The organism is Mesorhizobium sp. LHD-90, assembly GCF_030929505.1.
Classification (GTDB): Bacteria; Pseudomonadota; Alphaproteobacteria; order Rhizobiales; family Rhizobiaceae; genus Kumtagia.
On the sequence record NZ_JAVFVV010000002.1, the window covers coordinates 227,331 to 340,256 of the forward strand.

Annotated in this window: 108 protein-coding genes, 1 tRNA gene and 2 pseudogenes (2 of these 111 running past the window's edge); 54 read left to right on the forward strand and 57 right to left on the reverse strand. The window is 63.9% G+C overall.

Annotated features, from left to right (window positions below):
• From RB623_RS03250 to RB623_RS03270, 5 genes are all read right to left on the reverse strand, one after another.
• Positions 1-586: the 5' portion of an anion permease gene (locus RB623_RS03250; protein ID WP_308055315.1), read on the reverse strand. It extends 950 nt beyond the left edge of the window; 586 of the gene's 1,536 nt are visible here — the first part of the coding sequence; the start codon lies at positions 584-586; its stop codon lies beyond the left edge, outside the window.
• A 95-nt stretch (positions 587-681) separates the two neighbouring features.
• Positions 682-1,173: an NUDIX hydrolase gene (locus tag RB623_RS03255; RefSeq protein ID WP_308055316.1), complete on the reverse strand. Its 492-nt coding sequence runs from the start codon at positions 1,171-1,173 to the stop codon at positions 682-684.
• A gap of 129 nt (positions 1,174-1,302) precedes the next feature.
• Positions 1,303-1,800, reverse strand: a complete 498-nt coding sequence (gene gpt, locus RB623_RS03260) for a xanthine phosphoribosyltransferase (RefSeq protein ID WP_308055317.1) — start codon at positions 1,798-1,800, stop codon at positions 1,303-1,305.
• Positions 1,801-1,936: 136 nt separating this feature from the next.
• Positions 1,937-2,773, reverse strand: coding sequence for a universal stress protein (locus tag RB623_RS03265; protein WP_308055318.1), 837 nt, complete (start codon positions 2,771-2,773; stop codon positions 1,937-1,939).
• Between the two features lie 72 nt (positions 2,774-2,845).
• Positions 2,846-3,586, reverse strand: coding sequence for a competence/damage-inducible protein A (locus RB623_RS03270; protein ID WP_308055319.1), 741 nt, complete (start codon positions 3,584-3,586; stop codon positions 2,846-2,848).
• A 174-nt stretch (positions 3,587-3,760) separates the two neighbouring features.
• On the opposite strand from RB623_RS03270, the gene wrbA reads away from it, so the two are divergent.
• From wrbA to RB623_RS03310, 8 genes are all read left to right on the forward strand, one after another.
• The gene (gene wrbA, locus RB623_RS03275) at positions 3,761-4,360 is read left to right on the forward strand and encodes an NAD(P)H:quinone oxidoreductase (RefSeq protein WP_308055320.1); all 600 of its coding nucleotides are present in this window, start codon (positions 3,761-3,763) and stop codon (positions 4,358-4,360) included.
• A 138-nt stretch (positions 4,361-4,498) separates the two neighbouring features.
• Positions 4,499-5,467, forward strand: coding sequence for an alpha/beta fold hydrolase (locus RB623_RS03280; protein ID WP_308055321.1), 969 nt, complete (start codon positions 4,499-4,501; stop codon positions 5,465-5,467).
• Between the two features lie 165 nt (positions 5,468-5,632).
• A complete protein-coding gene (locus tag RB623_RS03285) occupies positions 5,633-7,186 on the forward strand; it encodes an EAL domain-containing protein (RefSeq protein ID WP_308055322.1) in 1,554 nt (517 codons plus the stop codon).
• 144 nt (positions 7,187-7,330) lie between these two features.
• Positions 7,331-7,415 (forward strand) — tRNA-Leu (locus RB623_RS03290).
• A gap of 308 nt (positions 7,416-7,723) precedes the next feature.
• Entirely contained in the window at positions 7,724-8,158 is a 435-nt protein-coding gene (locus RB623_RS03295; RefSeq protein WP_308055323.1) for a hypothetical protein, read from the forward strand.
• Positions 8,159-8,387: 229 nt separating this feature from the next.
• Positions 8,388-9,200 (forward strand): universal stress protein, encoded by an 813-nt coding sequence (locus RB623_RS03300; protein ID WP_308055324.1) that lies wholly within the window; start codon positions 8,388-8,390, stop codon positions 9,198-9,200.
• Between the two features lie 303 nt (positions 9,201-9,503).
• Positions 9,504-9,704: a hypothetical protein gene (locus RB623_RS03305; protein ID WP_308055325.1), complete on the forward strand. Its 201-nt coding sequence runs from the start codon at positions 9,504-9,506 to the stop codon at positions 9,702-9,704.
• An 88-nt stretch (positions 9,705-9,792) separates the two neighbouring features.
• On the forward strand, positions 9,793-10,095 hold the full coding sequence (locus RB623_RS03310; RefSeq protein ID WP_308055326.1) for a hypothetical protein: 303 nt from the start codon (positions 9,793-9,795) through the stop codon (positions 10,093-10,095).
• 116 nt (positions 10,096-10,211) lie between these two features.
• On the opposite strand, the gene RB623_RS03315 is transcribed toward RB623_RS03310, so the two are convergent.
• The 5 genes from RB623_RS03315 to RB623_RS03335 form a co-directional block, all read right to left on the reverse strand.
• Positions 10,212-11,723 (reverse strand): tripartite tricarboxylate transporter permease, encoded by a 1,512-nt coding sequence (locus RB623_RS03315; protein ID WP_308055327.1) that lies wholly within the window; start codon positions 11,721-11,723, stop codon positions 10,212-10,214.
• A gap of 13 nt (positions 11,724-11,736) precedes the next feature.
• Positions 11,737-12,195 carry a tripartite tricarboxylate transporter TctB family protein gene (locus RB623_RS03320; RefSeq protein WP_308055328.1) on the reverse strand — a complete coding sequence of 153 codons (459 nt, stop codon included), beginning with the start codon at positions 12,193-12,195 and terminating at the stop codon, positions 11,737-11,739.
• Positions 12,196-12,545: 350 nt separating this feature from the next.
• Positions 12,546-13,523, reverse strand: a complete 978-nt coding sequence (locus RB623_RS03325) for a tripartite tricarboxylate transporter substrate-binding protein (protein WP_308055329.1) — start codon at positions 13,521-13,523, stop codon at positions 12,546-12,548.
• A gap of 251 nt (positions 13,524-13,774) precedes the next feature.
• On the reverse strand, positions 13,775-15,127 hold the full coding sequence (locus RB623_RS03330; protein ID WP_308055330.1) for a sigma-54 dependent transcriptional regulator: 1,353 nt from the start codon (positions 15,125-15,127) through the stop codon (positions 13,775-13,777).
• Positions 15,124-16,968, reverse strand: coding sequence for a sensor histidine kinase (locus tag RB623_RS03335; protein ID WP_308055331.1), 1,845 nt, complete (start codon positions 16,966-16,968; stop codon positions 15,124-15,126). The genes RB623_RS03330 and RB623_RS03335 overlap by 4 nt, the downstream gene beginning before the upstream one ends.
• A 151-nt stretch (positions 16,969-17,119) precedes the next feature.
• Between RB623_RS03335 and ade the strand changes: the two genes are divergently transcribed.
• Positions 17,120-18,931 carry an adenine deaminase gene (gene ade, locus RB623_RS03340; protein ID WP_308055332.1) on the forward strand — a complete coding sequence of 604 codons (1,812 nt, stop codon included), beginning with the start codon at positions 17,120-17,122 and terminating at the stop codon, positions 18,929-18,931.
• A 12-nt stretch (positions 18,932-18,943) separates the two neighbouring features.
• Here the strand turns inward: ade and RB623_RS03345 are convergent, their stop codons facing one another.
• The gene (locus RB623_RS03345; RefSeq protein WP_308055333.1) at positions 18,944-20,110 is read right to left on the reverse strand and encodes an alpha/beta hydrolase; all 1,167 of its coding nucleotides are present in this window, start codon (positions 20,108-20,110) and stop codon (positions 18,944-18,946) included.
• 89 nt (positions 20,111-20,199) lie between these two features.
• Entirely contained in the window at positions 20,200-21,657 is a 1,458-nt protein-coding gene (locus tag RB623_RS03350) for a TrkH family potassium uptake protein (protein ID WP_308055334.1), read from the reverse strand.
• Between the two features lie 149 nt (positions 21,658-21,806).
• On the opposite strand from RB623_RS03350, the gene ilvA reads away from it, so the two are divergent.
• The 6 genes from ilvA to alaS all read left to right on the forward strand — a co-directional run bounded on the left by ilvA (position 21,807) and on the right by alaS (position 28,843).
• The gene (ilvA, locus tag RB623_RS03355; protein WP_308055335.1) at positions 21,807-23,060 is read left to right on the forward strand and encodes a threonine ammonia-lyase IlvA; all 1,254 of its coding nucleotides are present in this window, start codon (positions 21,807-21,809) and stop codon (positions 23,058-23,060) included.
• Positions 23,057-23,446 carry a VOC family protein gene (locus RB623_RS03360; RefSeq protein WP_308055336.1) on the forward strand — a complete coding sequence of 130 codons (390 nt, stop codon included), beginning with the start codon at positions 23,057-23,059 and terminating at the stop codon, positions 23,444-23,446. The genes ilvA and RB623_RS03360 overlap by 4 nt, the downstream gene beginning before the upstream one ends.
• 37 nt (positions 23,447-23,483) lie before the next feature.
• Positions 23,484-24,023 (forward strand): DUF1697 domain-containing protein, encoded by a 540-nt coding sequence (locus RB623_RS03365; protein WP_308055337.1) that lies wholly within the window; start codon positions 23,484-23,486, stop codon positions 24,021-24,023.
• 181 nt (positions 24,024-24,204) lie between these two features.
• A complete protein-coding gene (locus RB623_RS03370; protein ID WP_308055338.1) occupies positions 24,205-24,720 on the forward strand; it encodes a hypothetical protein in 516 nt (171 codons plus the stop codon).
• Positions 24,721-24,893: 173 nt separating this feature from the next.
• Entirely contained in the window at positions 24,894-25,976 is a 1,083-nt protein-coding gene (gene recA / locus RB623_RS03375) for a recombinase RecA (RefSeq protein ID WP_308055339.1), read from the forward strand.
• A 200-nt stretch (positions 25,977-26,176) separates the two neighbouring features.
• Positions 26,177-28,843, forward strand: coding sequence for an alanine--tRNA ligase (gene alaS / locus RB623_RS03380; protein WP_308055340.1), 2,667 nt, complete (start codon positions 26,177-26,179; stop codon positions 28,841-28,843).
• 88 nt (positions 28,844-28,931) lie between these two features.
• Here the strand turns inward: alaS and RB623_RS03385 are convergent, their stop codons facing one another.
• The 3 genes from RB623_RS03385 to RB623_RS03395 form a co-directional block, all read right to left on the reverse strand.
• Positions 28,932-29,570 carry a glutathione S-transferase family protein gene (locus tag RB623_RS03385; protein WP_308055341.1) on the reverse strand — a complete coding sequence of 213 codons (639 nt, stop codon included), beginning with the start codon at positions 29,568-29,570 and terminating at the stop codon, positions 28,932-28,934.
• Between the two features lie 9 nt (positions 29,571-29,579).
• On the reverse strand, positions 29,580-30,791 hold the full coding sequence (locus tag RB623_RS03390) for an NADP-dependent isocitrate dehydrogenase (protein ID WP_308055342.1): 1,212 nt from the start codon (positions 30,789-30,791) through the stop codon (positions 29,580-29,582).
• A gap of 187 nt (positions 30,792-30,978) precedes the next feature.
• Positions 30,979-31,332, reverse strand: a complete 354-nt coding sequence (locus RB623_RS03395) for a TfoX/Sxy family protein (protein WP_308055343.1) — start codon at positions 31,330-31,332, stop codon at positions 30,979-30,981.
• An 82-nt stretch (positions 31,333-31,414) separates the two neighbouring features.
• On the opposite strand from RB623_RS03395, the gene RB623_RS03400 reads away from it, so the two are divergent.
• Positions 31,415-32,278 (forward strand): RNA methyltransferase, encoded by an 864-nt coding sequence (locus RB623_RS03400; protein WP_308055344.1) that lies wholly within the window; start codon positions 31,415-31,417, stop codon positions 32,276-32,278.
• Positions 32,271-33,080: a glutamate racemase gene (gene murI / locus RB623_RS03405; protein WP_308055345.1), complete on the forward strand. Its 810-nt coding sequence runs from the start codon at positions 32,271-32,273 to the stop codon at positions 33,078-33,080. Before RB623_RS03400 ends, murI begins: the two co-directional genes overlap by 8 nt.
• Here murI and RB623_RS03410 read toward each other — a convergent pair.
• Both RB623_RS03410 and RB623_RS03415 read right to left on the reverse strand, forming a co-directional pair.
• On the reverse strand, positions 33,060-33,878 hold the full coding sequence (locus RB623_RS03410) for an FTR1 family protein (protein ID WP_308055346.1): 819 nt from the start codon (positions 33,876-33,878) through the stop codon (positions 33,060-33,062). The two genes, murI and RB623_RS03410, sit on opposite strands and share 21 nt — an antisense overlap.
• A gap of 4 nt (positions 33,879-33,882) precedes the next feature.
• Positions 33,883-34,233: a cupredoxin domain-containing protein gene (locus RB623_RS03415; protein WP_308055347.1), complete on the reverse strand. Its 351-nt coding sequence runs from the start codon at positions 34,231-34,233 to the stop codon at positions 33,883-33,885.
• A gap of 215 nt (positions 34,234-34,448) precedes the next feature.
• Here RB623_RS03415 and RB623_RS03420 point away from each other — a divergent pair, with 215 nt between their 5' ends.
• The 6 genes from RB623_RS03420 to RB623_RS03445 all read left to right on the forward strand — a co-directional run bounded on the left by RB623_RS03420 (position 34,449) and on the right by RB623_RS03445 (position 39,679).
• The gene (locus tag RB623_RS03420; protein WP_308055348.1) at positions 34,449-34,637 is read left to right on the forward strand and encodes a DUF3008 family protein; all 189 of its coding nucleotides are present in this window, start codon (positions 34,449-34,451) and stop codon (positions 34,635-34,637) included.
• A gap of 244 nt (positions 34,638-34,881) precedes the next feature.
• Positions 34,882-36,423, forward strand: a complete 1,542-nt coding sequence (locus tag RB623_RS03425) for an alkaline phosphatase (RefSeq protein ID WP_308055350.1) — start codon at positions 34,882-34,884, stop codon at positions 36,421-36,423.
• 113 nt (positions 36,424-36,536) lie between these two features.
• On the forward strand, positions 36,537-36,851 hold the full coding sequence (locus RB623_RS03430; protein ID WP_308055351.1) for a hypothetical protein: 315 nt from the start codon (positions 36,537-36,539) through the stop codon (positions 36,849-36,851).
• 293 nt (positions 36,852-37,144) lie between these two features.
• Positions 37,145-37,762, forward strand: coding sequence for a 30S ribosomal protein S4 (gene rpsD / locus RB623_RS03435; RefSeq protein ID WP_308055353.1), 618 nt, complete (start codon positions 37,145-37,147; stop codon positions 37,760-37,762).
• Positions 37,763-37,941: 179 nt separating this feature from the next.
• The gene (ttcA, locus tag RB623_RS03440) at positions 37,942-38,832 is read left to right on the forward strand and encodes a tRNA 2-thiocytidine(32) synthetase TtcA (RefSeq protein ID WP_308055354.1); all 891 of its coding nucleotides are present in this window, start codon (positions 37,942-37,944) and stop codon (positions 38,830-38,832) included.
• 19 nt (positions 38,833-38,851) lie between these two features.
• Entirely contained in the window at positions 38,852-39,679 is an 828-nt protein-coding gene (locus RB623_RS03445) for an inositol monophosphatase family protein (RefSeq protein WP_308055355.1), read from the forward strand.
• Positions 39,680-40,029: 350 nt separating this feature from the next.
• Here the strand turns inward: RB623_RS03445 and RB623_RS03450 are convergent, their stop codons facing one another.
• Together RB623_RS03450 and grxD are read right to left on the reverse strand one after the other, a co-directional pair.
• Positions 40,030-41,298, reverse strand: a complete 1,269-nt coding sequence (locus RB623_RS03450) for a multidrug effflux MFS transporter (protein ID WP_308055356.1) — start codon at positions 41,296-41,298, stop codon at positions 40,030-40,032.
• 97 nt (positions 41,299-41,395) lie between these two features.
• On the reverse strand, positions 41,396-41,731 hold the full coding sequence (grxD, locus tag RB623_RS03455) for a Grx4 family monothiol glutaredoxin (RefSeq protein WP_308055357.1): 336 nt from the start codon (positions 41,729-41,731) through the stop codon (positions 41,396-41,398).
• A gap of 178 nt (positions 41,732-41,909) precedes the next feature.
• Between grxD and RB623_RS03460 the strand changes: the two genes are divergently transcribed.
• Positions 41,910-42,707 carry a phosphodiester glycosidase family protein gene (locus RB623_RS03460; protein ID WP_308055358.1) on the forward strand — a complete coding sequence of 266 codons (798 nt, stop codon included), beginning with the start codon at positions 41,910-41,912 and terminating at the stop codon, positions 42,705-42,707.
• 264 nt (positions 42,708-42,971) lie between these two features.
• On the opposite strand, the gene RB623_RS03465 is transcribed toward RB623_RS03460, so the two are convergent.
• Positions 42,972-43,205, reverse strand: coding sequence for a BolA family transcriptional regulator (locus tag RB623_RS03465; RefSeq protein WP_308055359.1), 234 nt, complete (start codon positions 43,203-43,205; stop codon positions 42,972-42,974).
• Positions 43,206-43,322: 117 nt separating this feature from the next.
• The gene (purL, locus tag RB623_RS03470) at positions 43,323-45,557 is read right to left on the reverse strand and encodes a phosphoribosylformylglycinamidine synthase subunit PurL (RefSeq protein ID WP_308055360.1); all 2,235 of its coding nucleotides are present in this window, start codon (positions 45,555-45,557) and stop codon (positions 43,323-43,325) included.
• Between the two features lie 232 nt (positions 45,558-45,789).
• Here purL and RB623_RS03475 point away from each other — a divergent pair, with 232 nt between their 5' ends.
• The gene (locus RB623_RS03475) at positions 45,790-46,440 is read left to right on the forward strand and encodes a LysE family translocator (RefSeq protein WP_308055361.1); all 651 of its coding nucleotides are present in this window, start codon (positions 45,790-45,792) and stop codon (positions 46,438-46,440) included.
• Between the two features lie 34 nt (positions 46,441-46,474).
• On the opposite strand, the gene RB623_RS03480 is transcribed toward RB623_RS03475, so the two are convergent.
• Positions 46,475-47,899 (reverse strand): PLP-dependent aminotransferase family protein, encoded by a 1,425-nt coding sequence (locus RB623_RS03480; RefSeq protein WP_308055362.1) that lies wholly within the window; start codon positions 47,897-47,899, stop codon positions 46,475-46,477.
• Positions 47,900-47,989: 90 nt separating this feature from the next.
• Between RB623_RS03480 and RB623_RS03485 the strand changes: the two genes are divergently transcribed.
• Positions 47,990-48,226: a DUF1127 domain-containing protein gene (locus tag RB623_RS03485; RefSeq protein ID WP_308055363.1), complete on the forward strand. Its 237-nt coding sequence runs from the start codon at positions 47,990-47,992 to the stop codon at positions 48,224-48,226.
• Positions 48,227-48,432: 206 nt separating this feature from the next.
• Here RB623_RS03485 and RB623_RS03490 read toward each other — a convergent pair whose 3' ends face one another.
• From RB623_RS03490 to purC, 5 genes are read right to left on the reverse strand one after another with little or no spacing between them, the layout of a single operon-like run.
• The gene (locus RB623_RS03490; protein WP_308055364.1) at positions 48,433-48,837 is read right to left on the reverse strand and encodes a hypothetical protein; all 405 of its coding nucleotides are present in this window, start codon (positions 48,835-48,837) and stop codon (positions 48,433-48,435) included.
• A gap of 37 nt (positions 48,838-48,874) precedes the next feature.
• Entirely contained in the window at positions 48,875-49,543 is a 669-nt protein-coding gene (purQ, locus tag RB623_RS03495; protein ID WP_308055366.1) for a phosphoribosylformylglycinamidine synthase subunit PurQ, read from the reverse strand.
• On the reverse strand, positions 49,540-49,794 hold the full coding sequence (locus RB623_RS03500; RefSeq protein WP_308055367.1) for a hypothetical protein: 255 nt from the start codon (positions 49,792-49,794) through the stop codon (positions 49,540-49,542). The genes purQ and RB623_RS03500 overlap by 4 nt, the downstream gene beginning before the upstream one ends.
• 22 nt (positions 49,795-49,816) lie before the next feature.
• Positions 49,817-50,059 (reverse strand): phosphoribosylformylglycinamidine synthase subunit PurS, encoded by a 243-nt coding sequence (gene purS, locus RB623_RS03505; RefSeq protein ID WP_308055368.1) that lies wholly within the window; start codon positions 50,057-50,059, stop codon positions 49,817-49,819.
• Positions 50,060-50,111: 52 nt separating this feature from the next.
• The gene (gene purC, locus RB623_RS03510; RefSeq protein WP_308055369.1) at positions 50,112-50,903 is read right to left on the reverse strand and encodes a phosphoribosylaminoimidazolesuccinocarboxamide synthase; all 792 of its coding nucleotides are present in this window, start codon (positions 50,901-50,903) and stop codon (positions 50,112-50,114) included.
• A gap of 271 nt (positions 50,904-51,174) precedes the next feature.
• Between purC and RB623_RS03515 the strand changes: the two genes are divergently transcribed.
• Both RB623_RS03515 and RB623_RS03520 read left to right on the forward strand, forming a co-directional pair.
• Positions 51,175-51,495: a DUF1476 domain-containing protein gene (locus tag RB623_RS03515; RefSeq protein WP_308055370.1), complete on the forward strand. Its 321-nt coding sequence runs from the start codon at positions 51,175-51,177 to the stop codon at positions 51,493-51,495.
• Positions 51,496-51,602: 107 nt separating this feature from the next.
• On the forward strand, positions 51,603-52,382 hold the full coding sequence (locus tag RB623_RS03520; RefSeq protein WP_308055371.1) for an HpcH/HpaI aldolase/citrate lyase family protein: 780 nt from the start codon (positions 51,603-51,605) through the stop codon (positions 52,380-52,382).
• Here RB623_RS03520 and RB623_RS03525 read toward each other — a convergent pair.
• Positions 52,379-53,602 (reverse strand): MFS transporter, encoded by a 1,224-nt coding sequence (locus RB623_RS03525; RefSeq protein WP_308055372.1) that lies wholly within the window; start codon positions 53,600-53,602, stop codon positions 52,379-52,381. The genes RB623_RS03520 and RB623_RS03525 overlap by 4 nt on opposite strands.
• Positions 53,603-53,673: 71 nt before the next feature.
• Between RB623_RS03525 and RB623_RS03530 the strand changes: the two genes are divergently transcribed.
• Complete coding sequence (locus tag RB623_RS03530) at positions 53,674-54,645, forward strand: AraC family transcriptional regulator (protein WP_308055373.1); 972 nt, start codon at positions 53,674-53,676, stop codon at positions 54,643-54,645.
• 92 nt (positions 54,646-54,737) lie between these two features.
• On the opposite strand, the gene RB623_RS03535 is transcribed toward RB623_RS03530, so the two are convergent.
• Both RB623_RS03535 and RB623_RS03540 read right to left on the reverse strand, forming a co-directional pair.
• A complete protein-coding gene (locus RB623_RS03535; protein ID WP_308055374.1) occupies positions 54,738-55,817 on the reverse strand; it encodes an FAD-binding oxidoreductase in 1,080 nt (359 codons plus the stop codon).
• Positions 55,818-55,824: 7 nt separating this feature from the next.
• Complete coding sequence (locus RB623_RS03540) at positions 55,825-56,379, reverse strand: alpha/beta hydrolase (RefSeq protein ID WP_308055375.1); 555 nt, start codon at positions 56,377-56,379, stop codon at positions 55,825-55,827.
• 197 nt (positions 56,380-56,576) lie between these two features.
• Between RB623_RS03540 and RB623_RS03545 the strand changes: the two genes are divergently transcribed.
• A complete protein-coding gene (locus tag RB623_RS03545) occupies positions 56,577-57,476 on the forward strand; it encodes a VOC family protein (RefSeq protein WP_374121625.1) in 900 nt (299 codons plus the stop codon).
• Positions 57,477-57,710: 234 nt separating this feature from the next.
• On the opposite strand, the gene RB623_RS03550 is transcribed toward RB623_RS03545, so the two are convergent.
• Positions 57,711-57,992 (reverse strand): acylphosphatase, encoded by a 282-nt coding sequence (locus RB623_RS03550; protein ID WP_308055377.1) that lies wholly within the window; start codon positions 57,990-57,992, stop codon positions 57,711-57,713.
• A 209-nt stretch (positions 57,993-58,201) separates the two neighbouring features.
• On the opposite strand from RB623_RS03550, the gene yghU reads away from it, so the two are divergent.
• The gene (yghU, locus tag RB623_RS03555) at positions 58,202-59,104 is read left to right on the forward strand and encodes a glutathione-dependent disulfide-bond oxidoreductase (RefSeq protein WP_308055378.1); all 903 of its coding nucleotides are present in this window, start codon (positions 58,202-58,204) and stop codon (positions 59,102-59,104) included.
• 24 nt (positions 59,105-59,128) lie between these two features.
• On the opposite strand, the gene RB623_RS03560 is transcribed toward yghU, so the two are convergent.
• The 4 genes and pseudogenes from RB623_RS03560 to RB623_RS03575 all read right to left on the reverse strand — a co-directional run bounded on the left by RB623_RS03560 (position 59,129) and on the right by RB623_RS03575 (position 61,828).
• Complete coding sequence (locus RB623_RS03560; protein WP_308055379.1) at positions 59,129-59,554, reverse strand: cupin domain-containing protein; 426 nt, start codon at positions 59,552-59,554, stop codon at positions 59,129-59,131.
• Between the two features lie 5 nt (positions 59,555-59,559).
• Entirely contained in the window at positions 59,560-59,988 is a 429-nt protein-coding gene (locus tag RB623_RS03565; RefSeq protein ID WP_374121626.1) for a VOC family protein, read from the reverse strand.
• Positions 59,989-60,066: 78 nt separating this feature from the next.
• Positions 60,067-60,882 carry an AraC family transcriptional regulator gene (locus RB623_RS03570; protein ID WP_308055380.1) on the reverse strand — a complete coding sequence of 272 codons (816 nt, stop codon included), beginning with the start codon at positions 60,880-60,882 and terminating at the stop codon, positions 60,067-60,069.
• A gap of 161 nt (positions 60,883-61,043) precedes the next feature.
• Positions 61,044-61,828, reverse strand: a pseudogene (locus RB623_RS03575) (TSUP family transporter).
• Between the two features lie 146 nt (positions 61,829-61,974).
• Here RB623_RS03575 and RB623_RS03580 point away from each other — a divergent pair.
• The gene (locus tag RB623_RS03580; protein WP_308055381.1) at positions 61,975-62,406 is read left to right on the forward strand and encodes a TerB family tellurite resistance protein; all 432 of its coding nucleotides are present in this window, start codon (positions 61,975-61,977) and stop codon (positions 62,404-62,406) included.
• A gap of 10 nt (positions 62,407-62,416) precedes the next feature.
• Here RB623_RS03580 and RB623_RS03585 read toward each other — a convergent pair whose 3' ends face one another.
• The 5 genes from RB623_RS03585 to RB623_RS03605 form a co-directional block, all read right to left on the reverse strand.
• Positions 62,417-62,881 (reverse strand): GNAT family N-acetyltransferase, encoded by a 465-nt coding sequence (locus tag RB623_RS03585; protein WP_308055382.1) that lies wholly within the window; start codon positions 62,879-62,881, stop codon positions 62,417-62,419.
• A gap of 8 nt (positions 62,882-62,889) precedes the next feature.
• Positions 62,890-64,644: a dipeptide ABC transporter ATP-binding protein gene (locus tag RB623_RS03590; RefSeq protein WP_308055383.1), complete on the reverse strand. Its 1,755-nt coding sequence runs from the start codon at positions 64,642-64,644 to the stop codon at positions 62,890-62,892.
• Entirely contained in the window at positions 64,641-65,513 is an 873-nt protein-coding gene (locus RB623_RS03595) for an ABC transporter permease (protein ID WP_308055384.1), read from the reverse strand. The genes RB623_RS03590 and RB623_RS03595 overlap by 4 nt, the downstream gene beginning before the upstream one ends.
• Positions 65,513-66,457 carry an ABC transporter permease gene (locus RB623_RS03600; RefSeq protein ID WP_308055385.1) on the reverse strand — a complete coding sequence of 315 codons (945 nt, stop codon included), beginning with the start codon at positions 66,455-66,457 and terminating at the stop codon, positions 65,513-65,515. The genes RB623_RS03595 and RB623_RS03600 overlap by 1 nt, the downstream gene beginning before the upstream one ends.
• A gap of 168 nt (positions 66,458-66,625) precedes the next feature.
• Positions 66,626-68,107 (reverse strand): ABC transporter substrate-binding protein, encoded by a 1,482-nt coding sequence (locus RB623_RS03605; protein ID WP_308055482.1) that lies wholly within the window; start codon positions 68,105-68,107, stop codon positions 66,626-66,628.
• A 209-nt stretch (positions 68,108-68,316) separates the two neighbouring features.
• On the opposite strand from RB623_RS03605, the gene RB623_RS03610 reads away from it, so the two are divergent.
• Complete coding sequence (locus tag RB623_RS03610) at positions 68,317-68,826, forward strand: OsmC family protein (RefSeq protein ID WP_308055386.1); 510 nt, start codon at positions 68,317-68,319, stop codon at positions 68,824-68,826.
• Between the two features lie 81 nt (positions 68,827-68,907).
• On the forward strand, positions 68,908-69,630 hold the full coding sequence (locus RB623_RS03615) for a hypothetical protein (protein ID WP_308055387.1): 723 nt from the start codon (positions 68,908-68,910) through the stop codon (positions 69,628-69,630).
• Here RB623_RS03615 and RB623_RS03620 read toward each other — a convergent pair.
• Positions 69,627-70,904: an acetylornithine deacetylase/succinyl-diaminopimelate desuccinylase family protein gene (locus RB623_RS03620; protein WP_308055388.1), complete on the reverse strand. Its 1,278-nt coding sequence runs from the start codon at positions 70,902-70,904 to the stop codon at positions 69,627-69,629. The two genes, RB623_RS03615 and RB623_RS03620, sit on opposite strands and share 4 nt — an antisense overlap.
• Positions 70,905-71,101: 197 nt before the next feature.
• On the opposite strand from RB623_RS03620, the gene RB623_RS03625 reads away from it, so the two are divergent.
• The 4 genes from RB623_RS03625 (at position 71,102) to RB623_RS03640 (ending at position 76,544) form a co-directional block, all read left to right on the forward strand.
• The gene (locus RB623_RS03625) at positions 71,102-71,533 is read left to right on the forward strand and encodes a L,D-transpeptidase (RefSeq protein WP_308055389.1); all 432 of its coding nucleotides are present in this window, start codon (positions 71,102-71,104) and stop codon (positions 71,531-71,533) included.
• 204 nt (positions 71,534-71,737) lie between these two features.
• Positions 71,738-74,587 (forward strand): molybdopterin oxidoreductase family protein, encoded by a 2,850-nt coding sequence (locus tag RB623_RS03630; protein WP_308055390.1) that lies wholly within the window; start codon positions 71,738-71,740, stop codon positions 74,585-74,587.
• On the forward strand, positions 74,584-75,348 hold the full coding sequence (locus tag RB623_RS03635) for a 4Fe-4S dicluster domain-containing protein (RefSeq protein ID WP_308055391.1): 765 nt from the start codon (positions 74,584-74,586) through the stop codon (positions 75,346-75,348). The genes RB623_RS03630 and RB623_RS03635 overlap by 4 nt, the downstream gene beginning before the upstream one ends.
• Positions 75,349-75,620: 272 nt before the next feature.
• On the forward strand, positions 75,621-76,544 hold the full coding sequence (locus tag RB623_RS03640) for a DmsC/YnfH family molybdoenzyme membrane anchor subunit (protein ID WP_308055392.1): 924 nt from the start codon (positions 75,621-75,623) through the stop codon (positions 76,542-76,544).
• 1 nt (position 76,545) lies between these two features.
• On the opposite strand, the gene RB623_RS03645 is transcribed toward RB623_RS03640, so the two are convergent.
• The 6 genes from RB623_RS03645 to RB623_RS03670 form a co-directional block, all read right to left on the reverse strand.
• Positions 76,546-76,731 carry a hypothetical protein gene (locus RB623_RS03645; protein ID WP_308055393.1) on the reverse strand — a complete coding sequence of 62 codons (186 nt, stop codon included), beginning with the start codon at positions 76,729-76,731 and terminating at the stop codon, positions 76,546-76,548.
• Between the two features lie 122 nt (positions 76,732-76,853).
• Complete coding sequence (locus RB623_RS03650; RefSeq protein ID WP_308055394.1) at positions 76,854-77,810, reverse strand: lipid A biosynthesis lauroyl acyltransferase; 957 nt, start codon at positions 77,808-77,810, stop codon at positions 76,854-76,856.
• Entirely contained in the window at positions 77,807-78,835 is a 1,029-nt protein-coding gene (locus RB623_RS03655) for a zinc-binding dehydrogenase (RefSeq protein ID WP_308055395.1), read from the reverse strand. The genes RB623_RS03650 and RB623_RS03655 overlap by 4 nt, the downstream gene beginning before the upstream one ends.
• A gap of 253 nt (positions 78,836-79,088) precedes the next feature.
• Positions 79,089-80,360 (reverse strand): beta-ketoacyl-ACP synthase, encoded by a 1,272-nt coding sequence (locus RB623_RS03660; RefSeq protein ID WP_308055396.1) that lies wholly within the window; start codon positions 80,358-80,360, stop codon positions 79,089-79,091.
• A gap of 10 nt (positions 80,361-80,370) precedes the next feature.
• A complete protein-coding gene (locus RB623_RS03665; protein ID WP_308055397.1) occupies positions 80,371-81,561 on the reverse strand; it encodes a beta-ketoacyl-ACP synthase in 1,191 nt (396 codons plus the stop codon).
• Between the two features lie 24 nt (positions 81,562-81,585).
• Positions 81,586-81,870: an acyl carrier protein gene (locus RB623_RS03670; RefSeq protein ID WP_308055483.1), complete on the reverse strand. Its 285-nt coding sequence runs from the start codon at positions 81,868-81,870 to the stop codon at positions 81,586-81,588.
• 363 nt (positions 81,871-82,233) lie between these two features.
• On the opposite strand from RB623_RS03670, the pseudogene RB623_RS30305 reads away from it, so the two are divergent.
• From RB623_RS30305 to RB623_RS03700, 6 genes and pseudogenes are all read left to right on the forward strand, one after another.
• Positions 82,234-82,575: pseudogene (locus tag RB623_RS30305) on the forward strand (GAF domain-containing protein); the annotation flags it as partial.
• A 105-nt stretch (positions 82,576-82,680) separates the two neighbouring features.
• The gene (locus RB623_RS03675; protein WP_374121634.1) at positions 82,681-85,650 is read left to right on the forward strand and encodes a GAF domain-containing protein; all 2,970 of its coding nucleotides are present in this window, start codon (positions 82,681-82,683) and stop codon (positions 85,648-85,650) included.
• Positions 85,651-86,053: 403 nt separating this feature from the next.
• The gene (locus RB623_RS03685) at positions 86,054-87,757 is read left to right on the forward strand and encodes a SulP family inorganic anion transporter (protein ID WP_308055398.1); all 1,704 of its coding nucleotides are present in this window, start codon (positions 86,054-86,056) and stop codon (positions 87,755-87,757) included.
• A gap of 31 nt (positions 87,758-87,788) precedes the next feature.
• Positions 87,789-88,676: a polyphosphate kinase 2 gene (ppk2, locus tag RB623_RS03690; RefSeq protein WP_308055399.1), complete on the forward strand. Its 888-nt coding sequence runs from the start codon at positions 87,789-87,791 to the stop codon at positions 88,674-88,676.
• 32 nt (positions 88,677-88,708) lie between these two features.
• Positions 88,709-89,179: a histidine kinase gene (locus RB623_RS03695; protein WP_308055400.1), complete on the forward strand. Its 471-nt coding sequence runs from the start codon at positions 88,709-88,711 to the stop codon at positions 89,177-89,179.
• 141 nt (positions 89,180-89,320) lie between these two features.
• Complete coding sequence (locus tag RB623_RS03700; RefSeq protein WP_308055401.1) at positions 89,321-90,127, forward strand: hypothetical protein; 807 nt, start codon at positions 89,321-89,323, stop codon at positions 90,125-90,127.
• Between the two features lie 46 nt (positions 90,128-90,173).
• Here the strand turns inward: RB623_RS03700 and RB623_RS03705 are convergent, their stop codons facing one another.
• Entirely contained in the window at positions 90,174-90,725 is a 552-nt protein-coding gene (locus tag RB623_RS03705; RefSeq protein ID WP_308055402.1) for a histidine phosphatase family protein, read from the reverse strand.
• Between the two features lie 185 nt (positions 90,726-90,910).
• Between RB623_RS03705 and RB623_RS03710 the strand changes: the two genes are divergently transcribed.
• Positions 90,911-91,861, forward strand: a complete 951-nt coding sequence (locus RB623_RS03710) for an AEC family transporter (RefSeq protein ID WP_308055403.1) — start codon at positions 90,911-90,913, stop codon at positions 91,859-91,861.
• Between the two features lie 233 nt (positions 91,862-92,094).
• Positions 92,095-92,421, forward strand: a complete 327-nt coding sequence (locus RB623_RS03715; protein WP_308055404.1) for a hypothetical protein — start codon at positions 92,095-92,097, stop codon at positions 92,419-92,421.
• Between the two features lie 80 nt (positions 92,422-92,501).
• Here the strand turns inward: RB623_RS03715 and RB623_RS03720 are convergent, their stop codons facing one another.
• Positions 92,502-94,112 carry an arylsulfatase gene (locus RB623_RS03720; protein ID WP_374121627.1) on the reverse strand — a complete coding sequence of 537 codons (1,611 nt, stop codon included), beginning with the start codon at positions 94,110-94,112 and terminating at the stop codon, positions 92,502-92,504.
• A 427-nt stretch (positions 94,113-94,539) separates the two neighbouring features.
• Between RB623_RS03720 and RB623_RS03725 the strand changes: the two genes are divergently transcribed.
• Together RB623_RS03725 and RB623_RS03730 are read left to right on the forward strand one after the other, a co-directional pair.
• On the forward strand, positions 94,540-95,997 hold the full coding sequence (locus tag RB623_RS03725; protein ID WP_308055406.1) for an NAD-dependent succinate-semialdehyde dehydrogenase: 1,458 nt from the start codon (positions 94,540-94,542) through the stop codon (positions 95,995-95,997).
• Between the two features lie 209 nt (positions 95,998-96,206).
• Complete coding sequence (locus RB623_RS03730) at positions 96,207-97,226, forward strand: aldose epimerase family protein (RefSeq protein WP_308055407.1); 1,020 nt, start codon at positions 96,207-96,209, stop codon at positions 97,224-97,226.
• Between the two features lie 28 nt (positions 97,227-97,254).
• On the opposite strand, the gene RB623_RS03735 is transcribed toward RB623_RS03730, so the two are convergent.
• Together RB623_RS03735 and RB623_RS03740 are read right to left on the reverse strand one after the other, a co-directional pair.
• Positions 97,255-97,560, reverse strand: a complete 306-nt coding sequence (locus RB623_RS03735) for a hypothetical protein (protein WP_308055408.1) — start codon at positions 97,558-97,560, stop codon at positions 97,255-97,257.
• Between the two features lie 381 nt (positions 97,561-97,941).
• Positions 97,942-98,865: a sugar kinase gene (locus tag RB623_RS03740; RefSeq protein WP_308055484.1), complete on the reverse strand. Its 924-nt coding sequence runs from the start codon at positions 98,863-98,865 to the stop codon at positions 97,942-97,944.
• A 137-nt stretch (positions 98,866-99,002) separates the two neighbouring features.
• On the opposite strand from RB623_RS03740, the gene RB623_RS03745 reads away from it, so the two are divergent.
• Complete coding sequence (locus RB623_RS03745) at positions 99,003-99,446, forward strand: FixH family protein (protein WP_308055409.1); 444 nt, start codon at positions 99,003-99,005, stop codon at positions 99,444-99,446.
• Positions 99,447-99,460: 14 nt separating this feature from the next.
• Positions 99,461-100,663 carry a cytochrome c peroxidase gene (locus RB623_RS03750; RefSeq protein WP_308055410.1) on the forward strand — a complete coding sequence of 401 codons (1,203 nt, stop codon included), beginning with the start codon at positions 99,461-99,463 and terminating at the stop codon, positions 100,661-100,663.
• 93 nt (positions 100,664-100,756) lie between these two features.
• On the opposite strand, the gene RB623_RS03755 is transcribed toward RB623_RS03750, so the two are convergent.
• From RB623_RS03755 to RB623_RS03765, 3 genes are all read right to left on the reverse strand, one after another.
• Complete coding sequence (locus RB623_RS03755; RefSeq protein WP_308055485.1) at positions 100,757-101,452, reverse strand: TerC family protein; 696 nt, start codon at positions 101,450-101,452, stop codon at positions 100,757-100,759.
• A 234-nt stretch (positions 101,453-101,686) separates the two neighbouring features.
• Positions 101,687-102,208, reverse strand: a complete 522-nt coding sequence (locus RB623_RS03760; RefSeq protein WP_374121628.1) for a MucR family transcriptional regulator — start codon at positions 102,206-102,208, stop codon at positions 101,687-101,689.
• A 404-nt stretch (positions 102,209-102,612) separates the two neighbouring features.
• Entirely contained in the window at positions 102,613-103,560 is a 948-nt protein-coding gene (locus tag RB623_RS03765; protein WP_308055411.1) for a phytanoyl-CoA dioxygenase family protein, read from the reverse strand.
• Between the two features lie 172 nt (positions 103,561-103,732).
• Between RB623_RS03765 and RB623_RS03770 the strand changes: the two genes are divergently transcribed.
• A complete protein-coding gene (locus RB623_RS03770) occupies positions 103,733-104,554 on the forward strand; it encodes an AraC family transcriptional regulator (protein WP_308055412.1) in 822 nt (273 codons plus the stop codon).
• Between the two features lie 512 nt (positions 104,555-105,066).
• Here the strand turns inward: RB623_RS03770 and RB623_RS03775 are convergent.
• Positions 105,067-105,516 (reverse strand): hypothetical protein, encoded by a 450-nt coding sequence (locus RB623_RS03775; protein WP_308055413.1) that lies wholly within the window; start codon positions 105,514-105,516, stop codon positions 105,067-105,069.
• Between the two features lie 618 nt (positions 105,517-106,134).
• On the opposite strand from RB623_RS03775, the gene RB623_RS03780 reads away from it, so the two are divergent.
• Positions 106,135-109,494, forward strand: a complete 3,360-nt coding sequence (locus tag RB623_RS03780) for a M10 family metallopeptidase C-terminal domain-containing protein (RefSeq protein WP_308055414.1) — start codon at positions 106,135-106,137, stop codon at positions 109,492-109,494.
• Between the two features lie 211 nt (positions 109,495-109,705).
• Here the strand turns inward: RB623_RS03780 and radC are convergent, their stop codons facing one another.
• Positions 109,706-110,458: a DNA repair protein RadC gene (gene radC, locus RB623_RS03785; RefSeq protein WP_308055415.1), complete on the reverse strand. Its 753-nt coding sequence runs from the start codon at positions 110,456-110,458 to the stop codon at positions 109,706-109,708.
• Positions 110,459-110,617: 159 nt separating this feature from the next.
• Positions 110,618-111,445 (reverse strand): type I methionyl aminopeptidase, encoded by an 828-nt coding sequence (gene map / locus RB623_RS03790; RefSeq protein WP_308055416.1) that lies wholly within the window; start codon positions 111,443-111,445, stop codon positions 110,618-110,620.
• Positions 111,446-111,757: 312 nt separating this feature from the next.
• Between map and RB623_RS03795 the strand changes: the two genes are divergently transcribed.
• The gene (locus tag RB623_RS03795) at positions 111,758-112,441 is read left to right on the forward strand and encodes an OsmC family protein (RefSeq protein WP_308055417.1); all 684 of its coding nucleotides are present in this window, start codon (positions 111,758-111,760) and stop codon (positions 112,439-112,441) included.
• Between the two features lie 44 nt (positions 112,442-112,485).
• Positions 112,486-112,926: the 5' portion of an NAD(P)-binding domain-containing protein gene (locus RB623_RS03800; protein ID WP_308055418.1), read on the forward strand. It continues 777 nt past the right edge of the window; the window shows 441 of its 1,218 coding nt (coding positions 1-441); its start codon is at positions 112,486-112,488; the stop codon falls past the right edge of the window.

The window sequence follows — 112,926 nt, forward strand, 5'->3', positions numbered from 1 at the left end:
TGATCGCGCTCATGGCCGGCCAGTTGACGGAGCCGAACCCGGCGGCCGCAATGCCGCCGCCGATAACGGCGCCGACGATGGAATGGGTGGTGGAGACCGGCGCGCCGATCCAGGTTGCGACATTGATCCACAGCGCCGCCGCCAGCAGCGCCGCCAGCATGACCCGGATGAGGGCAGGGGCGGCGACCGTTGCAGGCAGAATCAAGCCGCCCGAGATCGTATCGACCACGTCGCTGCCCGCGATCAGCGCCCCGGCGGTCTCGCACACGGCGGCCATGACCAGTGCGCCGCCCATGGTCAGAACCTTGGCGCCGACCGCCGGGCCGACATTGTTGGCGACGTCGTTGGCGCCGATGTTGAGAGCCATGTAGGCGGCCATCGCCGCGGCGACGACCAGCACGACCGTCGCCGGTTCGCCGCCGGCGGCGAGCGAGGCGAAGACGGCGGCAAGGCCGATGAACAGCAGTGCGATGCCCGGCGCGATCAGCCCGCGCGAGACGACGTTGGTCGCCTCCCCGACTTCATCGAGGCGGGCGAGGTCCTTGTCGAGTGCCGTCTTGCGCGGTGCCGCGCGGGTTTCTGCCATTGCTTCCGTTCCCGCGCCCGTCGAATCAACCCCGCTTCGTCGCGCCGGCAGTCATGGTGGGAGCATTACATGTCGGGAAGATGATTCTGGATCGGTCAGGCCGCCGACCGTCGCGGATTGGTCGAGAAGCGCGCGATCAGATCCGCAAGGTCCTGCTCGCGCACGCTTCGCGCTGCTTCGAGCGGCGAGAACCACTGGCGCTTGCGCTGCCTGCGCTCGGGCCATTTGTCCTTGACCTCGTCGATTTCCATCGGGAAGACACGCACCTCGCAGCGCTTTTCGGCGCCGGATGGCTGCAGCTTCGCATAGTAGTAGCGGCCGATCTCCGACTGGGCGATCGCGCCGTCGATGCCGGCTTCCTCCGAGGCTTCACGCGCGGCGGCGTCCCACAGCGCCTCGTCGCCTTCGGGCCAGCCCTTCGGCAGCACCCAGCGGCCGCTGTCGCGGCTGGTGATCAGCATGATCTCGACGCCGTCCGGCCCCTTGCGCCACGGCAGCGCGGCCACCTGCACGCGGCAGGGCGCACCGCCGAGCAGGCGCCTGACCCTGTCGGCAAAAAAACTGCGCTTGCTGTGCCCGATAAACATCTCCGCCAGTACCCGCCCGGAATCGTTTGCCGTCTCACGAATATTACGGTTAATTATCCGCAAGAAAAGTAAAAATTGTGGCACCAAAACATTCCCCCGGATCCGGGGGAATGCCTGTTTTCCACAGGTTCAGCCCACGTGATCGTCCGCGATCGGCTTCTGATAGGTGAAGCCCATGTCCCACGGAAAATAGATCCAGGTGTCCTGCGACACCTCGGTCACGAATGTGTCGACCAGCGGCCGACCCTTGGGTTTTGCGTATATAGTGGCGAAATGCGCCTTTGGCATCATGGCGCGTACGATTGCCGCGGTCTTGCCCGTGTCCGTCAGGTCGTCGATGATCAGCACGCCTTCGCCCTCGTTTTCCAGAAGGGCGGGCGTGATCTCCTTCAGCACCGCCAGTTCGCCCTGCGAGGTGTAGTCGTGGTAGGAGGCGACGGACACCGTCTCGATGATGCGGATGCCAAGTTCGCGCGAGATGACCGCGGCCGGCACCAGCCCGCCGCGGGTGATGCAGACGATCGCCCGCCACTGCGTGCCGGCGCCGGCCAGCCGCCAGGCGAGCGCCCGCGCGTCGCGGTGGAACTGATCCCACGATACAGGGAAGGCCTTCTCCGGAAGGGACATGCAATGCACTCCTTTGCGCGCCTTTCGGGCACGAGGTCACGAGGAATGCGGGCTGAATTAGCGGTGAGTCGCCTTCCTTGGCAAGCGTCTCTCCAAAGCTCGGCGAATATGACGGGCAGGCCGGCCGGCCCGGCGCTCACCGCGACATGAAGCTGGCGACCGACATGCTGTGCAGCACGCTGCGCGTCACGCCGCCGAACAGCAACTGCCGCAGCCACGAATGGCTGAAGGCGCCGAGCACCAGGAGATCGGCCCCGGTGGCAGCCACCCGGTCGCGGATCACCTCGTCGACGCTGCGGCCGGCGGAAGCTTCCGTCGCCACCGTCACCTCGGCGCCGTGGCGCGACAGGGCGGCGGCGAGCGCCGATGCGCCGGCGCTGATTACGTCGTCATCTTCCGGCGGATCGATGACGAAAATCTCGGTCGCCTCGGCCTCGACGATCAGCGGCAGAGCGTCGAACACGGCGCGGGCGGCTTCCCGGCTGCCGTTCCACGAAACAAGGATGCGGCTGAAACTGGCGGTGAGCGCGCCGGAATGGGGGACGACGAGCACCGGCCGCCCGGATTCGTAAAGCACGCCCTCGATGCTCGGCGCATCGTCGCTCGCCCAGTCCGGATTGCGCTGTGCGGCGACCACCAGATCGGCCGAGCGGGCGACGGTCGCGCCCGTGTAGGCGCTGTCGCCGGAAAACGAGCGCAGGCTGTGCCAGTCGAAGCTGACGCCGGCCGCCTTGACGTGATGGGTGAAGAAGGCCTCGACCTCCTTGGTGCGCTCCTCCGCGGCTTCCGTCGCCGTCTCGATCACGGCGACGTCGGGAAAGCCGACGGCGGCGCTGTAGGCGACGGGGATCGGTTCGGCGTGGACGGCGACGATGTGCGCGCCCCAGGCCTGCGCCAGCGGTACGGCGCATTCCAGCACGCGTTGGGTGTCTTCCCTGCTTTGCAGGATGACGGCGATCGTCTTGTAGCTCATCTGACGCTCCCTCGAATTGCATTCGCTTGCAGAGAAATTCCATTCCGCCCGGCAAGTTCCGGCCGGGTGCCGTCACGCGGCCGGCGCCAGGTTTTTGACCATCGCCTCGACCGCCGCGCGGGCGGCTTCCAGCCTATCCGCCGAGCGAGACCGTATCACGAGTTCAGTCCAGAAGGAGCCGTCGCGATATTTCGGATACGAACCGATGATTGTCTCGGGATGCGCCTTCTGGATGTCGCCGAGCGGTCCGCCGATCACGCCCTCGCCGAACGGGCAGTGCACGGTGGCCGAGATCAGCTTCGCGCCGGTGCGCAGCGTCGGCACGACATTGTCGAGCATCGCCTGGAAGATGGCCGGCACGCCGGCCATGACGTGCACGTTGCCGATGCGGAAGCCGGGCGCCATCGATACCGGATTGTCGATGTGCTCGGCGCCGCGCGGCATGCGCGCCATGCGCTGGCGCGCTTCGGTGAACTCCATCTCGCGCCTGGCATAGTGTTCGCCGAGCAGCTTCATCGCCCTGGCGTCGTGCTCGCACGGCAAGCCGAACGCCTTGGCGACCGAATCGGCGGTAATGTCGTCGTGGGTCGGGCCGATGCCGCCGGAGGTGAAGACGTAATCGTAGCGGCTGCGCAGCGCGTTCACCGCGCCGGCGATGTCGTCCTCGTCGTCGGCGACGATGCGGACTTCCTTCAGATCGATACCGATCGCCGTCATGATGTCGGCGAGGTGACCGATGTTGCGATCCTTGGTGCGCCCCGAAAGAATCTCGTCGCCGATGACGAGCATCGCGGCGCTGACGGTTTCCGACATGGACTGCCCCCAAAGAATATTGCCGACCGGAGATAGCGCGCTGCCGCCAAAGCGGCAATGGTACGAGAACGGTGAACGATGTGTCGGCGTCAAGGGCGCTTTCAATGAACGCGCCGCGCCGCCATTCTTGCCGCGAGCGGATGATCGCCAACCGAAATTCCAAAGGAGAGACAGATGGCCAAGGTACTGGTGCTCTATTATTCGAGCTGGGGTCACATGGAGCAGATGGCGAAGGCCGCCGCCGAGGGCGCGCGCGAGGCCGGCGCCACGGTCACCGTCAAGCGGGTTCCGGAACTAGTTCCCGAGGCGGTGGCGAAGGCCGCCTACTACAAGCTCGACCAGGAAGCGCCGATCGCCGATCCGCTGGAACTCGCCGACTACGATGCGATCATCTTCGGCGTCTCGACACGCTTCGGCAACATGGCGGCGCAGTTGAAGAATTTCCTCGACCAGACCGGACCGCTGTGGGTGAAGGGCGCGCTGGTCAACAAGGTGGCGTCGGTGATGTCGTCGACCGCCACTCAGCATGGCGGCGCCGAGTTCGCGCTGATCGCTACGCAGGTCACGCTGCAGCATCAGGGCATGATCATCGTGCCACTATCCTATGCCTATCAGGGCCAGTCCGGCAACGACGTGGTGCGCGGCGGAGCGCCCTACGGCATGACCACGACCAGCGACAGCGACGGCTCGCGCCAGCCTTCGGCCCAGGAACTGGAAGGTGCCAAATTCCAGGGCAAGCGGGTCGCCGAAATCGCCGCCAAGCTGCACGGCTGAGCACGCGTCCGCCAGCGAAAGCAGTTTCGGATCCTTCGTGGCATTCCGTATCGCCGGGCCCTGGCGCCCGGCGATACGCGTTTTGCCGCGCGCACGGCCTTCGGCTAGTGTCGCCGCCTGACCGATCGAGCGACAGGCATGATGACGACGGACATCTTTCTCTGGCTTCTGGCCATAGCATTCCTGGCGGCGTGCCTGGTGCTCGGCTTCTTTGTGCTGGCAACACGCCGGCTGGCGAAGGAGGCCGAAAGGCGCGTGCCCGCCAGCGGCAGGTTCGTATCCGTCGCCGGCAATCGCCTCCACTATGTCGAGGCGGGGCGGGGGCGGCCGATCCTCTTCCTGCACGGGCTCGGCGGGCAACTGCATCACTTCCGCCATACGCTGTTCGACCGGCTTGCAGGCGATTTCCGTCTGATCGCGCTCGACCGCCCCGGCTCCGGCTATTCGGTGCGTGCGCGTGGCGCCAGCGGAAAGCTGGGCGAGCAGGCGGCGCTCGTCGCAGCTTTCATCGAGGAACTCGGCCTGGAAAAGCCGCTGGTGGTTGGGCATTCGCTCGGCGGCGGGGTGGCGCTGGCACTTGCCCTCGACCATCCCGAGACGGTTTCCGGCCTGGCGCTGCTGTCGCCGGTGACGCACCAGGAGACAGCGGCGCCGCCGCAATTTTCCGCGCTTTCCATCCGCTCGCCACTCAAGCTGAAGCTGCTGGCGCATACCACGGCGATACCCATGGCGCTGAAGCGGGCGCCGCAGACGCTGGCTTTCGTCTTCGGCCCGCAGGCGGCGGGCGACGACTATATAGTCGGTGGCGGTGGCATTCTCGGATTGCGGCCGAGGCATTTCGAAGCGACCGTCACCGACTTCGTGGCACTGGAGCACGAGGTGGGCCGCTACGAGTCGCGGCTGGAGGAATTGGAAATGCCGGTGGGCGTGCTGTTCGGCACGGCGGACCAGGTCATCCGCCACGAGGATCACGCACTACCACTGGCCGGGCGGATCAAAAATTTCGAGCTGGAATTGGTGGAAGGGGTCGGCCATATGCCGCAATTCGCATCGCCGGATCGAGTCGAGGTTTTTGTCCGCCGTATGGCCGAAAGGGCTTTCCGGTAGACCGACGGGGAGGGGGCATTGCAACCGCGATCAACGCGACAGGAACTCCCCCTTGCGGGGGCTTCCGCCGGCGATCCTCCGCGCGCTGCGGCAACAATGTCCGCCGAAACCTTGCCGTCCGAAAACCGGTTCCGGCGTTTGGCGTCGCGAATCGGGAGTTTTATCGTGAGGCATCGGGTCAGCATCCAAGATCTTGGCGTCATCGCCGCGATCATGCTCGTGCTCGCCTACATCGCCTTCGAGATTGACATTTTCGCGCATGAGGGCAGAGCGAGCTTCGAGGACGAGCGAATCACGCTCAATGAGATGCTGCTGCTCGGCACGGTACTGTCCGTCGGCCTGCTGATCTTCGCCATCCGCCGCTACCGCGACCAGAAGCGCGAGATCGAACTGCGCATCGCCGCCGAGCGCCTGGCGCGCGAACTCGCCTATCAGGACCCGCTGACGGGGCTCGCCAACCGTCGCCAGTTCGACGAGGCGCTAGGGATAGCCGTTGCCTCCCCGCCGGCAGCCGGTTCGTGCCATGCCGTGCTGCTGCTCGACCTCAACGGATTCAAGAAGATCAACGACAATTACGGCCACAGCATCGGCGACGAGGTGCTAGTCGTCGTCGCCCAGCGCCTGTCGCGGGCGGCGCGCGACGATGATCTGGTCGCCCGGCTCGGCGGCGACGAATTCGTGGTGCTCGCCCGGCACCTGATTGGCCCGGAGGCCGTCGCCAATATCGCGCTGCGCGTGATCCAGGGCTTCGACGACGCCATCGCCACCGGTGGAGTCGTGCATCATGTTGGCACGGCGATCGGCATTGCGCTGCTGCCCGCGGATGGCGCGAGCGGCGAGGAGATCTTGCGCAAGGCCGACCTTGCGCTCTATCGCGCCAAGGCCGAGCGGCGTTCCAGCTTCCGCTTCTTTGAGGAGGAGATGGATCGGTACGCGCGAGAGCGCGGGCGGATGGAACGCGACCTGCGCAAGGCAGTCGGCAACGACCTCATCCGGCCGCTGTTCCGCCCGTCCGTCGACCTCATCTCGGGCCGGGTGCTCGGCTTCGAGGTGGTGCCGGGCTGGAGAACGGCGGGCGGTGAGGAGGTGCCGCCCGAGCGGTTCATCCCGATCGCCGAGGAGACCGGCCTGGTCCATGCCATGGCGCGCCGGGTGCTGGAACTCGCTTGCGCGGCGGCGCGCCGCTGGCCGCAGGACGTGACCTTGTCCATCGACGTGCTCGCCTCGCAACTGCGCGACCGCGACTTCGCTACCAGCATCCTGCGGATACTGCGCGAGGCGGGTTTCGCACCATCGAGGCTGGAGATCGACGTCGCCGAAAGCCTGATCGTTCAGAATCTCGATGCTGCCAAGTTGGCGCTGCGCCCGTTGCGTAACGCCGGCGTGCGAATCGCGCTGGCCAATTTCGGCACGGGCTATTCCAACCTCTACCACATCCAGGAATTCGGCTTCGACAAGGTCAAGATCGACCGGCGTTTCGTGGAGAAGATGGAAGAGGAGGACGCCGCCAGGATCGTACGCGCGCTTGCCGGTCTCGGTCATGGGCTCGGGCTGCCGGTCAGTGCCGACGGCATTCCCACCGCCACCGGCAATTCCTTGCTGCTCGCTTCCGGTATACGCGAGGGGCAGCCGTCGAGCCGGCTCGCTTCAGCCGACGAGACGTTTGGGTTCTTCGATCCCACCTCGGCCAGAAGCGACATGCGCACCATCACGGGCTGAGCCTGCTCGTTCGGGCCCCGAGCTGCTCTGTCTGTCGCATGCGTGCCGTGTGACAGGAGCGGTCAGATCCATATTCTGGCCAGGTGCGTGCGCCGCAGCCTTCCTCTTGCAATTCGGTGCCGCTCCGCTAGGACTGGTCGCCGAGCGGACGTGGCGGAACCGGTAGACGCAAGGGACTTAAAATCCCTCGGGCTTGCCCGTACGGGTTCGATTCCCGTCGTCCGCACCAGATTGAACTTATTGATCAATTTTCACCGTTAGATGACCTGTCTAGCCATGGAGCAAGCTTGGGTTCCTGTCGTGGCATCCGTGACCGGTGTATTGGGATGCTGCGCCGGCTCGGCGGACACCCATGGACCTAATCGGGGCTGTGCGATCGTTGGCGCGTCGAGTGACTTGCAGCGCGCTGCGAGTACCGCAGTTTCACGATTACCTGTCTGTTCACCTTAACGGATGACTGCGGGATGCTGGCCCAACTCGGACGCTGTACAGCCATTCCTCATACAAGTTACGTTCCAACAAAAGAGGGGGCTTGGAATGAGAAACCTTCGTGCGCTCGGCGGGCTCGTGCTGCTGTTCACCGGTGCCGCCATGGCACAGGAGGCGCCAGACTTGAGGGGGACATGGACCCCTGGCGAGGGCGCCCATATCGTCGACGGTCCAAGCCGGCACCAGGAAAGCGGGACCGCGCCTGTCCCGGATGAAGAAACGCTTCAAACGCACACCTCAGACTTCGTCTTCCGTTTCGAAGAACAGAAAGGCCGGACTTTCTGGGGAAGCCTGTCCTCGGGCAAGGTCTCAGAGAAGCTGATTGGAGCCATATCGGTGGACGGTAAACGCTTTGTCATCGCCGACAGGGACGGAACGTTCGACGGCGTCGTGGTGGATGCCGACACGCTGGATTATTGCTACACCCATGTCACGCCGACAGACATGGCCGTCGCGTGCGGGCTGCTGCACCGGAAGAAGTGACGAGCGGCGAGGCTGCGGGGCGGAGAGGCGAACTCCCGGGGGGAGCCCTTCCGCGCGCTGGCCCATCAGACGAAGACATCGCCCCTTCGATGGTTACCTGGTACTCTGGCGTTGAAACGGCGTTGTACCGAAACCGTGCCCTGCAACCTTCTTGCGGCTTCGGCGGATGGACTTGATTGGTTTTCGATCAGAGATAGGCTGAGCATCAGTCAGTTTCCGGAGAAAAATCATGCAGCCGACATCGTCGATCTTGGTGGCGACCGACCTTAGCGCACGATGTGATCGGGCCGTCGATCGGGCAGCCGCACTCGCAGTCGATTGGGAAGGCAGATTGAGGGTTATCCATGTCGTCGATGACAGGGACACTCGTGACCAGTCAAAACTTGAGAAGGCCGTGCGGGCAACACTTCGCGATCCGACTGCCGATATCGATATTCTGCTTCCTCATGGTTCGGCGCCCGAGACCATCGCCAGATGCGCTGAGGAGACGGCAAGCGCCATCATCGTCACAGGCATCGCGCGATACAATCATTTTGGCGACTATTTCCTGGGCACGGCGGTCGAATATGTCCTGCGACACGCGGCCGCTCCAGTGCTGGTGGTGAAGCAGCGTCCCCGCCACGGTTACCGGACAATGCTGGTTCCAACCGATTTTTCTGACCATTCGCATGCCGCGCTACTGACAGCGGCCAATCTTTTCCCCGACGCCATCATTCATTTGGTTCACGCCTACCAAGTGCCATTCGAAGGCAGACTGGACACACCGCCGAACCGCACAGAGATCGAGCGAGCCGTCCAGGCGGATCTTGACGGCTATCTTGGCAATTCAGCGTTCCTCCCTGAATTGCGAGCCAGAGTGCATGGGAGATTGGGGTATGGTGAGAGACACATCGTCATAGGCGAAGCGATACAGGACATCGATCCCGACATCGTCGTACTCGCGAGCCGGAGACGCAGCGCATTGGGCCATGCCCTTTTGGGCAGTTCAGCTCATACCTTGTTGTCGTCGATCGCTACAGACACGCTCGTGATCAAGGTGTAGCCGCTGCTTTCGGCGAAAGCCTGGCCATGTCTCCGCAGCCGGGCTTGATCGGCGAAAAACGTTCCTGCCGGTTAGTGCAGAACCGGCCTATCCTCACACTGTCGACCAGTGCTGCCTGGCGCCGTTGTTCCCACTCTCGTCATCATGTTGTATTTTGACCGTTATCATCCGGAAAATGACCGAATTTGTTGCTGCAACAGATTTTCCTCTTGCTTTTTCGTTGTAAACCGGCACAAATGACGTAGCGGAAATGCTGGGGCGGGTTCGTCCAGACAGATTGTCGAGATCTTGGCAGGGTGTCCAATGAGGCGCGTGGTTAGCGTTGCGATCGCCGGACGACACTTCGACGTGATCGTCTCCCAGCGGGACCGGAACGTCTGGACGGCGCTCGGCGAATTCGGCGATCGCGAGATCGGCACCATGGACCGCAGCTTCGACGGTGCAGTCGAACGGTGGCGCGCGAACGCGACGGAAGGCGCGCTAGCGCAGCGTCAGGCCGCATAACGGGCTTCGGCCGAACCGGTCAGGGAACATCTTCCGGCGGCATCGGTTGGAAAACCGGTGGGGGGCATCCCTTGTAAGGAGCCCTCAAATGAAAATCATCACCGTTGCCATACTCGCCGCTTCCCTGGCTTTGCCTTCCATGGCGCTTGCCCAGTCCTCGACGGGCACAGCGAACGAGGCCGCCACCACCGATTCTGGGCCGGGCTTCTGGACCGGAGCGTGGATGCGCGACTTCTTCACCGACGACAGCATGGCCACCGTGAAGCCGTCGGCGGAAGCCCAGGCGGCCTTCGCCAAGATGACGCCGGAGAACCAGGCCAAGCTCAAGGCTGCCTGTGAAAGCACCTACGACCGCAGATATTCGGACATCTGCGAAGCCGCGACCATGTAGGCTTGGCAGATCGGTGGTTGAGGGCACAAAAATGCCCGGCCGCTGCACGGCGGCCGGGCATTTTGCGATTGGGCCTTCGGAACGCCGGCCAGCGGCGCTCGGGACGCGATGGCTGATCAACCATCCTCCTCGACGAACACCTCGTCGCGCTTCTTGCGCACCGAGGGCAAGAGCACGATCACCAGTACCGCGACCGCGGCGGCCAGCAGCAACGCGCTGATCGGCCGGGTGACGAAAGTGGTCGGGTCTCCGCGCGAAAGAATCATGGCGCGGCGCAGGTTTTCCTCCAGCAGCGGTCCGAGCACGAAGCCAAGCAACAGCGGCGCCGGCTCGCAGCGCAGCTTCAGCAGGAAATAGCCGAGCAGGCCGAACAAGGCGACGACATAGAGGTCCCAGACGTTGGAGTTCACCGAATAGACGCCGATGGAGCAGAACGCCATGATCGTCGGGAACAGCACGTAATAGGGAACCTTCAGCAGCTTCACCCATAGCCCGATGAGCGGCAGGTTGAGGATGATGAGCAGCAAATTGCCGATCCACATGGAGGCGATCAGCCCCCAGAACAGGTCGGGGTTTTCGGAGGCGACGTTGGGTCCGGGCACGATGCCCTGGATGATCATCGCGCCGATCATCAGCGCCATCACCGGGTTGGCGGGAATGCCCAGCGTCAGCATCGGGATGAAGGACGTCTGGGCGCCGGCATTGTTGGCCGATTCCGGCCCGGCAACGCCGGCGAGCGCGCCCTTGCCGAATTCCTCCGGTCGGTCCGAGGCACGCTTCTCGATGGTGTAGGAGGCGAAGGCCGCCAGCACCGCGCCGTTGCCCGGCAGGATGCCGAGGGCGGAGCCAAGTGCGGTGCCGCGCAGGATCGGCGCGGTCATCCGCCGGAAATCCTCGCGTGTCGGCATGAGGCCGGTGACCTTCGCCATCAGCACCTCGCGGGTGCGTTCCTCTTCGAGGTTGCGCAGGATCTCGGCGATACCGAACAGGCCGACAGCGATGGCGACGAAGTTGAGCTGGTCGCCGAGTTGCGTGAGGCCGAAATTCAGCCGCGGCGCCCCGGAAATCACGTCCTGGCCGACCAGGCCGAGCAGCAGGCCGAGCACCACCATGGCAATTGCCTTGATCACCGATCCGTGCGCCAGCGCCACCGACATGACGAGGCCGACGACCATCAGCGAGGAATATTCGGCGGCCCCGAATTTCAGCGCCATGGCGGTGAGCGGCGGGGCGAACAGCGCGATCAGCACCGTGGCGATGGTGCCGGCCACGAACGAGCCGATCGCGGCAGTGGCCAGCGCCACGCCGGCGCGGCCGTTGCGGGCCATCTGGTAGCCGTCGATGGCGGTGACGGCGGAGGACGATTCGCCCGGCATGTTGATCAGGATCGCGGTGGTCGAGCCGCCATATTGCGCGCCATAATAGATGCCGGCCAGCATGATCAGCGAGGAGACCGGATCGCCGATCTGGAAGGTGATCGGCAAAAGCATGGCGATGGTGGCGGTGGCGCCGATGCCGGGCAGCACGCCGATCAGCGTGCCGAGCAGCACGCCGATCAGGCAGAAGCCGATATTGGCGATCGTCGAGGCGGTGGCGAAGCCGAGCGCGAGGTTCGAGAAAAGATCCATGATTCGCCTCCCGTCAACGCAGCCAGGGGCCGATGCGCTCGAACGGCAGCCCGAGCCCGTAGCTGAAGACGGCCGTCGAGAAGATGGCTAGGGCGACGGCCAGCGCGAACGCCATCCACAATTTCATGCGGTAGGAGGCGAAGGAAGCGAACAGCGCGGTGATGAATACCGAGCCGACAAAACCCAGCCCGCGCACGGTGAGGCCGAAGATCAGCGGTGCGAGCAGGATGAAGACCATGCCGCGCCAGGCGATGCGGCCGGCCGGCTCGCCTTCGGTCCGCGCGGCCTGGATGAGGATGATGGCGCCGAGAAGCACAAGCAGGCCCGACAGCACCAGCGGCATCCCGCCAGGCCCGATGCGCAGCCACGATCCCAGGTCGACCGTCAGAGACTGGTAGCCGAAGAGGAGCCCGGCAAGGATGAAGAACCCGCCGCACAGCGCATTGGTCCGGTCGAAAGTCAGCGAGTTCATCGTTTCTCCCCGTTTTGCCTCGTAGTTTCGCAGTCGCGAGCCGCGGTCTCTCTCGATCGACGGCACTTTGCCGACGTCCCGCAAGCTGCGCGAGGCGATTTTGCCGGAGCGGAGCCATTGGCGGGTCGGGCAGCACCTGCGCGTCCGGCGGAACAATCGCTGCTCAGCGTCGTTTCCCGCCGACCCGCTTCGCCCGGCACCCGTCGCCTCGACGGGAGGGCGAGGAGCCACGTCCGGCGCCCTCCTCCCTTCGTGGGATAGGCGGCCTTGAGGGCCGGCGAGGGTGCAAAAAGCATCGGCTCGTCGGCCCTATGCGATGCCCCCTCAGCCAGGGAGGCGGCGACGAAAACTCAGTCGGCGTACTGGCCGGCGGCCTCGATGATCGGCTTCCAGCGCGCGATTTCGCTTTCCAGCTTGGCTTTGAGCGCGGCCGGCGTGGCGTCGGCTTCGGGCGACGGCGTAGTGCCAAGCTCGGCGAAGCGGGCGACCACGTTCGGATCCTTCAGCGCCACCTGCAGCGACTTCGACAGCCGCTCGCTGACCTCCGCCGGCGTGCCCTTCGGCGCGTAGAGGCCGTGCCAGACGGAGACCTGCATGCCGGGCAGGCCGCCTTCCTCGGTGGTCGGCAGGTCGGGCAGCACGTCGAGCCGCTTCGGCGTGGTCACAGCATAGCCCTTGATGGTGCCGCCGAGGATCTGCTTGGTGGTGTTGGTGGTCTGGTCGCACATGATGTCGACCTGGCCGCCGAGCAGGTCGGTCATCGCCGGGCCGGTGCCCTTGTAGGGTACGGTGACCAGCGGCGTGTCGATCGCCGACATGAACAGCATGCCGCACAGATGCGACGCCGCGCCGATGCCGGCGTTGGCGACCGTTACGGCGTCCTTGTTCTCCTTGGCGTATTCGATAAGCCCCTTGAGGTCGGCCGGCTCGAAATCCTTGCGCGCCACGATGGTCATCGGCACCTCGGTGACGAGGCCGACATATTCGAACGAATTCAGCGTGTCATAAGCAAGCTTGCGGTAGAGCGTCGCCGAGGTCGACATGCCGATATGGTGGAGAAGCAGCGTGTAGCCGTCCGGATCGGCGCTGGCCACGCGGCCGGCACCAAGCGTGCCGCCGGCTCCGCCGACGTTCTCCACCACGATCTGCTGGCCGAGATCCTTCGACATCGCTTCAGCCACGAGGCGAGTCACGGTATCGGTCGGCCCGCCGGCGGCGAAAGGCACCACCACCGTGATCGTCCGCTCGGGGTAGGTCTGGGCACCGGCCGAATGGGCTGCGAGCGTGAACGAGGCAGCGACGGCGAGAGTCGCGAGCAGTTTCTTCATCAAATTTCCTCCCTGGCTTCAAGCATGCGCCGGCCCGGATCGCGAGCAGTCCTCCCTGCGCCGGCGGCGATGCCTACTGCAAATGACGCAATACGCCGCGAATGCAATGTCGCGAAGGAATTTTCACGGCTTGAGTTCGCCGACAATCGAGATTTTCGGGTGGGAATCGAGACATTCGCCCGCCATCGTGGGTGGAAATCCACCCATATCGCCGGATTGGCACGCGGCCGGCAGCCGGTCGGGTCGGCAGCCTAAGGAAGCTTCTCGTCACTGGCGTGATCGTGGCGATCGAGTCCGTATTTCTGCATCTTCTCATAGAGCGTCTTGCGGCCGATCCCGAGGCTTTCATAGACGGGCTTCAGGCTTCCATTATGCGCGGTGAGCGCACGCTCGATCAGCTTGCGCTCGTAACCCGAGACGCGCTCGGCCAGCGTCTTTTCGGTATCGTCGGCGGCTTCCTCGCCGGTCTCGTGCGCGAGGCCGAGGACAAAACGGTCGGCCGCGTTGCGCAACTCGCGCACATTGCCCGGCCAGTCGCGGCGGGCGATGTCGGCGATCACCGAAGGCGGCACCTCGACCTTGTCGCGGCGATAGCGGGCGCAGGCCTCGTCGACCAGATGCAGGAATAGAAGAGGCACGTCCTCCAGTCGCGCCTTGAGAGCAGGCGCGCGCAAGGTCACGACATTCAGCCGGTAGAGCAGGTCGGCGCGAAACTGGCCGGCGGCGGCTTCGGCCTCAAGGTCCGCCTTGCTGGTGGCGATGAAACGTACGTCCAGCGGCACCGCCTCGTTGGAGCCGAGGCGGGTAATGCTGCGGTCCTGGATGACGCGCAAAAGCTTCGCCTGCAATTCGAACGGCATCGAACCGATCTCGTCGAGCAGCACTGTGCCGCCGCGCGCATGCTCGAATTTTCCGAAGCGTGCGCGCAACGCGCCCGGAAACGCGCCGGCCTCGTGGCCGAACAACTCGCTTTCGATCAGCGCCTCGGGCAGGGCGGCGCAGTTGATGACGATGAAGGGTTTCATGGCCCGCTGGCTGATGTCGTGCAGCGCCCGGGCGACGACCTCCTTGCCCGCGCCGGTGTCGCCGATGATCAAGACGTCGGCGTCCGTCGCCGCCACGGCGCGGATGCGGTAGCGCAAATCGACCATCACCGCGGTGCGTCCAGGAAGCCGGGCCTCGATGTCGTCGCGTTTTCCCGCGACAGCGCGCAGCTCGCGATTTTCCAGCACCAGCCGCCGGCGATCCATGGCGCGGCCGGCCATGTCGGCAAGATGCTGCGGCGTGAACGGTTTTTCGATGAAGTCGTAGGCGCCTTCGCGCATTGCCCGCACCGCGAGTTGGACGTCGCCATGGCCGGTGGTCAGGATCACCGGAATATCCGGGTCGATGTCGCGGATGCGGCTCATCAGCGTCATGCCGTCCATGCCTGGCATACGGATGTCTGTTATGACGACGCCGTTGAAACCCTGGCTGACGAAGTCCAGCGCCCGGCCGCCGGAGGCGAAATCCCGCACGGCAAAACCCGACAGGTCGAGCGATTGGGCGACGGAGCGCCGCAACTCGTCCTCGTCGTCGACGAGCAGGATCGTCGGCGCCTTCATTCTGCGGCCTCGGCAATGGAGCGATCGGCGGCATCAAGAACGATGGTGAAGACCGCTCCGCCGTCGGGATGGTTGGCGGCGGACAGGCTGCCGCCAAAATCCTTGATGATGTTGTATGAGATCGAAAGCCCGAGGCCGAGCCCGTTGCCAAAACCCTTGGTGCTGAAGAACGGATCGAAGATGCGGTCGAGGATGGCTGGCGGTACGCCGGGTCCAGGGTCGCGGACGGTTACCGACACTTTGCCACCGTCGCGGTATGCCGACAGCACGATTGTCCGGTTTTCGCGCCCCTCCACGGCGTCCGCCGCGTTGGAAATGACGTTCACCAGCACTTGCTGCAGGCGCACGGCGCCGGCGATTACGATTGGCGGATCTGAACCGAGATCGATCGAGAGCGTCGCGCCGGCGCTCTTCAGGCGGCTGCCGACGATTTCCAGTGTGTCGCCGACGGCTTCCACCAGCGGAACCGGGCCGAGCTTCTGGTTCGGTTTTCGGGCAAAATTGCGAAGGTGGCGGCTGATGGTGGCCATGCGGTCGGCCAGGCTGGAGATGCGCGAGATGTTGTCGCCCGCCTCCGCCGCCCGGCCGCGGTCGAGCAGCACGGCGGCATTGTCGGCATAGTTCTTCACCGCCGCCAGCGGCTGGTTTAACTCATGGCTGAGTGCCGCCGACATCTGGCCGAGTGCCGCCAGCTTGCCGGCCTGCACGAGGTCGGCCTGCGTCTGCCGCAGGCGCTGCTCGGTCGTGCGGCGCTCGGCGATCTCCAGTTCGAGTTGCGTGTTGACCGCCTCAAGGTCGGCGGTGCGTTCCTCGACACGCCGCTCCAGTTCGGTGCGGGCGCTTCTCTGCATCTCCATGCGCTCGGCGAGCCGCGACCGCCGCTGCAGCACGATGGCGCCGAGCAGGGCCGCGAGCCCGAACAAGAGCAGCGCGGCGATCGTGTTGGTCAGCGCCTGCGCGCGCGCCGAAGCGGTGTCGGTCAGCACGCTCACGGTCCATCCCGCGTCCGGCATGTCTTCCGAAAGCTCCAGGAATTCGCGGGAGCCCCGGTCGCCGGCGATCGTCAGGAAAAAATGCCCCGCCTCGGGTTTTCCGCGCGACACCGGAAGCTCGCGTAGAACAGCGTTGGCGTAGCGGCGCGATTCGGCGGTGCGGGCGAGCCGGTCTTCGGTCAGCGACTTCAGGCCGGCATAGAGCCAGTCAGCACGCCCGCTCATGAAGATGATGCCTTCCGGGTCGGTGACGATGATCTCGTTGTTGCCACCCCTCCAGGATGCCTCGACGGCGTCGATGTCGACCTTGAACACCACGACGCCGCGCACGGCGTTTTCGACCATGACGGGCGCCGAAAAATAATAGCCGCGCTTCAATGACGTTGTCCCCAGCGCGAAGAATCGGCCGAGTTTTCCGGCCATCGCGTCCTGGAAGTAAGGGCGGTAGGTAAAATTCTCGCCGACGAAGCTGATCTCGCTGTCGTGGTTGCTGGCGGCGATGGTGTCGCCGTCGGTCTTCATGATGTAGACGTCGGAGGAGTCGAGGAGCGTATTGATCTCCTTCAGATAGGCGTTGGCTTCGGCTCGCAGCGCGAGATCGTCCGGATAGGCGAGCAGTGCGCGGATGAGTTCCTGGTCGGCGATGAGTCTCGGCAGCGGCTCGTATCGGCGCATCTGTCCCGACAGTGCGGCGACCGCCAGCCGCAGCGTCGTCTGGCCGCGCGACGCGGCTTCGTCCAGCGCAGCGCGCGTCGCGATACGATGGACCGAGGCGCCGATGACCACGGCCGCCGCCGCAAGCAGCAGTGCGATCCATATGCCTCGTCCGCTGAGGAGTCTTGAAACCATCGGCCACCACATGCCGTGTTCGCTGTCACGGCGGCCAGATATTACAGGACCGGCGCGACCCGACACAATCGGCTGTTCGGTGAGGCCCGAACGGAACTGGTAATCTTGATCGCGAGTTGGCAATGTGCCGGGAAATGGAGTCTCCTTCGCGATGGCCAGCAACCCGGCATTCGAGAAACCGAAACCCTGGGCGCAGATCGCGACCCTCTTGGTCGATGTCGCCACCGGCCGCAAGCCGGCCGACCTGGTCGTGCGCAACGGCCGCTGGGTCAACGTGCATTCCGGCGAGATCATCCCCGGCACCGATCTTGCCATTGCCGGCGGACGCTTCGCCTATTGTGGGCCGAACGCGGCGCACGCCATCGGCGAGGGGACGAAGGTGGTCGACGCCGGCGGGCGCTATCTCGTGCCGGGCCTGTGCGACGGCCACATGCATGTCGAGAGCGGCATGGTGACGGTCACGGAATTCTGCCGCGCCGTCATCCCGCACGGCACGACATCGATGTTCGTCGACCCGCACGAGATCGCCAACGTGCTGGGGCTGGACGGCGTGCGGCTGATGCATGACGAGGCGATGGCAATGCCCATCAACGTGCACGTGCAGATGCCGTCATGCGTGCCGTCCGCGCCGGGCCTGGAGCATGCGGGCGCAGCACTTTCGGTTGCCGACGTCGCCGAAGCAATGACCTGGCCGAACATCATCGGGCTCGGCGAGGTGATGAATTTCCCGGGCGTCATTGCCAACAACGAGGTGATGGCCGGCGAGATCGCCGAGACCGTCAGGGCGGGAAAGGTCGTCGGCGGCCATTATGCCTCGCCCGATCTCGGCCCGTCCTTCCACGGCTATGTCGCCGGCGGGCCGGAGGACGACCATGAAGGCACCCGCGCCGAGGACGCCATCGCCCGCGTGCGCCAGGGCATGAAGGCGATGCTCAGGCTGGGCTCGGCCTGGTACGACGTGGCCGCCCAGATCAAGGCGGTGACGGAGCAGGGGATCGACCCGCGCAACTTCATCCTGTGCACCGACGACAGCCATTCCGGCACGCTGGTGCATGAAGGCCACATGGACCGGGTGGTCCGCCATGCGATCGCGCAGGGCCTGAAGCCGGTGACCGCCATCCAGATGGCGACCATCAACACCGCCGAGCATTTCCGGCTCGGCCGTGAAATCGGCTCGATCACGCCGGGCCGGCAGGCGGACTTCCTGATCGTTGCCGACCTGCCTACCTTGAAGATCGACGAGGTCTATGCCCGCGGCGTCAAGCTCGCGAAGGACGGCAAGCTTGTGGCCGAGATTCCCGCCTACGACTATCCGAAGCAGGCGAAGAACACGGTGAGACTCGGCAAGAGACTGAAGGTCGCCGATTTCGACATCGTGGCGCCCAAGGGCGCCAACGAGGTGCGGGCGCGGGTCATCGGCGTCATCGAGAACCAGGCGCCGACCCGCGCGCTCGAGGCCGATCTTTCGGTCGAGAACGGACTGGTGGCGATGGACAGGGCGAACGACGTCTGCCAGATCGCGCTGGTCGAACGCCATCGCGGCACGGGCGCTGTGACCAACGCCTTCGTTTCGGGCTTCGGCTATGTGAAGGACTGCGCCATGGCGTCGACCGTGGCGCATGACAGCCATCACATGATCGTCGTCGGCACCAACAAGGCCGACATGGCGATGGCCGCCAACCGGCTGGGCGAGATCGGCGGCGGCGTGGTGCTGATCTCGGAAGGCAAGGATCTGGCGCTGGTGGAAATGCCGATCGCCGGGCTGATGTCGGACGAGCGCGCCGAGATCGTGGCGCAAAAGGCCGACCGGCTGACCAGGGCGATGCGCGACATGGGATGCTCGCTGAACAACGCCTACATGCAGCATTCGCTGCTGGCGCTGGTGGTCATCCCCGAACTGCGCATATCCGACGTCGGGCTGGTCGACGTCACGACGTTCCAGAAGGTCGATCTGTTTCTCTGAAACGCCGCGGGCCTACTGCCCGACGGCGATCCGCACCACGTTGATCGGCGTGGTGATGATGACTTCCGCCGCAGAGGTCAGCGTGCCGGTGATGCCGTGCGTCAGCGAGGCGACCCGCTGGTCCGCTTCCTCCTGGTTGGTGACAAGCCTGCTGTTGTGCTTCAGCCGCTCCCCGAGCATCTTGATCAGCACCGGGTTGTCGGCGAATTTTGTGTGGTTGAGGCTGTCGCCTGAGTTGATCTGCGACAGGTCCACGGCGATAACGCCGAGACTGGCGAGATCGGCGGCGTCGCCATAGTCGCCGACCCGCGGCTGGCTGCCGGCGATGAGGCCCGAGATGCGCAGGGCCCGGTCGTCCGACGACAGGAACAGGATGAACGGCTTGTCCGGCACGCCGTAGCGCGCCATCTGCGACTTGAAGACATCGACGTCGATGTCGGGCGAGGCCAGCACCACGTCGCCCAGCTTGTTGTCGAGGTCGCGGTCGCCCGAGATCGCCAGTTGTCGCAGCGCCTCCATCGTCGCCCAGTTGCCCATCGAATGCGCGATGATGTCGATGCGTTTCGCGCCGGCCTTGGCCACGAGCCGAAGCGTTTGCTCCAGCGCGTCGCGGGCCGCGCTGGCACTGTTGCTGTCGTAGACGTAGTCGACCGTTCGCCCGCCGGATGCCCAGGTGAACAGCACCGGCGTCCCTTCGTAGCCGGCGTCGTGGACGATCTGCGTCATCCGGTAGACGGCGCCGTCGAAGGCGGTGTTGTAGCCGTGGATGAACACCAGCGCGCGGCCGCCATTCCTGGCGATGTCGGTGCGCAGCGCCTTCGCGAACTCCGACTCGTCATAGGCGGTGACGGATTCCGCCACCATGAACTTCGACGGATCGGCGGGCTGGCTTTTCTTGCGCCGCTCGATCTCGCCGGTCTTGTGGATCGCCGGAACGGTGATGTCGACCTTGGCGTAGCTGACTTGCGGCGAGCGCCTGCCGTCAAAGACCTCTTCCCGCCGCTCGGACTTGTGGCGCGTCGTGGCGACGAAAATCTCGTGACGCCCCGAGATCTGGTTGGCCGGCACGGCGACGACGCTGGCGGAAATCAGATCGCGCGTCGCCTGGCCGCCGGCGCAGCCTGACAGGGCGAGTGCGAACGCAATGAGGACCAGCCTCGGCAGATGTCCCCCAACCATGATCCCTCGGCGGCGCTCTAGCTACATTGGCCGCCGTGATAGACGTATGCGCGGCTCCGGTCCAGCGCGGCAAGCGCGCGCATGGCGAGTCACCGGGTCCAGAAGGCCGGCGTGAACAGCACCAGCACCGCCAGGATCTCCAGGCGTCCGAGCAGCATCAGGAAGGACAGCACCCATTTCGCCGTATCGGACAGCGACGAGAAATTTCCCACCGGGCCGATGATCGGCCCCAGGCCGGGCCCGACATTGGTCAGCGCCGTCAGCGCGCCGGTCGTGGCGGTGACGAGGTCGAGCCCAGTCGCGCCGAGCAGGATCGTGCCGATCCCCCAGATCACGAAGAAAGCGGCGATGAACAGAACCACAGTGCGCTGCGTATCCGGGTCGACGGTGCGGTCGCCGTAGCGGACCGGGCGCACCGCGTCGGGATAGATCAGGCGGCTGAGTCCGTTCGACAGAAGCCGATAGAGGATCAGGAAACGGTAGGCCTTTATGCCGCCGGTGGTCGAGCCGGAGCAGCCGCCAAGGAAAGTCGCCACGAAGATGCAGGCGACTGCGAACGGTCCCCACAGCGTATAGTCGTCGCTGGCGAATCCGGTGGTGGTGATGATCGAGGTCAGGTTGAACGCCGAATGCGATAGCGCCCGTAGGAAAGGCATGTCGAGACTGACGCGCAGGTAGATTGCGACCGCCACGATGAACACCGCGCAATAGCCGGCGAAGACGCGGATCTGCGGGTCGCGCAAGGCGTCGAGCCGGCCGCGCACCGCGAACAGGATCATGATCGAGAAGGGCAGCCCGCCGATGAACATGAAGATGGTGCCGATCCACAGGATGGCGGCATTGTCGGAATAGCGCACGAACGACGTGTCATGGGTCGAAAACCCTCCGGTCGCCAGCGCGCCCATCGCGTGATTGATGGCGTCGAAGCCGCCCATGCCCGCCGCCGCGAAAAGGATCGCGCAGGCCACCACGAGCGCCGTGTAGACGCCGATCAGGCTGATGGCGAAGGTCTGGAAACGCTCGAAGGGGCGGTCCTCGATGTCCGAGGATTCGATCTTGAAATAGGAGACGCCCCCGATGTTGAGGAACGGCAGTAGGAACAGGCCGAGCGCGATCACGCCAAGACCGCCCATGAAATTGAGCAGCGAGCGCCAGAGAAGCAGGCCCGGCGGCGCGCGGTCCAGCCCGTTGATCACGGTGGAGCCGGTAGTGGTGATGCCAGACACCGATTCGAAGAAGGCATCGGCGAGGCTGAGTTCCAGCGACGAGATCATGAACGGCGCTGCGCCGGCGATGGCCAGTGTCAGCCATAGCAGATTGACCAGCAGGAAGCCGAAGCGCGTCGTCACCGCCGGGGCGCGGCCCTGTGTCGCCAGCGCGACGGCCAGAGCCAGCCCGCCCATGAACAGCGCCGACAACGCAAAGGCCCGCCAATCCGGATTGCCGCGCGACAGGTCGACGGCTGCCGGCACGAGCATGGCCAGCGACAGGTAGATCGCAAAGACCGCGGCGACATGCACTGCGGCGCGGACGGCGGATCTGTTCACGACGTGCGCCCTGGCCCCGGTTTGCGCTACGGCGGATACGCTTCGGGCGGCCCGCCTACGGCGCGCGACAGTGGCTTCGCGAAGCCGAATATGCAATAGCGGCCGATCATGCTCCAAGGGAAATGCAGGGTGATCGGAGGCGGCAAGCCATGACGGATTTCGCCGAAGGCGTGGCGGCCGCGGCCCAAGCCCTGCGCGGCCTGTTCGCGGAGACGCCGTTGCAGGAGAACCTCTATCTCTCGCACAAAACCGGCGCACACGTCTTCCTCAAGCGGGAGGATCTCTCGCCGGTGCGCTCCTACAAGATCCGCGGCGCCTTCAACTTCTTCCGCAAGGCGCTGAATGACGGCAACCGGGCCGAACTTTTCGTTTGTGCATCGGCCGGCAACCATGCTCAGGGTTTTGCCTTCGTCTGCCGGCATTTTGGCCGACGCGGCGTGGTGTTCATGCCGGTGACTACCCCGCAACAGAAGATCGACAAGACCAGACATTTCGGCGGTGAGTTCGTCGAGATCAGGCTGATCGGCGATTTTTTTGACGACTGCCTGAAGGCGGCGCTCGCCTTTGCCGAGGAGAGCGGCGGCCTGATGGTGCCGCCTTTCGACCACAGGGACATCATCGAGGGCCAGGCAACGGTCGCCCATGAAATGGCCGCCCAGATGCCGGACGGCCAGCAGCCTGACATCGTCATTCTGCCGGTCGGCGGCGGCGGGCTCGCCGCCGGCGTGACCCGTTATATGGGCGGCGCGAAAGGGCCGCGTTTCGTCTTCTGTGAGCCTGCCGGTGCGCCCAGCCTCAAGCAGGCGCTTGTAGCGGGTAAGCGGGTGAAACTGGCGAAAGTCGACAATTTCGTCGACGGCGCCGCGGTGGCAGAGATCGGCCGCGAGCCGCTCCGGCATCTGAAGGATTTTTTGCCCGACGCGGTCCGGCTGATCCCGGAAAACCGGCTCTGCGCCACCATGATCGAGATGCTCAACGTCGAAGGCGTGGTGCTGGAGCCGGCCGGCGCGCTGGCGATCGACGCGTTGAAGGACTTTTCCAGGCGCGAGCTTAAGGGCAAGACCGTGGTGTTGGTCGTCTCGGGGGGCAATTTCGATTTCGAGCGGTTGCCCGACGTGAAGGAGCGGGCGTTGCGCTTCGAGGGGCTGAAGAAATATTTCGTCTTCCGATTCCCGCAGCGGCCGGGGGCGCTGCGGGATTTTCTGGCGCTGCTCGGGCCGGATGACGACATCGTCCGCTTCGAATATCTGAAAAAATCTGCGCGCAATTTTGGCTCTGTGCTGATCGGCCTCGAAACCAAGGATTCCAGAAACTTCGCCGTGTTGGCGAAACGTTTTCACGAAGCCGGATGGGCATATCAGGACATTACCGACAACGAGACGCTGGCGGGGTTCATCATATGAGCGGCAAGGTCAGCATTCGGTCGCTGGATCACATCGTGCTTTGCGTGAACGACGTGCCGGCCACCATTGCTTTCTACCGACGTGTCCTCGGAATGGAGCCGCGTGAAGAAAAGCCGGGCAAATGGTCGCTGCATTTCGGCTCGAACAAGATCAGCCTGCAGGACGCGAGGGCGTCGCCGTCGATCGCCGCGGCGACCGTTGTGGGAAGCGGCAATTTCTGTTTGCTCACCGACATGCCGATTGCCGAATTCGCGATCCGTCTGAAAGATGAGCGCGTGCGGATCGTTGCAGGACCTGCGGAGCGGTCTGGTGCGCGCGGGCCGATCCTGTCCGTCTATTTCAACGATCCGGACGGCAATCTCGTCGAAGTCAGCAACCAGCTATGACAGGCGGTTGCGCTCTTTCAAGCGGAGACTTGGTGCTGTGACTGTCTTCATCCTTTTGTTCCGTGGCGTCGGCGGAGCCACGCAATTGCCGACCGGCCCATTGCGCGACGCGCTGACGGCGGCGGGTTTCGAAAACGTCGCGACCTACATCAACAGCGGCAACGCCGTCGTGCGCACCGGTCTTTCGCGCGAGGAGACGGTCGCCAAGGTTGCCGAAATTTGCCGCGACAGATTCGGATTCGCCAAGGCGATCCATGCGCCGACGCTGGAAGAATGGTCGCAACTGATCGCCAGCAACCCCTTCCCCGACGCTGTGGCGGTGCCGAAATTCCTGCATGCGGCCGTGCTCGAGAAGGTGCCCGCCACGAACAATGTCGAGGCAATTCGCGCCTATGCGAAAGACGGAGAAAAGATCGAGATCATCGACAAGGTCGCCTACATCCATACGCCCGGCGGCTTAGGCACGTCGAAAATGGCGGAGCGTTTCGACAAATTGATCGGGGTGCAAAACACCGCCCGCAACTGGAATTCCGTGCTGAAACTTGAGGAACTGGCCAAGAAGGCCGCGGCGGATTGACAGCTTGGCGACCGGACGGGAACGCGCCCCGGCCGTACCGCATGGACCCGTTCCTGGCCGATGCCGGCAGGATTCGGTTAAACATGGCTCGCCTGGCCTGCCCAGTCGGAAGCGTCGGCTCTTGCCTTGGCGGCCGTTCGCACCGAAAACTCGCGCCACAATGGGTGGGATCAGCGTTTCCATGCACATGCGATTTGTCGCGCCGGCCGTTCTCGTACTCGTCGCAGTGCTTTTCGGCTTGGCGCCGGCCGCCGCGCAGCAGGCGGGCCGCTGGAAGGTTGCCGAGGGGCGGGAGCAGGCGAGCGCGACGCTCTACAGCCTCAATACGCTGACCACCGGCACCCGCACCATCGACTATCGGCCGGCCCTTGTGCTGTCCTGCGAGGCGCGGCGCTATCCGGTCTGGCGGAAGGTGGTGCAATTGCGCCAGACGGTTTCGGGCGACGGCCGGGCCGGCGTCACCATCCGTTTCGACAATGGCGGCGCTTTCGGAGAGGAGTGGGTGCTCGCGCAGATGGGCCGGGCCCTGCAGACCGACGGCGAGGAGCAGATCGCCCGGCTGACGCGCGCCCGTCGATTCTTTCTCTCGTGGCGCTTCGGCGTCTTCGCGGGCAGGGGCGAAGCGGTGTTCGACCTCGCGGGAATCGGGGAGACCGTTGCCCGGCTCGCCAAAACCTGCGGTGTGGACGCGCCCTGACCGATCCGGCGATTCATCGTTCGCATCCATAGACGGAACATATTTTGAACGCGCATGGCAAAATTGAGCAAAACCAATGTCTTGGTTGCCCTTGCAAATGAGAACAAAAACGGTACAAGATACCAGGAATATCGGATCGGCCGGCCTTCATAGACGATCAAGGGGTATGTATCATGGCGCAGAACACATTGCGGCTTGTTGAGGATAGATCGGTGGACAAATCAAAGGCGCTTGACGCGGCGCTGTCGCAGATCGAGCGGGCGTTCGGCAAAGGCTCGATCATGCGGCTCGGCGCCAACGAGAACGTGGTCGAGATTGCGACCGTCTCGACGGGTTCTCTCGGGCTCGACATCGCGCTGGGCGTCGGCGGCCTGCCGCGCGGCCGCATCATCGAGATCTACGGGCCGGAAAGCTCGGGCAAGACCACTTTGGCGCTGCACACCGTCGCCGAGGCGCAGAAGAAGGGCGGCATCTGCGCCTTCGTCGATGCCGAGCACGCGCTCGACCCTGTCTATGCCAGGAAACTCGGCGTCGACCTGGAAAACCTGCTGATCTCGCAGCCCGACACCGGGGAGCAGGCGCTGGAGATCTGCGACACGCTGGTGCGCTCCGGCGCCATCGACGTTCTGGTGGTCGATTCCGTGGCCGCGCTCACGCCGCGCGCCGAAATCGAGGGCGAGATGGGCGACGCGCTGCCGGGCGCCCAGGCGCGGCTGATGAGCCAGGCGCTGCGCAAGCTGACGGCCACGATTTCCCGATCCAACACGATGGTGATCTTCATCAACCAGATCCGCATGAAGATCGGCGTCATGTTCGGTTCGCCGGAGACGACGACGGGCGGCAACGCGCTCAAATTCTATGCATCGGTGCGTCTCGACATCCGCCGCATCGGCGCGATCAAGGACCGCGAGGAGGTGGTTGGCAACCAGACCCGCGTCAAGGTGGTGAAGAACAAGCTGGCGCCGCCTTTCAAGCAGGTCGAGTTCGACATCATGTATGGCGAGGGTGTTTCCAAGACCGGCGAACTGATCGACCTCGGTGTCAAGGCCGGCGTGGTCGAGAAGTCGGGTGCCTGGTTCTCCTACAATTCGCAGCGGCTCGGCCAGGGACGCGAGAACGCCAAGGCGTTCCTCCGAGACAATCCGGATGCGGCGCGCGAGATCGAGACGGCGCTGCGTCAGAATGCGGGTCTGATCGCCGAGCGCCTGCTGGAGAACGGCGGCGACGGCGGTTTCGATGAGGCCGCCGAGATGTGACCGGGTCCGGTCCCTTTCCTGTCGATCTGCCGCCGGCCTCGCGCCGGCGGTTTTGTTTTGTGCGCCGGCCCGAAGGGGCGGGTTCTCGGCGGTGTTTTGCGGTGGCTTTGCGGGTTTTGGCCCTTGTGGACAGGCTTTGGCGCTGCCGCTAAAAGGCCATGTCCATTTTCCCGCCGCGCGGGGTTTCAGAAGGCAATGACATGAGTGGCGTCAACGAGATCCGGTCGACCTTCCTCGACTATTTTGGGAAGAACGGTCACGAGGTCGTCGCCTCCAGTCCGCTGGTGCCGCGCAACGATCCGACATTGATGTTCACCAATGCCGGCATGGTACAGTTCAAGAACGTCTTCACCGGCCTGGAGAAACGCCCCTATGTGCGGGCCGCGACCGCCCAAAAAAGTGTGCGCGCCGGCGGCAAGCACAACGACCTCGACAATGTCGGCTACACCGCCCGCCATCTCACCTTCTTCGAGATGCTCGGCAATTTCTCCTTTGGCGACTATTTCAAGGAGCGCGCCATCGAGCTTGCCTGGAATCTGATCACAAAAGATTTCGGCCTGCCGAAGGACAAGCTGCTGGTCACCGTCTATCACACCGATGACCAGGCTGCCGATCTGTGGAAGAAGATCGCCGGCTTCTCCGAGGACCGCATCATCCGCATCCCGACCTCGGACAATTTCTGGGCGATGGGTGACACCGGGCCGTGCGGCCCGTGCTCGGAAATTTTCATCGACCGCGGCGAGCACATCTGGGGCGGCCCGCCCGGCAGTCCGGAGGAGGACGGGGATCGTTTCCTCGAGTTCTGGAATCTCGTGTTCATGCAATATGAGCAGGTGACGAAGGAACAGCGCATCGATCTGCCGCGCCCGTCGATTGACACCGGCATGGGGCTGGAGCGCATGGCCTCGATCCTGCAAGGCGTCGACAGTGTTTTCGAGACCGACCTGTTCCGCACCCTGATCGATGCCACCGCCTCGGCGCTGGGGCGTGGACCCGACAAGGACAATGTCGCCTCGTACCGCGTCATCGCCGACCATCTGCGCTCGTCCTGCTTCCTGATCGCCGACGGAGTGCTGCCCTCAAACGAGGGCAGGGGCTATGTGCTGCGGCGCATCATGCGCCGCGCCATGCGTCATGGCCAGTTGCTCGGCGCGAACGAACCGCTGATGTGGAAGCTGGTTCCGGCGCTGGTGCGCGAGATGGGCCAGGCCTATCCCGAACTGGTGCGCGGCCAGGCGTTGATCACCGAGACGCTGAAGCTGGAGGAAACACGTTTCCGAAAGACGCTGGCGCGCGGGATCGGCCTGCTCGAAGACGCGACGGCGTCTCTCGGTCCGGGCGACATGCTCGATGGTGAGACGGCGTTCAAGCTCTACGATACCTACGGTTTTCCGCTGGATTTGACGCAGGACGCGCTCCGCCAGCGCCACATCTCCGTCAATCTCGACGGCTTTCAGGATGCGATGGCGCGGCAGAAGGCCGAGGCCCGCAAGAGCTGGGCAGGGTCTGGCGAGGCTGCGACGGAAACGGTGTGGTTCGGCGTGCGCGAAAGGACCGGCGCGACCGAATTTCTAGGCTACGACACCGAACAGGCCGAGGGTGTCGTTGTCGCGCTGGTGAGGGACGGTGCTTCGGTCGACAGTGCCAGGCAGGGCGAGACGGTCGGGCTGATTGTCAACCAGACGCCGTTCTATGGCGAATCCGGCGGCCAGATGGGCGATACCGGCACCGTCTCGGGCGAAGGTTTCCGCTTCCAGGTCTCGGACACGCAGAAGAAGGGCGACGGCCTGTTCGTGCATTTCGGCACGGTCGCCGAAGGCACGGTACGTGTCAACGCGGCGGCGGAACTCAAGGTCGATCACGCACGCCGTTCGGCGTTGCGCGCCAACCATTCGGCAACCCACTTGGTCCACGAGGCGCTGCGCGAAGTCCTCGGGACGCATGTGGCCCAAAAAGGCTCGCTGGTGGCGCCCGACCGGCTGCGCTTCGACATCTCGCACAACAAGCCGATCTCGGCCGAGGAACTCGAGCAGGTCGAGCGGATGGCCAACGAGATCGTCGTTCAGAACAGCCCGGTCACCACGAGGCTGATGTCCGTCGACGACGCCATTGCCGAGGGCGCGATGGCACTGTTCGGCGAGAAATATGGCGACGAGGTGCGCGTCGTCTCGATGGGCACGGGCCTGCACGGGGCCAAGTCCAACCGGTCCTATTCGGTGGAGTTGTGCGGCGGCACCCATGTCGTCGCCACCGGCGACATCGGCCTGGTGCGTATCCTTTCCGACAGCGCGGTGGCGGCCGGCGTGCGCCGCATCGAGGCGCTGACGGGTGAGGCGGCCAGAAAACATCTCGACGAGCAGGACCGGCGCCTCAAGGCGATCGCGGCGGCGTTGAAGGTTGCGCCGGCCGAGGCGCTGTCGCGCGTCGAGGTGCTGGTCGACGAGCGCCGGAAGCTCGAGCGCGAACTGACCGACGCCCGCAAGAAGCTGGCGCTGGGCGGCGGCGGCAGTGGCGACGCCGGCGGCGACAAGGAATCCGTCGCGGGCGTGGGTTTCCTCGGCAAGTCGGTTTCCGGCGTCTCGCCTAAGGATCTGAAGCCCCTCGCTGACGAGGGCAAGAAGAGCCTCGGCTCCGGCGTCGTCGTCTTTGTCGGTTCCGCCGATGACGGCAAGGCGAGCGTGGTGGTCGGCGTGACCGACGATCTGACCAAACGCTTCAGCGCGGTCGATCTAGTGCGCGTCGCCTCCTCGGCACTTGGCGGGCAGGGCGGTGGCGGCCGGCCGGACATGGCGCAGGCCGGCGGTCCGGATGCCAGCCGCTCCGCGGAAGCGATCGCCGCTGTGAAGACGGCGATGGAGGCGGCCTGATGTCGGGGCACCGCGGGCCGCGGTCACCAAAGATCGGCACAACCCGACGGGATCGGTGAGTCGGGAAGCTGGCGATATCGGCGGCTGCTCAGTCCGCCGGTTCCGTGGCCAGGAACGAATCCCGCCGGCTGATCTTGCGCCACCATTCGACGAGACTGGAATGCGCCCCGATCATCGGGCCGGCGAGCGGCGCCTTTAGAAAATAGCCGACAATCGGCGCGGCATGCAGGTCGGCTAGCGATAGGTTCTCACCGAGCAGCCAGTCGCCCTGCCGTTTCAGGCGGGTCAGTTCGGATAGCGCCAGACTTGCTTTCGGCATCGCCGCCTCGACCACCGCAGGATCGGTGGCGATGCCCTCCTTTGGCCTGTCTACCGTCTCGACGGCGATGTCCCAGACCAGCGGGCGATAGGCGTAGGCGTCGATCAGCGCCACAATCTGGTTCATCACCGCCCGGTCGCGAGCGTCCGCCGGCTGCAGGGCAGGGCCGCCGAACGCCTCGTCGATATAGCGGGTGATCGCCGTGGTCTCGTAAAGCCGCAGCCCGTCATGCTCGAAGGCCGGGATGCGGCCGAACGGATGATGGTCGAAATACCAGACCGGCGGCCCGCCTTCGGCGAAGACGTCGACCGGGATCAGCTCGTAGTCGACCCGCTTTTCATGCAGCGCCAGCCGGACGATGCGCACATAGACGCTGTAATCCGCGCCGTAGACGACCGGCTGACCCATGGTCTCGCGTCAGGCCATCGCCTTCTGAAGATTCTCGTCGACCTTGTCGAGGAAGCCGGTGGTCGACAGCCAGGGCTGGTCGGGGCCGATCAGCAGCGACAGGTCCTTGGTCATGAAACCGGCCTCGACGGTCTGGACGCAGATCTTTTCCAGCGTGTCGGCGAATTTCTTCAATTCGGCATTGTCGTCCAGCTTGGCGCGATGCGCCAGCCCGCGCGTCCAGGCGAAGATCGAGGCGATCGAGTTGGTTGAGGTCTCCTCGCCTTTCTGGTGCTGGCGGTAGTGGCGCGTCACCGTGCCGTGCGCGGCTTCGGCCTCGACCGTCTTGCCGTCCGGCGTCATCAGCACCGAGGTCATCAGGCCGAGCGACCCAAAGCCCTGCGCCACCGTGTCGGACTGCACGTCGCCGTCATAGTTCTTGCAGGCCCAGACATAGCCGCCCGACCATTTCAGGCTGGAGGCCACCATGTCGTCGATCAGCCGGTGCTCGTACCAGATTTTTCGCGACTTGAACTCGGCCTCGAACTCCTGCTCGTAGACCTCCTGGAAAATGTCCTTGAAGCGGCCGTCATAGGCTTTCAGGATGGTGTTCTTGGTCGACAGGTAAACCGGATAGTTGCGAAGCAGGCCATAATTCAGCGAGGCGCGCGCGAATTCGCGGATGGATTCGTCGAGATTGTACATGGCCATCGCCACGCCGGCGCCGGGCGCGTCGAACACGTCGTGCTCGATCGTCGTGCCGTCCTCGCCGACGAACTTGATCGTCAGCTTGCCCTTGCCCGGATATCTGAAGTCGGTCGCCTTGTACTGGTCGCCGAAGGCGTGACGGCCGACGATGATCGGCTTGGTCCAGCCGGGCACCAGGCGCGGCACGTTTTTCATGATGATCGGTTCGCGGAAGATGACACCGCCGAGGATGTTGCGGATCGTGCCGTTGGGGCTCTTCCACATCTTCTTCAGCTTGAATTCTTCGACGCGCTGCTCGTCGGGCGTGATGGTCGCGCATTTCACGCCGACGCCGTATTTCTTGATGGCATTGGCGGCGTCGATGGTCACCTGGTCGTTGGTGGCGTCGCGATGCTCGATGCCGAGGTCGTAGTAGTCGAGATTGAGGTCGAGATAGGGGTGGATCAGCTTGTCCTTGATGAACTGCCAGATGATGCGGGTCATCTCGTCGCCGTCGAGTTCCACGACGGGGTTGGCCACCTTGATCTTCGCCATCGAAACCATGCCTTGCTGTTGGGAGCGACCGTTGCCGAACGGCGTGGGCCAGGGAATACGGACCCTATATCAAAGCAAATCGAGCGACGGCAACTTCAATTCGCGCCTCGCCGCGCCGGTCGGGAAGAGAGCAGGAACACGGCGTGAGCGCGACGATGCCGTCTATCAAGGCTGGCGTAGGCCGTATCTATTTTTTCTTGGCCTTCGCCGGTTTCTTTTGTTTCTGCGGCATCGGCCCCACATGCGACGAGGCCAAGGCGATCCAGTCTGCAAGCGCCGCGTCGTCGAGGGCATCGGCGGCGACGATGATGTAACCTTTCATCTCACGGCCGGTGAAGTTCATGAGCGAGGCGCCGGGCCGGGCCAGTGCACCGGCCTCCTGCGCCTCGCCGACGCGGACAAGCAAGGTGCCGTCCTTCATCGTACCGACCAGCATGTTGCCGTTCAGCGTGAAGCAGATGCCGCCGAACATGCGGATCTCGCCGATGTTCGGGTCTTGCCCTACTATATCGCGAATGCGGTCTGCCAGTTCGCTCGTCATCGTTCACTTCCCCGGCCTTCATTTTCCAACACAACTATGGCAGGGACCGAACTCCGCCGCAAAGTCATCGCATCGATCCTCCATGTCCGACGCCTCAACCAGAACCGCTCCCAAATCGCCGGCACCGGTGATCGTCCTCGTCGCTCCGCAGATGGGCGAGAACATCGGCATGGTGGCGCGCGCCATGGCCAATTTCGGACTGTCCGAATTGCGGCTGGTCGCGCCGCGCGACGGCTGGCCGAACGACAAGGCGCTCGCCGCCGCCAGCCGCGCCACGCATGTCGTCGAGACGGCGGCCGTGTTCGACGATCTGCGTTCTGCAGTCGCCGACCTGAACTTTTTGTTCGCCACCACGGCGCGCGAGCGCGACGGTTTCAAGAGGGTAGCCGGCCCGGTCGAGGCTGGCCGCATGCTGCGGCAACAGGAGGCCGCGGGGGCGCGCACGGGCATTTTGTTCGGCCGCGAAAAATTCGGGCTCGACAATGACGAGATCAGTCTGGCCGATGAGATCGTCACCTTCCCGGTCGATCCGGCCTATGCCTCGCTTAACGTCGCTCAGGCGGTGCTGCTGATGGCCTATGAATGGCGCAAGGCTGGGCAGGAGCACGAGACCGACATCCCGTTCGTCGGGCCGGAAATGACGCCGGCGCCGAAGGAGGAGCTGCACGGCTTGCTCGGTCATCTCGAAGCGGCGCTGGACACTCGCGGCTATTTCCGGCCGACCGCCAAGAAGGCGAAGATGGCCGACAAGTTGCGCGCGGTACTGACGCGGCCGGGCTTTTCAAGCGGTGAGATCAAGGTGCTGCGCGGCATCGTCGCCTCGCTCGATTATTTTTCACCGAAGGAGCCGCGCGGCGCCGGTTATCCCGAGCGCAAGGCGCAGGCCGACCAGGTTGCGCACTCCGCCTCCCGGCCCGGGACGACGGATGAGGGAACCGATGGCTGAACGGCCGATCCTTTTCTTCGACAGCGGGGTCGGGGGCCTGACCGTTCTGCGCGAGGCACGCGTCCTGATGCCGGACCGGCGTTTCGTCTATGTCGCCGACGACAAGGCGTTTCCCTACGGCGCCTGGGAGGAGCCGGCTCTGAAGGCGCACATCCTGGCTCTGTTCGTCCGTCTGCTCGAACGCTTCGACCCGGAAATCTCCGTCATTGCCTGCAACACCGCCTCGACGCTGGTGATCGACGCGTTGCGGGACAAATTTCCGGGGCATCCCTTCGTCGGCACGGTTCCGGCCATCAAGCCGGCGGCCGAGCGTACGCGCTCCGGCCTGGTCTCGGTGCTGGCGACGCCGGGGACGGTGAAACGGCAGTATACCCGCGACCTGATCACCAACTGGGCATCGAAGTGCCATGTCCGGCTGGTCGGCAGCGACCGGCTGGCAGGGCTGGCCGAAATCTATGTGCGCGACGGGTTTGTCGACGAGGACTCCGTGCGGGCCGAGATCACCCCGTGCTTCCTGGAGCAGGACGGCCGGCGCACCGACATCGTGGTGCTTGCCTGCACGCATTATCCGTTCCTGGTCAACCGCATGCGCAAGACCGCGCCCTGGCCGGTCGACTGGATCGACCCGGCCGAGGCGATCGCCAGAAGGGCGCTGTCGCTGCTGCCGGCGGCCGATAGCGAAGTGCCTGCGAAGCTGCCGGACCGCTCCGACATCGCCATATTCACCTCCGGCAAGGCCGAGTTCGCGTCACGCCGGCTGATGCAGGGTTTTGGCCTTGTGCTAAACGGCGGCAGCCTGTGAGCGCCTGACTGCCGCCGAGGCCGCCAGGATGATCGCGATAGTGGCCGCATAGAAGGCAATCTGAATGCCCTCCGGCCGGGCGACGTAGCCGATCAGGATATGCAGCAGGAAGCCCAGCGCGTTCGTTTGCGGCAGGATTTCCGACGTGTTCCAGATGTCGTAGCCGAGCGCGGGCAGGTAGCCGGCCTGGACGAGGAAGGCGGCGGCCTGCGCGGCGAGGCCAGCAGCGAGCAGGATGATGATCACCCCTGTCAGCCGGAAAATGTGTTTCAGCGGCACGCGCAGCAGACCGGCGTAAAACAGGACGCCGACGACCGCGGCGGCCGCGACGCCCAGCAGGCCGCCCCGCAGCATCGAGGCAACTGTCATCTCGCCGTCGATGGCAAGGCCATAGAGAAAAATCACCGTCTCGGAGCCTTCGCGCAACACCGCCACCGCGCAGATGATCGCCAGCGCCGACAGCGGCTTCGAACCCTCCCTGACCGCGTGTCCGATGGCGCGGCTTTCGCTGACGAGTTCGGCCGCGTGCGTGCTCATCCAGATCTGATGCCAGGCCAGCATGGCGACGGCGAGCAAGAGCACGATGGCGTTAAAAACTTCGGTGCCGTTGCCGTCGAAGAGGTTGGAGAGGCCGTCGGCGAAGAAGGCGAGGACCGCTGCGCCGCCAAGGCCGGCCGCAACCCCCGCTGCCACCCAGCCGCCACGGCCGGCGATGCCCCTGCTGGCGGCCAGCACGATGGCGACGATCAGTGCTGCCTCGAGCGTCTCGCGGAAGACGATGACGAAGGTCGAGAGCATCGGGTCACTCCGCGAACAGCCTGCCGAGTGCGGAATCCATGTGCCGCTCGCCGAAGAAGCCGTATTCGCCGGCGGTCAGCGGGCCGACATGGAAGGTCATCTGCTTGCCGCCGCCGATCACCTTTTCGACGTGGAAATCGTTGCTCTCGAATTCTTCCGCCGTCGGATCTGCATTGACCACGACCAGTGAGAACTTTTCGCCGGCGGGCACCCTCAGCGTTTGCGGCTTGAAGCGGTGATCGTGGATGGTCAGCGTGAAGGATTTTTCGCCGGCAAACGATGCCGGCGTCACGCCGAAAGGCGCCAGGAACGTGCTGACGAAAGGGAGGAGGAGCAGGGCACGCAGGAATGTCATGGCAGGACCTTTCCGATCCGCGGAGCCGGCCGATCTCGACTGTTAAAGTGACCGCACCTTATAAAGATGACATGGCATGTCAAGTAAAACCACAGTCTAGAACGGATCTAAATACAATAAATACAACGTGTTAGCTTGTGTATTTGATGTGCAGTGAGGTTGCGGAACCTGCCAGGGGCGCTGGCGTTTGCCTGTTTTGGAACAGGAGACGGATCATGCCCGCCAAATCCAAAGCCCAGCAGAAAGCGGCCGGCGCCGCGCTTTCCGCCAAGCGCGGCGACATCAAGAAGAGTGAACTCAAGGGCGCATCCAAGGAAATGTACGAATCCATGAGCGAAAAGCAGCTCGAGGAGTTCGCCGAGACCAAACGCAAGGGTCTGCCGGAGAAGAAGTCGAAGGATTGATCGGCCGAACCCGCACGTCAGGTTGGGTTTCCCAAGAGCGTACCGGCGGATGCCAAGGGACGGCGCGCTTCCACGTTCCGTGGTCGAACGCGCCGGCCAATCTTTGCGTACCACGGCTTTTTTGGAGCTGTGGAAATTTCCACATTGTGACCTTGCGCTTTCCACAGAATTTGGGATTGATTGGGATCGTTAGCGGGCTAATGATTGCCCGGCGGGTGGGCGTCATCGTCTTGTGGAGGAAGCATTGAAGATAAAATGGAAATCGTTCGCCCGCCCGGCCATGGTTGCGTTTGCCGGCATGGCGGCGGCAGGCGTCGCAGGCGCGGAAGATGCCAGGCTAATGCAGGGCGACGATCCCTATTACAGGCAGGCGGATGCCGCCCTAACGGAAATCCTGAAACGCCAGAAGAACACTAACCAGGCCAAGAACGTCATCCTGGTTGTCGGCGACGGCATGGGATTTTCGACAGTGACCGCGACCCGCATCTTCGAGGGCCAGCAACGCGGCGTTGACGGCGAATCGAACATCTTGTCCTGGGAGGGCTTTCCTTATTTGGCCGCTTCCAAGACCTATTCCGCCGACGCCCAGATCACCGATTCGGCGCCGAGTGCCGTCGCCATGACCACCGGCGTCAAGACCATCAACGACGTGATGGGTTTGGACCACACCGCGAAGCTCGATTCCTGCGAGGATCAGAAGACCAAGCATGTGACGACGCTGTGGGAAATGGCCGAGACGCTTGGCATGTCGACCGGCGCCATCACCACGGCCCGCTTGACGCATGCGACGCCCGGCGCGACCTATGCGCATATCGCCAACCGCGATTGGGAATCCGACGACCTGATGACGCCCGAGGCGGTCGCCGCCGGCTGCGCCGACATCGCCAGGCAACTGGTCGAGATGAAATATGGAGACGGTCTCGAAGTCGCGATGGGCGGCGGGCGCGCCAATTTCATGCCGGCCGGCGCCAATGATGCCGAGTATGGGGACGCGGAGAAGAAGAAGGGTCGGCGCAAGGACGGCAAGGATCTGACAAAGGCCTGGCTCGACCGATATGGCGACAAGGGCGCCTACGTCTGGAACAAGGAGCAGTTCGCGGCAATCGACCCGGCCAAGACCGATCATCTGCTCGGTCTCTTCGAGCCGTCGCACATGCAGTACGAGCATGACCGCCCGACCGACAAATCCGGCGAGCCGTCGCTTGCGGAGATGGCCGAGAAGACGATCGACATTCTCTCGAGAAATCCGGAAGGCTATGTCCTGCTCGTCGAAGGTGGCCGCATCGACCACGCCAGCCACGAGTCAAACGCCTACCGGACGCTCTCGGATGGCGTGGCGATGAACGAGGCGGTGAAGGCGATCCTGCGCAAGGTCGATCTCGATGAGACGCTGATCGTCGTCACCGGCGATCATAGCCATACGCTGACCATCTCCGGCTATGCCAAGCGGGGGAACCCGATCCTCGGCATCTCTGTCGGCGTCGACGACGAACCGATCTACGGCAAGGATGGCAAGACCTACACGACCATCGGCTTCGCCAACGGACCCGGCGGTTCGGAAAAGCCGACCGAGCGGCCGATGCTGACCTCGGAGCAGACGACGAAGCCGGACTTCGTGCAGCATTCGCTCGTTCCGCTCGGCAGCGAGACGCATGGCGGCGAAGACCTCGGCATCTACGCGATCGGACCCTGGTCGCATCTGTTCCAGGGGACGGTGGAGGAGAATTACACGTTCCACGTCATGAACTATGCCTCCAAGATCGGCGAGCGGCTTCAGAAAAAATAGCTTTCACGGGATGCGGTCGGCGGCGAGTGCACTCGCCGCCGGCCGACATATGTGCAATAAGAATGCCTGTTGCTGGCTCGGCTGACCGGGACAAGACAGTTCGTGAGTCAAAGATGAAAGCAATCGACATCCAGGCGCGTCTGGAATATGCGCGTGCCGCTGTTGCGGTACTCCGGGCGCTGGCAATCACGGACAGTACCATGCGGTACAAGCAGTTCGCCAGGGCCATAGGATTGATATCAGATGATGACGACTGGCACGCATGGCACCGTCAACAGATCCGTGATATCCTTAATCTCGTAGCTGTAACCGAGAAACAATCCGGCGCAAACACTGGACTTGTGCCGTTGCAATTTGAGCGGATAGTAAACCAGGCAGGCGAGCCGGGGGTCGGCTTCCACAAGGTCAGTAAAATAGTGACTGGCTGACTGAGATAGTCCTACGGCAGCGCATTCCGAAATTTCTTGACAGTCCGACAACAGTCATCTACAGCCCCGCCAGCGCCGGGCCGAAAGCCCGGTGTTTGGTTTTTTGTGGCCGCGAGACCGGGCTGAAAACCGCAAGCATTTTCCCGGTCCCGCAAACTGACGTGTCCCGTGGGTCTTTTCCGCAAAGCGTGCGTGGAAGACCCTGTCAGGTCTCGAAAACGGAGGCCAGAGGAGGGCGCGTTTCCTTCACCCGGAGCATGGGCCTCGGGTGCAATGTTTTGAAAGGGAATGCGATGAGCAAGCGCGAATCCGCGAAATACAAGATCGACCGCCGTCTCGGCGAAAACATCTGGGGCCGCCCGAAGTCCCCGGTCAACAAGCGTGAATACGGCCCGGGCCAGCACGGCCAGCGCCGCAAGGGCAAGCTTTCGGACTTTGGTCTGCAGCTCCGCGCCAAGCAGAAGCTGAAGGGCCACTATGGCGACGTCTCGGAAAAGCAGTTCCGCAAGACCTATGAGGAAGCCGACCGCCGCCGCGGCGACACGTCGGAAAACCTGATCGGCCTGTTGGAATCGCGCCTCGACGCCGTCGTCTACCGCGCCAAGTTCGTGCCGACGATCTTCGCTGCCCGCCAGTTCGTCAACCACGGCCACATCAACGTCAACGGCAAGCGCGTCAACATCGGTTCGTACCGCTGCAAGGCCGGCGACGTCATCGAAGTCCGCGAGAAGTCGAAGCAGTTGGTCATTGTTCTTGAATCGGTGCAGCTCGCCGAACGCGACGTGCCGGACTACATCGAGGCCGACCACAACAAGATGACCGCCACCTTCACCCGCGTTCCGGGCCTAGCCGATGTGCCGTTCGCGGTGCAGATGGAACCGAACCTGGTGGTCGAGTTCTACTCGCGCTGATCCGGTAGATTTTTTGAGTTTCCAACGAGCGGCGGACTTTCCGCCGCTCGTTTTATTTTGGGCTGCGACATATTCGGCATCGACCGACGGTTTGGTCTTGCGCCCGGCGCTCGGTCGGGAATATCGAAGGTTCCGTCCGCCGCACCCCTCGGCGTGGCTGAATTGGAAGATGCAGCCGCATGGTTCTCGACATAGTTGATCGGCCAGTCATCGAGGCGCCGGACGCGCAACCGGCCGGGGACGATCAGGCCGACGGCTGCCATCAACTGTTCCGCGACGTCCCGTCCTCGGTCGAGTTCAACAAGCTGCGCAAACGGCTGCTGCGCCAGGCGCGCGAGGCGATCGACGGGTTCGGCATGGTGCGGCCGGGTGATCGCTGGCTGGTGGCGCTGTCGGGCGGCAAGGATTCCTACGGCCTTCTCGCCGTCCTGCTCGACCTCAAATGGCGCGGCCTGTTGCCAGTCGAACTGATCGCCTGCAACCTCGACCAGGGCCAGCCGAACTTTCCAAAGCACACCCTGCCGGATTTTTTGAACCGCTACGGCATCCCGCATCGGATCGAATATCGCGACACCTATTCGATCGTTACCGACAAGATCGCCGAGGGCAGCACCTACTGTTCGTTGTGTTCGCGGCTGCGACGCGGCCACCTCTACCGCGTCGCGCGGGAGGAAAACTGCTCGTCGCTGGTACTCGGCCATCACCGCGAGGACATTCTCGAGACGTTTTTCATGAATTTCTTCCATGGCGGCCGGCTTTCAGCCATGCCGCCGAAACTGCTGAACGATGAAGGCGACGTGATGGTACTGCGGCCGCTCGCCTTCTGCACCGAGGCCGATCTTGCGCGTTTCGCGGACGCCATGCGTTTCCCGATCATCCCCTGCGATCTCTGCGGCAGCCAGGACGGGTTGCAGCGGAACGCCATGAAGGCGATGATCGACGACATCGAGAAAAAAATGCCGGGCCGCAAGGACACCATGATCCGGGCGCTCGCAAATGTTCGGCCTTCGCACCTGCTCGACCGCTCCCTCTTCGACTTCGCCGCACTCACCAAGGCCGACGGGCCGTAGATAACAGCGAGACATTTTCATGCACTTTGACGACAAGACGGTCGATTGGCTGACCGCGCTCCTTGCCGAGGCGGCGACGGTGGAGATCATGCCGCGCTGGCGCCGCCTTGGCGCCGAGGACATCCGCCAGAAGACTTCGGCCACTGATCTGGTGACGGAAGCAGACGTCAATGCCGAGCGCTTCATCACGGCACGCCTCAAAGAGCGCTTTCCCACCGCACTGGTGGTCGGCGAGGAAGCCCACGCGGCCGATGCTTCGGTACTCGATGGACTCGGCGATGCCGATCTGGCGTTCGTGATCGATCCGGTCGACGGCACGCTGAACTTTGCCTCGGGCATGCCGCTGTTCGGCGTGATGCTCGCGGTGGTTGTCAAGGGCGAGACGGTTGCCGGCATCATCCACGATCCCCTCGGCAAGGATTTCATTCTCGCAGTGAAGGGTGGCGGTGCGTTTATCCGCCATGGCGACGCCCGGCTCGAGCCGTGCCGAGTCGCACCGCCGGCGCCGGTTTCGTCGATGAATGGCGCGGTTTCCTGGTCCTACACCAGGGAGCCGGAGCGTTCGATGCTGGCGCGCAACCAGGCGAAGTTCAACGCGAACTTCAATTTCCGCTGCGCAGCGCACGAGTATCGCCTGCTGGCCACCGGCAACACCCATTTCGTCGTCTACATGAAACTGATGCCCTGGGACCACCTGCCGGGCACGCTGATCCATGCCGAGGCCGGCGGCTATTCCGCCCGTCTCGACGGCTCGGCCTATCTGCCGTCGCATGTCGGCGGCGGGCTGCTCGCCGCGCCGGACAGGGAAAGCTGGCAGGAAATCCGGCGCGCGCTGTGGGCGGATTGATTCTACAGCACAGGGGTGCTTTTCGGTGCGTCCTTCGAGGCTCGCCCATAGATGTTCGCACTAGTCTTTCGACGGAAAAAGGGCGAGCACCTCAGGATGAGGACCGTGGGGGCTGAATGCCAAACTTCAAGGCCGGCCCCAAGGCCTCCTGGCGTCGGCGCGCTCGAAACTGTTGGGGCGGGACAAGCCAAGATGATTGTCGACCGTCTTGTCTCGTTTGAGCGCCAACTTTTCTGCTTATCATTCAGCACCCAAGGTCCTCATCCTGAGGTGCGAGCCCGCAACGCATTGAAAGTTGAGGTAAAACCTCCGCGGGCGAGCCTCGAAGGACGCACCATCAACGTCCTGTCTCAATGCCCCATGGTATCTGCCGCGGCCGGGTGCTGGTCATGATGCGGCCGGAACAGTTTTCCGCGCTCGGCAATCAGCACCATGACCAGGCCGAGTACTGCCACGCCGCAGAAGCCGGCCGCCAGCGGGGTCACCGTGCCGTCGAAGGACTGGCCAATGGCGGTGCCGATGATCACGCCGCCAAGCGTCTGGATGAACCCCTGGATCGAGGCCGCGGTGCCGGCGATGTGGCCGAGCGGTTCCATCGAGATCGCGTTGAAGTTGGAGCCGATCCAGCCGAACAGGAACATCGCCGCCGCGAACAGCGCGACGAATACCGGAAATGGCACCGGTCCCGTCAGCGACCAGAACAGCCAGATGACGCTCAGGCACAGGAAGCCGAGCAACGCCGCATGCGACAGCCGCCGCATCCCGACCTTGCCGACCAGGCGGGAATTCAGGAAGGACGACAGCGCCATCAGGCCGGCGACGCCGGCGAAAACAACGGGAAACCAGACGCCGAGCCCGTAGATGCCGACATAGATCTGCTGCGCTGAATTGATGAAGCCGAACAGCGCTCCGAAGACGATGGTCGAAGCCAGCGTATAGCAGATCGACATGCGGTTCGACAGCACGATGCCGAAACCCTGGAAGATGGAGCCGATATCGATCGACCGTCGGTCTTCTGGGTGTTGCGTTTCGGGCATGCGGAAATAGGCCCACAGCGTGATCGCAAGGGCGATGCCGGCCATGACGAGGAAGATCTCGTGCCATTCGCCGAACAAGAGAACGATCTGGCCCAGGCTCGGCGCGATCACCGGGATGATCATGAACACCATGAAGATCAGCGACATGACTTCGGCCATGGCGCGGCCGCCGAAACGGTCGCGAACGATCGACACGGCGATGACGCGCGTCGAGGCGGCGCCAATGCCCTGGATGAAACGCAGGGCCAGAAGCATCTCGAAGCTGGGGGCGAAGGCGGCGACCGTCGCCGCCACGATGTAGATGGCCAGGCCGACGAACAGCGGCTTGCGCCGGCCGAAACGGTCGGAAAGCGGGCCGTAGAACAACAGCGCGGCGGCCATTCCAAGGAAATAGACCGGGATGACGAGCTGCCGATGGTTTTCATCGGCGACGCCGAGGCTTTCGCCGATCTGCTGCAAGCCCGGCAGCATGATGTCGATGGCGAGCGCATTCAGCGCCATCAGGCCGGCGCAGATGGTGATGAACTCCCAGCGTGGAAGCGAGAAAGCAAGTTGCGTGCTCTTCGAGCTTTGCTGGTCCATCGGAAGGCTCCGGCCATGCGGCAAAACGAAATGCGCCGGAGGACCGGCGCATCGATCAATCCAAATTGAGGCAGCCGGCGCTACGGCCGGCGCGGTGTTAGGCGGCGCTGCTGACGCTGACGCCCTTTTCCTCGAAGAAACCCTGCAACTCGCCCGCCTGGAACATTTCGCGGATGATGTCGCAGCCGCCGACGAACTCGCCCTTCACATAAAGCTGCGGGATGGTCGGCCAGTTGGAATAGTCCTTGATACCCTGGCGAAGCTCGTTCGAGGTCAGCACATTGACGCCTTTGTAGTCGACGCCGAGATAGTCGAGGATCTGCACGACCTGACCGGAGAAGCCGCACTGCGGGAAACCCGGCGTGCCCTTCATGAAAAGCACGACGTCTTGGCTCTTCACTTCGCTGTCGATGTAGTCGTTGATGCCGCTCATATGAATCGTCCTTTCGCGCCCGCTGGGAGTCGGGCCGGAAACATGACATTCAAATAAACCCATAGGCGACCCGAAACAAGACGGCGCGCCTTTTTCCGGCTGGTCCAGCGCGGCCTCGCCATCGAAACGGCGCAAAGCGGCGCATCGTGCCGGGTTCCAAAACCACGGAACGCACTTCGTGAGCCCCAAAGCGATTGCCGCGATTGTCGTCATTGCCCTGTTCCTGACGGCGCTGCTGGGTTTTTGGCTGGTCGAGCGGAGCCGCCCGGTCGTGCCCTACAGCACCGCCGAACTGCCCGAACCGTGCCGGGAACTCGGCTTCGAGGGCGTGTCCTACATCGTCTGCGAGATCGACCTGCGGCATGCCGATGTGGGCATCCATCACTCCGGCCCCGACGGAATAGCCTACGGTTCGCTGGACGCCTTTGACAGGGCGATGGTGGAGCAGGGCAGGCCGGTCGTGCTGGCGATGAATGCCGGCATGTATCACGAGGGTCTTTCACCGGTTGGGCTGCTGGTGGAGGACGGCCGTAAAGTCTCGCCGGTCGATTCCGGTGAAGGGGAGGGGAATTTTTATCTGAAGCCGAATGGCATTTTCCTGATCGGCGGGGACGGCAAGGCGGCCATGATGGAGACGGGCGAATTTGTCGCGCGACGGCCGGGATCACGATTCGCCACCCAGTCCGGTCCGATGCTGGTGATCGACGGACAAGTCCATCCGAAATTCCTGCCGGATGGCACCTCGAAATTTACGCGCAACGGCGTCGGCGTGCGCGATCCGGACACGGTTGTTCTGGCGATCTCGCTCTCGGAAGTCAGCTTGGGCAGCTTTGCGCGACTGTTCCGCGATGAGTTGCGATGCCCTAACGCGCTGTTCCTCGACGGCGCGATTTCGACGCTGTCGAACGGTGAAAGAACGCTGCTGGGCGGAGACTATCCGGTCGGGCCGATCTTGAGCGTCACGCCTAAGCGTTAGATATTGCTCCTCATCTGCGGCAAAGGGCAAGGTGGATGAGAGCAGTCAGGTTCCGCTTAGAGCCTATGAATTCCAAATTTTCTTGAAAGAATGAGTCCTATATAGACAGATAGGCCTGTAAAAAGCCCGCTCGCTATTGGCGTCGTTGGAAAAAAGAGTACAAAAATTAACGAGGCGGGTATCAGAATTGCCATAAAGGCGACAAAAAACTTGAGGTGCTTCCCAATTGGTTGGGAGCGTTTCGCGTCTTCCGTCACAAATACCTCACTCCGGCGCGCTGGTCTGCAGCGCCAGCGCGTGCAGCACGCCGCCCATGTTGCCCTTCAGCGCCTGGTAGACCATCTGATGCTGCTGGACGCGGCTTTTTCCGCGAAAGCTCTCGGCCACGACTTCGGCGGCATAATGGTCGCCGTCGCCGGCGAGATCGCGGATCGTCACCTTGGCGTCCGGGATGCCTTCCTTGATCAGGCGTTCGATGTCGTGCGCGTCCATTGCCATGGGCGAAGCTCCCCGTTCGTTCTGCTTGAGCCAGATATGGCCTCCGGAGCCGGGGAGGTCAATCGGCCCGACCGTCGATCACCGAAGGAGCAACCCTCGTATGCCGGAGCGATCCCGTCAATTTTCCTGCGGCAAGTCGCCGGCCATGAAATTCGGGAACCAGCCTTCGTGCGCCGCCTTCAGCTCGGCGAGCGGAATCGCCCGCGCCTCGCCGAGTTTCAGCTCCTGCCCGCCGGCAACGCCGATCCACGGCGCGAACACGCCGGTGTCCTTCAGGAACTCTTCGAGGAACCAGTCGACCTTGTCGCGCGCAATCGTGACGACGTAGCGGCCCTGATCCTCGCCGAAGAAGACGGGGATCGGCGAAAAGTCCTTGAGCTGGTTGACGCTCGCCCCGATGCCGCCGGCCATTGCCATCTCGGCCAGCGCAACCGCCAGCCCGCCGTCGGAGACATCGTGCACGGCGGTGGCGACGCCGCTTTCGATCAGCGAGCGCACGAGATCGCCGACGCGTTTCTCATGCGCGAGATCGACCGGCGGGGGAGGGCCGTCGGCGCGGCCAAAGAGGTCGCGCAGATAGATCGACTGGCCGAGATGCGTGCCCCATGAGGGCGGCGCGCCGACCAGGATGATCGCCTCGCCCTCGGCCGCGAAGCCGATGTGCGTCATCTTCGACCAGTCTTTCAGCAGACCGACGCCGCCTATGGTCGGGGTCGGCAGAATACCCTGGCCGTTGGTCTCGTTGTAGAGCGAGACGTTTCCCGACACGATCGGGAAATCCAGCGCGCGGCAGGCCTCGCCGATGCCTTGCACCGCCTTGACGAACTGGCCCATGATTTCCGGCCGCTCGGGATTGCCGAAGTTGAGGTTGTCGGTAGCCGCCAGCGGCAGTGCGCCCGTGGCGGTCAGGTTGCGCCAGCATTCGGCTACCGCCTGCTTGCCGCCCTCGAACGGGTCGGCCTCGCAATAGCGCGGCGTGACATCGGACGAGAAGGCGAGCGCCTTGGCCGGATGCCCGTCCAAGCGCACCACGCCAGCGTCGCCCCCGGGGATCTGCAGCGTGTTGGCGAGGATCAGCATGTCATATTGCTCCCACACCCAGCGGCGACTCGAAAGGTCCGGCCCGCCGAGCATTTTCAGCAAGGCATCGGCCACGTCCATCTCGGGAACATCGCCGGCCGGCAGCGGCGCGCGCGACTTCGGCTCCTTCCACGGCCGGTCGTATTCCGGCGCCTGGTCGCCAAGTTCCTTGATCGGCAGGTTGGCGACCTCTCGGCCCTGATGGATCACCCGGAAACGCAGATCGTCGGTGGTCTTGCCGACGATGGCGAAATCCAGTCCCCATTTGTGGAAGATCGCCTCGGCCTGTTTCTCCAGCTCCGGCTTCAGCACCATGAGCATGCGCTCCTGGCTTTCCGACAGCATCATCTCGTAGGCGCTCATGCGCTCCTCGCGCACAGGCACCTGATCGAGGTCGAGTTCGATGCCAAGATCGCCCTTGGCGCCCATCTCCACCGCCGAGCAGGTCAAACCGGCCGCCCCCATGTCCTGGATGGCGATCACCGCGCCCGACGCCATCAGTTCCAGGCAGGCTTCCAGCAGGCATTTTTCGGTAAAGGGATCGCCGACCTGCACGGTCGGACGTTTCTCCTCGATCGTGTCGTCGAATTCGGCCGACGCCATGGTGGCCCCGCCGACGCCGTCGCGCCCGGTTTTCGCGCCGAGATAGACGACCGGCAGGCCGACGCCTTTCGCCTCGGACAGGAAGATGCCGTCGGTGCGCGCCAGCCCCGCCGCGAAGGCGTTGACCAGGCAGTTGCCGTTGTAGCGCGCGTCGAAATTCACCTCGCCGCCAACGGTGGGCACGCCGAAGGCGTTGCCGTAGCCGCCGACGCCGGAGACCACGCCTGCCACCAGATGCCGCGTCTTCGGATGATCCGGCTCGCCGAAGCGCAGGGCGTTCATCGCCGCGATCGGCCGTGCGCCCATGGTAAAGACGTCGCGCAGGATGCCGCCCACGCCGGTGGCGGCGCCCTGGTACGGCTCGATGTAGGAGGGGTGGTTGTGGCTCTCCATCTTGAAGACCACGCACTGACCGTCGCCGATGTCGACCACGCCGGCATTCTCGCCCGGCCCCTGGATGACCCGCTCGCCCTTGGTCGGCAGCGTGCGCAGCCATTTCTTCGAGCTCTTGTACGAGCAATGCTCGTTCCACATGGCCGAAAAGATGCCAAGCTCGGTGAAAGTCGGCTCGCGGCCGATGAGATCGAGGATACGCTGGTATTCGTCGGGCTTCAGCCCATGCGAGGAGACGAGTTCGGGCGTGATCGGGACGGAGTTGGAAATGGTCATAGAGGGCGGGTCGTGCTCTGTTCCGGGGGAGGATCGGCCCGTCTCATATAGCAACGGCGAGGAATTGGCATCCCCGCCGCCGCCAAAAGCGGGAGAAACCCACATCCGTTGGACTCAGTCGCGCATTTTTCGTGGCTGTTGCTGGCCCGGAGAAAGCCCGCTAGCGTCCGCCGTTCCGCGATTGGCCGAACAGCCTTCGAATCCAGGGGCCGGTCGTGACGCGAGGTGAAACATGGAACTCGTAATTCCGGGAACTGCAAGCCTGCTCCTGTTCACTGGCGCGGCGCTCGTGCTGCTGCTGACGCCGGGACCGGCGGTGCTCTACATCGTCGCCCGCTCGATCGAGCAGGGCCGTCTTGCCGGCTTCGTGTCCGACCTCGGCATCCATTCCGCCACGCTGGTGCATGTGCTCGCCGCCTCGCTCGGCCTGTCGGCGCTGCTCGCCTCCTCGGCGATCGCCTTCAGCATCGTCAAATATGCGGGTGCTGCCTATCTGATCTGGATCGGCCTGAAGAAGATTTTCGGCCGCGTCGAACCCCTCGATCTTGAGGCGGAGACGCCGCGCGCCGACTACGGGCGGCTCTTCCGCGAAGGTTTTGTTGTCAACCTTCTCAACCCGAAGACGGCGCTGTTCTTCCTGGCCTTTCTGCCACAGTTCGTCGACGTCAGCCGCGGCCATGTGGCGATGCAGATCGCCTTTCTGGGCCTGCTGTTCACGTTGCTCGGCTTCATCAGCGACGGCTGCTACGCGCTGGCCGCCAGCGCCGCCGGCGGTTGGCTGAAGCGCAGCAAGGCCTATCTCAACGTCGAGCGCTACGTCAGCGGCGTGGTGTTCATCGGGCTGGGAGTGACTGCGGCTTTTGCAGGAAATCACCGGAAATAAGATCCGGCTGGCATGTCAGCAGATTGTGCCCGTCTCAACCATAGCTATCATAACCCGCGCTGCCATGGTCGAGCAGGCGCCGCAGCGTGTTGAACCCGCCCACCACCTGCTCGCGTTTCGACGGCATCGAAAAACCGATGCGGATGCGGTGAAACACCTTTTCGGCGCGCGCCGGCTTGTATTCGTCCTCGTCGTCGATCAGCACGCCCTCATTGGCGGCCACCTGCTTGAACGTGCCCGACAGCCATGGCTCCGGCAGCTTCATCCACAGATAGGGGATGTTGCGGTGCGAGCTGAACTCGATGCCGTCGAAGATGCGGCGGGCGAGCGCCTCGCGTTCGGCGATCTCGCGGCGCACCTTTTCGCGGATCGCTTCGGCCTGGCCTGAATTGACCAGTTGTGCCGTCAGCTCCGCCAGGATGAATGGCAGCCCGCCGGTCACCATCTTGTGCGCGGTCTGCACGCGCGGCGCCATGTGGGCGGGACAGGCGGCAAAGCCGCCGCGCACGCCCGCCGCCACCGCCTTCGACAGGCCGCCGACATGAAAGGTGCGCTCCGGCGCCAGCGCGGCGAGCGGGGTGTAGCGGTTCTCCAGCAGGGTGGCGAAGATCGCGTCTTCGATCAGCCAGACATTGTATTTGCGCGCCACCTCGACAATCGCGTTCAGCCGCTCGATCGGCACCACCGACAGCGTCGGGTTCTGCACCGCCGGCATCAGGAAGACCAGTTTCGGGTGCTGCTGCGCGCATAGCCGCTCGAAATCGTCGGCGTCAGCGCCGTTGCCGTCATTGGCGAAGACGACGCTGCGCCGTCCGATCAGATTGGCGCTGCGCGAGATCGAGGCATAGGTGAGCTGCTCGAAGGCGATCTTGTCGCCAGGTGCCGTCACTGCGGCGATCACCGCCATGATCGCGGCGTGCACGCCGGTGGTCGGCACGATCGATTGCGGGTCCGGCGCCCAGTCGCCGCTCGCCAGCCATTTGCGGCCGGCCTCGCGCCATTCCTGCGGCCAGGCGCGCGTATAGTCGCCAATCTTGTCGGCGTGCTTCAGCGTGATCTGTCCGAGCAGGTCGTGGATGATCGCTGCCTGGCCGACATCCGGCGCCGAGGTGGTGTCCATGCGCAGCTTGATCTGCGCGGGCGTCGCCTCGGGAATGATCGTCAGCCGCTCGGGCAGGGGCTGCGCTGCGCTTCGTGCTGGCGGTTCTTCGACATTGCGGTCAAGCACATAGGTGCCGCGCCCGACCTCGCCGCTCACCAGCCCGCGCTCGCGCGCCACCGCATAGGCGCGGGTCACAGTGCCGATCGTCACGCCGATGTCGAAGGCGAGGTTGCGCTGCGGCGGCAATTTCTCGCCGGGCGGCAACGCGCCGCCGCCTATGTCGGTTTCGATCTGGTCCGCCAGACGCAGGTAGAGCGGACCGGTGCCTTTGGAGAGATCAGGGAGCCAATTTGTCATGGGGACAATTTCATATCTTGTCATTGCAATGGAGTCAATTCACAAGATTGTACCTGTCAATCGTGACAAGTCAATCGAGAGGGAATTGCAATGAGCGCAATGAAGACATTATCGACGAGCGGATCGTATCCTTCCACGTCGCCGGCTGCCGGTTTCGGCACGCGCGCCCTGCGTCTGGTTTCGGGCGCAATCGAAGGCCTGTCGGCCATGTTCGAGCGGCGTCGCGGCCGGCTGGCCCTGCTGGAAATGACCGACGATCAGTTGAAGGATATCGGTTTCTCGAGAGCCGATGCGGAACGCGAAGGGCTGCGGCGTCCCTGGCAGTGAGGGCTGCGCCTTGGCCAATCCTCGCAAACCAAAGTGTCCAGATTGAACCTTTCCGCCGGTGAGGCGCCGTAAAAGCGCGGCTCATCGAACTGCGGCATCCCTTGCTGCAATCCACCGACGGAATGGTTCAATCTGGACGCAATCTTGTGCCGGCCAGCGCGTCGGCCCTCGTCACGGTCGGTTCGTCCGAGCAGAGTGTCTTCAGGTCAGGCGGCTGCGCCGCAGGACGTGTCGCCGGCCGTCCAACGCTTGAGATCGCCGGAAATCCGGGCGCCGACCGGCTCGCTCATCAGCGGTCCGAACGCATCGACGCGCGACGAACTTCCCTGCGCCTGCACGACCAGCAGCGGCTTTCCGCCGAAATTTTTAGCAGGCACCAGCAGGAAGCGCGGCGTGCCGGTCATGGAATTCAGCTCATTGGCGAAACGATAGGAGCGGAAGGCCGGGTCCTTGGAGGCGAACCAGCATTTGTGCGCAGCCGTCGCCACAGTCTCCATCGCGCGCAGCGAGGCGCTCTTGCCGCCCGAACCCGTGGTGACTTTTGCCGGCTGCGCCTGGCAGGCGGCGAGCATAAACGCAAGGACGGGCAGGGCGGCTTGTCTCAGTCGCATCGATTGTCCCTGTGAAGCTGCGATTGTTTCGAGCAAATCAGGCGGCGATGCCCAGCGCGCTTTCGAACAGGCCGCGCCCGTCGATGCCACCATGCGCCGCCTCGATCAGATCTTCCGGATGCGGCATCAGGCCGAGCACGTTGCCCGATGCATTCATGATGCCGGCAATGTCGTTGATCGAACCGTTCGGATTGGTGTTTTCGGCATAGCGGAACACTACCCGGCCCTCGCCCTCGATGCGGGCGAGCGTTTCGGCATCGGCAAAAAAGTTGCCGTCGTGATGGGCGACCGGCGCCCGGATGACCTGCCCCGGCGCATAGTTGCGGGTGAACAGCGTGTTAGCGTTGGCGACTGAAAGCTTCACCTCGCGGCAGACGAATTTCAGCGACTTGTTGCGCATCAGCGCGCCCGGCAGCAGGCCGGCTTCGAGAAGAATCTGAAAACCGTTGCAGACGCCGATCACCGGCACGCCTTTTTTCGCCTTTTCGGCCACCGCCTGCATCACCGGCTTGCGCGCGCCGATCGCGCCGCAGCGCAGATAGTCGCCATAGGAAAAACCGCCGGGAATGACGATCAGGTCGACATCCGGGATTTCAGTCTCGGTCTGCCAGACGGTGACCGGCGGTTTTCCGGAGATTTTGGTCAGCGCCGCGATCATGTCGCGGTCGCGATTGAGGCCGGGGAGCAGGACGACGGCGGATTTCATTTTGGCTCGTAAGGGTTCTGGGCTTCTGCGAGTTCGTGGAGGTCGAGGCGGCGTTCGATGCGCTCCAGCCGATCGTCGATGCGAGATGTGACCGCATAGATATTGTTGATGTCGGTCTGCGTGCTCAGCGCCTGCAGCCTCATCGCCACGATCTCGTGCTTCACCTCGCCGAGCGCATGATCAAACTTGTCCATGCGCTGATGAATCTTCTTCAGCAGTTCGTAGATCAGTTCTCCATCAATTTCCGCCACCGCGCCCTCCGAGGGCACAATTTCAGGTAAGCGTCACACTATAATTCTCGATCACCGTGTTGGCCAACAGCTTCTCGCACATGGCTTTCAGGTCGGTCTCGGCCTTCGCCGTGTCGGTTCCCTCAAGCTGCACATCGAACACTTTTCCCTGGCGCACCTGGCCGACGCCGGAAAAACCCAGCGTGCCGAGCGCGCCCTCGATCGCCTTGCCTTGCGGGTCGAGCACGCCGTTCTTGAGGGTGACGGTAACGCGGGCTTTGATCACGAGACGGTCGTTCCTTGCAGAAATTCGAAGATTCTGGAAATCGGGCAGCCGCTCAGTGCGGTTTGCCTTTTCCGTTGCCGGAGGCGACCAGGATCGGCCCGGTCGGGCGCGGCGGCTCGTTCTCGTTCATGATGCCGAGGCGACGCGCGACCTCCTGATAAGCTTCCACCAGTCCGCCCATGTCGCGGCGAAACCGGTCCTTGTCGAGCTTGTCCTGTGTCGCCACGTCCCACAGCCGGCAGGAGTCCGGCGAGATCTCGTCGGCCACCACGATGCGCATCATGTCGCCCTCGTAGAGGCGGCCGCATTCCATCTTGAAGTCGACGAGTTGGATGCCGACGCCCAAAAACAGGCCGGACAGGAAATCGTTGACGCGGATGGCCAGCGCCATGATGTCGTCGATTTCCTGCGGGGAGGCCCAGCCGAAGGCGGTGATGTGCTCTTCCGACACCATCGGGTCGTCGAGCGCGTCGGCCTTGTAGTAGAACTCGATGATCGAGCGCGGCAGCACAGTGCCTTCCTCGATGCCGAGGCGTTTTGCCAGCGAGCCGGCGGCGATGTTGCGCACCACGACCTCGAGCGGGATGATTTCGACTTCCTTGATCAACTGCTCGCGCATGTTGATGCGGCGAATGAAGTGGGTCGGGATGCCCATCCGGTTCAGATGGTTGAAAATGTGCTCGGAGATGCGGTTGTTGATGACGCCCTTGCCGTCGACGATCTCATGCTTTTTCTTGTTGAACGCCGTGGCGTCGTCCTTGAAGAACTGGATGAGCGTGCCCGGCTCCGGGCCCTCATAAAGGATCTTTGCCTTGCCTTCGTAGATTCGGCGGCGATTTTTCATAGCGGTTTCTCTGGATTGACTGGAAGGCGGATCATACCCGTACCCTCCGACTCGCGCGATCTGGCGCGCGATCATGGGTTTCAACGGCGGTCTCTATCGCAAACCGGACTTTTCCTCAATCGGCATTTCCGGGCAATCAACGGCTTTCCGGGCACGATTTGCCGCAGCGCAGCATGTGCGCCGATATTGACCGGGACGCGGCGTTTTGGTTTGTGCTGATGAACCGTTATATGGGACCGACTGAATCGAATTCCCAGCCGGAGGAATGGCCATGACCAGCATGAAAGACCGTGAGGAAGGTTTCGAGCGCAAGTTCGCGATCGACGAGGAACAGCGTTTTCGAGCAACCGCGCGCCGCAACAAGATGCTTGGCCTGTGGGCGGCCGAAAAGCTCGGCAAGTCGGGCGCCGACGCCGAGGCGTACGCCAAGGAAGTCATCGTCTCCGACATTGAGGAAGCCGGCGATCACGACGTGTTCCGCAAGGTGCGCAAGGATTTCGACGCCGCCGGCGTCGACCAGTCGGACCACCAGATCCGCCGCACCATGGACGAGCTGATGGTGCAGGCCGTCGAGCAGGTGAAGAATAGCTGACGGCGTTTGCGCTGGACCAAGACGACCGCCCGCTTGCCGGGCGGTTTTTCTTTGCCTTCGGCGCGGCGCGCGGGCAATCTCGCCGCCACAAGCAGAGGAGAAATACGGTGACTTTAGCGAACAGGCTGGCGGCTGATGAGGTTGTGATAACCGCGTGGTCCGGCGTGCCGGACGCGCTCACTGTCGAACTCATGGCCGCCCAGCCCTTCGACGCCGTGACGCTCGACATGCAGCATGGCGGCCATCACGAGGACAGCGTGCTGCGCTCAATCGTCCCGGTGAAGCGTGCCCAGAAACCGGTGATCGTGCGTATTCCGGTCGGCCGCTTCGACATGGCGAGCCGCGCGCTCGACTTCGGCGCCGACGCCGTGATTGCGCCGATGGTGAATTCGGTCGAGGATGCCCGACGCTTCGCCGCCGCGATGAAATATCCGCCGGTCGGCGAGCGCTCCTGGGGCCCGACCTTCGGCCTGCCGCGTTATGGAAAAACCACGATGCAGGCGTGGTTGGAGGAGAGCAACAGACGCACGCTGGCTTTCGCCATGATCGAGACGCGGCAGGCGCTCGACGCCCTCGACGACATCCTGGCGGTGCCGGGCATCGACGCCATCTTCCTCGGCCCATCGGATTTTTCGATTGCCTGGAGCGGCGGCAAGACCGTCAACTCGACGCTGGAGGACATGATGGAAACCGTGGCGTCGGTGGCGGCGCGCGCCCGTGCGGCGGGAAAATTCACCGGCATCTACGTCATCGACCCGTCGATCGCCGGCCGTTTTGTCAAGATGGGCTACCGCCTGCTGGCCACCGGCAGCGAGGGCCAGTTGATCGCGCGCGGCGCCGAGCTGCAACTCGGCGCCATCAAGAACTCGATCGGGCAGGGCGGCTAGACCGCCCGCGGCAGCGCCTTGCCGCCCAGCGAAAACACCAGCAGCGCGCCCAAAAGCATGGCGATGCCGGCATAGACGAAGGCGCCCGACGCTCCAAAACCGTCGACGAGCAGCCCGCCGAAGATGGCGCCGCCTGCGATCGCCACCTGGAAGGCCGTGACCAGCAGTCCGCCGGCGCTTTCGGCCTCATCTGGGGCGGCGCGCACCATCCAGGTCTGCAAGCCGACCGGCAGCATGCCGAAGGCGAAACCCCAGGCGGTGACGGCGATTGCCGACACCCAATCCGCCGAGCCGAAGAGCACCAGCGCCAGCGCCGTCACGGCGATGACCAGCGCGCCGATGCCGACGTTCGCTTTCAGGCTGCGCTCAATCAGAAAACCGCTGGCCAGGTTGCCGAAGAAGCCGGCAACGCCGAAGCCAAGCAGCGTCAGCGAGATCGCCTCGACCTCGAACTTCGTCACGTTTTCGAGGAACGGCCTGATATAGGTAAAGCCAGCGAAATGACCGGAGGCGATCAGCAGCGTGGCGGCGATCGCCATCCGCACGCTCAGCCGCCGCAGCAGGCCGGCGAGGGCGGAAAGGCCCGGGGAGCCGATGGGCGACAGGCGCGGAATGGTCAGCATCTGCACCACCAGCGTCACCGCCGCGACGATTGCCGCCAGCCCGAAGGCGGCGCGCCAGCCCCACAATTCACCGATATAGGCGCCGACCGGTGCTGCGCAGACGGTGGCCACCGACACGCCGGTGAAGACGATCGACATGGCGCGCGGCATCATTTTCGCTGGCACCAGCCGCATCGCCATGGCGCCGGCCATCGACCAGAAGCCGCCCAGCGCCACGCCGAGGATGACCCGCGCCACCAGCAGCGTCGTCAGGCCGGAAGCGGTGGCCGACAGCACGTTGGAGACGATCAAGAGCAGCGTGAACGTCCACATGACGATGCGGCGGTCGATGTTCTTGGTGACGATGGCGATGGTCGGCGCGGCGATGGCGCCGACAACAGCGGTGGCGGTGACCGCCTGGCCGGCCGCGCCATCGCTGACACCGAGATCGCCGGCGATGCGGGTCAGCAGGCTGGCCGGCAGGAATTCGGCGGTGACGAGCCCGAACACGCCGAGGGACAGCGAAACGACGGCGGCCCACAGGGCCTCCGTACGTTCGACCGTGCCGGCGGCAGCGCCAGCCTCCTCGACGGTTGTGGCGGAAAGCGAATCTGACATCAGCGGCACTCCTTTTGTGCGGTGCAAGATAAGGAGTGACCGTCTGGAGTTTCCATGCTAGAAAAGCCAAAATGCTTGACCGTTCGTCCAAACCCATGCCGTCCGGCGTCAGCGATGCGCTAACCGAGATGCTGCGGGGCCTACGCCTCGACGGCGTCGATTATGGCCGCTGCCAGATGACGGCGCCCTGGGGCATCCTGTTTCCGGCTCAGGAAGCGGCGCGCTTCCATTTCATAGGCCGGGGCGGCTGCTGGCTGCTCACGCCCTGCAAGCAATGGGTGGAGCTGAAGGAGGGCGACGCCGTGCTTCTGCCGCGCGGCGCCGAACACATTCTGGCCAGCCAGCCGGACGTGAGCGCTCTGCCGATAAGGACGTACGAGGTCAAGCCGATCTGCGGCAACGTGTTCGACGTCTGCGGCGGCGGCGAGGGCGAGGTCACGCTGCTGTTCTGCGGCAGCATGCATTTCAACGTCGACAGCCTGCATCCGCTGCTCAGCATGATGCCCGACGTGATGTGGGTGCACGAACTCGCCGCCATCGAGCCGAACATCGCCTTTCTACTCGAAGCAATGGCGCGCGAGGTGACGGTGGAGCGTGTCGGCGCCGGCGGCATGCTGGCGCGGCTGGCCGACGTGCTGGCCGCCAGTATCATCCGGGTGTGGGTGGAAAAGGGCTGCGGCGACGCCACCGGCTGGATCGCCGCGGTCCGCAGCCCGGATGTCGGCCGCGTGCTGGCGGCGATCCACCTCCAACCCGACCGCGATTGGACCGTGGCCGCGCTGGCGCGGCTGATGGGCGCCTCGCGCTCCGGTTTCGCCGAACGCTTCGCGTCGGTAGTCGGCGAAACGCCGGCGCGTTACGTCGCGCAGGTGCGAATGCACCAGGCGCGGCAATGGCTGGTGCGCGACCGCATGCGCATTTCCGTGGTGGCGAAACGCCTCGGCTACGATTCGGAAGCCTCCTTCAGCCGCGCCTTCAAGCGCGTCATCGGCGCCCCGCCCAGCCATTTTCGCGCGGGCGAGACGGTGGCCGCGGCTCTGTAAGGGGCTCGGCGGCCGAACTGGCCGCAGTCGAACTTCTGCAGTCAACACTGGCCCTCATCAAGGCGAATGCTGCTTCGCAGTAACCCCGGCTGCTACACCAACTCCGCTCGCCCTGGATCGTATGGCTCCAGATCGCCATCACGCTCGCCCTCGGCAATCTCGCGCGCCGCAAGCTCGCCGACGATCGGCGCCAGCGTTACGCCGGAATGCAGCACTGTCACATACAGGCCTTCGAAGCCGCCAACGCGGCCGATCGCGGGAAAACCGTCGGCCGGCGTCGGGCGGTGGCCGACGGTGAAAAAATCGACCTCGAGTGTCTCGGTCCCGCGCAGCGCCGCCTTGAGCTTTCCGAGCAGGTCGCGAGCCATCTCGTTCTCCCGTCCTTTTGGATCGGCCCCGGCAAAATCGGCGCCGGCGATCAGCCTGCCTTCGCGCGTCTGGCGTAGATGCAGGTCCGGCGCCATCACCATCCCGTTCAACAACCGCCGATCGGCGACCGTCGAATGCATGATCAGCCCGGGCGGCGTGTCCATGCGCAGCCGCGCGCCCACTGTGGCCAGCAGTCGCGCCGTGCCGACGCCGGCGGCGACGACAGTCTCTTCCGCCTCGAGGATTGTGCCGTCCTCGGCGACCGCGCCGGCGATCTTGCCACCGCGTTCCAGCAGTTCGCGAATTCTGGTCGCCGCCACCAGCAGCGCGCCACTGGCGACGGCGTCTGCCAATAGCGCCCTGGCGGCGGCGACCGGCTCCACCATGCCTTCCTCGGCGATATGCAGCGCAAGACCGGGCGGCGAGACCAGGTTAGGCTCGATGTGCAGCGCCTCGTCGCGGCCGACACGGCGCAGCCCGTAACCCCAGCGCCCATGCTCCTCGGCATAGGCCTCCAATTGATCGGCTGGCATGTCCCAGATGAGGCCGCCGCACCAGTCGACCGAGACGCCCGGCGCCTCTTGCTCCAGCCGCCGCCACCCGGCCATCGAGCGCCGGCGGAAGTGGAAATAGCGTTCCGGATTACCCCAGGTGGCGTTGATCCAGGCGAAGGAGTGGGCCGTCGCCAGCCCGCCGCCGTCGCCGGCGTCGATGACGGTAACTCGACATCCGGCCTTCGCCAGATGCCAGGCTATCGACGCCCCGACGATACCCGCGCCGACCACCAGCACCTGCTTGGCCATGAACCGTTTATCCTTCCAGCCGCGTCATGAAATTCGCGAAGGCCATGCTGCCTTCCGGCCAGGGGCCGTAGCCCGAGTCGGCGTTGATGTGCCCGGCCTCGCCGGCATGGACGAACAGCGATCCCCAGGCGGCTGCGATGTCCTCGGCCACCTCCAGCGCGCAGAACGGGTCGTTGCTGCTGCTTGCCACGATCGACGGGAAGGGCAGGGGATCGCGCGGATAGGGTCCGAACGTCATCAGATGTTTCGGCCGGATCGCCGGGTTCGCCACGTCTGGAGGAGCCACCAGGAAGGCGCCTGCCACAGGCCTCGTCAGCATAGGGAGCGCGTGAATGAGCGTCGGCACGCCGAGCGAATGGGCGACGATCACCACCGGCCGCTCGGCCTCGTTGACGGCGTTGGCCAGCCGTTGCGTCCAGTCCTCGCGCACCGGCTTCGACCATTCCGCCTGCTCGACGCGGCGCGCCGTCGACAGTTTTTGCTGCCAGCGCGTCTGCCAATGCTCAGGCCCGGAATTGGTGTAACCGGGCACGATCAGTATATCTGCATCCTTGACTTTCATGCGCCCGCATTTAGCGACGCGCCCTCGCGCTTGCAATGTTTGGCCCGCAAGAGCGCCAATCCGATTGTCAACCGTCGTAGCCAGTTGGCCTGGGTGGCCGTTCTCGTTTTGTGAACACCGTGTTCGCCGTCCGTCGCCTTGCGCGCGCGGCCGGACAGCCCGATGTTGGGACGACAACGGCCGGTCGCGAGGATGACATGCGAATATCGAGACGCAGCTTTTCCGGCGCGGCCGGGTTTTTGGCCCTCGATGCGGTTACGGGTTTTTCCCGAGCGGAGACGATGATGACAAATTTGCCCTTTGCGGCGGATGCGCCAGTGAGCGTGACCACGGTCGGCATCAAGGCGCGCGACGTGAACACGCTCGCCGGCTACTACAAGGACGCCGTCGGGCTGGAGGAGATGGCGCGTCGTCCCGGCACGATCGTGCTCGGCGCCGGCGGGCTGCCGCTGCTGGAGATCGAAGAGTTCAAGGCGGCGCGACCCGACGACCCGCGCGCGGCGGGACTCTACCATACCGCCTTCCTGCTGCCGTCACGCCTCGATCTGGCGAAATGGACCCGGCGCGCCATCGACAGCCGCATCGAGGTGACCGGCGCGTCGGATCACTTTGTCAGCGAGGCGATCTACCTGACCGACCCGGAAGGCAACGGCATCGAAATCTATGCCGATCGGCCGCGTGAGGCCTGGAGCTATGACGGCGGAACGCTGAACATCGGCACGGTGCGGCTCGACGTCGAAAACCTGCTTGGCGAATTGCGGCCTGGCGAGCCCGAATGGACCGGCGCGCCGGCCGGCAGCATGGTCGGCCATGTGCATCTGCGCGTCGGCAATGCCGCCGAGGCTGAGCAATGGTGGAACCGGGAACTCGGCTTCGACACGGTGGTCGCACTTGGCGGCAGCGCTGTGTTCCTGTCGACTGGCGGCTACCACCACCGCGTCGGCGCCAATTCCTGGCAGAGCGCCGGCGCCAAGGAGCGCGACGCCGACCGCTCCGGCCTGTCCTTCGTCGAATTCCGGTCGAAGACCGCGAGCCGGGAATCCGTCCACGAAGACCCGTGGGGCAACGTCATCCGGATCGTGCCGGCGGCCGCCTGACCGATCTGCCGCTGGCACAAGATCGGCCTCGAATCGCGTCAATTTCGTTTGGCCGAAACGACCGGCGCCAAGCCCATCACGCTGGAAAAGCCGGGCCGCGTCGTGTTTTCGAGGCTTGCGTCAAGCCTGCCGGCCGGATTTGCCGGTGCTGCCGCGCCAGGCGGTTGAAAACGCTGAACATTCCGGACTTCACGCAGGGTTCGGGCGGGTGGTCCGCAGACATCCGGCCAAGATCTAGCTCAGGATGCGGAAGACGCCGGTGGTGCGGCTGTCGTCCGCCGGTGTCGTCGTCACAGCGGTGACTTTCGCGCCAAGCGGGCCGACGCGGAGCCTTTCGAGCATGGCTGCCACCGCTTCGTTGGGTCCCGCCAGCAACGCGGAAACTGAACCGTCTCGTTCGTTGCGCACCCAACCGGCAAGCCCCAGCGCCAGCGCCTGCTCCTGTGTCCAAACACGGAATCCAACACCCTGGACGCGGCCGCTGATACGGGCATGGATGGCGGTTTGCGCGGTCATGGCGGCAGCAGAAGGGATGACGGTGGCGAAAGCTTGGCAGTCACTGTCCGGTCCTTGCTTCTTCCCTGTGTCTTCCTCGGATCGCGGCCGGCTGAGCCAGTCGCGCTTTCGTGTTGGCGCAAATGCCGTCATGGTGGCGGTTTTGCGATCTGCGACCTATCTGACCTTGACCGCCCTGATACCAAGCCTTGTCCAAGCGAGATCCCAAAATGTCAGATGCGCAATCCTACACGCCGCCGAAAGTCTGGTCCTGGAAGAAGGGCCATGGCGGGCAGTTCGCCAACATCAACCGCCCGATTGCCGGCCCGACCCATGAGAAGGAGCTGCCGGTAGGAAAACACCCGCTGCAGCTCTATTCGCTGGGAACGCCCAACGGCGTGAAGGTGACGATCATGCTGGAGGAGTTGCTGGCGCTCGGCCACGGCGGCGCCGAATACGACGCCTGGCTGATCGACATCGGCAAGGGCGAGCAGTTCGGCAGCGGTTTTGTCGAGGTGAACCCGAATTCGAAGATCCCGGCCCTGCTCGACCGCAGCGGCGCCACGCCGATCCGCGTATTCGAATCCGGTGCGATCCTGATGTATTTGGCGGAAAAATTCGGCAACGCGTTCCTGCCGACGGAGCAGCCCGCCCGCGCCGAAACACTGTCCTGGCTGTTCTGGCAGATGGGCAGCGCGCCCTTTGTCGGCGGCGGATTCGGACATTTCTTCGCCTATGCGCCGGAAAAGTTCGAATACGCGATCGACCGATACGCGATGGAGACCAAGCGCCAGCTTGACGTGCTCGACCGCAGGCTTGCCGGCAACGAATATGTTGCAGGCGGCGAATACACCATCGCCGACATGGCGATCTGGCCTTGGTATGGCGGCATGGCGAAAGGCTGGCAGTACGACGCCGGCGAGTTTCTGGCCGTGCATGAATACAAGAACGTGCTGCGCTGGGCCGATCAGCTTTACGCCCGGCCGGCGGTGAAGCGCGGGCGCATGGTCAACCGCACCAGCGGCCATCCCTCCAGCCAGTTGCGGGAACGCCACGACGCCGGCGACTTCGAAACCCGGACCCAGGACAAGCTGCAACGGACTGACCGGCGTCGCCATCTCCCCGGCGGATAGACCGGGGGAGATGGCGAACTGCCGTTACGCTCCGGCCGCGGCGTTATCCTGGTACCATCTCACGATCGCCGGCATGTTCTCTTCGAACCCGCCGGGCACGAAGACGTTGAACAGGCCCATCGGCTTTTCCGTGCGATTGGCGAAGTCGTGCGTCGTGCCGGCCGGGATGAAGAAGAACGAGCCGCGTGGCGCCTCGATCCAGCGATCGCCGACCAGCACCGAGGCGGTGCCTTCGATGACGTAGAAAATCTCGTCATTGGCTTCGTGGCTGTGCGCGCCCGGTCCGTCGCCATGCGGTTCCACCCACCATTCGGAGATCGAATAGCGCTCGCCGGTCTCGGCGCCGTCGGCCTTGAAGACGACGCGCATCGCAGGCATGGCGTAGGCGCGGCCCTCGCCGGGTGCCAGCACGAGCGGTCGGAGCGGCGTGGTGTCGGTGGTCGTCGCCATAGCGCTCACGCTTTTTCATGCGCCTTCGGCCAATAGGTGCCGAAGGACCAGACATTGCCTTCCGGGTCGGCGCAGATGAAATCGCGGCTGCCGTAGTCGCGGTCGGTTGGCTCCTCCAGAATTCTCGCGCCGGCCGCCTTGGCTTTGGCATAGATTGCGTCGGTGTCGGCAACGGCGACATAGGTGCTCTTGCCGGCATTGTGGCCAGGTCCGCCGACCATTGCGCCATAGGCGTCGTCGCGCACGCTGCCCAGCATGATCATCGACGAACCGAGCGTCAATTGGGCATGGGCGACGAGATCGCCATCCATGTATTTTGCGTGGACGGCAAAGCCGAACGCCTTTTCCAGCCATTCGATCATCTTCGCCGCGTCGTGGTAGCGGAAGGTCGGGTAGATGCGCGGGGGCTCGATCTGGATGTTTTCGGCCATCATGTCCTCCTGTGGCGGATGTGTTGCGATAAGCCACAATGCGCCGTCGAGGTTGCAGCGTCTTGAAGGAATGTTACCTGCTCAGGCGAGACCTGCCTGCCAGGCGGCGGGCGAAATGCCGGCCAGCGCCCGGAACTCGCGCGTCAGATGCGCCTGGTCGGCATAGCCGCAGCCGGCGGCGATGTCGGCCCATTTGTCACCGGCGCGCGCGGCGGCGAGCGCCCTGTTGAAGCGCACGATGCGCGCCACCGATTTCGGTCCCAGCCCGATCTCGGCACGGAACCGCTCGGCAAGATGTTTCCGGCTCCAGCCTGCGCGGGTCGCAAGCCGTGACACCGGCGCCCGGCCGCCCGAGGCGTCGATGCCGGAAAAAACCTCGCGCACCTCGGCCGAGGGCGGGCAGCCGTCTCCGATCCTCGATGAAACGAAGCCGGCGGCAAGCGCGAAACGGCTTTTCCAGTCCGTCGTGTTGCCGAGATGTTCGCGCAACGCCAGACCGTCATTGCCGAGCACATCGTCCAGCAGGATCATCCGGTCGGCGAGTTCGTACATGGGAATCTTGAAGAAGCGCCGTGCACCCAACGGGGTGAAGTCGATCTGAAGGCAGTGCGATGCGCCAAAGGATTCGATCAGCACGGGGCCGGCGAACAGGCCGGCAGCGAAGCTGCCGATCCGGTCTGCGGCGGTCGGCGCACGCCCGAGGCCGATCGCGAACGGCTCGCCGAAGCTGAGAATGAACGGGACGGTCAGCGACGCCGTCTCGCGCATGCTGATATGCTGCCGTGCTGTTTCGCGGTAGCCGGTGATGCGCGTGACGACGCCTTCCAGGGGGCCGGCCGGGCGCATCTCGACGAGTTCGATACCGGAGGATTGCGGAGGCTGTGGCGACGGCTGCATCCGAAACTCCCTGGACGCACTTGGACACAGCCTATCAACCGGCGGGCCGGCCGTCAAAACGCCGCCGGCGGAACAAGATCAGCTTGCCCTCTTTTCGAACGTCAAACCGCGGCATTACCGCCGGGTTCGAGGGCGATCGCCATGTGCCGCAAGGCGGCGCGTCAAAATCCCAGCATCACCCGCAGCGGATGGCGGGATCGGCGAGCAGGCGGATGGCCAGCGCCACGCAGGTGATCACCAGCAGCGGCTTGATCAGCCGCGCACCGATTTTCACCGCGAGCCCGGCGCCGAGCCGCGCGCCAACAATCTGCATCAACGCCATCATCAGCCCGATCTTCCAGCCGACGACGCCGGCCAGCGCGAAGACGGTGAAGCCGCCGACATTCGAGCCGAAATTGAGCAGCTTCGTGTGGGCGGTCGCCTTCAGCACACCGTAGCCGGCGAGCGTCACGAAGGCGAGCATGTAGAAGGAGCCGGCGCCAGGCCCGAACACGCCGTCGTAAAACCCGATCGCCGGCACGATCGTCAGTCCGAACAGGAACGGTTTCAGCCGCTCGGCGCGGTCGACGTCGTCCATGTTGGGCTTCAGCGCAAAGAACAGCGCAATGGCGATAAGTACGAAGGGAATGACGATGCGCAGAAACTCGCCCGGCAGCACGCTGGCGAGCATGGCCCCCAGCCCGCCGCCGAGGAAGGCTATCAGTGCCATCGGCGCTTGCTTTCGCAGGTCGACCTGGCCTTTCGCTGCATAGGTGAGTGTGGCGGCGCCGGTGCCGAACAGGCCCTGCAGCTTGTTGGTGCCGAGCGCCTCGGCCGGCGAAAAACCGGCGAGCAGCAGCGCCGGAACCACGATCAGCCCGCCGCCGCCGGCAATCGAATCGATGAAGCCCGCCGCGAAGGCGGCGAAGGCGAGCAGAAGGACGATTTCGGTGGGAACGTCGAACACGCGGGCAGGGACTTGAAACTGACGCCTTCGACCACAAGGCGGCAGTTTGCGCAAGGCGGATTTCGCGCTACGAAGGAGCGGAACGGCGGCTGTCGGCGCTCAGGGGTTGTCGATATCCGACCGCAAGTCGATGCAGGGGAGTTCGCATGCAGCAGAGACTACTGTCGCGGTTCAGGAACATGTTCGAGGGAGACCCCGGCGTGCGCAAGGTCGCCGACGATCCGGCGCTGTCGGCGGAGCTGCTTCTGCTTTTCCGCATGATTCTTGCCGATGGCGAGGTCAGCGAGAGCGAGTTGGCGACGTTCCGCCGCATCTGCCGCGATGCCTTCGGCATCAGCGAGGACAGCGTCGACGGCGTCGTCGAGTTCCTCAACGATTTCGGTTACGAGACCAGCGGCCAGCAGGCGCTTGCGCTCTTCCAGGATCTCGACATCGACCGCCGGAAACTGCTCGCCCGCCACATGGCCGACATCGCCAAGGCCGACTCGCACCTGGCCGAGCGGGAGGTGCGGCTGCTTCGCCGCACGCTTGAACTGCTGGGGCTGAGCCCGGTCGACGTGGTCCGCCCGATGGGGTGAGTGTAGCCCCTCAAGCCTTGCGAGGCGGAATGCGACGCATCTGGAAACCGGTCTTGTCCTGCCGGAAACCGGCGCGTTCGTAGAAATTCAACGTGGCAGGATCCTTCGCGCCGGTCAGCAGCATCACCTTGTAGCAGCCCGACCGCCACGCGGCGCCCGCTGCCTCGGCGAGCATGGCCCGTCCGAACCCGCGCCCACGGTGGGCGGCGTCGGTGACGACGTTCTCGATCAACCCGTAGGACGCTCCGCCGCGAGTCAGGTTCGGGATGACCACCAGTGTGCAGGTCGCCGCGAGTACGTCGCCGACGCTGCCGAGGAAAATCGCGCTGCCCGGATAGGTGCCGAGCCGTCGAAAAATGTCGCGCGCGGCGTCCAACGAAAGCTCCGGGTCGTCTGGGATGAGTTGCCGGTAGAGGCCGAGCAGAGCGAGCAGGTCGCCTTCGCCTGCCGTTCTGACGTGGAAGCCTTCCCGCATCCGCCCCGTCATCCCTGCTCGCGCAGCTTGTGCGAGATCGCCCGGCGCAGGTCGGGTGCGGCGTCGACCAGCGCCTTCGCCGCCTCCGATTGCGGGTTGTCGAGCACGCCGGCGGTCGTGCCGCGCTCGACGATCCTGCCCTCATGCATCACCAGCACCTCGTCGGTGATGGCGCGAGCCACCGTCAGGTCGTGGGTGATGAACAGGTAGGCGATGCCCAGCGTACGGTTCAGCTCGGCGAAAAGGTCGAGGACCTGGGCGCGGATCGATACGTCGAGCGCCGAGACGGCCTCGTCGGCCACCACCAGTTTCGGCCGTGTGATGATGGCGCGGGCGATCGACAGGCGCTGTCGCTGGCCGCCGGAAAACTCGTGCGGGTATTTCTGCATGTCGTGCGGCTTCAGTCCGACCTGATGCAGCGCATGCGCCACCAATTCGCGCCGCTTCAGTGGGTCGGGCGCGGGCTCCACCAGCGACAGCGGCTCGGCGACCAACCGCTCGACCCGATGCCGGGGGTTGAACGAGCCGTATGGGTCCTGGAACACCACCTGCATGTTGCGGCGCGCCTGCCGCAACTCCGCCTCGGGTCGCCCGGTGATGTCCTTGCCCATGAAGCGGATCGTGCCCGACGTCGCCTTGTCTAGCGCCAGCACCAGCCGGGCCAGCGTCGACTTCCCGCAGCCCGAGCGGCCGACCAACGCCACGGAGCGGCCCGGCATGAGGCTGAACGAGACATCGTCGACCGCGCGAAAGGTCTTTGCCTTGGAAAAAAGGGAAGGGCGAGGGCCGGGGTAATCCCGGGTGATGGAGGCGACTTCGAGAAGGGGGTGTCTACCCTCCCCCTTGTGGGGAGGGTCGGCGAGCGGTCGTAGCGAAGCGGAGACCGTGAGACGGGATGCTGGTGATCGAATACCCCCACCCCGGCTCACCGGCTTTGCTTCGCTCAGCCGGATCGCCGACCCTCCCCACAAGGGGGAGGGTAAGCTCCGCCCCGCTGGAACATGGGTAGAGGCCAGCGCAAGCTGCCGCGTGTAGGGATGTTGCTGGGCCGACAGCGTCCGCGCCGTCTCGCCGGTCTCAAGGACCTCGCCGCTGCGCATGATGGCGATGCGGTCCGACATCTCGGTCACCACAGCCAGGTCGTGCGAAATCAGCAGCAGGCCCATCCGGTTCTCGTCGACCAGTTCGCGCAGTAACTCGAGGATCTGCGCCTGCAGCACGACGTCCAGCGCCGTCGTCGGCTCGTCGGCGATCAGCAGCTTCGGCTTCAGCGCGCAGGCGATGGCGATCACGACGCGCTGGCGCTGGCCGCCGGAAAGCTGGTGCGGATAGCGCGACAACGGGAATTTTGCTGAGGACAGCCCGACCCGGTCCAGCATTTGCGCCGCGCGCCGCTCCGCCTCGGCGCGGCCGGCGCCGGTGTGCCAGCGAATGCCTTCCGCAACCTGCTCGCCGATCGTCTTGACCGGGTTCAACGCCGTCATCGGCTCCTGAAACACCATACCGATGTCGTCGCCGCGCAGCCGGCACATCGCCTCTTCGCTCGCGTCGAGCAGGTTTTCGCCGCCGAACAGGATCTTTCCGTCCGCTCGCGCGCCCTGAGGCAGCAGCCGCATGATCGCCAGCGCCGTCATCGATTTTCCGGAGCCGGATTCGCCGACGAGCCCCAACACCTCGCCCGGCTCGATCGAAAGACCAATATTCTTCAGGATCGGCGTTTCGCCGATCGACAGCGACAGGTTTTCGATCGCAAGAAGGGTCATGCCCGCCGCCTCAGCTTCGGGTCGAGCGCATCGCTGACGCCGTCGCCGAGCAGGTTGAGGCCTAGCACGGTGATCACGATGGCAAGGCCGGGGAACAGCGCCAGCGACGGCAGCACCATCATGCGCGTCTGCGCGTCGAACAGCATGCGGCCCCAGCTCGGCATCGGCGGCTGCGCGCCCAGTCCGACATAGGACAGGCCGGCCTCGGCCAGTATGCCGAGCGCGAACTGGATGGTGCCCTGGACCAGCAGCAGCGTCGCGATGTTGGGCAGGATATGCTCGACCGTGATGCGCGCCTTGCCCTTGCCGGCGGCGCGTGCGGCGAGAATGAACTCGCGCGGCCAGATGGCGAGCGCGCCGGCGCGCGCGACGCGGGCGAACACCGGGATGTTGAAGATGCCGATGGCGATGATGGCGTTGATGGCGCCTGGCCCGAACACCGCCGTGATCATGACTGCCGACAGCAGCGCCGGGAAAGCGAAGACGAGGTCGTTGAAGCGCATGACGATCTCGTCCGGCCAGCCGCCGCGCGCCGCCGCCAGGCAGCCCAGCGGCACGCCGAAGCCCATGCCTATGCCCACCGCCACCAGCGCCACGGCAATCGAATTGCGCGCGCCGACCATGATCATCGACAGCACGTCGCGGCCGAAATGGTCGGTGCCGAACCAGTGTGCGGCCGAAGGCGGCAGCATGCGGTCGGCGACCACCAGTTTGGTCACGTCGTAGGGTGTCCATACAAAGGAGACCAATGCCATCAGCGCGATAAGCGCCGTGACCGCGAAGCCGACGACGAAGGAGCGGCTGGCCAGTGCGCGGGCGACGAAGCCGGAAAAGCCATCCTGGGAATGGGTGATGGAAGGGCCGTCCATCACCGGGTCCTCAGTCTTGGATCGACGATGGCATAAGACAGGTCGACCAGCAGGTTGACCACGACGACGGTCGCCACCAGCAGCATCACCACGCCTTCGACCACGATCAGGTCGCGCTGGGTGATCGCCTGGAAGATCAGCCGGCCGAGGCCCGGGAGATAAAACACGTTCTCGATGATGATCGTGCCGGCAAGCAGGAAGGAGAACTGCAGGCCGATAATGGTCAGCATCGGGATCAGCGCGTTGCGCAGCGCGTGCCGCCACAGCACCGCGCCGAAAGGCAGTCCTTTGGCGCGGGCGGTGCGGATATAGTCCTCGCCGAGCGTCTCGATCAGCGCCGATCGGGTGACGCGGGCGAGGATCGCCGCTTGCGGCAGCGCCAGCGCGATGGCCGGCAAGAACAGCGCCTTGAGCGCCGGCCACACGCCGGCGCTCCAGCCGGGAAAGCCGCCGGCCGGCACCAGCCTCAGCCAGACGGCGAACAGATAGATCAAAAGCAGCGCGAACCAGAAATTCGGGATGGCGACTCCCACCTGCGCCGCCCCCATCGCCACCGCGTCGCCGGCTCGCCCGCGCCGCTGCGCGGCGAAGGCACCGACCGGAATGGCGATCGCCACCGACAGGACAAGCGAGATCAGCGCCAGCGGCAGTGAGACGGCGATGCGCTCGGCGACGAGATCGATCACCGGCACGGAGTAGGTGTAGGAACGGCCGAAATCCAGCGAGAGCATGCCCGCCACCCAGTCGAGGTAGCGGACGGGCCGGGGGCTGTTCAGCCCCATCTGCTCGCGCAGCGCCTCGACGGCGTCCGGCGTGGCGTTGATGCCGAGCATCAGCCGCGCCGGATCGCCCGGCAGCACCTCCAGCACGGCGAACACCACCAGCGAGGCGACGAGCAGGGTCGCAACGGCGATCAAGAAGCGTTGGGCGAGATAGGCCGTCATGCAGGCATCTCCCTCCCCCTTGAGGGGAGGGTGGCGAGCGTAGCGAGCCGGGAGGGGTAATCGCGGCCGTACTCGACCTTCATCTTTGCGTCCCGCGCTGCCGCAACGACCCCTCCCCGGCGCTTCGCGCCGACCCTCCCCTCAAATGGGAGGGGGACGCCGGCATCATCAATCCACCCACTTGACCTTCGTCAGGTCGTTCGCCTGGATCGGCGAGTTTTCCCAAAGCCCCTCGACCTTGGCGTCCCAGATGCCGATCTTCGGCAGTTCGAACAGGAACCCATTCACCGCATCGTCGGCAAGGATCTTCTGCGCTTGGCCGTAGAGTTCGCTGCGCTTGGCGTCGTCGGAGGTGAGGTTCAGTTCCTCGATCACCTTGTCGAAGGCGGGGTTGTCGTAGTTGAAGTAATAGTCCTTGCGCGCATAGATATCGATGTCGTTGGGCTCGGTGTGCGAGACGATCGACAGGTCGTAGTTCTTCTCCGTGAACACCTGGCTCAGCCAGTCGGCCCATTCGACCGGGATGATCTCCAGATTGATGCCGACCTCGCGCAGTTGCGAGGCGACGATCTGGCCGCCGTCGCGGGCATAGGCCACGGGCGGCAGTTTCAGCGTCGCCGAAAAGCCGTTCTCAAGGCCCGCCTCCTTGAGCAGCGCCTTCGCCTTGGCGATGTCGTGCGGATAGGTGCCGGTCAGGTCGACATAGGCCTTGTTGGCGGGCGAGAAATGCGAGCCGATCGGCGTGCCGAGGCCGGACGAGGCGCCGTCGATGATCGCCTTGCGGTCGATGGCATGGGCGATGGCCTGGCGGACCTTCAGTTGATCGAAGGGCGGCTTCTTGTTGTTGGTGGAGAGCACGGTCTCGCCTTCTGTGGCGCCGATCACCACCTTGAAACGCGGATCGGACTGTATCTGCGGCAGTGCGTCGCCGACATTCATGTTGGGGAACGCCTGCACGTCGCCGGAGAGCAGCGCCGGAATGGCCGCCGCCGCATCCGGCACGATGCGGAACTCGGCGCGGTCGAGCGAAGCCGGCTCGCCCCAGTAATCGGGATTCTTGACCAGCGTGATCGCCGAGCCTTTTGCCCAGTTGTCGAACCGGAACGGGCCGGTGCCGACCGGCTTCTCCTTGTTGGTGGCCGCACTTTCCGGCGCCACGATCACCGCGTCGCCCCAGCCCATGTTGTACAGGAAGGAGCCCTGCGGGTTCTTCAGCGCCACCTTCACAGTCGTCGGGTCGACCGCTTCGACGGCGTCGATCGCCGCGAACAGGCCTTTCTGGGCATTGGTGGAATCGGCGGCGCGGGCGCGGTCGAGTGTGAACTTGACATCCTCGGCGTCGAAGGTGGAGCCGTCGTGGAATTTCACGTTTCCGTGCAGCTTGAACGTGTAGGTCTTTCCGTCGTCGGAGACGGTCCAACTCTCGGCCAGCGCAGGCAGCACCTCGCCGGACGGGCCGATGCGCGTCAGGCCCTCGAACACGTTGGCGTAGAGTATTTCGTCGATCGCCGCCGCGGCGCCCGCGGTCGGATCGAGATGCGGCGGCTCCAGCGGCATGCCGAGGACGAGGTCAGCGCGGGCGGCGAACGCAGCGCTCGCACTGAGCGCCGTCAGCGTTGCCGCGGCGGCAAATGTCTTCCACGGTTTCATCGGCATGCTCCCTCCGTCGGATGATGCGGCGGATAGAAGCCTGATTTCCGGCCGGAGTAAATCGGCTTTCGCTGCGCGGCGATGCTTCCACGGGGAACGGGATTCCAATTTGCCGGCAAAGGCTGGTCCGCTTGCGCGGTGCGACAAGACGTGCGGCGGCGATTTGCATGATCTATAAGTGGCCCGCAAATATGAGGGAGGAGCTGTCGATGGATGCCGCATCGCTCAAGGCGCAGCAGGCGCCGCTGAAGAACGCCTATCGCGAGACACCGGAGGCGGCGCTGATCACGCTGCGTGCGAAGGGTTCGATCGACGACCGGGCAATCGCCTGCAAGGTCGAGACCGGACGCGCCATCGCGGTCGCGGGCCTGCATCCGGCGACCGGCGGCAGCGGGCTGGAACTCTGCTCGGGCGACATGCTGCTGGAGGCGCTGGTCGCCTGCGCCGGCGTGACGCTGAAGGCCGTGGCAACGGCGCTGGAGTTCAAGCTTTCCGGCGCGACCGTCTCGGTGGAGGGCGATCTCGATTTCCGCGGCACGCTGGGCGTCGCCAAGGACGCGCCTGTCGGCTTCCGGGCGATCCGGCTTGCCTTCGAGCTTGGCACCGACGAGCCGCAGGAGCGCATCGATTCGCTGCTCAAGCTGACGGAACGCTATTGCGTGGTGTTCCAAACGCTCAACCAGCGGCCGGAATTGTCGGTGACGGCAAGGAAGAGCTAGAGGGCTTTCGGTTTCATTTAAAGCGCCTTGACACAATACGTAGGTTCTGCTTTTGTTCTGAAGTTGCGACGGGAGCCTATCGTGAGTCCATCCGATACTACTTCGACTGATGTCGAGAAGATCGGCAGCTATCCGCAGAGAGACACCAAATCATACACATATGATGTGCTTGAAGCGGCTGTTGCCTCAATTCCGGGTGCTGGGGCCGGGCTGCAGAAGTTGATGCAGTCACTGGGTTTTGATCCGTATCGAAAACGCGAAGAAGAGTTCCTCGATCGACTCGGCCGTGCCGTCGAGGATCTCCAGAAGCGGCAGCAGCTTGATATTGCAGCACTGCACGACAACCCCTACTTCGAAGGGCTCATCAACGACATTCGCGATAAGTTTCGAAGTGCCCGTTCGGAAGCCAAAAAGCAGCATCTCATTGATGCGGCGACGAACGCGGTCTCGGGGATTATGGTGGACGACGCGGTTGCTGGACGATTTCTCTCATTTATTGAGCAGTTTTCGCCCGGCCATGTCCTTATGCTGAGGCTTCTTCAGAACCCGAAAGCGAATCCAAGTGCCGTTGCGAAAATGGAGAGAGTCAGCATGGGTGGCCTCTCGGATATGATGGAGGCGGCATTTTCAAACGGCGAAATAGCCAGAGATGCAATTCCAGTTATCTATGATGATCTGCATCGAGAGAAGCTTGTTGAAGGCGGCCTTAACGTTACTATGAGCGGTTCTGGGCTTATGGAAAAACGAACCACGACGATAGGCGATGCGTTCATTCGGTTCTTATCGCCGGTTGAAACTGGCTAACCGGCTCTACCCCGCAGCAGCAGGTCGAGCCCGATCGCCATGACCTGTGCCGACTGCACCATGTCGTCGATGCCGACCCATTCGTCCGGCCGGTGGGCGAGGTCGAGGATGCCGGGGCCGTAGGCGACGCAGTCGTAGACATGGCCGATGCGGGCGATGTGTTTCTGGTCATAGGTGCCGGGTGAAATCACATAGTCGGGCTCACGGTCGAAAATCGCGCGTATGCCTTGCGCCAGCGCGCTGGGCACCGGTGCATCACGGTCGGTCATGATGGGTCGCACTTCCATGATGTCCTGGATCGTATAGTCGAACTTTTGCCGTTCGCGCTTCAGCCGCTCCAGGATCGACACCACCTCGTGCTTCACGTCGTGAAGATCTTCTTCCAGCAGGAAGCGCCGGTCGATGGTGAGCCGGCAGGAGTCCGGCACATTGGGCGAAGGCAGGCCGGGCTTGAAGTCGTCGGTCTGGCCGCCATGCACGGAGTTCAGGTTCAGGGTCGATCGCCGCGCACCCTCCGGCACCACGGGCATGCGCGTCCGCTTGGTCTCGAGCAGGGGGAAGAGTTCGGCCTCGAAGGCGTCGAGCACGGCGCCCATGTGGCGCACCGCGCAATCGCCGAGAAATGGCATCGAGCCGTGGGCGATCTCGCCCCTGGTCTCGATCTCGGCCCACCAGACGCCGCGATGGCCGAGGCAGATGCGGTCCTTGTTGAGCGGTTCGGGGATGATGACGTGGTCGACGCGCGGTTTGGAGAAATAGCCCTTCGACGCCAGATAGGCGACGCCGCCGAAACCGCCGGATTCCTCGTCGACCGTGCCTGATATCTCGATAGCGCCCGGGAAATCCGGATTGATTTCGATGTAAGCCTCGGCCGCGACGATCGCCGCCGCCAGCCCGCCCTTCATGTCGCAGGCGCCGCGCCCGTAGACGCGCCCGTCCTTCACCACGCCGGCGAAAGGATCGATCGTCCAGTCGTTGCCTGGCTCGACCACGTCGATATGGCCGTTGAAATGCACCGTCGGTCCGGGCGACCGGCCCTCGATCCGCGCCACCATGTTGGTGCGCGGATAGCGGTCGTTATCACCCGGCGTGCCGTGCCCGCGCACATATTCGACCGAAAAGCCGCGCCGGCGCAGCCGCTCGCCGAGATGTTCGGCGCAAGGCGTATAGGCTTCGCCCGGCGGATTTACCGTCGGAAAACGGATCAGCTCTATGGTGAGGGTAACGAGTTCGTCGCGGCGCGCGGCCACGGCCTCGATCAGTCTGTCGGTCATGCGCCAATTTGAGCAGGCGGAGAGGCGGTTTGGCAAGCGGGTGGCGCCACAACCCTGGATGGATGGCGGTGCTGATGCAGATCGCGCGGAATTGATCGAATGTGCGCATTGACTTTGGTAAATTACTCAAAGTCTTCATGATACGACGGCTAAGGCGATGATGGTGCAATAGCGCCATGATGATGAGGGTGGGTTGTATGCGTAAGTCTGCGTTGATTGCCGTTGCGTTGTGCGGCTTGCTTTTCGGCGGTGTCAGCCCAAGTCTCGCCGCGAGCCTCGTTGCTCGGGTCGACGTTGCCAATCAGACCATGACGGTATCCAGGTACGGTCAGGTAATCCATGTCTGGAAGGTTTCCACGGCGCGCAAGGGATACATTACGCCACGCGGAAGCTGGCGCCCGACGCGTCTTCACAAGATGTGGCGCTCCCGCAAATACGACAATGCGCCGATGCCCTATTCGGTGTTCTACTATGGCGGCTATGCCGTTCATGGCACCGGATACGTGAAGTCGCTCGGCCGCCCGGCGTCGCATGGCTGCGTGCGCCTGGCGACGGCCAATGCCGCGACCTTCTATTCGCTGGTCAAGCAGTTCGGACCTGGCAACACGCGGATCGTCGTCACCAATTGACCTGACCCGTCTCGGACATTCACGGCGGCAGCGCGTCGGATCAAAAAGCAGCCAGGCCCATGTTGCATTTTCCGCGGCATGGGTTTTGTCTATACAAAATTTGCTAGGGATTGACGCTTTAGAGCATTTTCTTCCCCGTGTGCGACCGATAGAGATTGTCGGGCAGAAGGTCCATCGATGACCAGCCAGGCCGAGGGGTAAGGAATGCCGGCTAAGCCACGGGTCGCGCTTTCGGAACCCGTCTCCGACGAGGTCCGCAAGACCACCTGCTACATGTGCGCCTGCCGCTGCGGCATCGACGTCCACATCAAGGACGGCAAGATCCGCTACATCGAGGGCAACCGCGACCATCCGGTCAATCGCGGCGTGCTGTGCGCCAAGGGCTCGGCCGGCATCATGCAGCATTACGCGCCGGCCCGGCTGAAGGCGCCGCTGAAGCGCGTCGGACCGCGCGGCTCGGGGCAATTTCAGGAAATCTCCTGGGACGAGGCGCTGGAAACCGCGACGCGCTGGCTGGGCGAGGTGCGGGAGAAGGATCCCAAAAAACTCGCCTTCTTCACCGGTCGCGACCAGTCGCAGTCGCTGACCGGCTATTGGGCGCAGATGTACGGCACGCCCAACTATGCCGCGCATGGCGGCTTCTGCTCGGTCAACATGGCTGCTGCCGGCATCATGACCATTGGTGGTGCGTTCTGGGAATTCGGCGCGCCGGATTGGGACCGAACCAAACTCTTCGTGCTGTTCGGCGTGGCGGAAGACCACGATTCCAACCCGATCAAGATCGGCCTGTCGAAGCTGAAGAAGAACGGCGCGCGTTTCGTCTCGGTCAATCCGGTGCGCACAGGCTATTCGGCAATCGCCGACAACTGGATCGGTATTAGGCCCGGCACCGACGGGCTGCTGATTCTCTCGGTCATCCACGAATTGCTGAAAGCGCGGAAGATCGATGTCGACTACATCGTGCGCTACACCAATGCGACATGGCTGGTGATCGACCAGCCGGGTTCGGCCGACCACGGCCTGTTTGCCCGCGACGCGGACGGCAAGCCGCTCATCTTCGAAAGCGTCACCGAGCGGGTGGTGTTGCTCGGCACGCAGGGTGCACGCGCGGCGCTGTCCGGCCGCGTCGAACTCCCTGGCGGTCGTTTTGCCAGCCCGGCCTTCCAGCATCTGGCCGAAAAATACCTCGATCCGAAATACGCGCCGGAAGCGGTCGCCGCCGAGACCGGCGTTGCGGCCGATGTGATCCGCGGTCTCGCCGCCGAGATCGCGCGGGTCGCCTTCGACGAGGCGATTTTCCTCGACCAGCCCTGGACCGACATTAACGGCAACCGCCATGACGGCTTTGTCGGCCGGCCCGTCTCGTTCCATGCGATGCGCGGCATCTCCGCCCATTCCAACGGGTTCCAGACGGCGCGCGCGCTGCACCTGCTGCAGGTCCTGATCGGCGCCATCGACTGCCCCGGCGGGTTCCGCTTCGAGCCGCCTTACCCGAAGCCCGTCGAGGCGCACCCGACGCCGCACGGCAAGGCGGAGCATTTCGGCTCCAACAAGCCGCTGTCCGGTCCGCATCTCGGCTTTCCGCGCGGGCCGGAGGACATGCTGATCGACAAGGACGGCAACCCGACCCGCATCGACAAGGCGTTTTCCTGGGACGCGCCGTTTTCCGCGCACGGCCTGATGCACATGGTGATCGCCAACGCCCATGCCGGCGATCCGTACCCCGTCGATCTTTTGTTCCTCTACATGGCCAACATGGCCTGGAATTCGTCGATGAACACGGCGGGCGTCATAAAAATGCTGGAGGACAAGGATCCGGCCACCGGCGAATACCGCATCCCAAAAATCATCTATTCCGACGCCTATGCCTCGGAGATGGTGGCCTATGCAGACCTCGTGCTGCCCGACACGACCTATCTGGAGCGCCACGACTGCATCTCGATGCTCGACCGGCCCATTTCCGAACCCGACGCGGTGCAGGACGCCATCCGTTGGCCGGTTGTCGAGCCCGACCGCGACGTGCGCGGGTTCCAGTCCGTGCTGCTCGATCTCGGCGCGCGGCTGAAGCTGCCGGCCTTCGTCGATAACCGCGGAAAACCGATCTACGAAAACTATGCCGACTATATCGTCCGCCACGAGCGGCGGCCCGGCATCGGCCCGCTGGCAGGTTTTCGCGGCAGGGAAGGGGATCGCACCGGACGCGGCGCCAGCAATCCCGAGCAGTTGAAGCGCTACATCGAGAACGGTTCTTTTTTCTCCGCCCACATCCCGCTGGAGGCGCAATTCTTCAAGCACGCCAACAAGGCCTATCAGGACTTTGCGGTGCGCATGGGCTTTTTCGACCAGCCGCAGCCGGTGACGTTTCAGCTTTACCAGGAATCGCTGCAGAAATTCCGGTTGTCGGCGGAAGGTGTCCGCGAGCCGATTGCGCCGGAAACGCACCGCGCGCGCATCCTCGAAACGTTCGATCCGCTGCCGATATGGTACCGGCCGTTCGAGGAAGCTGCGGTGGACCGTGAAGAATTTCCGTATCACGCGATCACCCAGCGGCCGGCGGCCATGTACCATTCCTGGGGCTCGATGAACGCCTGGCTCCGCCAGATCCACACCCGCAATCCGCTCTACGTGCCGGGCGCCATCTGCGACGAGCACGGGCTTGCCGACGGTGACTGGGTCTGGGTGACCTCCAACCACGGTCGCATAAAAGTCGAGATCCAGCGCATGGAAGCGGTGAATTCCTCGACAATCTGGACCTGGAACGCGATCGGCAAGCGCGGCGGCGCCTGGGCGCTCGACCCAAAGGTGCCCGAAGCCGAACGCGGTTTCCTGATGAACCATCTTATCAACGAGCTGTTGCCGCCGAAGGGCGATGGGCTGCGCTGGTCGAACTCCGACCCGATCACCGGCCAGGCCGCCTGGTACGATCTGCGCGTCCGCATCGAGAAAGCGGAGCCTGGCGTCGAGAGCCAGCCGCACTTTTCCGCGGTCGCCCGGTTGCGGCGCGGCGAGGACATCCCGGCGGAGCTGCGCTACGGGCAGGAGTGGGCGAAGTGACCAGCCTTCCCACCGAACGCAGCGCCAAAAAGCTCGGCCTGGTCATCGATCTCGACGTCTGTGTCGGCTGCCATGCCTGCGTGGTTTCCTGCAAGGAGTGGAACACCGGCGGCTATGGCGCCGCGCTGTCCGACCAGGACCCCTACGGCCCGAATGTTTCCGGCACCTTCCTCAATCGCATCCATTCCTTCGAGGTTGTGCCGGAAGGCGGCGAGGTGATCGGCGAGGCGGGCGAGGCGCGCATCGTGCATTTCCCCAAAAGCTGCCTGCATTGCGACGACGCGCCCTGCGTTACCGTCTGCCCGACCGGCGCCTCCTACAAGCGCGGCGAGGACGGCATCGTGCTGGTCGACGAGGACAAATGCATCGGCTGCGGCCTGTGCGCCTGGGCCTGCCCCTATGGGGCGCGCGAGATGGACCTTGCCGCCGGCGTCATGAAGAAATGCACGCTCTGCGTCGACCGCATCTACAACGAGACGCTTCAGGAAGTGGACCGCGTGCCGTCCTGCGTGCGGACGTGCCCGGCCAATGCCCGGCACTACGGCGACCTTGCCGATCCATCCTCGGCGGTGTCGATCATGGTCGCCGAGCGCGGCGGCATCGACCTCATGCCGGAGCAGGGCACGCGCCCCGTCAACAAATATCTGCCGCCGCGTCCGCGAAAGCCGCTTGCCGCCAGCGCTGGCGCGCTGCTGGCCGAAAACACCACCGGCGCCAGCGGCTTCTTCGCCTGGCTCGACGGTATGCTGGACCGGATTTGAATGGGTAACATGCAAAGCGCCTGGCCCACGGGTTCGCTTCGATCTATCGCAAGCGTCAAGCTGGAACACCCCTCATCCGACCTCGCTTCGCTCGGCCACCTTCTCCCACAAGGGGAGAAGGCGGAGCGTTGCATCAACTGCTCTGCCAATCGCCAACGCTGGAGATTGGCGGGCGCGTCGGCGCGAAACTCCTCCTTCTCCCCTTGTGGGAGAAGGTGGCCGAGCGAAGCGAGGTCGGATGAGGGGTGTTGGACGGAGTGGGACGCCTAGGAATGCACCCCGCCTTCTCCATCATTGTCTTCACCACCCTGTCCGGCCTCGGCTACGGGCTTGCCGCTGTGCTGGGCCTCGGCATCCTCGATCCGGCGGCCATGGCCACCAAGCTCGCCCACCTCGCCGCGCTCGTCCTGATTGGCGTGGGCCTGCTGTCCTCGACGCTGCATCTCGGCAATCCGCAACGCGCCTGGCGGGCGCTGTCGCAATGGCGGTCGAGCTGGCTGTCCCGCGAAGGCGTCATGGCGCTGCTGACCTTTTTGCCGCTGTTGTGGTCGGCGTGGTTCGCGGTGGTCGAAGGCCGTCACGCGCCCGTCGCCGGCCTGCTCGGCGCGGCGGGCGCGGCGGTGACGATCTACTGCACCGGCATGATCTATGCCTCGCTGAAATCCGTGCAGACCTGGCACACGCCGCTGACGCCGCTGTGCTTCATCCTGTTCGCTCTGTCTGGTGGACTGACCCTTGCCAGTCTTGCCGGCGCGGCCGGCGGTGGCGACGCGCTGTGGCCGGCGCTCGGCGCAATCGCCGCGACAATTGCCGCCTGGATCGCAAAGACGGCGTGGCGGCGGCGCATGCTGTCGCTACGGCCGCTGTCGACACCCGAGACCGCCACCGGGCTCGGGTCGATCGGAAAAGTCCGCCTGTTCGAGCGGCCGCATATGAACGAAAACTATCTTACCCGGGAAATGGGTTTTGTGATCGCCCGCAAGCATGCGGCGAAGCTGGCCCGGATATCGTTCCTGGCGGGTGGGGCGCTGCCGGTGCTGCTGTTGCTCGTGGCGGCGGCTCTCTCGGCCGTTCCCGTCACTGCGGCCGTCGTGATCGCGTGTGCCGCGCTGCTGCACTATGCGGGGATGTTCGTGGAACGCTGGCTGTTCTTCGCCGAGGCACGCCATGCGGTGATGAACTATTACGAAGGGTAGCTCAGCCGGCGAGAGCGGGCTTGCGCGCGCCGATCTTTTCGACCTTTCGCCCGAGGCGGTGGCGCGCGGCGATCTGGGCGTCGCGTTCCGAGAATTTCTGCGGACCCCATGGAGTCCAGATCACAGGACTGGCCTTCTCGGCTTTCGGGCGCTTCAGCATCGGCTCCACTTTCGGAACAATGTGCATGGAAAGTCTCCGTCCACATGGTTAACGCACACTTAATATTGCTGCGTATTTCCGATGGGAACGGATGAGTTCGCGAAATGTTCCAGCGCAAGCGGATCACGAGGCCGCGACGGGCTGACAAACTATGCAGCTTTGCGGGCGCGGCGGTTCTTGCCGGTCAGCTTCCAGCGCTTGTGGAACCACATCCACTGGCCGGGATCCTCGCGCACCCAGCGTTCCACCACGTCGTTGAGCATCTGCGCGGTCGCGTTCACGTCGATGCGTCCGTTCTCCAGCCGCGGCAGCTCTAGCTTCGGCTCGATGACGAGACGAAACCGGTTGTCGGGCAGGCGTATGCAGCGCGCCGGATAGACGTCGCATTCATATTGCCGCGCCAGTTTCGGCAGCAGCGGGCTGGTCTCGCAGGGGCGGCCGAAGAAGGTGGTCGGCAAGCCGTGCCGGAATTTCTGGTCGACCAGCACGCCGATCGTGCCGTTGTCGTCGAGGATTCGTGCCAGCGTGAACGACACGCCGGCGCGCGAGGCGATCAGGGCGCCCATGGTCGAGCGCCTTGTGGCGTTGATGTAGTCGGCGATGTAGGGGTTGTTCGGCGGCCGGAACAGTGAGGTCACCTTCATGCCGTAGGCGGCGCCGGCGATCGGCAGCAGCTCGAAATTGCCGAGATGGCCGGTGAACAGGATGTGCGGCCGGTCCTCGCCGGCGATCTTCTCGAAGAACGGAATGCCGTCGACCTCGATGCGCCCGGACGTCTTGGAGTTCACGTCGAAGTCGAACAACTGGTCGAGGAAAACGTATTCGGCGGCCAGCCGCGCCACGTTGCCCCACATGTCGACGGCTATGGCGCGAATCTCGGCCTCGCTCTTTTCCGGATAGGCCTTTCGCAGGTTTTCCAGCGCCACACGGTGCCGGCCGACCAGCGGCCCGAGGCGGCGCGCGACCCGGTCGGCGAAATCGATCGCCTTGTCGGCGGGCAGCAGCCTCAGCACGCGCATGATCGCCAGCGCCACCTGCGCGGTCAGCCAGTAGCCGGCCTGCGTCAGGAAACGTGAGAGGTGGTAGAGGCGGTCGCGCGACTTCATCCGACCCGCAGGATGATTTTTCCGAACACGTCGCGGGTTTCCATGCGCTTCAGCGCTTCGCCGATGGAGGAGAAATCGACCTCAGTGTCGATCACCGGCCTGACGATGCCGGCCGCCATCTTCTGCATGGCGTCGGCCATGTTTTGCATGCGGCAGCCGAACGAGCCGAAGATCTTTATCTGCTGCTGGAAGAGCTGCATCAGGTTCATCGGTGTCGAAACGCCGGAGGTCGAGCCGCAAGTGACGATGCGCCCACCGCGTTTCAGGGACAGCATCGAGCCGGCCCAAGTGTCGGCGCCGACATGCTCGAACACCACGTCCACGCCCTTCTTTTTCGTCAGTTTGCGCACCACGCCCTCGAACCGGTCCTCGCGGTAGTTGATGACGTGGTCGGCGCCAAGTGCCGCCGCCTTGTCCATCTTGTCGGCGGAGCCGACCGTGGTGATCACCGTGCAGCCCATGCGTTTTGCGAGCTGGATCGCCGCCGAGCCGATGCCCGAGCCGCCGGCATGCACCAGGATCGTCTCGCCCGGCTCCAGCTTCGCATTGTCGAACAGCATGTGCTCGACCGTGCCGAAGGTCACCGGCGCCACCGCCGCGCCGACCGCGTCGACGCCGGGAGGGGCAGGGACCAGCAGGCGTGCCGGCAGGTTTATTTTCTCTTGCGCGAACCCGTCGAGGTGGAAGCCGTGAACGCCGCCGACATGTTCGCACAGATTGTCGCGGCCGGTCTTGCAGGCCTTGCACAGGCCGCAGGTGCGCGCGCCGTAGATCGAGACCAGTTGGCCTGGCACGAGGCCGGCCACGCCCGGGCCGATTTCTTCCACCACGCCGGAGGCTTCCGCGCCGATGGTCAGCGGCAGCTTTCGCTTGGCGAACGCCATGCCGCGCCAGCCCCACACGTCTATATGGTTCAGCGCCACGGCCTTGATCTTGAGCGTCACCTCGCCGATGGCCGGCGGCGGCGGCTCGGCGATGTCGACCTGTTCCAGCCTGCGGTCTTCGATCAGTTGCAGCGCGCGCATTATCGGATGATCCTGTGAGCGTTCGACGGCTGGCGTTCCTTCGCACCCCCCTCTGTCCTGCCGGACATCTCCCCCTCAAGGGGGGAGATCGGCAGTTTCGCTCTTACCGCCATGCTTGCAGCGCTGGTGATTGGCGAAAGCCAAGCGGCGGGCGCAATCTCCCCCCTTGAGGGGGAGATGTCCGGCAGGACAGAGGGGGGTGCGAAGGAACGCAACGGCAACAGCTCGGAAAACAGAAAAACGAGCGTTCCGCCTAAACGGGTTCCCGCGCCATGACAAGGCAGGTGTTCTGCCCGCCGAAGCCGAACGAGTTGGAAAGCACCGTCGACACATCGGCCGAGCGCTTCCTGTTCGGCACCACGTCAAGGTCGATCGCCGGATCTGGATGGTCGTAATTGATGGTCGGCGGGATGACGCCTTCCAGCATGGTCATCAGCGAGAACGCCGCCTCGATGGCCCCGGCGGCCGACAGCGTGTGGCCGATCATCGATTTGTTGGACGAGATCGGGATCTTTTTCATCCGCTCGCCGAACACCGTCGACAGCGACAGATGCTCCATCTTGTCGTTTTCCGGCGTCGAGGTGCCGTGCGCGTTGACATAGCCGATACCGTCTTCGCCCAGTCCGGAATCGGCCAGCGCGGCCCGCACCGCCGCGATCGCCGGCGAGCCGTCCGGCTTCGAGCGGGTACGGTGGAAATCGTCGGCGCGCTCGCCGCAGCCGGCAAGGATGCCCAGCACTTTTGCACCGCGCGCCAGCGCGCTTTCCAGCGATTCCAGCACCAGCGCCGCCGATCCCTCGGCCAGCACGAAGCCGTCGCGGTCCTTGGAAAACGGCTTCGAGGCCTTTTCGGGCACCTCGTTCTGCATGGAGAGCGCCGACAGCAGCGAGAAGCGGATCAGCGCCTCGGCGGTGGCCGATCCGTCGGCGCCGATCGACAGCGCCCGGTCGCTCTCGCCGCGCCTGATCGCCTCGACGCCGAGCTGGATGGCGGTGGCGCCCGATGCGCAGGCGGTCGACAGCGTGATCGGCAGGCCACGCGCCCCGAATTTGTCTGACAGCCGGTCGGCGATGGCGCCGAACTGCGTGGTCTCGAAGATGTCGAGCGATTTCAGCGTTCCGGCGGCCTCGGCGATGCGCGCCGCTGCGCTCGCGCCCTTGCCGTCATGGTAGAGCGCCATGCGGTCCTTCCAGTCGAGTTCGACTGGCGGCGAGGCCAGGAACAGAGGCCCGCCGAAATCGTCCAGGCTCAGCCCCGACTGGCTGACCGCCTCGGTGGCGGCGGTGTCGGCGAGCTCGAAGGTCAGCGGGCTGGCGCCCTTGTCGCTTGAGGCCAAAAAATCCACCGTGCCGGCAATCTGCGTCTTCAGATGGTCGGTCGGAAAGCGCGTGATTCTGTGGATGCCCGACTGGCCGGAGGTGAGCGCCTGCCAATTGTCCTTCTTACCGACGCCCAGCGAGGTGACGACGCCGATGCCGGTGACGGCGACAAGCGGCCGGCCGAGGTGATCCGTGGTTTTGGTCATTGCTGAACCCTCAGTCGGCGGGCGCAATCAGCGCCGCACCTTCGAAGATATGATAGCCGACCGTGGTCGCCAACGCCCGCCCGGCCGCCCCCGAGAACGGCTTTTCCGCCGCGCGGTCGAAAGCCGGGTAGGCCGCGCCGTTGTGGACGGCGAGTGCGGCCAGCGCCACCGCGAAGGGGAATTGCGCTTCCTTCAGATGCCCGGTGCGCGTGCCGAAGCCGCGCAGCGCCACATCCGACAGCGCGTCGATCGCCGCCTTCTCGGCGGCAGTCGCGGCATGCGCGCCGGACGCGCCGGACAGCGCCAGCGTCGTATCGGCCGGCGCATCGAGGCGCTTCAGCAGGTCGGCGATGCCGGCCGTCAGATCTTCCCGCGAGCGCCGCACGCGCGAGGAGCTCACCTTCTCAATCTTCGCATAGGGTTTTCTGCCCCTGGCTTCCGCGTGCCCGCGTGATTCCAGTACCAGAAACGCGCCGCCCGAGCCCGCGACCAGCCCGCCGCCTTCCGCGCCGGCGCGCTGCCAAACCGGCTTCCACGCCCCGCGATGCAGAAAACCGCCGAGTTCGTAGCCCAGCAGCATGTCGGCATGCTCGGCGTTGAAGGCGCCGCCCACCAGCATGTGGTTCGACTGGCCGGAGCGGATGCGCGCCACCGCCGTCTCCACTGCCGCGATGCCGGCCCCTTCTTCACCCATGAAGGTGCGCGACGAGCCGGTGACCTTGTGGACGATGGAAATATTGCCCGCCAGCAGGTTGGAAAGCTGCGCCAGGAACAGGGTAGGGCGCAGATCCGTGGTCAGCTTCTCGTTGAGGAGCACCTCGCGGTCGTTGCGGGCGGCCGAGGCTTCGAGGATCTGTGCGTCCACCGCCTCGTCGCGCTCGCCGCCACCGGCCGCCACCACCATGTCCATAGAGGCGCAGAGTGCTTCGTCGGTCTTCAGCCCGGCGTCGTCCAGCGCCAGCCCGGCCGCATAGGTGCCCAGCCGCTGCCAGGTCTCCATCTGCCGCTGGTCGCCGCGCTTCGGGATCTGCAGGTTCCAGTCGATCGCCGGCAGCGGATGCACGCAATAGGGCGCGAAGCGCTCCGTATCGACCGCCGGGGCCGCCGCCTCGTCGCTCAGCGCGCGCCAGTGCGCCTCCGGGCCTTCGCCGAGGCAGGAAACCAGTCCGATGCCGGTGATGACGACGTCGCGTTCGCTCATGTCAGCCCGCCGACGGAGCGCGGATCAGGACGCCGCCTTCGCGGCGACAAGCCCGTCGATCTTGGCGCAAAGGTTCTTCATGACGAAATATTCGTCGGTCGACGCCTTGCCGTCGTTGACCTCCTGCGTCCACTTCTCGAGCGGCACCTTGATGCCGAATTCCTTGTCGATCGCGAAGACGATGTCGAGGAAATCCAGGCTGTCGATGCCGAGATCGTCGATCGTGTGACTTTCCGGCGTGATCTTGTCACGGTCGATCTCGCTCGTTTCGGCGATGATGTTCGCGACCTTGTCGAATGTCGTGGACACGGCGATTCCTTGAATAAAGAGTGCAGTCTGCGCAGCCCGCCCGCCGCGCGCAAGTCCGGCGCTGTCTAATCGGTTTTGGCCGGGAGGAAAAGGGGCGGAATTGTCCCGGCAGCCATGCGCGCGTTTGCCGCGTCGCTGGTTTTCCAGGATCGTCCGCTTTAAGATCGTCCTGCTACCCGCAGAGGGGCGGGCGGCGAGGGGCCGAGCGCAAGCGTGCAGGACTCGAAATCCAGGCTGGAAGCGGAAGTCGCGCGGCTCGGCCGCGAGTTGGATGAAGCGCGCCAGCAGCAGGCGGCGACAGCGGATATTCTGCGCATCATCTCGAATTCGCCGTCTAACACGCAGCCAGTCTTCCAGGCGATTGTGGATAGCGCAGCGCGCCTCTGTTCTGCGGCTTATTGCTTCGTATTCCGATTCGACGGCGAACTGCTGCACTTCGTGGCGCACAACGGCATCGAGGCGGATGCCGTCGCAGCCGTCAACATGCAGTTTCCGTTGCCGCCGGGAAGGACTACCGGAGCCGGTCGGGCAATACTCACCCGTCAGGTCGCGCAGGTTCTGGATATGCGGTCGGATCCGGACTACCAGGTCAGCGCGCTGACCGAGGTGCTGCAATTGCGAAGCGTCTTGGCGATGCCGATGCTTCGGGACGGCGTTCCCATCGGCGTCATAACTGTGGATCGGCGGGAGGCGGGCCGTTTCCCCGAGCGACAGGTCGAACTGCTCCGCACCTTTGCCGACCAGGCCGTCATCGCGGTCGAAAACGTCAGGCTGTTCGAGGAGGTCAGCGAAGCGCTCAAGCAGCAGACGGTGACGGCCGACACCCTGAAGCTGATCAGCCAATCCGCGTTCGACTTGAAATCGGTGCTGCATGCGCTGGTCGAAGCCGCCGCCCACTTGTGCGATGCCGACAAGGTCTCGATCACCAGGGAGCGGGACGGCCAGTTCTTCCGATCCGAGACCTACGGTTTCTCGGAGGAGTTTCTCGACTATGTAAAGGACTTGCCAGTCGAGCCCGGCAGGGAGACGGCTGACTGTCGGGCTCTTGCCGAGCGTAAGGTGGTGCATATCGCTGACGTCCTGGCAGATCCCGAGTACACGTTTTTGACTGCGCAGAAGCTGGGCAACTTCCGCACCGTGCTCAGCGTGCCGATGCTGCGCCAGGGAATCCCGGTCGGCGTCATGGCGTTGACGCGCACGGAAGTGAAGTCTTTCACGGATAAGCAGATTAGCTTGGTCAGGACCTTCGCCGACCAGGCGGTCATCGCCATCGAGAACGTGCGGCTCTTCTCCGAACTCGACGCCCGCAACCGCGAGATCACCGAGGCGCTGGAGCAGCAGACCGCCAGCGCCGACGTGCTGAAAGTGATCAGCCGTTCGGTCGGCCAGACCGAGCCGGTGTTCGAGGCCATTCTCGAAAGCGCCGCGCGTCTGTGCGAGGCAAGCTTCGCCAATCTGGCTCTGTGCGAGGACGGCGGGCTGCGGCACGCTGCCGTTTATGGCTTCCCGCCAGAGTGGGAGGCGTACCGTCGGGAACATCCGATCCTGCGGCCGCTGCCGAGTTCTGCGATCGGTCGTGTTCTTGCAAACAGAATGCCGGTTCATGTTCATGATGCAATCGATGATCAGGCCTATCGCGACGGCGATCCAGGCCGGCTCAACGTGGTGAACCTACTCGGTGCAAGGACGATACTCTCGGTGCCGCTGCTGAAGGACGGCGCGGTCGTGGGTGTCATAACCATCCACCGCAGGGAGGTGCGGGATTTTACCGACAAGCAGATCGCTCTGGTCGCCAATTTCGCCAGCCAGGCCGTCATCGCCATCGAGAACGCCCGGCTTTTCTCCGAACTCGAAGTCCGCAACCGCGAAGTGAGCGAGGCGTTGCAGCAGCAGACCGCCATGGCGGACGTGTTGAAGGCCATTAGCCGATCGACCTTCGATCTCGATACAGTGCTGAGGACGCTGATAGCATCGGCATCCCGCCTCTGCGATGCTGGCCCGGCCCAAGTCTGGCGCCGCGACGGCGACGTTTACAGGCTTGCCGTCGCGCATCTGTTCGGTTCGGACCATGTGCAACTAGAGCAGTTGCTGGAGATCCGTCCGGGCCGGGCAAGCACGGTCGCCCGAGCGCTCCAGGAGATGCGCGCTGTCCAGATCATCGATGTGCTGGAAGATCCGGAATATGAGCTGAAACATGAGGCTCGGGTCGGCAACATCCGTACGGTGCTCGCCGCTCCTCTGCTCAGGAGCGGAGAGCCGATCGGGGTCTTCTCCTTTGCGCGCTATCGCGTTGAGCCTTTTACCCAACGTCAGATCGAACTCATCGAGACATTTGCCGACCAGGCCGTCATCGCCATCGAGAACGCCCGGCTTTTCTCCGAACTCGAAGTCCGCAACCGCGAAGTGAGCGAGGCACTGGAGCAGCAGACCGCCTCTGCCGATGTGCTGAGCGTGATCAGTCGTTCGGTCGGTCAGACCGAGCCGGTGTTTAGCGCCATTCTGGAGAGTGCGGCTCGGCTGTGCGATGCGAGTTCCGCCCACATGGCGCTTCGCGATGGCGACGGTTGGCGCAACGTCGCCGCCTTTGGCGGCACACCGGAATGGGAAGAATATCGCCGCCAACATCTGCAAATTATGCATCCGATGCCAAGTTCCGCGATGGGCCGCGTGCTCGCGACTGGCATGCCGATCCATGTCGATGACGCAATGGACGATCAGGCATATCGTGATGGTGATCCAGGTCGGCTCAGCGTTGTGAGGCTGCTTGGCGCGAGGACGTTACTTTGCGTGCCACTGTTGAAGGATGGCAATGTCGTCGGCATCATCACCCTCCACCGCCAAGAGGTCCGCCCGTTCAGCGAAAAGCAGATAGCTCTGGTCGCCAGCTTCGCCGACCAGGCGGTCATCGCAATCGAGAACGCTCGTCTCTTCTCCGAACTCGAAGCGCGCAACCGCGAGATACTGTCGCGGTACTTTTCGCCCAATCTGGCGGAACGCCTTGCCGCCACTGGCGTGGACGAGATCGAGCTTTCGGGAGAGCGCCGCGACGTCGCGGTGCTGTTTTCCGACATCGAGGGTTTTACTTCGCTGGTCGAGACGATGGAACCGGGCGTGCTCGGCGAGTTGTTGAACGGTTATCTCGCCGGCATGACGTCGGTTGTCTTCTCCCATGAAGGCACCCTGGCGAAGATCGTCGGCGACGCGCTGCACGTCCTGTTCGGGGCGCCGGGAGACCAGCCCGACCGGGCCGCCCGCGCGGTCGCCTGCGCGCTCGACCTCGACCTCTTCGCACAGTCCTTCCGCAAACTCTGGCTGGAAAAAGGCGTGGCGCTCGGACCGACGCGCATCGGCGTCAATGCCGGCCCGGCGATCGTCGGCAATTTCGGTGGCGGCCGCTTCTTCGACTACACCGCCTATGGCGACACGATAAACACCGCGGCGCGGCTGGAGAACGCCAACAAGCAGATCGGAACGCGCGTCTGCATCAGTGAAAGCGTGGTCAGCCAGGTGCCGGCTTTCCGGGGCCGCCCGGTCGGCGATCTGATTCTGCGGGGCAGGACCGAGCCTCTGCGTGCCTACGAGCCGCTGCGGCCCGGCGAACAGGACGACGTCTCGGCCGACGGCTACCTGAAGGCCTTTGCCAGGCTGGAAGCGTTGGACCCAGGCGCAATGGGGGCCTTCGCCGCCGAGGTCGGCAGGCAGCCCGACGACCGCCTCGCCGGCTTCCACCTCAAGCGGCTGCTCAACGGCGCGAGCGGAACGCGCATCCATCTGGATTGAGGACCGACAGGGATAAGCCTGTCTTCGTGGCGGGCAAGCGGCGGACAGCAAATAAGTCGGCTTCTCAGTTCTATTGCCGCGTGATAAAATATCAAGGTCGTTTCGGCCGTCTGCGAAATGTGCCTGAAGAGGTATGGAGGAGGCGGTTTATTGGAGGCTGTTCGTCGCGCGCCGCATTGTTGCTCCAACCTTTGTGGGCGGCAGGCATGTGAAGGGATTTGGATATTTGGTGGCCCTGGACCGGGGGCGTCCGGCATCGCCAAACACCTTCTTTCAATGCGGTTGATGCTGCCAGAATGGTGCATCCGCCGATTTTCCGGCGGCGGGTGGCGTCCTGCAAGTCGGATGTTCATGCTGTCCAGATGCCGGGGGAAGCATTGTTCATGGGGCCATCTCGTATCTGATGGGCAAGGGTGTCGTCCCGCTCCCGATCTTCGCCGGCCTGTCGGGCTATCGGGCGGGCTGGGTCCGAGGCGACGTGTCGGCGGGACTTGCGGTCGCGGCAGTAGGACTTCCCAGCGCCATCGCCTATCCGGCGATTGCGGGCCTGCCTCCGGAGACGGGCATATACGCCAGCATCTTGCCGCTAGTCGCCTATGCGTTCTTCGGTCCCTCGCGACAGCTCATTGTCGGACCCGATGCCGCGACGATGACCGTTCTGGCGGCCGTGTTGGCCGCTGTCGTCGCGAGCGTGCCTGCGGGCGTCGCCGTGGACCGTCCGGCGATTGCCGCGACGCTGGCCCTTGCTGTCGGCCTGTACTGCCTGCTGGCCCGCGCGCTTCGGCTCGGTGTGGTCGCAAACTTTCTGTCCCGTCCAATTCTGACCGGATTCTTCGCGGGTATTTCCCTTTCGATCCTGATCGGACAGATCGGCCGGTTCACCGGGCTGAGCATCCAGGCCGATGGCCTGATCGGGCCGGTCCTCGAATTCATCCGCGAAGCCGCGTCGACGCACTGGCCGTCCTTGCTGCTGGCCATGTGCATGTTTGTTCTGTTGCAGATCGCGCGAAGCATGCGCTTCCCGGTTCCCGGCCCCGTTGTGGTGATTGTGCTCGCCGTCATCCTCTCGGCGCTGTTCGATTTCGAAGGGCATGGCATCGCTGTCGTCGGCGACATCCCCGCCGCGCTTCCCTCGCTTGCGCTGCCGCAAGTTTCAGGCCTGCCAATCGACACGGTCTTGCTCGGCGCCGCGGCGATCTTTCTCGTGAGTTTTGGGTCGGGAGTTGTCTGTGCCCGCAGCTTTGGTGCCCAAGCCGGTTTTCCGGTCGACGCGAACCGCGAGCTAACCGGGTTCGGCGCGGCCAACATCGCCGCAGGCCTTTTCGGCGCCTTCCCGGTGAGCGCATCGGACTCGCGCACGGCGGTCAACCTGACAGTCGGGGGGAATTCGCAGGTGGTCAGCCTGATCGCTGCCGCGACCCTGGTTGCAGCGGTTCTGTTCTTGGCTCCGGCGCTTCGGATTCTGCCGATCCCCGCACTCGGGGCGATCCTCGCCTCGACCGCGATAGGTCTGATCGACCTCGATGCGCTGAGGCGGATCTGGCGGGTCAGCCGTATGGAATTCGTTTTCGCCCTCATTGCGATGTGGGGGCCGATAGGTCTTGGCGTCCTGAACGGCGTCGTGATCGCAGTGGGCGCGACGCTGATCTATCTTCTTCGCAAGCTCATGTTTCCCCGCGATGCCTTGCTCGGTCGCGTTCCGGGCCGTGCCGGGTTCTTCAAGCTGCATCGCGTTTCCGATGCCGGTTCCATACCCGGGCTGGCCATCGTGCTCATCCAGGGCAGCCTTCTGTTTTTCAACACCGACTACGTGAAATCGCGTCTGCTGGCGATTGCCGCGGAACTGCCCGGCGACACGCGCTGGCTGCTGATCGACGCGAGCGCAATCGCCCAGATCGACAGTTCGGCGGCGGCAATGCTGGACGAGGTCAGAGCCACTCTGGCCGACCGCGGGATACGGCTTGGTTTGGCCGAGTTGCACAGCGAAGCGCGCGACATGCTCGGACGGGCGGGGGTGATCGAGCGAATTGGCGAGGCGATGATCTTCGACGATCTGGAGGACGTGGACCTCGCCTTCAAAGCGCAAGGCAAACGCGTTCGAACTTGAAAGGCAGAGTGGCCAAGCTCCGGAGGGAACCATGAGCAAGGGCAAGAACAAGAACAAGAAAAAGCGTGAAGCAGACGCGAACGACGAGCATCGGGCGAACCAGCCGCAGGTCGAGACGGGCGGTGCGTTGGCGGAGACAAAGCCGAACGGCGGCTACAGATCGGAAATCGAGCGGCTGCAAGTCGAGCTTGCTCATCTGCAGGCATGGGTGAAGAAGTCCGGGGCGCGTATCGTGATCGTCTTCGAGGGTCGCGACGCGGCCGGAAAGGGCGGCGTGATCAAGCGCATCACCGAGCGGGTCAGCCCGCGCGTGTTCCGCGTCGTGGCGCTGCCGGCGCCAACCGACCGCGAAAAGTCCCAGATCTACATGCAGCGCTACGTTGCGCACCTGCCGGCGGCCGGCGAGATCGTGATATTCGATCGCTCCTGGTACACCCGCCCCGGCGTCGAGCGGGTGATGGGCTTTTGCAGCGACGCCGCGGCACGCCGCTTCCTCGAGTTGGCGCCCGGCTTCGAAGCGGCGATCGTCGAGAGCGGCGTCACCCTGCTCAAATACTTCCTCGACGTGAGCGAGGAAGAACAGGAGAAGCGCTTCCGCCAGCGTATCGAGGATCCCGTGCGGCAGTGGAAGCTGAGCCCGATGGACATCGAGTCCTATCGCCGCTGGTGGGATTTTACCCGCGCCTACAACGAGATGATCAGCATGACCGACACCAGTCACGGGCCGTGGTGGATCGTGCCGTCGAACGACAAGAAGCAGGCTCGCATCAACTGCATCTCGCACATACTGAACTCGATCCCCTACGAGCGTGTCCCGTTCGAAGAACCCAAGCTGGGCAAGCGGCAAAAGCGACCCAATGGCTTCAAGGACGACAGTACCCCGCGAAAGGTGGTGCCGGACGTGTTCAGCGGGACATAGGCTCAACGAGACTTTTCAAGGGAGGAACTGCAATGGCCGACATCAAGACTATCGATCCGAATGCCACACCTCCAAGCGCCGCCGACCTTCGGATGGCTCTATTGGAGGAGCAACTCGCGGAAATGAAGAAGAGAGAATCAAAGAGGGCGCAGGAGCAGCAGAAAGTCACGAGCTTCGCCGAAGATTTTCTGAAAGATCATGTCACCGAGGATGAAATAGCAATGGTTCGTCGTCTGGTGACGAATGCGGTCAAGGACGGCAAGTTCGAGGCCCTCGTCTACAGCTTTCCGTCTGACCTGTGCTCCGACAGCGGCCGGGCGATCAACAGCAATGATCCTCAATGGACTGAAACGCTGCAAGGAAAAGCCAAGGAGTTTTACGGCCGCTACCTCAAGTTCGGCAAGCCGCAAGGCTTCAAGCTAAAGGCCATGGTCATCAACTTTCCCGGCGGAATCCCCGGCGACGTTGGCTTCTTCCTGAACTGGGCGCCGGAAACGAAATAGCACCGGCCGTTGGTGTCAGTGCGATAACAAGCGGGCCACCCGTTGCTATACGGCCGTCGCAGTTAAACTGGTCGCATCGCGCATGGCTGGAAACCGCCGGCGGATTAGGATAAACATGCGGTCCACGAGGGTGGGCCGCTGATGGACGTTGAATTCAGCACCGAGATCGACCTCTCTCACAGGGACAGGCCGGCCGCTGACCCGCCGCTACGGCTTTCCGATCCCGACCTTTTTGCACGCATCGACGCCTACACGATCGGCCCCGCCGACGCCGAGCTGAGTTTTGCCAGCCGCCTTGCCCGCGAGAACGACTGGTCGGACGGCTACGCAACCGAGGTGATCGGCGAATACAAGCGTTTCATCTACCTCGTCTGCATTTCCGACGGCACGTTGACGCCGTCGCGCGACGTCGACGAGGCCTGGCACCTGCATCTTTCCTATACACGCGACTATTGGGAGCGGTTCTGCCGCGACACGCTGAAGCGCGACCTGCACCACACGCCGACCGAGGGCGGACAGGCCGAGGCCGGCAAGTTTGCCGAACTCTACAACGACACTTTGCGCGCCTACCGGGCCGAGTTCCGGGAAAAGCCGCCGCGCCTGATCTGGCCGGACGCGGAGGCCCGGTTTTCGGAAAACGCCAGTCCGGTGAAGGTGAGTGACGATCGCTATTTCATCGTCGCAAAGCAGTACGGCGCCTCATTGGCAGTCGCAGGCGCAGCCATCTTCTTCGCCGGCGCCGCGCTGGCAAATGCCTATCCCAGCAAATTCTATCTCGCGATGCTGGTCCTGCTGGGGATCTTGCTCGTGATTACAGCTTTGGCCGGGAGTATGCCTGTCAAGGCCAAGGCGCAGAGGGGCGTGTCAGCCGGCGGCTGTGGCTCCGGCCCGGCGGGCTGCAACGGCGCCAGCGGTTGCGGCGGCGGAGGCTGCGGCGGCGGCGACTAGCAGCTTGGCCGCCGGAAACTGAACGGCCTGCCCCTTCGCGTCGATCTCAATTGAACACGATCCGCGCCAGCACATGCAGCCGTTCGCCGTCCGGCCGCACGATCACCGCCTCGCCCTCGCGCGCCGAAACGCCGGTCAGCGCCAGGATGTCCTCGGCATGGGTGACCATGACCAGATTGTCCGAACCGGCAAAACCGGCAATCGTGTCCACGACCGCCTTCAACTGCGCCGCCTTTTGCGCCTCGTCCGCCTTCGGCGGATCGAGCGCCTCGAAGATCTCCGGCTTGGCGTCGAAGGCGATGCGCGCCGTGTCCAGGCAGCGGCACCAGCGGCTGGACAGGATCCTTTCCACCGGCGCGGCGCGGGCCGCGAACAGCGCCCCGATCTTGCGTGCCTGCTGCTTTCCGCGTTCGGAGAGATTGCGCTGCGTGGCGCATTTCTCGATGTCGAAATTGGCGGGCTCGGCGCCGCCGCCGCTCATGGCGTGGCGCATCAGCACGACATGGCCGCCCTCGCGCAGCAGCGCCCAGCCGGCCTCGGTGGCCATAGCCGGCCCGGCGCACAGCAAGAACACCAGCGCGGCAAAAAATCGAAGCATCCATCCTCCCGATCCGGCTTCCCGGACATAGGGATGGCAAAGCATATGGAAAAACAAGGCTTGTGGTCGGTCTACCCCGCGAAAGACCTGCAGGCGTTGCGCACGGCAAAAGGCTCGCCTATCAAGGCCGCAGCCCTTTCCCCGCATTCTCTCTCGCGCGCAGCAGCCCGCCCGGTCACGAAAAAATGTCCCCGCTTGTCGAAACCGTGCTGTTCATCTTCGGCCTCGTGGCGCTGGGTTATCTCGCAGGCGCCACCGGCTACCTGAAGATCCAGACCGGCGACGCGCTGTCGGAATTCGCGGTCGGCGTGGCGCTGCCGCTGCTGCTCTTCCGCACCATGGTGACCGCCGATTTCCATGGCTCGGCGCCGTGGGGCCTGTGGGGCGTCTATTTTTCGGCCGTCGTCGTCGCCTGGACGGCGGGCCATCTGGTGACGACCCGCGTCTTCGGCCGCGACTCCAAGGCGGGGGTCGTCGGCGGCGTCTCCTCGGCCTTCTCCAACCTGGTGCTGCTCGGCATCCCGTTCATGCTCGGCGTGTTCGGCCAGAAAGGTTTTGAGGAACTGTCGCTGCTGATCTCGATCCACCTGCCCATCATGCTGATGGCCTCGATCGTCATCTTCCAGTTCGTCAGCCGGCGCGACGGCGAGCCCATGCACCCGCTGATCATCCTGCGCGATTTCCTGCGCAAGATATTCACCAACCCGCTGATCCTTGGCATTTTCTGCGGCCTGCTGTGGCGGCTGACCGGGCTCGACCTGCCGGTGCTGGCCATGCGTTTCGTCGACGCGCTTGCAGGCATCGCGGCACCGCTCGCGCTGTTCGCCATGGGGCTCGGCCTGAAAAAATTCGGCATCTCGGGAAACGTCCGGCCGGCGGTCACCCTGTCGATGCTGAAACTCTTCCTGATGCCCGCCACCGCCATGGCGCTGGCGCTGGCCTTCGGCCTGCCGCCGCTGACGGCGAAGATCGCGGTGGCGGCGGCCGCGCTGCCGTCGGGCGTGAATTCCTACCTGATCGCCATGCAGTTCGGTACCGGCCAGGCGCTGGCCTCCAACCAGATGACCATCGCCACCGCGCTCGCGGTGGTCACCATGACTTTTTGGATGACGGTGGTGGTGGCGGTGTTCGGGTAGGCCGGCTCGGCACGGCGCGGAAGCGGCGGGCGGAGTAGGGCCCACGTAAGTTACACGCCGGCGCTGGCGATATCGGCCGCTACCGCTACTGTACTGAAAACGCCAGTCGTCGAACGCGTCAGGCCTACTGCGGCCTGCGCGGCTGGGCGCAAGGCGCAAATCATCGAACGGTTCGCACCGCGATCCAGAGACGACACAACGGCATCCTGCCGGCATCCGAGGAGGGAGACCCAATGACAATGAGACGGAAAAGCTATCTCTGGACAAGCGTCTTCGCCGGCCTCGCGCTGGCCGGCTGCCAGGGGTCTTCCGGTACGGGCGCTTCGGCGGCGGCCGGGCAAATCGTGTCGGCCGGCCAGATGCCAAACTTTTGCCGGTCGCAATTCGCCAGTCAGACGGGAGTAAGCCCCGGTGCAATCTCGACCGACGATCCCGTCGTCGGCGCTGGTGGAACGACGATCAGGGGCACATGGACCTTGCCCAACGACGACGACACGGCAGGGACCTTCCAGTGCCGCTTCGGACCTAACGGCGCGTTCCTGGGGGCGAACCAGATCTGAGAAGCAGCGCGCCTGTCGGCTTCAAGCCGTGGCATTCGGTGGGCGGCCCTTACGAGCCGCCCACCCGAAGATGCGATACGTCACTTGCCCAGCGACGCTCTCGCGGCTTCGATCTGCGCCTTCACAGAGTCGAGGTTGAAGCTCGCGCCCTTCTGCATCGGCGGGAATTCGATGGCGGTCTGGGCGAGCTTTCCCACTTCCTGCTGCACGAAGACGAACCGCCAGAACTGATACATGAACCACTCGTTGAAATATCCCTGTGCTCCGTTCAGGGTCCCGTTGGCCGGTGTTCCCAGGCGTTCGAAGGGATCGAGGCGAAGGTTGGTGATCGACGGTGCGTCGACGACCTGCTTGGCGCCAAGCCAGCCGTCGGGCTGCTCGATAAACCGGTACTTGTAGTCGTCGATGCGCACTGCGCCGAGCGTGCTCTCGCCGAAGTAGAAGATTTCATGGCGGGCCGAAGGCCCCTTGCCGGTGATCAAGGCCGTCTGGTCGTAGCCGTCGAGATGGTTCTTGTAGGTGCGGTCGCCGATCGTCTTGCCTTTCAGCAACTCGGCCTTGATGTTCGGATTTCCGGCGGCGGCCACGAAGGTCGGAAGCCAGTCGAGACCCGAGATGATGCCGTTCTCGACCTTGCCGGCCGGAATCTTTCCAGGCCAACGGATGAAGGCGGGAACGCGGAAGCCGCCTTCATAGATCGTTCCCTTCTGGCCCCTGAACGGCGTGTTGCCGCCATCCGGCCAGGTGAAGGTTTCGGTGCCGTTGTCAGTGGTGAATAGGACAATGGTATTGTCGTCGACGCCCAGATCCTTCAGCTTCTGCATGACGATGCCGACATCGTCATCGAGCTGTGCCATGCCGGCTTCCTGCAGCGACCAGCCGTTCTCGGAAGTCCTCATCGCCTCATATTTCGGCGACAGGTGGGTGATGACGTGCATGCGCGTGGGATTGAGCCAGAGAAAGAAGGGCTTGTTGTCGGCCTTGGCCTTCTCCACGAACTTCAGGGCGTAGTCGCGAATCTCGTCGTCGACTGTTTCCATCCGTTCTGGATAAAGGGTGCCGGCGTCCTCGATCTTCTGCTTGCCGACCTTGCCCCAGCGCGGATCAACCGTCGTGTCGTCGGTCGACGTCGCCCAACTGTGAAGCATGTTGCGGGGCCCTACCTTGTCCAGAAGTTCCTGCGGGTAGTTGGGATGCGCCGGATCTTCCATCGCGTCGAGGTGGTACAGGTAGCCGAAGAACTCGTCGAAGCCGTGGACCGTCGGCAGGAACTCGTTGAGGTCGCCCAGATGGTTCTTACCAAACTGGCCCGTGGTGTAACCCATGTCCTTGAGGGCGGTCGCCAGCGTGATCGCTTCGGCGGGCATGCCAGTCGTGGCGCCAGCCTGGCCGACTGTCGTCATGCCGGTTCGTATCGGCAGCTCGCCGGTGATGAAGTTGGCCCGGCCAGCCGTGCAGCTCGCCTCGGCGTAGTAATCGGTGAACAACATGCCCTCGGCGGCGATTTTGTCGAGGTTGGGCGTCCTGCCCGCCATCACGCCTCGATGGTAGGCGCCTATGTTCCACATGCCGATGTCGTCGCCCATGATAACGACGATGTTGGGCGGCTTGTCCTGGGCCTGAGCCATCGCAAGGCCACCAAAGGTCAAAGCAGTGCCGAGCAGCAAACTGCGTAAAACGCTACTATCCATTGGAATCCCCTCCCTGGGGCTTATCAGGTCGATCACAGACAATTTGACTGTTGTTGCAGCATTGTCTCGCGGCCCCTGTTGAAGGCCATCGACGATCCTAGTCTATTCCTCAAATAACGAGGTCGCCAGAGCAGGTCTTTGAAAAATAACTTGACCGCTTTATTCAAATTGCCATCTGAAATTGCATAAAAAAACACGCGAAACGCGCTGAAATCCGTCGTCAAAATCCAAACAAGCCGCGGTGATGCGTGATGAAGAGAAAACCTGTCTCCAGCATGTCCATCCCGTGCCACCCACTTCCGTGCCCTGCGCCAATTGATCCTTTGCCCTCGGAACGCTAAGACGGCGGCCACCATCCGCCGCCCACGCGGTGTCGCTTCAACCCCACGGCCGAGCGTTCCCGGCGAACGCTGAAGGGAGAAAAAACATGCTCCAGAAAACCAGCCATTTCATGCGGCAGGCGAATTTCATCGGCGGCGAGTGGGTGCAGGCGGATTCCGGCGGAACGGTCGACGTCACCAACCCGGCCACCGGCCTCGTCATCGGCACCGTGCCGAAATCCGGCAAGGCCGAGACGCGCCGCGCCATCGAGGCGGCCGAAGCCGCATTCCAGAGCTGGAAGAAGACCTCCGTGCTGGAGCGCCACAAGCTGCTCAGAAAACTGCACGACGCGATCATGGACAACCAGCAGCCGCTGGCCGAACTGCTGACCATGGAGCAGGGCAAGTCGCTGGCGGAATCCAAGGGCGAGATCGCCATTTCCGCCGCCTATGTGCTGTGGTTCGCGGAAGAGGGCCGACGCGCCTATGGCGACGTGGTGCCGTCGCCCTGGGGCGACCGCCGCATCCTGGTGACCAAGGAGCCGACCGGCGTAATCGCCGCGATCACGCCGTGGAATTTCCCGTCCTCCATGCTGTCGCGAAAACTGGCGCCGGCGCTGGCAGCGGGCTGCACTACCGTGGTGAAACCTGCCTCGCAGACGCCCTATTCGGGCCTGGCCTGGGGTGCGCTCTGCGAGGAAGCCGGTTTCCCGAAGGGCACGGTCAACATCCTCACCGGATCTGCCGGCGAGATCGGCGACGAGATCTGCGCCAACCCGCTGGTCAAGAAGATCACCTTCACCGGTTCCACCGAGGTCGGCAAGATGCTGATGGCCAAGGCCGCCTCGACCGTGAAGAAGGTGTCGATGGAACTCGGCGGCAACGCGCCGTTCCTGGTCTTCGACGACGCCGACATCGATCGCGCGGTCGAAGGCGCGATGGTGGCGAAATACCGTAATTCCGGCCAGACCTGCGTGTGCACCAACCGCTTCTTCGTCCAGGCCGGCGTCTATGACGCTTTCGTCGAAAGATTTTCGGAGGCGAGCCGCAAGCTGAAGGTCGGCGCCGGGCTGGAGGAGGGCACCCAGCAGGGCCCGCTGATCGACGAGAAGGCGGTCGAGAAGGTCGAAGAATTCGTCGCCGACGCAAAAGCCAAGGGCGGCAAGGTGGTTGCCGGCGGCAAGCGCCACGCGCTCGGCGGTTCGTTCTTCGAGCCGACCGTGATCGCCGACGCCAAGCCGAACATGATGTTCATGAAGGAAGAGATTTTTGGCCCCGTGGCCCCGGTGTTCAGGTTCGAAACCGAGGAAGAGGCGGTAAAACTCGCCAACGACACCGAATTCGGCCTTGCCTGCTATTTCTACACCGGCAATCTCGGCCGCGCCTTCCGGGTCATGGAAGGGCTGAAGTACGGCATGGTCGGCGTCAATGAGGGGCTGATCACCACCGTCGAGGCGCCGTTCGGCGGCGTGAAGGAGTCCGGCGTGGGCCGCGAGGGCGGCCACCAGGGCATCGAGGATTATCTCGACACGAAATATGTCTGCATCGGCGGGCTTGGTCTCTGATATCGCGCCTCGCGGGTTGTCGGTCAGCCCCGGCCGCTTCGCGGCTACCTTCCCTCCGCTGGGGAGAAGAGGAAAGGCGAAGACGTCCGCGACGTCCTCTCCCCTCGGGGAGAGGTCGCCCCGAGCGAAGCGGAGGGCGGGTGCGTTTGCACGACCGGCAGCCCGAGCCAGGCAATCGATTTTTTGATACAATTGATAGAGGTCGGGGGATGAGTTTCGGCGAGGTTTTCGGGGAGACGGGAACGGGCGAACCTGTCCGCCGGGTCATCCTTCGCGGCGGCGGCCTGACGGCCAACGTCCTGTCATTCGGCGCGATCCTTCAGGATCTGCGGCTGGAAGGTCACGAACCACCGCTGATGCTGGGTTTCGAACGCTTCGAGGATTATCTGGCCCACCCGAACTATTTCGGCGCCGTCATCGGCCGGCATGCCAACCGCATCCGCAACGGCCGCTTCGGCATCGACGGCAAAGGCTACGCCATTGATCCAGAACATCCGGAACGCCACGGTCTGCATGGCGGGCCGGACGGTTATGCCCGCCGCAACTGGACCGTCGACGAAGCCGGCGAGGATTTTGTCACGCTGTCGCTTGCCGACCCCGACGGTCTTATGGGCTTCCCGGGCGCCCTAGCAACCCGATGCACCTACCGGCTGGGCGGGGAGGGAGCGCTGTCTCTCACGCTGACCGCCACCGCCGACAAGCCGACACTCTGCAATCTCACCAGCCACGCCTATTTCAACCTCGAGGACGGCGGCGAGACCGACACCGGTGATCACCAACTGGCGATTTTTGCCGACGCCTATCTGCCGGTCGACGGCGACTTGATCCCGACCGGCGCGGTGACCCCCGTCGCCGGCACCGACTTCGATTTCCGCGAGCCGCGAAAAATCCGGCCGATGCCGGAAGCCGACCTGATCCGCTACGACAACAATTTCTGCCTGTCCTCCGCCCGGCGCGAAATCAGCCTCGCCGCCCGGGCGCAAGCGGGAAAGTCCGGCGTCGAAATGGAAGTCTGGACCACCGAGCCCGGCGTGCAGTTCTACGCCGGCCACTATGTCGACCTCGACGCCATCGGGCTCGGCGGTCGCCGCTACCGGCCGTTCTCCAGCTTCTGCCTGGAGGCGCAGATCTGGCCTGATTCGCCCAACCAACCCTATTTCCCGCAGGCGGTGCTGCGGCCGGGCGAGACTTATCGGCACGTCACCGAGTTCCGCTTCCGGTGCGCATGACTCATGGCGGGCTCGGACCCCGCCGCGACTATCGATTGCGAATGATCTTGTACCGGACTGTCCCATCCGCAAACTCTCGCCGTTCCAGCGGGACGTTCGTACCGGCCGGAAGCGGCAGCAGGACCGTGTCGCGGACCACTAAGGTTTCGTCTGTATCATTCAGTTTGATGACAAACTGCGTGCCGCGTCCAGACACTGCTGAGACGATTTCGCCATTCGGATAAGTTGTCTTCACGGCAGGCCCGAGGTTGTGGGTCCGGTAGACAGCCTGCAGCACCAATGCAACGCTGGCCAGCAGCAAGACCCCGAGCGAAAATTTGATGGACCAATGCATCGGAACATGCCCACAGTTTGCACCGGCACGAATGTAGGAAGCCGTGGCCTGGACGCCATCCGCGTCAATTTTTGGCCGGCACGGGTTTGCCCGGCGAAATCTGTCGGCACGTCACCGAGTTCCGCTTCCGGCGGGGGTGAAAGCCGGCAACGGAAAGAAAATCACCCTCGCGGCAATGGCGAAACGCCAACAAAACAAGCGCGCGGCCGCAAAAACAGGGCCAAAATGAAGCCCGTCGCGCGGTTTTGCCGGTGCGTTTCCGACAAGCCTTTGAAACTGCGTGATCTTCCGGACTTCACGGAAGTTTTGAGTCGGTGTCGGAGCGAGTTCCTCGCACCATTACAAACTCTTCAATATGGTACATAAAACAATAGCTTGTCGCTATCCGTTAAACACCGCGCGCAGCGTCTCGAACGGCGCCAGCGCGCCGCGCACCTGGATCACCGCGCCGGCGACCCGGTGCGCACGGACGGCCGCCTCCACTGGCGAGTCGCCCACCAGCCGAGCGGCAAGATATCCCCCGTTGAAACTGTCGCCGGCACCGGTCGTGTCGACCGGTTTTGCTACCGCCGTGGCGGGCGAGGGGGTCAAAAGATCGCCGTGGGCAATCAGCGCCTCGGCCTCGCCATTCTTCACGACGATCTCGGAAACACCAAGCTTTTTCAATCGCTTGGCGGTGTCGTGGGGTGCGGCATCGCCGAACAGCGCCTGCTCGTCGGGGAACGTCGGCAGGGCGATGTCGGTGGTCGCAAGAGCAGCCTCGAAGGCGGCTTTCGCCGTCTCCGCATCCGGCCAAAGGCGGGGACGAAAATTCGGGTCGAAGGCCACTAGCGTCTTTTGCGCCCGCGCCCCGGCGACAGCGTTCAGCAAGACCTTCCGCGCCTCCGGTGAAAGAATTGCCAAGGTAATTCCGGAAAAGTAAACAAGTGACTGGTTTTCAAGGCTTTTTGCCAGTGCGGCGGGGTCGCTGGCGAGTTGCCGCGCGGCCGCGTCCGAGCGCCAGTAGGTGAAAGACCGTTCCGCCCCGGTCAGGGTGATCGCATAAAGTCCCGGCCTTGCCCCGGGGATCCTTGGGCTCGCCGCTATACCAATTCCGTTCTCAGAAAAGAACGCTATCTGTTTGATCGAAAAGGGATCGTCGCCGAATGCCGACACATAGTCGGCGGCCCGATCGGGCTCCGTTAACGCCCGAAGCGTCCACAGCGTGTTGAAAGTGTCCCCGGCGTAGCCCATACGCCAGGATTCGCCGCCCTGGCCGGAAAGCTCCAGCATGCACTCGCCGACCGATGCTATTCCGCGCGCCACCTGGAAGCTCCCAAGATGCTGAAATTGAAAACCTTTTGCCACCTGCCGGCGCAACGGGCAACCTGCCTCATGCGGCGGCTTCCCGTTTTGCCCGCAAAGTCCTAAATTCACCGCCGCAACCGCTCCGGAAAACCTTCATGCACAAAAAATCCTGGGGAATCATCGTCATCCCGGTCCTGGCGCTGGTCGCCTTGTTCTGTTTCGCCCAGATCTATCTGACCGCCCCGCGCCACGATGCCCCCGACGTCACCCGCGCAAAATCCACTGAAAACAAACTGTTCGTGGCTTCGATCGCCCCCGAAGGCGGCGAGCCGAAGGTTGGGCCGCTCAGTTCTTGGATGCTGACGTTGCGGCTCCCCAATGGCCATCCGGTGCGCAACGCCTTGATTTCACTCGACGGCGGCATGCCCGACCACAATCATGGACTGCCCACCAAGCCGACCGTCAGCACTGACCTCGGCGAGGGACACTATCGTATCGAGGGCTTGAAATTTACCATGCCCGGTGTCTGGGTACTCAAGCTCGTGATCTCGACGGCGGACTTTGGCTCGGACGAGGCGACGTTCAACGTCGTCCTCTAAGGTTTTGAAAATCCATGTTTTCCCGTCTGCTTTGGCTGTCCTTTTTGGGAGCAGCGCTTGGCTTGGCGGGCTGCGGCGACCAGAATTTCTCGGATGCCGAAAAGGCGACGATTGCCTCATTGTCGCTTTCGGCGTTGCCGCCACTGCCACCCGATCCGACCAACAAATATGCCGACCTGCCCGGCCCGGCCGCTTTCGGGGCGACCCTGTTCTTCGAACAGCGGCTGTCGCGCGACGGCAACGTAGCCTGTTCTACCTGCCACATGATCGACCGGCAATTCCAGGACGATCGGCCGTTCGGCATCGCCGCAGGCGAGACGCGCCGGCGCACCATGCCGCTGGCGGGCGTCGCGCATGGCGCCTGGTTCTTCTGGGATGGGCGGCGCGACAGTCTTTGGGCGCAGGCGCTGGCGCCGTTGGAGGATTTGCAGGAACATGCAGGAACAAGAACGGCTTACGCGCATCTGATCGAGCGTGAGTTCAAGGGCCGTTACGAACGCATCTTTGGGCCGCTGCCAAACCTTTCCGGCTTGCCTACCTCGGCCGGTCCGTTCGGGACGCCGGTGGAGCAGGCCGCCTGGGTGGCGATGAGCGGGGATCAGCGTTATGACATCGACGTGGTTTTTGCCAATCTCGGCAAGGCGTTGGCCGCTTTCGAGCGTACGATCGTGCATCAGCCGACGCGCTTCGACCGGTTTGCCGCTGTGCTCGCCGCCGGTCGCGAGCCGCAGCCCGATGAGGTCTTCACCGAGGAGGAGAAGCTTGGACTAAAACTGTTCATCGGCAAGGCGCGCTGCTCGACCTGCCACAACGGCCCGCGTTTGACCGACGAGCATTTTCACAACACCGGCGTACCGCAAGCCGTTGAAAAATCGCCTGATTTTGGCCGGGAGGAGGGTGTTGGTCTGGTTGCCGACGATCCGTTCAATTGCCTCGGCCGGTTCCGCGACGGCGACGAAGCAGCCTGCGGCGAGCTTCGCCACATGGTGACGACAAGCCCGGAATTGCGCCGGGCGTTCAAGGCTCCGTCGCTGCGCGGCGTCGCCACGCGCCGACCTTTCATGCACGCCGGACAGTTCGACACGCTGGAGGAGGTGGTCGATCACTATGCCGCAGCGCCGCCTTCTCCCAACGGCACCTCGGAACTCCAGCCTCTGCGGCTTTCGGACCGGGAAAAGACAGCGCTGGTGGCTTTTCTTCGAACGCTGGCGGAGTGATTTTGTGCTGATGCCCTTGAACAGGGCATCAAGGATGTCATTGATAAGATTAGCTATTCGGGTCTGGCCCGCGCCGTCCGAATCTCGACGATCCTAGTGGCCGACGGCCCCCGGAGGTCCGAACCAGGTGCCGAGGACCGAGAGCTGCTCCGGCCACTGGCCGTATGCGCCTTTCAACGTCATCTCGATCGCCACGTAAAGGATGACCAGCAAGCCGACATAAGCGATCCAACGGAAGCGGTGGAGCAGGCGCGCGATAAACGAAGCGGCAAAACCCATCAGTGCGATCGAGAGGGCGAGCCCGATGATCAGAACGGTCGGGTGGTCCATCGCGGCGCCGGCGACGGCCAGCACGTTGTCGAGCGACATGGAAACGTCGGCTATGACGATCTGCCAGGCGGCCTGCGCAAAGGTCTTGCGTTTGGCTTTATCGGCGACCGCTCCGCTCTTGTTGTGATCCTTGTCGGAGAGCGCCTCGGTTGCCTCCTCTTCTTCCTCGTGCGTGGTGCTGAGTTCGCGCCACATTTTCCAGCAGACGTAGAGCAGAAGGATGCCGCCACCGATGAGCAGGATCGGCCCGATCTGGAGGAGCTGCTGGGTGACCAGCGCAAAGAAGATACGCAACACAGTGGCAGCGCCGATGCCGACCAGAATTGCCTTTTTGCGCTGGTCTGCGGGCAGGCCGGCGGCGGCCAGACCGATGACGATTGCGTTGTCGCCCGCGAGCACCAGGTCGATCGCGATGACCTGCAACAATGCGGAGAAGCCAGCCGCCGTGAAAATTTCCATCGAATGGATAACCTCGTAAAACGCCACGTCGCGGTGTCCGCCTATCGGCCATGCACCGTCGCGTCAAGCCGCAGCGGCACTCCGGAACCGAAATTGGGGCACACCAAATCACTGCCCACGACGGCGCGCCGGCATCGCCGATGTGGCGCAATGGCGTTCTCTCCGTCGGTAGACTGGCGGCAATGCCGCTGGAGCAGACGCCGGGAGCAGCCCGGCGTCCGGAACCGACCGGAACTATTCCTTGGCCTTGGCCTTGGCCGTTCGCTTGCGGCGCGGCGCCGCCGGCAAAGCTGCTTCCTCTTCCTGTCCCTTGCGCCCCAGCCCCATCGTCTTGGCGAGCGCGGAGCGTGTGGCGGCATAATTGGGGGCGACCATCGGATAGTCGGAAGGGAGACCCCACTTGGAACGATATTGTTCCGGGCTCATGCCATACTGGGCACTGAGGTGGCGCTTCAAAGACTTGAACTTTCGGCCGTCCTCAAGCGAGATCAGATATTCGGGGGTGATCGATTTCTTGACCGGTACAGCCGGTACCAGCGGCACGGACTCCGGCTCCGCCTTGCCTGCGAGCTTCTCCAGGGAGGCATGCACGCTGGCGACCAACTCGGCAAGATTTGCCATCGGCACGCTATTCTTCGATACATAAGCCGACACGATCGACGCTGTCAGCTCCAGCCTTGTGGTATGTTCGTCGTCCACGTTCTCTCTCTCTCCGGAATATCGGAATGTCGTGGTCTCAAAATTCAGGCGAATCAAGACTAATTTTCAACGGCGCGTTAGCACGGTTCGTCTTTCGAATCGACCGGCGCGCTGATGAAAGTTGGCCAGCGGCGGCGGTTCCAAAGAGATAAGAATCAAAAATGCGTCGTCCTCATACATTCTCATTCTTTGAGTCGATTCAAGATAAGTCAAGCTCACGAGGGCTGATCTAGATCTTGGCGACACACTCTTCTGGTCTATACGCGCTTCATACTATTTCATTTCCGGCCAGCAGGCCGGAAATTAAAGGCGGGATGCTCGGAACGGACGCAAAAGCAACGGCCGGACGGCGGATGCGAGTCTGGGTGATTGATCGCGGATCGGGGACTGTGTTGACGGGCTAGCCGAACGTCAGTGTGACTGTGCGGCCGCCGGTTCAGGCCGCGAGAAGCCTGCGGCGCTCAAGGGCTCCAACGCGTCAATCCGAGCAGTTTTTTCCCCAGTTCGCTAAGCACGGCGGTCGTAGCGTTCTTTCTTTCCCAGTCGCGCGGGTCGCCCGGAAAGGCGGCGCGCTTCGGCGCTTCGCGCTCGCGCCAGGAACGGATGCGGGCCTGCCGTTCCTTGTCGTCGTCCTCGTTGGCCGGGAACATCGAGATGTACTGCGCCATGCGTACGCGGTCCTTCGAGTGGTTCGGCCGCACGCCGTGCGCCAGCAGCGTGTTGAAGATCAGAAGGTCGCCGGCGTTCATTTCTATGTTGGTGATATTGAGCCCGGTGAGGTCTGGATGATGCGGGTCGCGGTCGGCCGGCTGCGTCTTCACCCAGGTTTCGAAATCGTAGAAGAGCTCGGGGATGCATTGGAAACCGCCGATGTCGCCATCCTGCCTGACCAGCGAAAGCACGCCCTGCACGCCGATGGGCAGCGGGCGCTGCGAGGTATCGCTATCCCAGTGGATGAAGCCGTTCGGATTTCCGGGGATCTTCTTCGGCGGGTTGAGGTTGGCGCGGTCGATGGCGACCCAAAGGTCTTCGCGATCCCAGATGTCGACGAAGGCGTCGTAGACGCGCCGGACCTGGCGGTTATCCCACAGATACTGGTGATTGTAGATTTCCACCATGCCGGCTCCGTTGAGTTCCTTCATGGCATGATCGCGGCGCTGCGGCGCGTACCAGGTCGACGGGTCGTTCGGATCCTTCTCGTCGAATTCCCACAAGAGGTCGACGAGGCGCTTGACGTTCTCGGCGGGGACCGCGTTGCGGACGATCACATATCCCTTGCCGACCCAGTGCTGCCAGTCGTCCTCGCTGAGCGCACGCAGCGGCAGTTTTTTGTGAATGTCGTTGAGCTGGGTGGTGAGTTTCTTTGACGTGGGATGGCTGTCCAGCGTGAGATCGGTCTCGTGAGTCACTTCTCTCTCCCAAAAAGCATCTTGTGACGAAACCCGAATGTAATTCTCCATCCCGGCCGATGTTGTAGCGACGCCGCCAGTTCTGATACTATCATGGCCTCCACTACGTTCCTTTTGCGCGATGAAGCCATTTCTCGAACGTCTTCGACCGGAACCGGGCGCCTCCTGGGCGATGCTGTATCGCCGTCTCGACGACGAGATTCCGTTCCAGTGGCACCACCATCCGGAATACGAACTGACGCTGACGCTCAACTCGCGCGGCGAGCGTTTCATAGGCGACCATATCGGCGCTTATGACGATGGCGACCTGGTTCTGGTCGGCCCTAACCTGCCGCACACCTGGCGCTCCAGCACGAAACTGGATGACAGGCGGCCGCACGTCGCACTGGTCATGTGGTTTCTTCCCGCCTGGGCCGAGGCGCTGAGCGCGTCCTTCGTAGAGTTGGCGGGCATTCGCGCAATGCTCGGCCGCGCCGCCGCGGGCCTCGCCTTTTCGCCCGGCGTGTCGGACGGCGTGCGGCCGCTGGTCGAAAAGCTGTTCGTCGCGTCGAAGGACGAACGCCTTCTGCTGCTGTTCCAGGTACTGAATGCAGTATCGAAGGATGAACGCGCCGTGCCGCTGGCCAGCCGCGCGCTGGTGCCGTCGCCGGACCCGGACCGGCGACGGATCGACCGCGTGCTCGACCACATCCACATGAACTATGCTGAAAGATGGTCTATCGAAGCACTGGCCGACGTCGCCGCCCTGAGCCCATCGGGTCTGCATCGGCTGTTCCGCCGACATATGGGCATGGCCGTGTCGGAATATGTCATCCGCATGCGGATCGGCGAAGCATGCGCGATGCTTTCGGCGACCGAAAGGCCGATCGCGTATATTGCGGACGCGGTCGGCTACCGGACGCTCGCCAACTTCAACCGGCAGTTTCTAACGCAGAAACAGGTTACCCCGCGGGCATACCGGCAGAGATTTGCCTCCGGACGGCCAGCGGTCTGAGCAACGACATTCTCAGCCGTCGACGGGCCGATGGAGGCGGCGGGCAAGAAGGCGGCAAACACAAAAAAGGCCGGGAAACCCGACCTTTCCTGACATTCGTTTCCTGCCGGTACATCCATGGTCAGGCCGCGAACGGTCTTCTTATAAAAACAGTGCGTGACAACGGCGTGAAGGCCGCCGGCCAGAGCGATGTCCGACCAGAATGAATCATTCTGTTTCTCGTTTGGCGAGGCGATTCGGCAGGGCCAGAAGGGCGGGCGAGACGCGTGGCTCGCCCTGCGCGAAGGTCGATGGGGTTCCATCGGCCGAGCAAGCCGACGCACCGGGCGCCCGCCAAACGAAAACCCGAAGGGCCGGGCTGGTTTGGGCGTCCTTCGGACCCTTCGGGCTTCGTCTCGATCGTACCGCCGGTACGGCCATTCCACGAAGCCCTCGACCTTGGCTCAAACCATCGCCGGCAGAATGGTTCAATCTGACCGGACATTGCTCTAGGAATGACCAGATCCAGCGCGCTACAGGCAGACCACCCGAACGCGGCCGCCTTCACCCTGCTCGTTGCGGCATTGGATATTGCGTGGCAACTCGGCAGGGACCTTGGGAATCAGACGGCCGGGCCCGCGGCGCGGCGGCGCGCGCACGAATTCCGGCCTAGGTTCCTCGCTTGCCGGTGGGGGCGGGGCGGAAGGAAAGTCGTGGAGCCGGCTCGGCGGCAGCAGATCTGTTTTGCGGTATTCCATGCGGCCTAAGCCACCGTCGGAAACCATCTTTGCCGTGTAAGAGGGGACGATCGTTCCGTCATAGTTCCGCGCGCAACCGGAAGCCGCCATGCAGGCGGCCATCGACGCAGCCATGCCGATGGCCGCGATCGGCAACCGCCGGGAAATCGATGTGGATAAGATGCGGCACTTGCCCCGATCCGCTTTCGGGGGATCGCACAAGACATCCTGCGGGAGACGATCCAACTCTGCCCCTGCTGCGTCGAAACGAATAGGATTTGCAAGCTAGTGCATCGAAAGTCCGAGGGAAACCTTCGACGCACCTTTGGAGGCCGTGCGGTGAACAAACAATACGGCATGACGTAAGAGCTTGTGATCACCGGCATGGCGCGCACGGGTCGACGCGAGCCAGTTCACGGGTCCCGCTAGCGGCGACGACGATGCCATCCTTCACACCGCGAGATTTGTCGGCGAGATTGCCTCTTGCGGCTGGCGACCGGCGGTTGTCCCATCCCGCCCGGCGAAGGCACCGTTCTTCCAGAGGCAGAGTTGGCGCCCGACAGCGTCTGCCGGCTGAAAACCTTCCGCAGCGTAACCAGTGGGCATGAACGCAGGTCGATTTCCGGAAGATGATGATTCCGGCATATATATTTGTTTTTTAAGGTTTGTTTCTTCCGGCGACTTGCCCAGTCAACCTCGAATCGCATAGCTAATTTGCTTGTCATGCATAGCGATCATCTGTAGCGTTTGGTCGGAGGGATGTTCGACTTCCGTATCGCGGAGGTTGAATCACGCCACTCCGATGGGGTGCTGGGCTTCGGTGTGGTCTAAGAAAAGTCCAACCAAAAAGGATGGGACACCCCGATGCCTGTACAAAATCTCGAATGGATGAACATCGACCAGACCCCGGACAATCCATACGGCAAGAGCACTGACTACGAGGCGTTTCTTGACTATCTCGGCGCGCTGAACCGGCCGCTGACACCTGAGCTCGCGGCGGGGCCGCTCAAGGTCAACCTCTACGAGCTGAACAACCATCCGGACTACAAGGCGGCCGCGATCGGCGCCCTGCAGCAGTGGTCGGCGACGACACCGCTGCAATTCGAGATCGTCGACGATCGGCCTTTCGATCCGGATGTCGACTATCTTGAAGTTGTGAGCCCGGAATTGGGCGAGGAGGATGACGGCAGCGCCTATTCGGCCGGCCGCTATGTCAGCGTCGGCCAGCGCTTCCACGACACCGAGCCGAACACCAGCGAACCGGGCGGCTATCTCTTCAACACCTTCGTCCACGAATTCGGCCACGAATGGGGTCTGAACCATCCGGGCGTCTACAATTACGGTGGTCCAGGCGGCGACCAGATCAACTATCTGAACGGCGCAACCTGGGTCTACGATCAGCAGCGCTACAGCATCATGTCATACTTCGACGGCATCGACGTCGGCGGCACCACCCGCTGGACCTCGACCACCCCATCGGTCGGCGACATCGAAGCGGTCATCCGCCGCTTCTTCGCCACCGTCGACGAAGAAGGAGTCAGGACCTACCAGGACATTCAGCTCAATACCGGCGACGACCGCTACGGTTTCGGCAGCAACAAGCTCGGCTACGAGCTGACCAAGGATGGACCGGGACACGATATCGGTTTCGTCATCCACGATACCGGCGGCACCGACACGATCGATTTCTCCGGTTCCACCGCCGGCACGCTGCTCGATCTCAGGGCAGGGCGCTGGTCGAGCGTCAACGGTCACGAATATAACGTCGCCATCTTCGACGGCCACAACGCCGACGCGACCGAATATTACATCGAGAGGGGCCTTGGCAGTGCCTTCGCCGACATCATCATCGGCAATGATGGCAACAATTCTCTTTTCGGCGGCGACGGTGCCGACAAGATCGCCGGAAACGGCGGTGACGACAAGATCAATGGCGGCAATCAGGCCGACGTGATTTACGGCGGCACCGGCAACGACTACATCGTCGGCGGCCTCGACACGCTGGACAGCCGCGACCGCAACAACACGCTGCCTCCCGTTACCGGCCCCGAGAGCAAGGACGGCAACGACCGGCTCTACGGCGAGGAAGGCAACGACACGATCGATGCCGGCGCCGGTAATGACATCCTCGATGGCGGCGAAGGCAATGACACATTGCGTGGCATGGCCGGCGTCGACGTCTTCAAGGGCGGCGCTGGCGTCGACACGGTCGATTTCAGCCGCGAGAGCCCGTTCCAGTTGCTGGTCAATCTCGAACTCAACATCGCCAGCGGTGGCACTGCCTCCGGCGATACGTTCTACAGCATCGAGAACCTGATCGGCTCGGATGACCGCATCGACCGCTTCATCGGCACCAAGGACGCCAATCATTTCCGCGGCCTCGGCGGCGGCGATGTGTTCAACGGCGGCGATGGCAACGACGTGCTGGACGGCGCGCGTGACGGCGACGTGCTGCATGGCGACGCCGGCAACGACCGCATCATCGGCGGCGCCGGCCAGGACTATATCCACGGCGGCGCCGGCCGGGATACGGCCGACTATACGCTTGGCGCGGACTCCAAGGCGATCTCGGGCGTCACCGTCAACCTCGACACCGGCGTGGCCAGCGGCGGCGACGCCGAGGGCAACACCGTCAAGGGCGTCCAGGGCGACATCCTCGTCTCGATCGAGAACCTGACAGGTTCCAAATTCGCCGACGTGCTGACCGGCGATGCCGGGGTCAACATCATCCGTGGCGCCGGCGGCAACGATTCGCTCTCCGGTGGCGGCGGCAAGGACCTGCTCGACGGCGGCGCGGGTATGGACATGGTGGCCTTCTACGACAGCACCGCCGGCGTCGTCGCCGACCTCACCCAGCCTGGTGAGGACACGCTGGTGTCGATCGAGGGTTTTGCCGGCTCTGCCTTCGACGACAAGCTGACCGGCGACGCCGGCGCCAACAGCCTGGTTGGCCAGGGCGGCAATGATACGCTGGTCGGTGGCGACGGCGACGACGTGCTCGACGGCGACTTCATTCCGATTCCGCCCACAGGCATCGGCTTGGGCAGCGGCTACGCCACGCTCGACGGCAAAGCGAAGAACAACTCGCTGGCTGCCGCCTTTGACATTACCAGCAACTTCACCACGAAAGCCGATCCCGACATCTTCGATTCCGACACGGTGCCGCACACCACGGTGAACGCCACCGGCAATGGGCAGTCGGGCTTCTACAAGCTGACGCTGACCAAGGGCGCGACGCTGTCGGTCGACATCGACCATATCGCCGATCCCGACGTGCACGACAGTTGGATCCTTCTGATCCGCGACAACGGGGCCGGCGGCGTGCTTGTCGCCAACAACGACGACAATGGCGGCGATCCGGGTTCTAGCTCGGGGCGCGATTCGGGGCTGACCTATACGGTCACGCAGGACGGCACCTACTATGTCCAGGTTGGCGCCTGGGTCGACGGGGCTTCGCCGAGCGGTTTTTCGCCGACCGTACCGGTGGGCTCGACCTACGAGCTTAACGTCTCGGTGGCGCCCGCCGATGTCGGCATGCCCAATGTCGGGTCGGCCGGCAACGACACGCTGTTCGGCGGCAATGGCAGGGACATTCTGCTCGGCCGTGGCGGCGCTGACGTGCTGAATGGCGGCAGCGGTGCCGACACCGCGTCCTATGCGGGGTCACTGGCCGGCGTGACCGCGAGCCTGGCCAACGCGGCGATCAACAAGGGCGATGCGGCCGGCGACACCTATATTTCGATCGAGTACCTGTCCGGCTCGGGCTTTAACGACGTCCTGCACGGCAACGACGCCCGCAACATCATCGTCGGCGGCGCCGGCAATGACGCCATCAAAGGCAATGGCGGCAACGACACGCTGGCCGGAGGCCTTGGTAGGGATAGTTTGCAGGGCGGCACGGGATTGGATGCCTTCCTGTTCGACACCGCGCCGGTGGATCCGGGCAATGTCGACAGGATTCTCGACTTCATCGCGGCGGACGACTCGATCTGGCTGGACGACGCGATCTACACCGCGCTGTCCTCGCTGGGCAATCTTGCAGCGGCGGCGTTCAAGGACACCGCCGATGGGGCGAAGGACGCCGACGACCGCATCATCTACAACTCGGCCACCGGCAATCTCTACTACGATGCCGACGGGTCGGGCGCTGCGTTCGGCAATATCAAGATCGCCAACCTTACTGGCGCGCCGGGTCTGACGGCAGCCGATTTCGTGGTGGTATAGGGAAAGCGGTTCCAGGGGAGGGCTGGTGGTTTGCACGGCCCTCCCGCCGCCGCGTTTACTGGCTGTTGCGCCGAACAGTTCCAGCTCGGATTTGCCAAACGAGTGAAGGGCGTGGGGGCGGATAACGCACTTGCGACAATGAGTTATGGGTTCCCGGCCTTCGCGCACGCAGGCCGGGAATCGCCTCATGACAAAATGCGCAATTGCAGAACTAGATCAGCAGCAGACCTTTCATGCTGGCATGGCCCTTCTTGCCGATGATGATGTGGTCATGCACCGCTATGCCCAGCGGTTTTGCCGAGGCGACGATGGTTTTCGTCATGTCGATGTCGGCGCGTGACGGCGTCGGATCGCCGGATGGGTGGTTGTGCACGAGGATGACGGCCGTGGCCGAGAGTTCCAGTGCGCGGCGGACGATTTCGCGCGGGTATACCGGTGTGTGGTCGACCGTGCCGGTCTGCTGCACCTCGTCGGCGATAAGCGCATTCTTTTTGTCGAGGAAAAGGATGCGGAACTGCTCGCGGTCCTCGAAGGCCATTGAGGCGCGGCAATAGTCGATCACCTGTGTCCAGGACGACAAGACCTCGCGGCCCTTGATCTCGCTTCGCATCATGCGCTGGGCCGCCGCCGCCACGATCTTCAGGTCCAGCGCCGCGCCTTCGCCGATGTCGTCCACCTCGCGTAGCAGGTGTTCCGGCGCGCCCAAAACCTCGGCAAGCGAGCCAAAACGTTTCAGCAGCGCCTTGGCGCGCGCCTTCGTGTCGGCGCGCGGGATCGAGCGGAAGAGCAGCAATTCAAGCAACTCGTAGTCGGCCAGCGCACCGGCGCCTGCCTCGCGAAAACGCTGGCGCAGCCGTTCGCGGTGACCAGTGTGGGAAGATTTTCGCGCGGGCTGGCGGCCGTGCTTCAGCGCCAGCGGCTGCTCGTCGAAGAATCCGCGCTCGTCCGTTTCGTCCGCCGCCATGCAGCCCCCGACCGATCCCGACCGACGCTCCCCGGGGCACCGTCGTCGCGATCCAACCAATCTAGCCCAAGCCGTTCCGATGTGGAAACGGGAGAATTTCGGGATACGCTGGTCGCGCGGCGGCCGCTGCGGAGACGCTGGCGCTCGGCGGCGGCTGCCTCAGGCGGGCAGGCCGGGACGGTCGAGATTCACCGGCGACAGCGTAAAGATCTCGCAGCCGGTGGCAGTGACGCCGACCGTGTGCTCGTATTGCGCCGACAGCGAACGGTCACGGGTGACCGCGGTCCAGCCGTCAGACAGGACTTTGACATGTGGGCGGCCAAGATTGATCATCGGCTCGATCGTGAAGATCATGCCGGGCCGCATCTCGACGCCCTCATGTGCGCTGCCGTAGTGCAGGATGTTGGGCGCGTCGTGGAACAGGCGGCCGACGCCGTGGCCGCAGAAATCGCGCACCACCGAGCAGCGCTCGCTCTCGGCATAACTCTGGATCGCCGCACCGATGGCGCCGGTGCGCGCGCCGGGGCGCACCGCGGCGACGCCGCGCATGAGGCATTCGTGGGTGACCTCCAGCAGCCGTTCGGCGGCACGCTTGATGGTGCCGACCGGATACATGCGGCTGGAATCGCCATGCCAGCCGTCGAGTATGTAGGTGACGTCGATGTTGACGATGTCACCGTCGCGCAGCGGCTTTGCGTCCGGGATGCCGTGGCAGACCACATGGTTGATCGAGGTGCAGGAGGATTTCGTGTAGCCGCGGTAGTTCAGCGTGGCGGGGAGCGCGCCATTGTCCATGCCGTATTCGAAGACGAAGCGGTCAATCGCCTCGGTGGTGACGCCGGGTTTTATCATGCCTGCGAGTTCGTCGAGGCAGCGCGCGGTGAGCGCGCAAGCTTTGCGCATGCCGGCGAACGCTTCCTCGCCATAGAGTTTTATCTGCCCGGTGTTGCGGGCCGGCGCGGCATCGGCGTCTAGATACGTGACCATGGGTTTTGGCGGACAACAGGTTGGGGGCGCGAATGCCTCATGTGACATCTGAACGCCGAAGCTTCAAGGGCAAACCGCAACCTAGGTGCGTCGACAACAGATCCGCCTGCGCCCGAACTCCAGCCATCTGGAGTGGCGATTCTGCACCGCAGAGCCGTCCATCAGTGACAGGTGGACAAACAGTGGAACGCGGGACCGACGCTCAGAAGCGAACCTTGAATCGACACAGTCATCGGGGGGCAGCGCTTTCAGAAGGACTTGCCAGTGGAGTGACGCCATATCTTTACGCGCGTAGAAAACGAAGCGCTTTGCTTGCTGGAAAGGTGGAATTATCTTGAAGAAGTCTTCCGTCATCCGTACGATGCAAAGCTCCGATCGGATCGCCAGATCCCGGCCGGCGATTCACCCATCAGGCCCAGTGCAAGGAGGATGACTATGGCTTCCGACGTTCAGGTCGATAATGGCGTCAATGTTGCCGCCTTGCTTTCAGCCAGGGAGGCGCTGACGAACGCGCCGGAGGCTGCGAATTTCAAATGGCGGGCGATGTGCGAATGGAAAAACGGCACGCACAGCCATTCCACGGTGGAGAGTTTCTTCGGCCTTGGGGAAGAGCAGAAGCACAGGAAAACCTTCAGCTTCGATGCCGATCACCCGGAGGTCTTTGCATCCGAGGACAATGGCGCCACGCCTGTGGAAATGGTGCTTGTGGGTCTTGCGAGCTGTCTGACGGCCGGCGTGGCGGCCGTTGCCCAAAACAGAGGTATCCAGCTGCGGTCGGTGAAGGCTACGCTCGAAGGGGGGATGAACATTCAAGGCATCCTCGGCATCGACAAGGACGTCCGCAACGGGTTTGACGGCATCAAGGTCGATTTCAAGATCGATGCCGACGCCAGCGAGGACGACATCAAGGCTCTGGTCGCCCAGTCGCAGAAGCGCTCGGCCGTTTTCGACATCGTCACCAACCCGACCAATGTGTTCGTCAACGTGAACAGCTAGACTATCTGCCCGGCGGGGTGGGCAACAATAGAACCATAGACACGGTGGTCATCGGGGCCGGCCACGCCGGCCTCGCGATGAGCCGGTGCCTTGCCGAACGATCGGTCGATCATGTCGTGCTGGAGCGCGGGGAGGTCGCGAACTCCTGGCGCACAGAGCGTTGGGATTCGCTGCGCCTGTTGACGCCGAACTGGCAAAGCCGCCTGCCGGGCTACGACTACGACGGTGGTGAGCCCGACGGCTATCGCACGATGCCGGAGGTCATCGATTTTCTCGACCGGTACGCCAGGGTGATTTCCGCGCCCGTGCAGACCGGTACCACCGTCAAATCGGTCTCCACGACGGACCAAGGGTTCGCAGTAGCCACGGACAAAGGCGCTTGGAATTGCCGCACGGTCGTGCTGGCTTCCGGCGCATGCAACGTGCCGCGCGTCCCGTCGCTCGCCGCCATGGTTCCGCCAAGCGTCGCGACTGTCACGGCGAAA

What these genes read in the sequence shown, in the direction of transcription:
- RB623_RS03255 (WP_308055316.1), bottom strand. Translation starts at nt 1,173, where the DNA reads ATGTTTATCGGGCACAGCAAGCGCAGTTTTTTTGCCGACAGGGTCAGG.
- gpt (WP_308055317.1), bottom strand. Translation starts at nt 1,800, where the DNA reads ATGTCCCTTCCGGAGAAGGCCTTCCCTGTATCGTGGGATCAGTTCCAC.
- RB623_RS03265 (WP_308055318.1), bottom strand. Translation starts at nt 2,773, where the DNA reads ATGAGCTACAAGACGATCGCCGTCATCCTGCAAAGCAGGGAAGACACC.
- RB623_RS03270 (WP_308055319.1), bottom strand. Translation starts at nt 3,586, where the DNA reads ATGTCGGAAACCGTCAGCGCCGCGATGCTCGTCATCGGCGACGAGATT.
- wrbA (WP_308055320.1), top strand. Translation starts at nt 3,761, where the DNA reads ATGGCCAAGGTACTGGTGCTCTATTATTCGAGCTGGGGTCACATGGAG.
- RB623_RS03280 (WP_308055321.1), top strand. Translation starts at nt 4,499, where the DNA reads ATGATGACGACGGACATCTTTCTCTGGCTTCTGGCCATAGCATTCCTG.
- RB623_RS03295 (WP_308055323.1), top strand. Translation starts at nt 7,724, where the DNA reads ATGAGAAACCTTCGTGCGCTCGGCGGGCTCGTGCTGCTGTTCACCGGT.
- RB623_RS03300 (WP_308055324.1), top strand. Translation starts at nt 8,388, where the DNA reads ATGCAGCCGACATCGTCGATCTTGGTGGCGACCGACCTTAGCGCACGA.
- RB623_RS03305 (WP_308055325.1), top strand. Translation starts at nt 9,504, where the DNA reads ATGAGGCGCGTGGTTAGCGTTGCGATCGCCGGACGACACTTCGACGTG.
- RB623_RS03310 (WP_308055326.1), top strand. Translation starts at nt 9,793, where the DNA reads ATGAAAATCATCACCGTTGCCATACTCGCCGCTTCCCTGGCTTTGCCT.
- RB623_RS03315 (WP_308055327.1), bottom strand. Translation starts at nt 11,723, where the DNA reads ATGGATCTTTTCTCGAACCTCGCGCTCGGCTTCGCCACCGCCTCGACG.
- RB623_RS03320 (WP_308055328.1), bottom strand. Translation starts at nt 12,195, where the DNA reads ATGAACTCGCTGACTTTCGACCGGACCAATGCGCTGTGCGGCGGGTTC.
- RB623_RS03325 (WP_308055329.1), bottom strand. Translation starts at nt 13,523, where the DNA reads ATGAAGAAACTGCTCGCGACTCTCGCCGTCGCTGCCTCGTTCACGCTC.
- RB623_RS03330 (WP_308055330.1), bottom strand. Translation starts at nt 15,127, where the DNA reads ATGAAGGCGCCGACGATCCTGCTCGTCGACGACGAGGACGAGTTGCGG.
- RB623_RS03335 (WP_308055331.1), bottom strand. Translation starts at nt 16,968, where the DNA reads ATGGTTTCAAGACTCCTCAGCGGACGAGGCATATGGATCGCACTGCTG.
- ade (WP_308055332.1), top strand. Translation starts at nt 17,120, where the DNA reads ATGGCCAGCAACCCGGCATTCGAGAAACCGAAACCCTGGGCGCAGATC.
- RB623_RS03345 (WP_308055333.1), bottom strand. Translation starts at nt 20,110, where the DNA reads ATGGTTGGGGGACATCTGCCGAGGCTGGTCCTCATTGCGTTCGCACTC.
- ilvA (WP_308055335.1), top strand. Translation starts at nt 21,807, where the DNA reads ATGACGGATTTCGCCGAAGGCGTGGCGGCCGCGGCCCAAGCCCTGCGC.
- RB623_RS03360 (WP_308055336.1), top strand. Translation starts at nt 23,057, where the DNA reads ATGAGCGGCAAGGTCAGCATTCGGTCGCTGGATCACATCGTGCTTTGC.
- RB623_RS03370 (WP_308055338.1), top strand. Translation starts at nt 24,205, where the DNA reads ATGCACATGCGATTTGTCGCGCCGGCCGTTCTCGTACTCGTCGCAGTG.
- recA (WP_308055339.1), top strand. Translation starts at nt 24,894, where the DNA reads ATGGCGCAGAACACATTGCGGCTTGTTGAGGATAGATCGGTGGACAAA.
- alaS (WP_308055340.1), top strand. Translation starts at nt 26,177, where the DNA reads ATGAGTGGCGTCAACGAGATCCGGTCGACCTTCCTCGACTATTTTGGG.
- RB623_RS03385 (WP_308055341.1), bottom strand. Translation starts at nt 29,570, where the DNA reads ATGGGTCAGCCGGTCGTCTACGGCGCGGATTACAGCGTCTATGTGCGC.
- RB623_RS03390 (WP_308055342.1), bottom strand. Translation starts at nt 30,791, where the DNA reads ATGGCGAAGATCAAGGTGGCCAACCCCGTCGTGGAACTCGACGGCGAC.
- RB623_RS03395 (WP_308055343.1), bottom strand. Translation starts at nt 31,332, where the DNA reads ATGACGAGCGAACTGGCAGACCGCATTCGCGATATAGTAGGGCAAGAC.
- RB623_RS03400 (WP_308055344.1), top strand. Translation starts at nt 31,415, where the DNA reads ATGTCCGACGCCTCAACCAGAACCGCTCCCAAATCGCCGGCACCGGTG.
- murI (WP_308055345.1), top strand. Translation starts at nt 32,271, where the DNA reads ATGGCTGAACGGCCGATCCTTTTCTTCGACAGCGGGGTCGGGGGCCTG.
- RB623_RS03410 (WP_308055346.1), bottom strand. Translation starts at nt 33,878, where the DNA reads ATGCTCTCGACCTTCGTCATCGTCTTCCGCGAGACGCTCGAGGCAGCA.
- RB623_RS03415 (WP_308055347.1), bottom strand. Translation starts at nt 34,233, where the DNA reads ATGACATTCCTGCGTGCCCTGCTCCTCCTCCCTTTCGTCAGCACGTTC.
- RB623_RS03420 (WP_308055348.1), top strand. Translation starts at nt 34,449, where the DNA reads ATGCCCGCCAAATCCAAAGCCCAGCAGAAAGCGGCCGGCGCCGCGCTT.
- RB623_RS03430 (WP_308055351.1), top strand. Translation starts at nt 36,537, where the DNA reads ATGAAAGCAATCGACATCCAGGCGCGTCTGGAATATGCGCGTGCCGCT.
- rpsD (WP_308055353.1), top strand. Translation starts at nt 37,145, where the DNA reads ATGAGCAAGCGCGAATCCGCGAAATACAAGATCGACCGCCGTCTCGGC.
- ttcA (WP_308055354.1), top strand. Translation starts at nt 37,942, where the DNA reads ATGGTTCTCGACATAGTTGATCGGCCAGTCATCGAGGCGCCGGACGCG.
- RB623_RS03445 (WP_308055355.1), top strand. Translation starts at nt 38,852, where the DNA reads ATGCACTTTGACGACAAGACGGTCGATTGGCTGACCGCGCTCCTTGCC.
- RB623_RS03450 (WP_308055356.1), bottom strand. Translation starts at nt 41,298, where the DNA reads ATGGACCAGCAAAGCTCGAAGAGCACGCAACTTGCTTTCTCGCTTCCA.
- grxD (WP_308055357.1), bottom strand. Translation starts at nt 41,731, where the DNA reads ATGAGCGGCATCAACGACTACATCGACAGCGAAGTGAAGAGCCAAGAC.
- RB623_RS03465 (WP_308055359.1), bottom strand. Translation starts at nt 43,205, where the DNA reads ATGGCAATGGACGCGCACGACATCGAACGCCTGATCAAGGAAGGCATC.
- purL (WP_308055360.1), bottom strand. Translation starts at nt 45,557, where the DNA reads ATGACCATTTCCAACTCCGTCCCGATCACGCCCGAACTCGTCTCCTCG.
- RB623_RS03475 (WP_308055361.1), top strand. Translation starts at nt 45,790, where the DNA reads ATGGAACTCGTAATTCCGGGAACTGCAAGCCTGCTCCTGTTCACTGGC.
- RB623_RS03480 (WP_308055362.1), bottom strand. Translation starts at nt 47,899, where the DNA reads ATGACAAATTGGCTCCCTGATCTCTCCAAAGGCACCGGTCCGCTCTAC.
- RB623_RS03485 (WP_308055363.1), top strand. Translation starts at nt 47,990, where the DNA reads ATGAGCGCAATGAAGACATTATCGACGAGCGGATCGTATCCTTCCACG.
- RB623_RS03490 (WP_308055364.1), bottom strand. Translation starts at nt 48,837, where the DNA reads ATGCGACTGAGACAAGCCGCCCTGCCCGTCCTTGCGTTTATGCTCGCC.
- purQ (WP_308055366.1), bottom strand. Translation starts at nt 49,543, where the DNA reads ATGAAATCCGCCGTCGTCCTGCTCCCCGGCCTCAATCGCGACCGCGAC.
- purC (WP_308055369.1), bottom strand. Translation starts at nt 50,903, where the DNA reads ATGAAAAATCGCCGCCGAATCTACGAAGGCAAGGCAAAGATCCTTTAT.
- RB623_RS03515 (WP_308055370.1), top strand. Translation starts at nt 51,175, where the DNA reads ATGACCAGCATGAAAGACCGTGAGGAAGGTTTCGAGCGCAAGTTCGCG.
- RB623_RS03525 (WP_308055372.1), bottom strand. Translation starts at nt 53,602, where the DNA reads ATGTCAGATTCGCTTTCCGCCACAACCGTCGAGGAGGCTGGCGCTGCC.
- RB623_RS03530 (WP_308055373.1), top strand. Translation starts at nt 53,674, where the DNA reads ATGCTTGACCGTTCGTCCAAACCCATGCCGTCCGGCGTCAGCGATGCG.
- RB623_RS03535 (WP_308055374.1), bottom strand. Translation starts at nt 55,817, where the DNA reads ATGGCCAAGCAGGTGCTGGTGGTCGGCGCGGGTATCGTCGGGGCGTCG.
- RB623_RS03540 (WP_308055375.1), bottom strand. Translation starts at nt 56,379, where the DNA reads ATGAAAGTCAAGGATGCAGATATACTGATCGTGCCCGGTTACACCAAT.
- RB623_RS03545 (WP_374121625.1), top strand. Translation starts at nt 56,577, where the DNA reads ATGCGAATATCGAGACGCAGCTTTTCCGGCGCGGCCGGGTTTTTGGCC.
- RB623_RS03550 (WP_308055377.1), bottom strand. Translation starts at nt 57,992, where the DNA reads ATGACCGCGCAAACCGCCATCCATGCCCGTATCAGCGGCCGCGTCCAG.
- yghU (WP_308055378.1), top strand. Translation starts at nt 58,202, where the DNA reads ATGTCAGATGCGCAATCCTACACGCCGCCGAAAGTCTGGTCCTGGAAG.
- RB623_RS03560 (WP_308055379.1), bottom strand. Translation starts at nt 59,554, where the DNA reads ATGGCGACGACCACCGACACCACGCCGCTCCGACCGCTCGTGCTGGCA.
- RB623_RS03565 (WP_374121626.1), bottom strand. Translation starts at nt 59,988, where the DNA reads ATGATGGCCGAAAACATCCAGATCGAGCCCCCGCGCATCTACCCGACC.
- RB623_RS03570 (WP_308055380.1), bottom strand. Translation starts at nt 60,882, where the DNA reads ATGCAGCCGTCGCCACAGCCTCCGCAATCCTCCGGTATCGAACTCGTC.
- RB623_RS03580 (WP_308055381.1), top strand. Translation starts at nt 61,975, where the DNA reads ATGCAGCAGAGACTACTGTCGCGGTTCAGGAACATGTTCGAGGGAGAC.
- RB623_RS03585 (WP_308055382.1), bottom strand. Translation starts at nt 62,881, where the DNA reads ATGCGGGAAGGCTTCCACGTCAGAACGGCAGGCGAAGGCGACCTGCTC.
- RB623_RS03590 (WP_308055383.1), bottom strand. Translation starts at nt 64,644, where the DNA reads ATGACCCTTCTTGCGATCGAAAACCTGTCGCTGTCGATCGGCGAAACG.
- RB623_RS03595 (WP_308055384.1), bottom strand. Translation starts at nt 65,513, where the DNA reads ATGGACGGCCCTTCCATCACCCATTCCCAGGATGGCTTTTCCGGCTTC.
- RB623_RS03600 (WP_308055385.1), bottom strand. Translation starts at nt 66,457, where the DNA reads ATGACGGCCTATCTCGCCCAACGCTTCTTGATCGCCGTTGCGACCCTG.
- RB623_RS03605 (WP_308055482.1), bottom strand. Translation starts at nt 68,107, where the DNA reads ATGAAACCGTGGAAGACATTTGCCGCCGCGGCAACGCTGACGGCGCTC.
- RB623_RS03610 (WP_308055386.1), top strand. Translation starts at nt 68,317, where the DNA reads ATGGATGCCGCATCGCTCAAGGCGCAGCAGGCGCCGCTGAAGAACGCC.
- RB623_RS03620 (WP_308055388.1), bottom strand. Translation starts at nt 70,904, where the DNA reads ATGACCGACAGACTGATCGAGGCCGTGGCCGCGCGCCGCGACGAACTC.
- RB623_RS03625 (WP_308055389.1), top strand. Translation starts at nt 71,102, where the DNA reads ATGCGTAAGTCTGCGTTGATTGCCGTTGCGTTGTGCGGCTTGCTTTTC.
- RB623_RS03630 (WP_308055390.1), top strand. Translation starts at nt 71,738, where the DNA reads ATGCCGGCTAAGCCACGGGTCGCGCTTTCGGAACCCGTCTCCGACGAG.
- RB623_RS03640 (WP_308055392.1), top strand. Translation starts at nt 75,621, where the DNA reads ATGCACCCCGCCTTCTCCATCATTGTCTTCACCACCCTGTCCGGCCTC.
- RB623_RS03645 (WP_308055393.1), bottom strand. Translation starts at nt 76,731, where the DNA reads ATGCACATTGTTCCGAAAGTGGAGCCGATGCTGAAGCGCCCGAAAGCC.
- RB623_RS03650 (WP_308055394.1), bottom strand. Translation starts at nt 77,810, where the DNA reads ATGAAGTCGCGCGACCGCCTCTACCACCTCTCACGTTTCCTGACGCAG.
- RB623_RS03655 (WP_308055395.1), bottom strand. Translation starts at nt 78,835, where the DNA reads ATGCGCGCGCTGCAACTGATCGAAGACCGCAGGCTGGAACAGGTCGAC.
- RB623_RS03660 (WP_308055396.1), bottom strand. Translation starts at nt 80,360, where the DNA reads ATGACCAAAACCACGGATCACCTCGGCCGGCCGCTTGTCGCCGTCACC.
- RB623_RS03665 (WP_308055397.1), bottom strand. Translation starts at nt 81,561, where the DNA reads ATGAGCGAACGCGACGTCGTCATCACCGGCATCGGACTGGTTTCCTGC.
- RB623_RS03685 (WP_308055398.1), top strand. Translation starts at nt 86,054, where the DNA reads ATGGGCAAGGGTGTCGTCCCGCTCCCGATCTTCGCCGGCCTGTCGGGC.
- ppk2 (WP_308055399.1), top strand. Translation starts at nt 87,789, where the DNA reads ATGAGCAAGGGCAAGAACAAGAACAAGAAAAAGCGTGAAGCAGACGCG.
- RB623_RS03695 (WP_308055400.1), top strand. Translation starts at nt 88,709, where the DNA reads ATGGCCGACATCAAGACTATCGATCCGAATGCCACACCTCCAAGCGCC.
- RB623_RS03700 (WP_308055401.1), top strand. Translation starts at nt 89,321, where the DNA reads ATGGACGTTGAATTCAGCACCGAGATCGACCTCTCTCACAGGGACAGG.
- RB623_RS03705 (WP_308055402.1), bottom strand. Translation starts at nt 90,725, where the DNA reads ATGCTTCGATTTTTTGCCGCGCTGGTGTTCTTGCTGTGCGCCGGGCCG.
- RB623_RS03710 (WP_308055403.1), top strand. Translation starts at nt 90,911, where the DNA reads ATGTCCCCGCTTGTCGAAACCGTGCTGTTCATCTTCGGCCTCGTGGCG.
- RB623_RS03715 (WP_308055404.1), top strand. Translation starts at nt 92,095, where the DNA reads ATGACAATGAGACGGAAAAGCTATCTCTGGACAAGCGTCTTCGCCGGC.
- RB623_RS03720 (WP_374121627.1), bottom strand. Translation starts at nt 94,112, where the DNA reads ATGGATAGTAGCGTTTTACGCAGTTTGCTGCTCGGCACTGCTTTGACC.
- RB623_RS03725 (WP_308055406.1), top strand. Translation starts at nt 94,540, where the DNA reads ATGCTCCAGAAAACCAGCCATTTCATGCGGCAGGCGAATTTCATCGGC.
- RB623_RS03730 (WP_308055407.1), top strand. Translation starts at nt 96,207, where the DNA reads ATGAGTTTCGGCGAGGTTTTCGGGGAGACGGGAACGGGCGAACCTGTC.
- RB623_RS03735 (WP_308055408.1), bottom strand. Translation starts at nt 97,560, where the DNA reads ATGCATTGGTCCATCAAATTTTCGCTCGGGGTCTTGCTGCTGGCCAGC.
- RB623_RS03745 (WP_308055409.1), top strand. Translation starts at nt 99,003, where the DNA reads ATGCACAAAAAATCCTGGGGAATCATCGTCATCCCGGTCCTGGCGCTG.
- RB623_RS03750 (WP_308055410.1), top strand. Translation starts at nt 99,461, where the DNA reads ATGTTTTCCCGTCTGCTTTGGCTGTCCTTTTTGGGAGCAGCGCTTGGC.
- RB623_RS03755 (WP_308055485.1), bottom strand. Translation starts at nt 101,452, where the DNA reads ATGGAAATTTTCACGGCGGCTGGCTTCTCCGCATTGTTGCAGGTCATC.
- RB623_RS03770 (WP_308055412.1), top strand. Translation starts at nt 103,733, where the DNA reads ATGCTGTATCGCCGTCTCGACGACGAGATTCCGTTCCAGTGGCACCAC.
- RB623_RS03780 (WP_308055414.1), top strand. Translation starts at nt 106,135, where the DNA reads ATGCCTGTACAAAATCTCGAATGGATGAACATCGACCAGACCCCGGAC.
- radC (WP_308055415.1), bottom strand. Translation starts at nt 110,458, where the DNA reads ATGGCGGCGGACGAAACGGACGAGCGCGGATTCTTCGACGAGCAGCCG.
- map (WP_308055416.1), bottom strand. Translation starts at nt 111,445, where the DNA reads ATGGTCACGTATCTAGACGCCGATGCCGCGCCGGCCCGCAACACCGGG.